This is a genomic window from Micromonospora sp. DT48 (assembly GCF_049844495.1).
In the GTDB taxonomy this organism is placed as follows: Bacteria; Actinomycetota; Actinomycetes; order Mycobacteriales; family Micromonosporaceae; genus Micromonospora.
Genome location: NZ_JBNCLE010000002.1, coordinates 1 through 115,343, shown reverse-complemented (window position 1 = coordinate 115,343; position 115,343 = coordinate 1). Strand labels below are relative to the sequence as shown.

Below are 115,343 nucleotides of genomic sequence, written 5' to 3'. Positions count from 1 at the left end.
TACGCCGTGCTCGACCCGAGGATCCGCTATGAGTGACCGAACCACGGTGGCGGACGCTGGTCTTCCGACCGTTCCTGTTGGCCGGGTGGAGCGAAACGAGGTGTGGACATGAGTGATCTGACGAGCGCGGGCACCGCCGTCGGCGGTGCACCGGTGGGCGGTGACGGCCCCGCGGCTGACGCACCGGGCGGTACCTCGGAGCGCAGCGCCAGCCTGTGGGCGGACGCCCGACGGCAACTGCTCCGCGACCCGGTCTTCGTGATCGCGTCCCTCTACGTCCTCATGGTCGGCTCGATGGCGGCCTTCCCGAAGCTGTGGACCAGCCAGGATCCGCGGGCGTGCAGCACCGACCGGTCCCGGATCTCCCCGAGTTGGGAGCACCCCTTCGGGTACGACATCCTGGGTTGTGACTACTACTCGCACGCCATCTACGGGGCTCGCCCCTCGATGGTGATCGCGGTGATGGCGACCGGTGGCATCGTGCTCTTCGGTGGCCTGCTCGGTCTGCTCGCCGGCTACTACGGCGGCTGGGTCGACGCGGTCATCTCCCGGGTGATGGACATCTTCTTCTCGCTGCCGTTCCTGCTCGGTGCGATCGTGTTCCTCACCGTGATCAAGCGGCAGAACATCTGGACCATCACCGCGGTGCTGTTTCTGCTGGCGTGGCCGACCATCGCCCGGATCATCCGGGGTAGCGTCATCTCGTCCAAGGATCTGGACTACGTGCACGCCGCCAAGGCGGTCGGGGCGCGTAACTCGCGGCTGATGTTCCGGCACATCCTGCCGAACGCGATCGCACCGATGCTGGTCTACGCCACCATCGTGCTCGGCTCGTTCGTCGCCGCGGAGGCCACGCTGACCTTCCTCGGTGTCGGGCTCCAGCCACCGGCACAGTCGTGGGGAATCATGATCTCGGTCCACCAGGTCTACTTCCTGGAGGATCCGTGGCTGCTGCTCTTCCCCTGTGGCCTGCTGGTCGGCACGGTGCTCTCCTTCATCCTCATGGGTGACGCCCTGCGTGACGCCCTCGACCCGAAGTTCCGGTGAGTCCGATGAGCGAGTCTCGGCGAGCGAATCATCAGCAAAGGGCGACGGTGCCTCATGAGGGCACGGAGCGAGCGGAGCGCCACCATGAGCACTGATGTGAACGTCAAGATGGACGCGTTGGCGGGCGCCGACCCGGACGCGTTGCCCTTGCAGGTCAAGGACCTGCACGTGGAGTTCCGCACCCGTAACGGCGTCGCGCACGCCGTCAACGGGGTGAGCTTCGACCTGCGGGCGGGCGAGACCCGGGCGATCCTCGGTGAGTCGGGTTGCGGCAAGAGCGTGACCGCTCAGGCGATCATGGGCATCCTGGACACCCCGCCCGGGTACATCACCGGTGGGGAGGTCCTCTACCGGGGTGTGGACCTGCTCAAGCTGCCGGAGTCGGAGCGCCGCAAGGTGCGCGCGAACCGGATCGCGATGATCTTCCAGGACGCGCTCTCCGCGCTGAACCCGGTCTTCACCGTCGGGTTCCAGCTCGCCGAGCTGTTCCGTAAGCATCGGGGCATGTCCCGCAAGGACTCCAAGGCCCGCGCCGTGGAGCTGCTGGACCTGGTCAAGATCCCGGCGGCCAAGCAGCGGGTCAACGACTATCCGCACCAGTTCTCGGGTGGTATGCGGCAGCGCGTCATGATCGCCATGGCGCTGGCGCTCGACCCCGAGGTCCTGATCGCCGACGAGCCGACCACCGCGTTGGACGTGACCGTGCAGGCGCAGATCATGACGTTGCTCGCCGAGTTGCAGCGGGAACGGAACATGGGTCTGGTGCTGATCACCCACGACATGGGTGTGGTGGCCGACGTCGCGGACCGGATCTCCGTCATGTACGCGGGCCGGGTCATCGAGGAGGCCGGCGTGGAGGACATCTACGCCAGCCCGGCGCACCCGTACACCAAGGGTCTGCTGGAGTCGATCCCGCGGCTGGACCTCAAGGGTCACGAGCTCAGCGCCATCAAGGGCCTGCCGCCGATGTTGACCAACATCCCGCCGGGCTGCGCCTTCAACCCCCGGTGCCGGTACGCGCAGGAGGTCTGCCGGAAGGACCCGGCGCCACCGCTGTACCAGGTGTCGTCGAGTCGGACGGCCGCCTGCCACTTCTGGAAGGAGGTCAAGGGCGATGAGTGACGTCGTGCTGGAGACCCGCGACCTGGTGAAGCACTTCCCGCTGACTCGGGGCATCGTGTTCAAGAAGCAGTACGGTGCGGTTCGGGCGGTCGACGGGGTCAACCTGCAACTGAGGCGGGGCGAGACGCTCGGCATCGTGGGCGAGTCCGGCTGCGGCAAGTCGACGCTGGCGCGGATGCTGGTGGGGCTGGAGAAGCCGACCTCCGGTGACCTGTTCGTGCAGGGCAAGAACATGTCCAACGTCGGTGCCGAGGAGCGACGTCGGGGCCGGCGCAACATCCAGCTGGTGATGCAGGACCCGTACACCTCGCTGAACCCCCGAATGACCGTCGGTGACATCATCGGCGAGCCGTTCGAGGTGCACCCGGACGTGGTGCCGAAGGGTAAGCGGCGGGCCAAGGTGCAGGAACTGCTGGACCTGGTCGGCCTCAACCCCGACCACATCAACCGGTACCCGCACCAGTTCTCCGGCGGCCAGCGGCAGCGCATCGGCATCGCCCGCGCGCTGGCGCTCAACCCGGAGATCATCCTGTGTGACGAGCCGGTCTCCGCGCTGGACGTCTCCATCCAGGCCCAGGTGATCAACCTGCTGGAGAAGCTCCAGGCGGAACTCGGGCTGTCGTACATCTTCATCGCCCACGACCTGTCGGTGGTCCGGCACATCGCCGACCGGGTCGCGGTGATGTACCTCGGCAAGATCATCGAGATCGGCACCGAGGACGAGATCTACGACAAGCCGACCCACCCGTACACGCAGGCACTGCTGTCGGCGGTACCGGTGCCGGACCCGAAGCTGCGTGGGCACCGCGACCAGATCGTGCTCACCGGTGACGTGCCGTCGCCGGCCAACCCGCCCTCGGGCTGCCGCTTCCGTACCCGGTGCTGGAAGGCCCAGGACATCTGCGCCGAGCAGGAGCCGCAGCTGGTGACCCGCGACAAGTCGGGCCACCCGAGCGCCTGCCACTTCGCCGAGGTACGCGACGTCGTGCACGCGACGGAGTAGCCCCACAGACGCCGTCGGCTCCCGTCCATCCGTACCGGGAGCGGCGGTGAAGGTAGTGCCTCCTCAGTGATTCGGGGCGTCGGCCGTCACCAGCAGCCGGCGCCCCGGTCCACACCCACCAAGGATTGCCGTCGACGATCCGGGCGCGCCGCCGATCGGGGGCCGACGGTCAGAGGGGCCCGCGACCGGCGCGGAGCAGCAGCAGGGCGAGCTGGGTGCCGTCCGCGCCGAGCGCCTCCCGGAACCGCTCCAGGATCTCCTGCTCACGGGAGAGGACGAGCCGGGTACCGCCGGAGGCCATCCGGGTCGCACCGACCTCCCGGGAGAGCGCGGCCCGTTCCTGCCACAGCTCGATCAGGGCCTTGTCGATCTCGTCGATGCGTACCCGGATCTCGGCGATCCGGTTGGCGGCGCCCGGCTCGGCGGTGCCGGTGGCCGGGGTGCCTGCCGCTGGCCTGGTGGGGGCGGTGCCGTTCGAGATCGTGCCGGACCCGTTCGCGCCGCCGTTCTGCTCCATCACGTCTGTCATCTTCGGGTACCTCTCGCGATGTGGTGCCCGGTGCCCGGATCCCGGGACGCGAAAAGCCCCGGGCTCCGAGAGCCCGGGGCTTTTCGTAGGTCTGATCGATCAGGCGCGACCTACGGCTGCCGGACTCCCGGTGCCGTAGTAAAAGTAGAAGCGCTGGTCGAACACGCTGTCGAGTATGCCGCTGCACCGGCTGGCGCGCAAGGAAAGCCGCGAGCGGGTCGGGCCTCGGCCCGTCGGTGGTGCCGTCGGCGGGTGATGTCCGGCCGGCGGCATAGACTCGTCGTGCGATGCATCCTCTCTTCGACATCCCCGCGTCCCCGCCCGAGCCAGCGCCTGCCCGGACGCTGCCGCCCCATCGGCCCACGCCGGGCCGCCTCGATCCGGCACAGCTGGTTGAGGGACTCAACGGCCCCCAACGGGACGCGGTCACCCACGCGGGTTCGCCGCTGCTGATCGTGGCCGGTGCCGGGTCCGGCAAGACCCGGGTGCTGACCCACCGGATCGCGTACCTGCTCGCCGCGCGGGACGTGCATCCCGGCGAGATCATCGCGATCACCTTCACCAACAAGGCCGCCGGCGAGATGAAGGACCGGGTCACCGCCCTGGTCGGCCCACGGGCCCGGCTGATGTGGGTCTCCACGTTCCACTCCGCCTGTGTCCGCATCCTGCGCGCCGAGCACGAGCACGCCGGGTTGAAGTCCACGTTCTCGATCTACGACGCGGACGACTCGCGACGGCTGATGCAACTCGTCACCCGAGAGCTGGACCTCGACCCGAAGCGGTACCCGGCGCGCGGCCTCGCCGCCCAGGTCTCGAACCTGAAGAACGAGCTGGTCGACCCGGAGACGTTCGCCGCGCGGGCCAGCGGGCCCAACGAGCGCGCCCTCGCCGAGGCGTACGCCCTCTATCAGCGTCGGCTGCGCGAGGCGCACGCGCTCGACTTCGACGACCTGATCATGACGACGGTGCACCTGTTCCAGTCGCATCCGCACGTCGCGGAGAGCTACCGCCGCCGCTTCCGGCACGTGCTGGTCGACGAGTACCAGGACACCAACCACGCGCAGTATGTCCTGATCAAGGAGTTGGTCTCCGGCACCGAAGGCGTCGAACCGGCGGAGCTGTGCGTGGTCGGTGACGCGGACCAGTCGATCTACGCCTTCCGGGGTGCGACGATCCGCAACATCCTGGAGTTCGAGCGCGACTTCACCGACGCCCGCACCATCCTGCTGGAGCAGAACTACCGCTCCACCCAGACCATCCTGAACGCCGCCAACGCGGTGATCGACCGGAACACCTCCCGTAAGCCGAAGCGGTTGTGGAGCGACGCCGGCCCGGGGGAGCCGATCGTCGCGTACGTCGCCGACACCGAGCACGCCGAGGCGGACTGGGTGGCCCGGGAGATCGACCGGTTGGTCGACGACGGGGAGACCCGTCCGGGCGACGTGGCGGTCTTCTACCGCACCAACGCGCAGTCCCGGGTCTTCGAGGAGGTGTTCATCCGCCTCGGCCTGCCGTACAAGGTCGTCGGCGGGGTGCGCTTCTACGAGCGTAAGGAGGTCCGGGACGCGCTGGCCTACCTGCGTGCGGTGGTCAACGACGATGACACGGTCAGCCTGCGCCGGATCCTCAACACCCCTCGTCGGGGCATCGGCGAACGCGCCGAGGCGTGCGTGGAGGCGCTGGCGAGCCGGGACCGGATCTCCTTCGGTGCCGCGTTGCGCCGGGCCGGTGACGCGCCCGGCATCTCGACCCGGGCCGCCAACGGGATCGCCGAGTTCGTGGCGTTGCTCGACTCCGTACGCGAGCTCGCCGTCGACGGCACCCCGGAGGAGGTGCTGGAGGCGGTGCTGACCCGTTCGGGTTATCTGACCGAGTTGGAGGAGAGCCTCGATCCGCAGGACGCGGGTCGGGTCGACAACCTCCAGGAACTGGTCAGCGTCGCCCGCGAGTACACCGAACGGATCGAGGCGACCGGTGCCGAGGGGGAGCGGGCCACCCTGGCCGGTTTCCTGGAGCAGGTCGCCCTCGTCGCCGACGCCGATCAGGTGCCGGCGCAGCCCGGGGCGGAGGGCGACGACGAGCCGTACCAGGGCGTGGTGACCCTGATGACGCTGCACACCGCCAAGGGCCTGGAGTTCCCGGTGGTGTTCCTGACCGGCCTGGAGGACGGCGTCTTCCCACACCTGCGCTCGTTGGGCGACACCCGGGAGTTGGAGGAGGAGCGCCGGCTGGCGTACGTCGGCATCACCCGGGCCCGCCAACGGCTCTACCTCTCCCGGGCGGTGACCCGCTCGGCGTGGGGCCAACCCTCCTACAACCCGCCGTCTCGGTTCGTCGAGGAACTGCCGCCCGAACTGGTCCGCTGGGAGCGCACCGAGGGCTCGTACACCTCGTGGGGCGGCGGTGGCGGCGGCGTGGGCGGTCGCGCGGAGCGGATGCCCGGCGGTCGCGGTGGTTTCGCCGGTGGCACCCCACGGGCGGTGCAGTTGGCCCGCAAGCTCGGGGTGGACGGCAGCCGGCTGGCCACCGCGAGCGAACTGCCGCAGGGTCCGAAGGTCGCGGTCGGCGACCGGGTGAACCACCAGCGGTACGGCCTCGGCCGGGTGGTGGCCGTGGAGGGACACGGCCCCGGTTCGCGAGCGCAGATCGACTTCGGCGACCAGACGCTGTGGTTGGTGCTGCGGCACGCTCCGATCGAGAAGATCTGAGCGTCCGGGCGGCGAGCCCGGTCAGCAGGCCACGTCGATGCCCCTGGCGCGCAGGAACGGCGCCGGGTCGATCTGGTTCCACATCTGGCCCTGGTGCACCTCGAAATGCAGGTGTGGGCCCGTGGAGTCGCCTGTGGAGCCCTCCAGGCCGATCGTCTGCCCGGTGCTGACCGTCTCGCCGACGCTCACCCTGGCGGTGCTCAGGTGGGCGTAGTGGGTGAGGTAGCCGTTGCCGTGGTCGACGACGACGGAGATGCCGTACCCGTCGCCGACGTCGCCGGCCTTCGTCACGGTGCCCCGGAAGGCCGCCCGCACCGGGGTGCCGGCGGGCATGGCGAAGTCGATGCCGGCGTGCAGGGTGCCCCAGCGGGGCCCGTAGCAGGAGGTGATCGTGGCTCCCGCCATCGGGATCACCCAGGACGTCGTCGGCTTCGTGCTCTTCTTCGGCTTCGCCGTGGCGGTGGCCGTCCGGCTGGCCTTCGGCTTGGGCTTGGGCTTGGAGCTGGGGCTGGGCTTCACGGTGGGGCTGACGCTGGGAGTCGGGCTCGCCGACGGGCTGTCCAGGGTGACCGGCTCCCGGGCCGAACGGTCGGCCCGCTCGGCGGCCTCGGCCCGCTCCCGGGCGTCGAGGGCCACCGGATGGGTGGTCGCGGGGTCGTCGCGGTCGGTCATGACGACACCGGCGACGCCGAATCCGACCACGGCGACCGCACCGACGGCCAGCAGCCGCGAACGCCGGCTCGGCGTGCGCCGGTGGCGCGCCGGGGCGGCGGGGATCTCACGGGTCGGGGTGGGTTTGTCGTCCTGCACGGGTACGGACCTCACAGCTTTCGAGTGGTACGTGACCTCGAAATCCTGGTGCCGGTCCGAGCGGCTCCGAGTACCGGGGGTGGGTGCGGCAGGTGAGACGGCCGGTGTCGCTGTCCACCTCTGGGCTTCGCTGTCCTCGACTGCCCGATGTCGGCCCGACCGCTCGGTGTGTCTCAGGTCACATTCCGACCTGTGGGTTGGGACACGTTTGCGTCTGGTCCGTCATACGAAACCGCCCGGATCGACAGATCCGGGCGGTCAACGGGCGTTACGGCCGGTCAGGACGCGGCTACCTCGCTGTAGATTGCCTCGACTTGTAGCTTGATGTCCACTCCGCGCTCCTGGAGCCACGGCACCGGGTCGAGGGGCTCGCCCTTGACATGGATCTCCAGGTGCAGGTGGGAGCCGTAGGAGTGGCCCGTGTTGCCGACCAGGCCGAGCTGGTCGCCGGCCTTGACCTGCTGGCCCTCGCGGACGCTCAGCGAGGAGGAATGGCCGTAGATCGCCTCACTGCCGTCGGCGTGCTGGACGATGACCGCGTAGCCGTAGCCGCCGAACCAGCCGGCCTTGGTGACCGTGCCTTCGTGGATGGCGACGTACGGGGTTCCCTCCGGCGCGACGAGGTCGACACCGGTGTGCAGTTTGCCCCACCGCATGCCGTAGGGGGAGTTGAAGTCGTAGCCCTGAAGGGGCAGTAGCCAGACGCCGGAGTCCTCGGCGCTCTCCGGGCCGTTGCGGCTGTCCCGGGAGGCTCGGTCGGCGGCATCGGCCCGGTCGGCCGCGCCCTGGTTGCTGATCGACGCCTGCTTCAGCTCGTCGAGGACCGTCGGGCTGACGCTCTTGGCGTCCGGCATCGCGCTGGCGCCCAGCGCCACCACACCGGCACCGACGAAGGCGGTGGTGACGACCGCGGCGTAGCGGCTGCGTGGAGGGGTGGGTACGCGGCGGCGACCGCGATATCGATCGGGCTCAGACGACAGGCGCTGGCGCACGCATACCCTCCGTTGTCGGGGTTCCGATGCGGATCAGTCGCCGTGCCGATCTGGTGACCGTGCGTCGACTGATCGCGTCGTCACCCGTCCGTAGACCTGATGACAACCGTGGACACGGTAGCCAACCGTCAGCCCTGTCACAAGCCGGAGCGCCGAATTGGTTGCGCCTTTCTGTCCGTTTCCGTCCTAGATTGTCAGGGGTCGGGGGTGCTGTGGGGTGCCCTTGTTATCCTCCGTTCGTCGCACACCGTGACCGTTCGGCGGAGTCGTCCCGCTTGACGCCTACCGCGTCGGTCGTGTCTCTGCGTGAGGTGACAGTGGTGCCCGGGTTAGTACGGGTGCCACGCCAGTTTGGTGGACGCCGACGGCGTCCACGGCCCGCCCGTCCGGCCCCGGTTCCCCGGTCCCGGTCAGGCGGGTTACCGTTCGTTCAGGGGATATGGCCGCTGAGCCGGTGAAAGGGATACCCAGATGAGCTCTCGTGTTCGGGTCGTCGTCGCCAAGCCGGGCCTGGACGGCCACGACCGTGGTGCCAAGGTGGTGGCGCGCGCACTCCGCGACGCCGGCATGGAGGTCATCTACACCGGCCTGCACCAGACTCCGGAACAGATCGTGGAGACCGCGATCCAGGAGGACGCCGACGCCGTCGGCCTCTCGGTGCTCTCCGGGGCGCACATGACGCTGTTCCGGCGGGTCCTGGAACTGCTCGACGAGCGCGACGCCCGTGACATCGTGGTCTTCGGCGGGGGCATCATTCCGGAGGCCGACCTGCCGGAGTTGGAGCGGCTCGGCGTGGCCAGGATCTTCACCCCGGGTGCGACCACCGCGTCCATCGTGGAATGGGTGCGGGAGAACGTCGCGCAGCCGGTGGCCTGAGAAGCCGCGCAACCGAAGACAGGGGAGGGGCCGGACGCACCCCTCACACGTCCGGCCCCTCTATGCACGATGCCCCGCCGCCACCCCTCGACCGACAGGGCATCGGCCGCTTTCGTCCTCGCGCTTTCCAGCGCTCCGACACCTGACTCAACGACGCCCTTCCTGCTGGGTTACGCAGGGCCGTCGAGAACCGTGGCACCCCCGGCAAGATCGCTCGAATGGGTGACGGCATCCGGCTCCACCGCCCCGATCGGGGCGCGGCCGGTGACCCGAGGTCGGCCCGGGCTGTGCATTACCGCACACCGCGCACCCGCTCGGTTGCCGGAAGTGCCAGCATCGCTAGGCTGCGCCCAATGAACCCTTTCCGACCTCCCCTTGCGGGCCGGACCGCCAGGTCGGCTGCGGCGCGTGGTTTCGGTGGTGGGGGTTCGACCGCCTGCGTCAACTTCTACTGATGTCGGGCATCGCACTGTTTTCTTTCCATACGCTGGTGGCGGCGCGACGGCGCGCCGCAGAGACGGGACGGGACGCGCAATCGTGGACCTGTACGAGTACCAGGGGCGGGACCTGTTCGAGCGGCACGGACTTCCCGTGCTCGCCGGCGGCGTCGCCACGACCCCGGAGGAGGCCCGCGCGATCGCCGAACGCCTCGGCGGCCGGGTGGTCGTCAAGGCACAGGTGAAGGTCGGCGGACGAGGCAAGGCGGGCGGCGTCAAGCTGGCCGAGGGCGCGGAGGAGACGGTGGCCCGCGCCACCGACATCCTCGGCATGGACATCAAGGGTCACACCGTCCACAAGGTCATGATCACGGTGACTGCGGACGTGGCCGAGGAGTACTACTTCTCGTACCTGCTCGATCGGGCGAACCGTACGTTCCTCTGCATCGCCAGCGTCGCCGGCGGCATGGACATCGAGCAGGTCGCCGCCGAGACCCCGGAGAAGGTCGTCAAGGCGCCGATCGACGCCGTCACGGGCGTGGACGAGGCGAAGGCGCGGGAGATCGTCGAGGCGGCCGGTTTCCCGGCCGAGGTCGCCGACCAGGTCGTCGAGGTCGCGGTCGGCCTGTGGCGGGCGTTCGTCGCCGAGGACGCCACCCTGGTCGAGGTGAACCCGTTGGCCAAGACCGCCGACGGCAAGCTGCTGCTGCTGGACGCCAAGGTCTCGCTCGACGAGAACGCCGGCTTCCGGCACCCCGACCACGAGGCGCTGGTCGACCAGGCGGCGGTGGATCCGCTGGAGCAGGCCGCCAAGGAGAAGGACCTCAACTACGTCAAGCTCGACGGCGAGGTCGGCATCATCGGCAACGGCGCGGGCCTGGTCATGTCGACCCTCGACGTGGTCGCCTACGCCGGTGAGCGGCACGGCAACGTCAAGCCGGCCAACTTCCTCGACATCGGCGGCGGCGCCAGCGCCGCGGTCATGGCCAACGGTCTGGAGATCGTGCTCTCCGACCCGTCGGTCAAGAGCGTCTTCGTCAACGTCTTCGGCGGCATCACCGCCTGCGACGCCGTGGCCAACGGCATCGTGCAGGCGTTGGACCTGCTGGAGCAGCGGGGCGAGCGGGTCACCAAGCCGCTCGTCGTCCGCCTCGACGGCAACAACGCCGAGGCCGGTCGGGCGATTCTCGACGGCGCGAACAACCCGCTGATCGAGCGGGTCGACACCATGGACGGCGCGGCCGAGCGGGCCGCCGAGCTGGCGGCTGCGGGGGTCTGACACATGGCTATCTGGCTGACCAAGGACTCGAAGGTCATCGTGCAGGGGATGACCGGTTCCGAGGGTTCCAAGCACACCCGTCGGATGCTCGCCGCCGGTACGAACGTGGTGGGCGGCGTCAACCCGCGCAAGGCGGGCACCACCGTCGACTTCGACGGCACCGAGCTGCCCGTCTTCGCCAGCGTCGCGGACGCGATGAAGGACACCGGCGCGGACGTCACGGTCATCTTCGTGCCGCCGCAGTTCACCAAGGGTGCGGTCATCGAGGCGGTCGACGCCGAGATCCCGCTGGCCGTGGTGATCACCGAGGGGGTGCCGGTGCACGACACCGCCGCCTTCTGGGCGTACAACGTGGCCAAGGGCGAGCGGACCCGGATCATCGGCCCGAACTGCCCCGGCATCGCCTCACCGGGCGCCTCGAACGCCGGCATCATCCCGGCGGACATCACCGGCACCGGCCGCATCGGGCTGGTCAGCAAGAGCGGCACGCTGACCTACCAGATGATGTACGAGCTGCGTGACATCGGCTTCTCGACCTGTGTCGGCATCGGCGGCGACCCGATCATCGGCACCACGCACATCGACGCGCTGGCCGCCTTCGAGGCGGACCCGGACACCGACGCCATCGTGATGATCGGTGAGATCGGTGGCGACGCCGAGGAGCGGGCGGCCGAGTTCATCAAGGCCAACGTCACCAAGCCGGTGGTCGGCTACATCGCCGGTTTCACCGCTCCGCCCGGCAAGACCATGGGGCACGCCGGTGCGATCATCTCCGGCTCGGCGGGCACCGCCGACGCGAAGAAGGAAGCGCTGGAGGCGGTCGGCGTGAAGGTCGGCAAGACGCCGACCGAGACGGCCAAGCTGATGCGCGAGATCATGTCCGCGAGCTGAGAGCGTGTCGGAGAAGGCCATGCCCTACTGCGCCGCCTGGGACTCGGCTCGCTACGGGCGAGCCTCCTCAAACCCGCTCTGAGCGGACCACGCGTCGAGGGGCCGACCTGCGGGTCGGCCCCTCAGCTGTTCCAGGACGGGTAGTTCCCGGTCGCCCGGAGGATCAGGTTGATGACGATGTTCAGCACACCCAGACCGATGGCCACGTAGCCCAGCACGGGCGACTGGCGGTACCGACGCGCGTCGCGGATCGACAACCAGCCGAAGACGATGCCGAGGATGCCGCAGCAGAGCAGACCGGTCACGATGCCGAGCACGCCCCAGAGGGTCGTTCGGTCCCGGCCGGCGGGCGGTGGCGGGGGTGGTGGATACGGAGCGTTCACAACTCCCCTTCCGGTCACTAGCTGCCGCGACGATGGTCACGGCCCCTGTTGCCGAGGCTAGAGGAGCCGGTGCCCGCCCACGTCCGATCAGGCGAACTGGTTCGGCCCACCGGCGCAGCGCCGGCTGCCGGGCGGGTGTCGGGCAGCCGACGTCGGCCTGACATGCCAGAGTAGAGCCGATGTCCTTTGTCACCCCTGACCAGCCGCGCCGGGCAGCCGACGTCCGCGGAGCCGGTGCCAGGCCACCCGGCCGGGCCGGCCCGCCACGCCGGGTGCCCGCCGCGCGTACGGCGCCCCCGGGGCGCTCGCACGCGCCGCTAGCGGTGGCCGCGCTGGTCGCGGCCGGCGGGGCGGCCGTCACGGCCTGGCTGCCCGTGGCGCTGGCGCTGTGGCTGTTCCAGCTCAGCGAGGGCACCGGCACCCTGCTCGACGCCATCCGGGCGGGAGCCGCCGGTTGGCTTCTCGGTCACTGGGTGCCTCTGAACACGGACACCGGCCCGCTCGGCCTGGCACCGCTCGCGGTGACCGCGTTGGCGCTGTGGCGGCTCACCCGGGCCGGCGTACACGTCAGCCGGGCGATCGGCGCCCGCGGCGGGCGATCACCGGGAAGGACGATCGCTGCCGCGTCGGCCGTCGGTGTCGCGTACGGGCTGCTGGGGGCGCTCGCCGCGCTGCTGGTCGGAGCCGGCGGGCCGAGCGTGTCGCCGGTCCGCGCCGGGCTGACGCTGATGGCCGTCGGCACGCTCGCGGCCGGGGTGGGCGCTGCCCGCACGACAGGGGTGGCGGAGGTCTTCGCCGACCAGGCGCCGATACCGCTGCGCGAGGGGGTGCGGGCCGGTGCCGTCGCCGCCCTGGTGCTGCTCGCCGCAGGGGCCGCGGCGGCCGGGTTGGCGGTGGCGACCGGTGGTGGCGACGCGGCCGACCTGATCGGCGCCTACCGCACCGGTGTCGCCGGGCAGGCCGGTATCACCCTGGTCAGCCTCGCGTACGCGCCGAACGTCAGTGTGTGGTCGGCCAGCTACCTGCTCGGCCCCGGCTTCGCGGTCGGCACCGACACGGCGGTACGCACCAGCGAGGTGTCGGTCGGCGCGCTGCCGGCCCTGCCGTTGTTCGCCGGTCTGCCCGACGGGCCGGTCGACGGGCTCGGTGCGGTCGCGGTCCTCGCCCTGCCCGTCCTCGTCGGGATGGCCATCGGCTGCCTGCTCGCGCGCCGGTTGCTGCGACTGGCCATGGCCGAGCGGGCCCGACTGTCGTGGCGGCGGCTGCTCGTCTCGGCGGCGCTCGCCGGACCGGTGGCCGGCCTCCTGTTGGGCGCGGCGGCGACGGCGTCCGGCGGGCCGCTCGGCGGCGGCCGGCTGGCCGAGGTCGGTCCGGTCGGTTGGCAGGTGGCGCTCGCGGCGCTGCTGGTCACCGGTGGCGGGGCGTTGCTCGGCGCCGCCGCCACCCAGTGGCTCGCCCGACTCGCGGCCTGATCGGCATCCGGTCGGCCAACCGGCCCCACGCGGCCCGCAGCTGCGGCAGGCCGCCCTCGCCTGCGGCCGGGTGAGAACCGGCGTCGACTCGACGTCACCGCGCAGGCCCGCTCGGGCAGCTCGACGAAGGGTGGCACCTGACGCGCCAGGGGCGTCCCGGATACTCCGGGACGCCCCTGGGAGCGGGCGGGCGCTGGTCAGGGAGTTAGCGAACCACTGACGTTCAGCGCCACCAACACGAGCTGAACCACGCCCAGCAGTAGACCCACCGCGCCGCAGATCAGACCGGCGAGCGCCTGGCCGGAGTTGCCGGCCAGCCCCTGGTCGGCCTTCTGCTTACCGAGCCAGCCGGTGATGAGGGCGGTCAGGCCCAGCGGGATGCCGAGGTAGCAGCAGGCCAGCGGAATCGAGGCGATACCGAGGATCATCGCCACCAGGCCGAGGGTGTTCTGCTGCCCCTGCGGGCCGGCGAAGCCCGCGTTCGGGTACATCGGCGTGCCGCCGTACGGCTGGGGGGCGTTCGGGTCGGTGTAGGGCTGTCCGTACGCCGGCTGTCCGTAGGCCGGCTGTCCGTACGCCGGGGGCTGGCCGGCCGGTGGCGCGTACGGGTCGTAGGGCGCGGGTGAGGCCGGCGGCTGGGCCTCCGGCTGTCCCGAGGGCTGCTGACCGTACGGGTCGGCGGGGGGCTGCTGCTGACCGTAGGGGTCGGCGGGCGGCTGCTGGCCGTACGGGTTGGCCGGCGCGGCGTACGGGTTGGCCGGCGGCGGAGCGTACGGGTTGGCCGGCGGCGGTGCGGTGGGGTCCCCGTTGGGCTGCTGGCCGTACGGGTCCTGAGCGGGCTGACCGGGCTGCATCCGCTGCTCAGTATCCGTTGACGGGTTGGGGCTGCATGACGACTGCTCCTCACGGTTGTTCGCTGACGGGCGGCGGGCCGGGCATGCGCCGGTCCTAAGCGACCGGCAGCGTACCCGGTCCGGACCAGCCCGGCTGCCGTGCGATCCCGTGTCGCCCAGCGGATGGGCCCCGGTCGGCGGCCGGATAAGGTGTGCCGGTGACCCAGGCCGCCCGTATCGTCGTCCTTGTCTCCGGCTCCGGAAGCAACCTCCAGGCACTGCTGGACGCGACCGCCGACCCGGCGTACGGGGCACAGGTGGTGGCGGTCGGGGCGGACCGCGACGGGATCGCGGGCCTGGACCGTGCCGTGGCCGCCGGGATACCGACCTTCGTCGAGCGGGTCAGGGACTACCCGGACCGCGAGGAGTGGGACGCCGCGCTCACCGCCCGGGTCGCCGAGCACCGACCCGATCTGGTGATCTCGGCCGGTTTCCTGAAGTTGGTCGGTCCGCGTTTCCTCGCCGCCTTCGGCGACCGCTACCTCAACACGCACAACACCCTGCTGCCGGCCTTCCCCGGCATCCACGGTCCGCGTGACGCCCTCGCCTACGGGGTCAAGGTGACCGGGGCGACCCTCTTCTTCGTCGACGCCGGGATGGACACCGGCCCGATCGTCGCGCAGGTGGCGGTGCCGGTGCGCGAGGACGACGACGTCGACACGCTGACCGAACGCATCAAGGAAGCGGAACGGCGCCAGCTCGTCGAGCAGGTGGGCCGGCTGGTCCGCGAAGGTTGGACGATCACCGGAAGAAAGGTCAGGGTCGGAGTGAACCCCATCGAGGACGGGCGCCGCCCGATCCGGCGGGCACTGGTAAGCGTCTACGACAAGACCGGCCTGGCCGATCTGGCCAAGGCGCTGCACGCCGCCGGTGTGGAGATCGTCTCCACCGGCAGCACCGCGTCGACGATCGCCTCGGCCGGGGTGCCGGTGACCCCGGTGGAGCAGGTGACCGGTTTCCCGGAGATCCTCGACGGGCGGGTGAAGACCCTGCACCCGGCCATCCACGGCGGGCTCCTCGCCGACCTGCGCAAGGACACGCACACCGCACAGCTCGACGAGCACGGCATCGGCGGAATCGACCTGCTGGTGTCCAACCTGTACCCCTTCCAGGACACGGTCGCCTCCGGTGCCGGTCAGGACGAGTGCGTCGAGCAGATCGACATCGGTGGTCCGGCGATGGTCCGGGCGGCTGCCAAGAACCACGCCTCGGTGGCCGTGGTGACCGACCCCGACGCGTACCCGATGCTGCTGGCCGCCCTCGACGGCGGTGGCTTCACGCTGGCGCAGCGTCGGACGCTGGCCGCCCGCGCCTTCGCCGCCATCGCCGAGTACGACGTGGCGGTCGCCGAGTGGTTCGCCGAGACGGTCGCCCCGTCCGCCGACGGCTGGCCGCACTTCGCCGGGTCGGCGTTGCGGCGGCAGTCGGTGCTGCGCTATGGCGAGAACCCGCACCAGGCCGCCGCGCTCTACACCGACCCGGCCGGGCCGGTCGGGCTGGCCCAGGCCGAGCAGCTGCACGGCAAGGAGATGTCCTACAACAACTACGTCGACGCGGACGCCGCCTGGCGGGCCGCGAACGACTTCGCCGACCAGCCTGCGGTGGCCATCATCAAGCACGCCAACCCGTGCGGCATCGCGGTCGGCGCGGACGTGGCGCAGGCGCACCGCAAGGCGCACGCCTGCGACCCGGTCTCCGCTTTCGGCGGGGTCATCGCCGTCAACCGGCCGGTCTCGGTCGAGCTGGCCGGGCAGATCGCCGAGATCTTCACCGAGGTCGTGGTGGCGCCCGGCTACGAGCCGGGCGCGGCCGAGGCGCTCCAGGCCAAGAAGAACATCCGGCTGCTGCGCGCGCCGGAGTTCCGACCGCGTCCGGCCGAGTGGCGACAGGTCACCGGCGGCGTCCTGGTGCAGCAACGCGACGCGATCGACGCCGAGGGCGACGACCCGGCCACCTGGCGGCTGGCCACCGGCGAGGCGGCCGACGAGGCCACCCTGGCCGACCTGGCCTTCGCCTGGCGGGCGGTACGCGCGGTGAAGAGCAACGCCATCCTGCTGGCCCGTGACGGTGCGACGGTCGGCGTCGGCATGGGTCAGGTCAACCGGGTGGACTCGGCCCGTCTCGCGGTCAGCCGGGCCGGTGCCGACCGGGCACGTGGCGCGGTGGCCGCCTCGGACGCGTTCTTCCCGTTCGCCGACGGGCCGCAGATCCTCATCGACGCCGGCATCCGGGCGATCGTGCAGCCCGGTGGCTCGATCCGCGACGAAGAGGTGATCGACGCCTGCAAGCGGGCGGACGTCACGATGTACTTCACCGGCACCCGCCACTTCTTCCACTAGGCACGGCCGGCGGCGACGCCCGTCGTCGCCGCCGGCCACCCGGTCAGGCGGGCGGTTGGAGGGTCGCCACGGTCCGCTGTCGCGCCAGCAGGCCGGAGATGCCGTCGGCGGTCATCGGTCGGCCCAGGTAGTAGCCCTGCCCCCGGGTGTAGCCGAGTTCGCGGAGTACGGCGACCTGCTCGGCGCTCTCGACCCCCTCGGCGACGGTCTCCAAGCCGAGCGCGTGGGCGAGCTGGATCACCGCCCGGGCCACCGCCTGTCGGGCGTCGACCGCCGACGGCTGGCCGTCGTCGATCTCGATCCCGTCGACGAAGGACTTGTCGAGCTTCACGATCGCGGCGGGGAAGGCCCGCAGCAGGCTCAGTGACGACTCGCCGGTGCCGAAATCGTCCAGCGAGAGGCGGATCCCCATCCGGTCGAGTTCGAAGAGGGTCCGGGAGACCTGCTGACCGCGCAGTACCGCCGACTCGGTCACCTCCAGCACCAGCTGTTCGCAGGGCAGCCCGCTGTCGGCGAGCGCAGCCGCCACGTCGGAGACGAAGTCGGGGTCGTGCAGTTGCCGCGCGGAGACGTTCAGCCCCGCCTCCTGAAGCGCGTCCGGCCCGAACTCCAGTGACCACGCCACCGCCTGGCGGCACGTCTCGCGCAGCACGAAGCGGCCCAGCGGCACGATCAGGCCGGTTCGCTCGGCGGCCGGGATGAACTCGGCCGGGCTGACCACGCCACGGCTCGGGTGGTGCCAGCGGACCAGCGCCTCGACCCCGACCAACCGGTAGTCGTCGAGCCGCAGGATCGGTTGGTAGACGACCCGCAGCTCGTTGTGGTCCAGGGCCCGGCGCAGCTCGCCGCCGAGCTGCATGTGCCGCAGCACCGGCTCGCCCATGCCGTCCACGTAGCGGACGAAGCTCGCCTTTCCCCGCTGCTTCGCCGTGTACATGGCGATGTCGGCGTCCCGCAGCACCGAGTCGACGGTGGCTCCCGGCGTGGCGTCGGCGATGCCGATGCTGGCCTGCACCAGCAGGCGGTGCTGGCTGATCGGCTGGTCGAGCGCGGTGAGCAGCCGACCGGCCAGCTCCTCGGGGTCGGCGTCCGCGCCGGTGAGCAGGACGGCGAACTCGTCACCGGCGACCCGTACCGGCAGACCGTCGTCGCCGACCTCGGCGCGCAGCAGCTCGGCGACGGAGACGAGCAGCCGGTCGCCGACGCCGTGCCCGAGCAGGTCGTTGACGGTCTTGAAATCGTCCAGGTCGACCAGGAGCACCGACGCGGGTGTGGTCGCGGCGAGCGCGGCGGCGAGCCGGTCCCGGAAGAGCACCCGGTTCGCCAGCCCGGTGAGGCCGTCGTGGCTGACCTCGTACTGGAGGCGCTCCTCCTGGACGCGGGTGTTGTGCAGCAGCCGGGCGTTCTCCCGGTACGCGATGAACTGTCGGGCGCTGACCAGCGCGGTCACCACCACGGCGGTGACCAGGACCACCCGGACCGGCCAGGTCAGCGGGGCGCCGAAGGCGAGCGCGAGCAGTGGCACGTCGACCGCCACCACGGCCAGGTACGGCAGGAGCATCCCGTTGCGGGACTGATCGCGCCGGACGCCGAGTTCGGCCCGCCACTGCGCCGCGACGCCGAGGGTGAAGAACACCGGGGTCAGCGGCATCACGATCGCCTGGGCGGGGATGCCCGCGACGTACCCGTACCGGACCGCGAGCACGGCGACGATCCCGGCGGTGACGCCACCGCTCGCCGCGACGAATCGCAGGGCGACGCGGTCCACCGGGCCACCGGTGACGAAGGACACCTTGGTGGCGGCGCCGACCGCGACCAGGAACGCGAGCCCGACCAGCGCCATCGCCTGCGTGCTCCACGGCTCGTCGGCGGACAGCATCGGGGCCAGCCCGATGTAGCAGAGCAAGGCCGTGCAACCGAGGAACGCGATCATGCGATCGAGCAGGATGCGCCACCGCTCGACACCGCCGGCCTCGACGACGGGCACCCGGCCGACCGCCCAGATGGCGATGACGAATCCGATCGCGACGGAGGCCGCCGCCGGTAACGGCATGCTTCGGGTGCGGGCCTCGGCGGCGTGCGTCAGCATGTCCAGCGCCAGCCAGGCGTACCCGATCGTGATGAAGACCGCCGCCACGAGGAGCGCGCGCCAGAAGCGGCGGCTGACCGGGTCGAGTTCGGCGCAGCGGAGCAGGTGTACGACGGACCCGGCGGCGAGGACCCCGCCGCCGGGAACGAAGACGTACGCGAGCGCCTCGGTGCCGGCGCCGACGGTGAAGTTCGCGACGCACCAGACGGTGCCGAGGGCGACGACCACGACGGTGGCCTGCACGAACCGCCCCATGATCCGGCTGTTCCTCGCGGCGACCCCGGTGGTGGGGTCCGTCGTTCGCCGAAGCGCCAGCTGCGTCACGGCACTGACCATAGTGACTGCGGAGGGTCACGACATCGGTCATCGGTTGCGTCTTCCACAAAGGATCGACACAGCGGTGTCCACTACGGAGCGAGGTCGCCCTCACGGCCCCGGGCGTAGCTCGGCGAAGTGGCAGGCAGACGGGTGGGGGTCGGCGGCGCGCAGCACCGTCTGCGGGTCCTGGACGGCGCAGATCTCCTGAGCCTTCCAACAGCGGGTCCGGAAGTGGCAGCCGCTGGGCGGGTCGGCCGGGCTGGGCACGTCACCGCGCAGCCGGATGATGCTGCGGTGCTCCCGGGCATCCGGGTCCGGCACCGGCGCCGCGGAGAGCAGCGCCTGGGTGTACGGGTGGGTGGCCCGCTCGTAGATCTCCTCCTCGGTGCCGATCTCCACGATCCGGCCCAGGTACATCACCGCGATCCGGTCGGAGATGTGCCGCACCACCGACAGGTCGTGCGCGATGAAGATGTAGGACAGGCCCAGTTCGTCCTGCAGCTCCTCCAGCAGGTTGATCACCTGCGCCTGGATGGAGACGTCCAGCGCGGAGACCGGCTCGTCGCAGACGATCACCTCGGGCCGCAGCGCCAACGCCCGGGCGATGCCGATGCGCTGCCGCTGGCCGCCGGAGAACTGGTGCGGATAGCGGTTGATGTGCTCCGGGTTCAACCCGACCACGTCGAGCAGTTCCTGCACGCGGCGCTGGCGGCTGCCCTTCGGGGCCGCCTCCGGATGGATGTCGAACGGTTCGCCGATGATGTCGCCGACGGTCATCCGTGGGTTCAGCGAGGTGTACGGGTCCTGCATGACCATCTGCATGTTGCGCCGGATGCGGCGCAGCTCGCCGCCGGAGGCGGCGAACAGGTCCCGGCCGGCCAGCCTGGCGCGGCCGGCGGTGGGCTGCTCCAGCCGCATCAGCAGCCGGGCCAGGGTGGACTTGCCGCAACCCGACTCGCCGACGATGCCCAGCGTCTCGCCCCGGCGGAGCTGGAAGCTCACCCCGTCGACGGCCTTGACCGCACCGACCTTCTTCTTGAACAGCACACCCTGCGTGATCGGAAAGTGCTTGACCACGTGGTTGACGTCGAGGAGGGTCTCGCCGCGCACCGTGGTGGGGCTAGCCGGCGCGGTCATCACGTACCTCCTGGGCGAAATGGCACGCGCTGGTCCGGCCGTCGCCGAGGACCAGGTCGTGCGGCACGACATCCACGCAGACCTGCTGCACGTACGGGCACCGGGGGTGGAAGGGGCAGCCGCTGGGGATGCGCATCAGGTTGGGTGGGAGCCCTCGGATGGTGGACAGCTTCCCGCCCCGCTGGTCCAGGCGCGGAATCGATTCCAGCAACCCCTTGGTGTACGGGTGGGCCGGCGCCCGGTACAGCGACCGGACGTCGGCGTGCTCGACGATCCGGCCCGCGTACATGACCGCGATCCGGTCCGCGACGTCGGCGACCACGCCGAGGTCGTGGGTGATCAGGATCATCGCCATGTCCAGGTCCCGCCGCAGGTCGGCGAGGAGGTCCATGATCTGTGCCTGCACGGTGACGTCCAGCGCGGTGGTGGGCTCGTCGGCGATGAGCACCTTCGGCTCCATCGCCAGGGCCATCGCGATCATCACCCGCTGCCGCATACCGCCGGAGAACTGGTGCGGGTAGTCGCCGAGCCGTTTGGCCGCCGCCGGGATCTGCACCAGGTCCATCAGCTCCACCGAGCGACGACGGGCGTCCGCGCGGGACATGCCGAGGCGCTGGCGCAGCGTCTCACCGATCTGCCAGCCGACCGGGAAGACCGGATTCAACGCGGAGAGGGCGTCCTGGAAGATCATCGCGATCTCCCTGCCCCGGATCTGCCGGCGTTGCGCCTCCGGTAGACGCAACAGGTCCTGGCCCTGGTAGCGGATCTCGCCGGAGCTGACGTGCGCCGGCGGGGTGTCCAGGATGCCCACGATGGCCTGGGCGGTGACCGACTTGCCGGACCCGGACTCGCCCAGCACGGCCAGCGTCTCACCCGGGTCCAGGTGATAGCTGACCCCGTTGATCACCTTGGCCACACCCTCGCCGGTGCGGAACTCGACGTGCAGGTCGCGTACCTCCAGCAGGTGTCCGCCGGGTGGGGTGGGCGAGGCCGGCGTCGGCCGGACGGCGTTCTGACTCACGGTGCCTGCCTTTCGCTCGCGGCGGCGGGGCTCGCTGCGCTCACTCCTCGCGCTCGCACGACCGCCTCACCTGAGCTTCGGGTCGAAGGCGTCGCGGATCGCGTCGCCGAGCATGATGAAGGCCAGTACGGTCAGGGCCAGGAAGGTCGACGGGACCACCAGTGGGGTCGCCGACTCCCGCATGTGCACCCGACCGTTGTTGATTTCGATGCCCCAGGAGATGGTCGGCTCCCGCAGCCCGATGCCGAGGAACGACAGCGTCGCCTCGGCGGCGATGAACGAGCCGAGCGCGATGGTCAGCACCACGATGGCCGGGGCGAGCGCGTTCGGCAGGATGTGCCGCCACATGATGCGGCCGTTACCGGCCCCGAGCATCCGCGCCGCGGCCACGTAGTCCTGCTCCCGGGCGGTGATCACCGAGGAGCGGACCACCCGGGCGGCGGTGGTCCAGCCGAGCACCGCCAGCACGAAGATGACCGCGGCGACGCGGACCGTGGAGCTGTCGCTGCCGACCCGCTTGAGCAGGACGATCGCGGCCAGCAGCAGGGGGATGCCGAGGACGATGTCGATCACCCGGGAGAGCACCGCGTCGACCCAGCCGCCGAAGAATCCGGCGAGCATTCCCACGAGCAGCGCGATCAGGCCGGTGAACAGGGCCGAGAGCGCGCCGACCAGCAGCGACGCGCGAGCGCCGTAGACCGCTCGGGCGTACGTGTCGCAGCCCTGGAAGTCGTAGCCGAAGATGGCACCGCCGGAGGGCGCGGCGTGTTGTCGGGACAGTACGCAGTCGCTGGGGTCGTTGCTGGTGAACAGGCCCGGCACGGCGGCCATCGCGGTGACCAGGAGCACCAGGACCAGGCTGATCCAGAAGATCGGCTTGCGGCGCAGGTCGCGCCAGGCGTCGCCGGCCAGACTGCGCGGCTTGCCGGGCCGACCCACCTGGTTCGGCGCACCCGGTTCCCCGGCGGGGCCGCGCCGGGCGGCCTGGTTCTCCGACGCCGCCACCGTCTCGAAGTCACTCATGACCGCACCTCGCTGCGCTCACTCATAGCGGATCCTCGGGTCCAGCACGGCGTACAGGATGTCCACCACCAGGTTGGAGACCAGGTAGACCACGACGAGCACGCTGACGATGCCCACCACCAGTGGGCCGTCCTCGGTGCGGATGCCCCGGAAGAGGTTGAAGCCGACGCCGGGGATGTTGAACACCCCTTCGGTGATGATCGCGCCGCTCATCAGGTTGCCTACCTCGACCCCGAGGAACGTGATCACCGGGATGAGCGAGTTGCGCAGCACGTGCACGCTGACCACTCGCCGATTCGGCAGGCCCTTCGACCGCGCGGTGCGTACGTAGTCGGCGCGTAGGTTCTCGGCCACCGAGGTACGGGTCAGCCGCAGTGCGGTGGCCAGCGAGAGCGACCCGAGCACGATGCCCGGTAGCAGCAGTGCGAAGAAGTCCGGGTCGGCACCGGCGGTGGGTGGGAAGAGTTGCCACTTGACGCCCAGGAAGTACTGCGCGAGCGGGGCGAGCACGATGGTGGGGATACCGAGCACCAGCAGGGTGAGCAGCAGGGTGGCGTTGTCGAAGATGCTGGCCCGCCGGATGCCGGCGAGCACGCCCGCGGTGACGCCGAAGACGACCGCGACCGCGATGGCGATCAGGGCCAGCTTGATGGTGACGGGCCAGGCGGCGGCGAGGATGTCGCCGATCGACCGCCCGGTGAGCGACTCGCCCAGGTCGCCGCGGAGCAGGTTCGAGATGTAGTCGAAGTACCGGTAGAAGAAGCCACCGACCCCGGTGGCGTCGAGGTGGTACTTCTCCGTGAGGTAGGCCCGCTGTGCGGCGGTGACCGGGCGTTCACCGGCGAGGGCCTGGATCGGGTCACCCTGCCCGGCGAACATCAGTGCGTAGACGATCAGCGTGGTCCCGAAGAACGCCAGGACCATCTGGAGCAGACGCCGCACGATGAAGCGGAACATACCGGCAGTCTCTCTGAAGAGGTGCGAACCGCGTGGCGGGTCGGGTCACCTTGACCCGACCCGCTCGCGTGAGTTGTTACTTGATGGCTTCGATCTTGATCAGGTCGATCCGGTCGAAGAGGTCCATCTCGACGTTCTTGACCTTGGTCGAGTGACCGAAGTTGTTCTGGCCGAACCGCAGCGGCACGACCGGCAGGTCCTCGGCCAGCAGGTCCTCGGCCTCCTGGTACTTCTTGATCGCGGCTTCCTCGTCGGGGGCGCTGGCGCCCTCGGCGAGCAGGCGGTCGAAGTCCGGGTTGCTGTAGCCGTAGTAGTTCGACGAGCCGTTGGTGCTGTACAGCGGGCCCAGGTAGTTCTCCATGGACGGGTAGTCCATGACCCAGCCCATCCGGAACAGACCCACCGGCTGCTTGGCCTTGACCTTCGTCAGCAGGTCGGCGAACTTGGGCTCGGCGGTGCCGACGCAGTCCACGCCCAGGTTGGCCTTGAGCTGGTTGCAGGTGGCGTCGATCCAGTCCTTGTGGCCACCGTCGCCGTTGTAGGACAGGGTGATCTTCGACGGGCCGCCTGCGGCCTGGTAGAGCGTCTTGGCCTTGGCCGGGTCGAACTCGCCCGAGGCGCCGACGGTGTTCTCCCGGTAGCCGGCGACGGCAGGGGAGACGAACGAGCGGGCCGGCTGCTGCGAGTCCTTGAAGATCGACCGAGTGATCTCCTCGCGGTCGATCGCCATCGAGATGGCCTTACGCACGTCCGGGTTGCTGAACTCCTCCTGGAAGGTGGGGAACGCCAGGAAGTGCAGCGACGACGCCGGGCTCTGCTGGAACCGGTCGCCCAGGTCGGTGCCGGCGGTGGAGAGGTTCTCCGTCGGAATGGTCTTGATCACGTCGAGGTTGTCCGACAGCACGTCCGCGTACGCGGCGGTCAGCTGCTGGTAGATCCGGAACTCGACGCCGGCCACCTTCGGCTGCTCGCCGGGGAAGGCGTCGTACCGCTCGACCTCGACCTTGGCGTCGTGCTGCCAGGTGCCCTTCATCTTGAACGGGCCCTGGCCGATCGGCGCCTGCTCGTAGCCCTCGGCCAGCTCGCCGGGTGCGGAGAAGGCGGCCTTGGGCAGCGGGTAGAAGGCGGTGTAGCCGAGCATCGCCTTGAACTCGCTGTACGGCTGCGACAGCGTGACGGTGAAGGTCAGGTCGTCGACCTTCTTCAGCCCGCTGAGCGTCTCGGCCTTCGGGCTGTCGCCCTGGAGGTCGTCGTAGCCGGCGATCTTCTCGAAGAAGTAGCTGGAGTTCTGGCCGTTCGGCGCGTACGCGCCGTAGTTCCACGCGTCGATGTAGTTCTCGGCGGTGACCGCCTCGCCGTTGTGGAAGGTGTAGCCGTCCTTGAGCTTGATCGTCCAGGTGGTGTTGTCCTCGGACGTGATCGACTCGGCCGCCACCTCGTACGGCTTGTGGGCCTCGTCGTAGTCCACCAGCGGGCTGAACAGGGCGGAGAGCACCTGGGAGCCGCTTGTCTCGTTGGTGTTGGTCGGCACCAGGTGCTGCGGCTCGGCGATCTCGATCCGCACGGCCGCGTTGGGGTCGCTCTCGCCGGATCCACCGTCGCCGCCCGAGCCGCAGGCCACCAGGCCCAGGGTCACCGCGAGCGGGAGGGCGGTCCAGGCAGCGAGCCTACGAACACGCATCTAGCCTCCTCATCTCCATTACGCTGCGCAGTCGGGCCCGGCATTGGGTGACGCTGCGCAACGACCGGCAACGGTAGGTCGTGTGCCGCGACTCGGCAACGTAGCGGTTGCGAAGGGGTAACAGAACGCCACCCCCGCCTTGTCGGGCTGGTGTGCGCGTGCTACGAGAAGCGGCTGTTATGCCGCTCTGACGTGCGGAGATGCTATCGGCTTTGAATGCCGGCGATGCAATCCGGTCGCCTGGTCACCCGGCTGTCATGATCGCCGTAATGCGATCGTTCGTGCCTGGCTGTCCGGTCTCGCTGTGTGGCACTCCACAACTCGTCACGCTGGGTGACAAAGAACACCTCACGCAAAGTAATCTCACTGACTGGATGGGCGAGGTCGGCGAGGTCGGGGGAGCCGACGGCGACGGGCGTGAGACGATCTGCTCGTGACGGCGACGCTTCTGGATGGCAAGGCGACCGCGGCCGAGATCAAGGACGAGCTGCGGGCGCGGGTCAAGGCGCTGGCGGAACGGGGCACCGTGCCGGGGCTCGGCACGGTGCTGGTCGGGTCCGATCCCGGCTCCCAGGCGTACGTCAACGGCAAGCACCGGGACTGCGCCGAGGTCGGCATCGCCTCGATCCGCCGGGAGTTGCCGGCCGACGCCAGCCAGGAGCAGGTCGACCGGGTCCTCGCCGAGCTGAACGCGGACCCGGCCTGCCACGGCTACATCGTCCAACTGCCGTTGCCGGCGCACCTGGACACCCAGCGGGTGCTGGAACTGATCGACCCGGACAAGGACGCCGACGGCCTGCACCCGGTCAACCTGGGTCGGCTGGTGCTCGGCTACGACGGGCCCCTGCCGTGCACCCCGCGCGGCATCGTGGAGCTGCTCCGCCGGCACGACGTGCCGCTGCGGGGCGCCAACGTGGTGGTGGTGGGCCGGGGCAACACGGTAGGCCGACCGCTGGGGCTCCTGCTGACGCGGCGCAGCGAGAACGCCACCGTCACCCTCTGCCACACCGGCACCCTCGACCTGGCCGCGCACACCCGGGACGCGGACATCGTCATCGTGGCGGCCGGAGTGCCCGGCCTGCTCACCACGGACATGGTCGAGCCCGGTGCCGTCGTGGTCGACGTGGGCATCACCCGGGTGATCGGCCCGGACGGCAAGGGCCGCTACACCGGCGACGTGGATCCGCAGGTCGCCGAGGTGGCCGGCAAGCTGGTGCCGATGCCGGGCGGGGTCGGGCCGATGACCCGCGCCATGCTGCTCACCAACGTGGTGGAGCGGGCCGAACGCGGCTGAGCGCGCCACGGGCCGGTCACGCGCGTACCGCCGAACCCGGTCAAGAGCATCCTCCGTCCCGGGTACGAAAACCCCGGAGTGCTCATAACCGTCCGCCCCTGGACCGCTCGGTGCCAGGATGGCTGATACGGTCCGGAAAACCGACTGGTATCAGGGAGTGGGACGACCATGGGTAAGAAGGTCACTGTCGTCGGGGCCGGCTTCTACGGCTCCACCACCGCGCAGCGCCTGGCCGAGTACGACGTCTTCGACACCGTCGTGATCACCGACATCATCGAGGGCAAGCCCGCAGGCATCGCCCTCGACCTCAACCAGTCGCGTGCTGTGGAGGGCTTCGAGACCAAGGTCGTCGGCGTCACGACCGGTCCGAACGGTGAGGGCTACGAGAGCATCGAGGGCTCGGACGTGGTGGTCATCACCGCCGGTCTGCCGCGCAAGCCCGGGATGAGCCGGATGGACCTGCTGGAGACCAACGCCAAGATCGTGCGTCAGGTCGCCGAGAACGTGGCCAAGTACGCCCCGAACGCCGTCGTCATCGTGGTCTCCAACCCGCTCGACGAGATGACCGCGCTGGCCCAGATCGCGACCCAGTTCCCGCGTAACCGGGTGCTCGGCCAGGCCGGCATGCTGGACACCGCCCGGTTCACCAACTTCGTGGCGGAGGCGCTGGACGTACCGGTGAAGTCGGTACGCACCCTGACCCTCGGCTCGCACGGCGACACCATGGTTCCGGTGCCGTCCAAGAGCACGGTCGACGGCAAGCCGCTGCGCGAGGTCATGCCGGCCGAGCAGATCGAGGACCTGGTCGTGCGTACCCGCAACGGTGGCGCCGAGGTGGTGGCGCTGCTGAAGACGGGGTCGGCGTACTACGCCCCGTCGGCGGCGGCGGCCCGGATGGCGAAGGCCGTCGCGGAGGACTCCGGCGAGGTCATGCCGGTCTGCGCCTGGGTCGACGGCGAGTACGGCATCTCCGGGGTCTACCTCGGCGTGGAGGCCGAGATCGGCGCCCAGGGCGTCAAGCGCGTGGTGGAGACCGACCTCGACGCCGACGAGCTGGCCGCGCTCAAGGAGGCCGCCGAGGCCGTCCGCGCCAAGCAGGCCGACGTCGCCAACATGTGATTCCACTCCCTGCCGAGCGCCCCACGACTCGCGGTCGTGGGGCGCTCGGCGTTGCGCCCGGCCGGGGCACGGTCCGCGCCGCTGACCGCCTCCCGCTGGTGTGCGTCGGCCCCGGTGGGGTATTGCTTCGCCGGCCCACCCGTGGCGGTGCCTCCGGCCTGCCGGTACGGGCCGACCGGTGGGCGCGGCGTTCCTTGTCCGAGCCGATCCAGTACGCTCGTACTGCTTGAGCATGTCCCCTGAGAGGAGCGCCGGCCGATGGCGAAGATCAAGGTAAACAACCCGGTCGTGGAGCTCGACGGCGACGAGATGACCCGGATCATCTGGAAGCAGATCCGGGAGCAGCTGATCCTGCCCTACCTCGACGTCGACCTGCACTACTACGACCTCTCGATCCAGCACCGCGACGCGACCGACGACCAGGTCACCATCGACGCCGCCAATGCCATCAAGGAGCACGGCGTCGGCGTCAAGTGCGCCACCATCACCCCGGACGAGGCGCGGGTGGAGGAGTTCGGCCTGAAGAAGATGTGGCGGTCGCCGAACGGCACCATCCGCAACATCCTCGGCGGCGTCGTCTTCCGCGAGCCGATCATCATGTCCAACGTGCCGCGACTCGTCCCCGGCTGGACCAAGCCGATCATCATCGGCCGGCACGCTCACGGCGACCAGTACAAGGCCACCGACTTCGTGGTCCCCGGCCCGGGCACGGTGACCATCACCTACACGCCCGCCGACGGCTCGCAGCCGGTCGAGATGGAGGTCGCCAACTTCCCCGGCGGCGGCATCGCGATGGGCATGTACAACTTCGACGAGTCGATCCGGGACTTCGCCCGGGCCTCGTTCCGCTACGGCCTGGACCGTAACTACCCGGTCTACATGTCGACCAAGAACACCATCCTCAAGGCGTACGACGGCCGGTTCAAGGACATCTTCGCCGAGGTGTTCGAGAACGAGTTCAAGGCCGAGTTCGACGCCGCCGGCCTCACCTACGAGCACCGGCTCATCGACGACATGGTCGCCGCCGCGCTCAAGTGGGAGGGTGGCTACGTCTGGGCCTGCAAGAACTACGACGGTGACGTGCAGTCCGACACCGTGGCGCAGGGCTTCGGCTCGCTCGGCCTGATGACCTCGGTCCTGCTCTCGCCCGACGGGCGCACCGTCGAGGCCGAGGCCGCACACGGCACGGTCACCCGGCACTACCGGCAGTGGCAGAAGGGCGAGAAGACCTCGACCAACCCGATCGCCTCGATCTACGCCTGGACCCGTGGCCTGGCCCACCGGGGCAAGCTGGACGGCACCCCGGCGGTCACCGAGTTCGCCAACACCCTGGAGCAGGTCATCGTCGACACCGTCGAGAGCGGCCAGATGACCAAGGACCTCGCGCTGCTCATCTCGCGGGACGCTCCGTGGCAGACCACCGACGAGTTCATGAACACCCTCGACGAGAACCTGGCGCGTCGCCTCGCCGCCTGAGTCGGACCGGCACGGGCGGGCACCTCACGGCCACCCGCCCAGCCGTCGCCCGCGTGTGATGCGCCGTGGTCTCCGAGCCCGCCGGCCGAGTGCCGGCGGGCTCGGTGTCTCCGGTACGCGAACCAGCGGCGTGTCGTGCCGGGACGCGCCAGGTGGCGTCACTTCGCCCGGCGCGCCTCGTTGACCTGGGTGGACGAGATGCCAGTCCCGTCCTGGAAGGTTGACCGTCGCCACCGCGCGGCGCGCGTGCCCAGCAGCCAGCCTTCCCGGCTGTCGAGTACAGCCAGCCGTCCCTTCCCCGCGGGGGGCCCTGTCCCGGGCCCCCCGCGCCCTGCTGTCCGGGGTCGGCTTGCGCGGCTCCGCGTCACGCCGTGCGCAACAGCTCGGCGGCCCGCTCCGGCGCGATGTCGTTGATGAAGACCCCCATCGCCGACTCCGAGCCGGCCAGGTATTTCAGCTTGTCCGCCGCCCGCCGGACGCTGAACAGTTGCAGGTGCAGGAACCCCAGCTCGCGATCGACGCGTACCGGTGCCTGGTGCCAGGCGGCGATGTAGGGCATGGGCGAGTCGAACAACCTGTCGAAGCGGCGCAGCAGGTCCAGGTAGAGCGGTCCGAAGGCGTCGCGTTCCGGGTCGGTCAACGCCGGGATGTCGGGTACCACCCGATGCGGCGCGACGTGCACCTCGAACGGCCACCGGGCCGCCGCCGGGACGTACGCCGTCCAGTGTTGGTTGGTCGCCACCACCCGCTCGCCGCTGGCCCGCTCGGCGGCGAGCACGTCGGCGTAGAGGTTGCCGCCGGTGCGCTCGGCGTGCCGACGGGCCGCGCCCAGCAGCGACCGGGTGCGCGGCGTGACGAACGGGTACGCGTAGATCTGCCCGTGCGGGTGGTGCAGCGTCACCCCGATCTCCACGCCCCGGTTCTCGAAGCAGAACACCTGCTCGACACCGGGCAGCCCGCTGAGCACCGTGGTCCGGTCGGCCAGCGCGTCCAACACGGTACGTACCCGGCTCGGTGGCAGCGCGGCGAAGGAGGCGTCGTGATCGTCGGTGAAGCAGACCACCTCGCAGCGTCCCTGCCCCGGTCGGGCCGGGGTGAACGGGGTGATCGCCGCCGGCTCCGCGACCACCCGCTCGCTCAGCGCCGGGAACCGGTTCTCGAAGACCGCGACCGCGTATTCCGGGGCCGGGATCTCGCTGAACCGGTCCTCCGTCGAGGGACAGAGCGGGCACTGGTCGGCCGGCGGTAGGAAGGTCCTGGTCTGCCGATGCACCGCCAACGCCACCCACTCGTCGGTGAGCGGGTCGTAGCGCAGTTGGGAGGCGGGCGGGGGAGACGGCAACCGGCGTCGGTCCGGCTGGTCCCGGACGGCGTCGTCGCGCTCGTCGAAGTAGATCAGTTCGCGGCCGTCGGCCAGGGTGATCGCCGTACGCTTCATCGTCATGTCCCGTCTCGGGTCACCGGTACGACGATCAGCTCGCCGACCCGGTCGGTGAGCAGTTGTCGCGCCTGCGGTGTCAACCGGTCGTCGGTGATCAGCACGTCGGCCGTGCTCAGGTCGGTGATGGCCGAGATCCCGACCGTGCCCCACTTGGTGTGGTCGGCCAACACCACCAGCCGGTCCGCCGCCGTGACCAGCGCCCGGTTCGTCTCGGCCTCGGTCAGGTTCGGCGTGGTGAAACCGGTCCGTTCGGTGATCCCGTGCACGCCGAGGAAGAGCAGGTCCAGGTGCAGGGTGCGGACGGCGCCGACGGCCACCGGCCCGACCAGGGCGGCGGAGCGGGTGCGTACCCCGCCGGTCAGCACCACCGTCTGGTCGGCGCGGCCCCGCTCGTGCAGGATGTCGGCCACCGGCAGCGAGTTGGTCACCACGGTCAGGGCCGGCACGTCGACCAACTGCCGGGCCAACTCGGCGGTGGTGGTGCCGGCGGAGAGCGCGATCGCCGCCCCGGGCCGGACCAGCCGGGCGGCGTGCGCCGCGATCGCTGCCTTCTCGGCCTGCTGGCGCACCGACTTCGCCCGGAAACCCGGCTCGTCGGTGGCACCGGCGACGGTCGCGCCGCCGTGCACCTTGGCGAGCAGGCCACGCTCGTGCAGCAGATCGAGGTCGCGGCGGATGGTCATCTCGGAGACGCCGAACTCGGCGGCCAGGTCGCCGACGCGTACCCCGCCGGTCACGCGGACCCGGTCGAGGATCGCCGCGTGGCGCTGCTGCGCGAGCACCCGACCCCTCCCGCCTCACATGAGCGCACACCTTCTAACAGAAACAAACACTAGTGCTCAGGGTCGAACATCGCGAGCAGCGGGTGCCCGGATATCAGAGCGTGGGCAGGCGGGGCTCCACCCAACCGGTCTCGGTCAGCTGGTGCAGCACCCGCTGCACCGCTTCGTCGACGGTGAGATCCGTGGTGTCCAGCACCAGATCGGCGTCGGTCGGCTCCTCGTACGGGTCGTCGATGCCGGTCATCCCGGTGAGCAGCCCGGCCCGGGCGCGGGCGTACAGGCCCTTACGGTCGCGCTGCTCGCAGACCTCCAGCGGGGTGGCGACGTGCACCAACACGAACCCCACGCCCGCCGCGACCGCCATCTCCCGGGCAGCCGCCCGCGCGTGGGCGTACGGGGCGATCGGGCAGCAGATGGCGATCCCGCGGTGCCGGGCGATCTCGGCGGCGACCCAGCCGATCCGGCGCACGTTGGTGTCCCGGTCGGCCTTGCTGAAGCCCAACCCGGCGGTCAACTCGCGGCGCACCACGTCCCCGTCGAGCAGGGTGACCGTCCGATCGCCCGCCTCGCGCAGCGTGTCGGCGAGCCCCCGGGCGACGGTCGACTTGCCGGAACCGGAGAGCCCGGTCAGGAACACCACCAGGCCACGGTGCCGACGGGGCGGCCGGGCCCGGCTCAGTTCCTTCGCCACCGCCGGAGGGGTGTGCCACTCGGGCAGGGGGAAGCCTCGGTCCAGCAGATCGTCGATCTCCGCCTGGGTCAGCGCCAGCCGCCGGTTACGGGGCGGGATGTCGTCGCGCCAGCGCCACTGACCGTCCCGGTTGTCGTAGGCCAAGTCGCGGGGCACCAGCACCCGCAGCCCGGCCCCGGAGAGCATCTCGCCGGTGGAGAGCAGATGGGTGACGCCGTACGCGGCGGAGACCCGGGCCAACAGCAGGGCGTCGCTGATCTCGTCACGCCGCCGGGAGAACGGCACGGCGACCACCGTCGCCGGTGGCATCCGGTCCCGGGCGGCGAACACGCTGCGTACCAGCGCCTCCGGTGCGAGCCCACCGGTGCCGTCCTCGCTCACCGGGATCATGACCAGCAGGTGGGCGCTCAGGGTGCGTACCGCGTGCGCGATCTGGGCCAGTTGCGGCCGGTGCAGCGGGCGGTCGGCGACCACCCCGAGCACCCGGCCGGACGGCAGCAACGCCCGGATCTCCTCGGGCGTACGCCGCAACCGCCGGAACGGACCGTGCCCGCCGTCGCCCAGCCGCCGTACCGTCCCACCGACCCCGGCCACCGCGTCGCGGATCGGCCATGCGTCGGCCACCTCCAGGGCCGCCATCGGCGCGCCCTCACCGTCGGTGAGGACGAGCGTCCGACGCTCCGGGTCGGCGAGGTCGAGCTGCTGCACCAGCGTCGCGGGCACCTGGAGGGACACGGCGACCGGCCACGCAGTGCCGTCCACGAGCCGGCCCCGGCGGCTGACCGAGACCAGGTCGGCCCGGGTCATGAAGCCGGCCAACGGCGCGTACGCGCCGATCAGCAGCAGTTCGAGATCCGCGAGCTCACCGGGACGCGGCGTGTACGTCGGCGCGTTCCGCAGCACCTCGTCGGGCAGCACCCACCCGTTGCTCATCAGACCCCCAACTCCGGCGACCGGCACACAGTTTCGCAGCCGGTCGCCGATCGGTCGAGAGCGCCACCGGGACCGCCGGTGCCGCCGGTGCGGCCCACCGACCCCCGGGTGCCGCCCACCGACCCGCGAGTCGACCACCCGGCCTGGCCGAGTCGCTGCCGCACGGCGACCTTCAGCCGTTGCCACGGCCCGGTCCTCGGGGCCGGGGCAGCCGGCCTGGGCCGTGGTGGCCGCTTGTCGACGACCACGGGGCGAGCGCCGTCGGCGGCACACGACAGGGCCAGCGGCAGATTCGCGTCGACCTCGAACCCGGAACCGGTGAGCCGCGCCTTGAGGATCCAGTCGCCCTCGGTACGGCCACCGTCGAGGGTGCGGAAGTCGACCGTCGCCCGGCCCTGCCACATCAGCCGCAACCCGCCCCAGCGATGTGGTACTCGGTCCACCTCGAAACTCACCGGCTGGTAGAACTCGTCGCCGTCGGCGACCCGCCGGGCGACCACGTCGAGCCGGGCCCGGCGCAGCTCGTCGGTGGTCGCCAGCAACTCGTCCGAGCAGTCGACCAGCTCGGCGGGAATCTCCTCGACCGGTAGGGCCAGCAGCTCCCGACCGTCCGGGGTGCGGTCGTACGAGACGGGCCGGTCACCGACGCGGAGTCGGCCGCCGACCGTGACGGTCAACGTGTGGCCGGTCAGCTCGTACGCCTTGAGCCGGACCTTCGCCTGGATGCCCGCCTCCCACTCGGCGATGCGGAACAGATCCTCGATGCGTCCCCGTTCGGCCAGACCGGCGACGGTTCGTTCGAGCGTCGGCAGCCCGGCGGCCACCCCCGGCGCGAACCGCTCCCGGATGGTCCGCCCCACCTCCGCCGCCATCCGGTCGACCCAGTCGCGGGGCGCGTTGCGCAGCCGATCGCCGCGCAACCGGCGGACCATCTCGATCCGCAACCAGCGCTGGTGCAGCCGGTCCCGGAACGGTCCCGGCTCGGTGTGCGCGTCGACGATGTCGAGGACCTCCCGCAGGCTGCGGAAGTAACCCTCCGGTTCGATCCGAGCTGCGGTGAGGTTGCCGCCGCCCGGCCGCCGCGAGTGGTGATAGCAGGTGTAGTCGGACAGCACACAGGTGCGCTGGGACAGCAGGTAGGCCCGGGTGACCAGGTGATGATCCTCCAGCCGTTTGCGACCCTCCTCCGGGAACCGCAGGTCGTGCTCGATCAGGAAGGCCCGGCGGAACATCTTGTGGCAGGTGAGGCTCTCCATCAACGGCGCGTCGGCCAGCGTGGCGTCGGGCCGGTTGACCCGGAACAGGTCTCGGGGCACCGAACGACCGTGTCCGGCCATCCGGCCGATGGCGATGTCCGCGCCGTTGTCCACCGCGTACCCGTACAGCCGGGCCAGCGCCTCGTCGGCGAGCCAGTCGTCGTCGTCGACGAACTGGACGTACTCGCCGACCGCCCGCGCCATGCCCAGATTGCGCGGGCGCGACGGCCAACCGGAATGCTCGACGTGCAGCACGTGGAAGTGCGGATGGGTGGCGGCCAAGGCGTCGAGCCGGGCCGGGGTGGCGTCGGTGGAACCGTCGTCGACGAAGATCACCTCGAACTCGGTCGCCGGCATCGACTGACGCAGCAGCGACGCGACGAGCCGGTCCAGACCGTCGCCGGGGTTGTACGTCGGCACCACCACGCTCACCCTGAGGGCCCCAGCGGTCATGGCTCTCCCGTCACCCGGCGTACCGCCGCACCGGGCGGACGGTGAGATCCATTGTGTAACACGGGATCCGGCCCTGCGGGGACAGACTGTCCGCCGCGCCCGGTCGACCGGCCGCCGACCACCCTAGGGGGCGCGGGTGCGTCGGGATCAGGGGAAACGGGGGTTGGTTCCGGAGCGCGGTGGATCGCCCGGCGGCCCTACGCTGACCACGTGACACTGATCGCAACCGAGTCGTTGACGAAGGTCTACGGCGGCGAGGTCACCGCACTGTCCGATCTGACGGTCGCGGTGGAACCAGGGATCGTCGGTCTGGTCGGCGCCAACGGCGCCGGCAAGTCGACCCTGATCAAGCTGCTGCTCGGCCTGCTCACACCCACCCGCGGCCGGATACAGGTGCTGGGACTGGACCCGACCGCCGACCCGGCGGCCGTACGGGCCCGGGTCGGCTACATGCCGGAGCACGACTGCCTGCCGCCCGACCTCTCCGCCGCCGAACTGGTCACCCACCTGGGTCGGATCAGCGGCCTACCCCGCACCGTCGCCCGGGAACGTGCCTCCGAGGCGCTGCGCCACGTGGGCCTGCACGAGGAGCGCCACCGGCCGGTGGGCGGCTACTCCACCGGCATGAAACAGCGGGTCAAGCTCGCCCAGGCGTTGGTGCACGACCCCGACCTGTTGCTGCTCGACGAACCCACCAACGGGCTCGACCCGGCCGGTCGGGACGCCATGCTCGCGCTGGTGCAGCGGATCGGCACCGAGTTCGGCATCTCCGTACTGGTCTGCTCGCACCTGCTCGGCGAGGTCGAGCGGATCTGCGACACCCTGGTCGCGATTGAGGGCGGGCGGCTGCTGCGGGCCGACCACATCGCCGCCATGACCTCCGCGACCGACGTGCTCGCGGTCGAGGTCAGCGAGGGCACCGAGGAACTGGCCGCCCGGCTGGCCGCGCTCAACCTGCCGGTGGGCCGGGAGGGCAGGCTGCTGCTGGTGCCGCTGGCCGACCAACGCACCTACGACCTGATCCTCGGTGCGGTGGCCGAGCTGGACCTGCCGCTGCACCGGCTGGACCAGCGTCGGCACCGGGTGGCCGAACTCTTCGCCCGGAGGGAGAACAGCCATGTCTGAGCCGACCGGCGTCATCCACGACATCGGCTACCAGCGCTACACCGGCCCCCGCCTCGGCCGCCGGCACGTCTTCGGCGCGATGTACATCCACGGCGTACGGACCGCCTTCGGGCTGGGGCGCAGCGCCAAAGCCAAGATCTTCCCCTGGCTGGTGGTCGGCATCGTGCTGATGGTGGCCGCCGCAGTGACCGCGATCCGTAGCCAGATCGGTGAAGTGGTCATGACGTACGCCCAGTTCGCCGACGCGATGAGCTGGCTGGTCATCTTCTTCGTCGCGGTGGCCGCGCCCGAGCTGGTCTCCCGGGACCTGCGCTCCGGTGTCCTGCCGCTGTACTTCTCCCGGCCCGTGCCGCAGGCCGACTACCCGCTGGCCAAGCTGCTCGCGCTCATCACCGCACTGTTCCTGCTGCTCGGCGCGCCGCAGCTGCTGATGTTCCTCGGCGGGGCGTTCACCGCCGACGGCATGGGCGCGGTCTGGGACGAACTGCTCGACCTGCTGCCGGGGTTGCTCTACGCCGGGCTGTGGGCAGTGGTCTTCGCCTCGGTCGGCCTGCTGGTCGCCTCGATGACCGGCAAGCGCGCCTTCGCCGCCGGTGGGATCGTCGCCGTGTTCCTGATGACCACGCCGATCGTCGGCATCCTGTCGGTGCTGCCCTCGCAGGCGGCGAACCAGCTGTCCGGCATCGCCTCGCCGCCCACCCTGGTGCAAGGGGTCGGCATCTGGGCGATGCGCGACCTGTTGATCACCGACCTCGCCGAGGGTGCCGGCCCCGACCTCGGACCCTACGGCCCGGTGTACGCGCTGGCCGCCGTCGCGCTGGTGGCGGGCTGCGTCGCCCTGCTGCTGGCCCGCTACAAGAAGGTGGCCGCACGATGACCACGACGAACACCACCGCACCGACGGCCACCACCAGCACCCTCGACCTCGCCGGGGTCTCCCGCTGGTACGGCAACGTGGTCGCGGTCAACAACGTGAGCATGAGCCTCGGGCCCGGGGTGACCGGGTTGCTCGGCCCGAACGGCGCGGGCAAGACCACCCTGCTGCACATGATGGCCGGGTTCCTCGCCCCGTCCCGGGGTCGGGTGACGCTGGACGGTCGGCCGACCTGGCGCAACCCGGAGGTCTACCGGCGGCTCGGTCTGGTCAGCGAGCGGGAGGCGGTGCACAGCTTCCTCACCGCCTACGAGTTCGTGCTGGCCACCGCGAAGCTGCACCGGCTGCCCGACCCGCAGGCCGCGGCCCGCCGCGCCATCGACCTGGTCGAGATGGCCGACGCCCAGGACCGCCGCATCGGCACGTACTCCAAGGGCATGCGGCAGCGCACCCGGGTGGCGGCGGCGCTGGTGCACGACCCGCAGGTGCTGCTGCTCGACGAGCCGTTCAACGGCATGGACCCGCGTCAGCGGTTGCACATGATGGAGCTGCTGCACGCCCTCGGCGACGAGGGCCGCACGATCCTGTTCAGCTCGCACATCCTGGAGGAGGTCGAGCAGGTCTCCGGCACCGTCCAGGTGATGGTCGCCGGTCGGCTCGCCGCCTCCGGTGACTTCCGGACCATCCGGCGGCTGATGACCAACCGGCCGCACGTCTTCGCCATCCGCTCCACCGACGACCGGGCGCTGGCCGTCGCGCTGATGGCCGAGGCATCCGTCACCGGCGTCGAGTTGGGTCGCGACGGCCTGACCGTGCGGGCCGGTGACTACGGTGCCTTCACCCGGGTGCTGCCGAAGATCGCCCTGGCCCGCGGCGTACGGGTTCGGCACCTGATACCCGAGGACGAATCCCTGGAGAGCGTCTTCTCCTACCTGGTGGAGGCCTGATGTCCACTGTCACCTGGATCACCGCGCGCGGCCTGTTCGGGCGTCGCCGGTTCCTACTGCTGCTCCCGCTGCCACTACTGCTGGTGGGCCTGGCCGTCCTCGCCCGAGGGCTGGCAGTGGCACCCGCCGACTGGGGGCCGCCGGTGCTGGTCGGCCTCGGGCTGGCCGTGGTGCTCCCAGTGGTCGCCCTGATCGTCGGCACCGGGGTGCTCGGTGCCGAGATCGACGACGGCACGGTGGTGCACGTGCTCACCACGCCACTGCCGCGCTGGCAGATCGTGCTGCCGAAGCTGGCCGTCGCGGCCGGTGTCACGGCGGTCACCGTCGCCGTCCCGCTGTTCGCCGCCGGTTTGCTGGCCGACTCGGCACGCCTCGGCCTGTCGCTGGCGGTCGCTGCGTCGGCCGGTGCGCTGGCCTACTCGGCGCTGTTCGTGGCGGCCAGCCTGCTCACCCGACGGCCGGTGCTGCTCGGTCTGGTCTACGTGCTGATCTGGGAGGGACTGCTCAGCAACGTGATCGGCGGCACCCGGGTGCTCTCGATCCAGCACTACGTGATCGCCCTGGCGGACCGGCTCGCCCCGACCGACCTGCTCGGCACCAGCGTCACCGCACCGGTGGCGGCGGTGATGACCGCGTTGATCATTGTCGGCGCCACCCTGCTCGCCATCGACCGCCTCCGCTCCTTCTCGGTAGCCGGCGAAACCAGCTGAGATGCAAGGAAGGGCACCTTATTAACGCCTCCGGTAGAGGAAGGGCCCCTTGTTAACAAGCCGGCGGCTTAGCCTGCTCGGCCCGGGGTTAATAAGGTGCCCTTCCTCTACACCAGACGTTAATAAGGTGCCCTTCCTTGCGCTCCGTCAGAAGGCGCAGGCGATGACCAGTTCGGCGGTGCGATCGGGGAGCAGGTCGAGCTTGCCGATGCGCCCGGCCGCGCGCAGGTCGTCGAGGACCAGGGTGAGCTGGTCGAGCAGGTCGGCCGGGCCGAGCGCCTCGGCCAGCGGCACCTCCGCCCGCATCGACAGCTTCCGCTCCGACTTGGCCCGCCGGACCTGTCCCAACGCGTCGGCGGCGAGCCGCAGCAGGTGCGGATCACCGTCGCCCTGGACGGCGCGACCCACCTCGTACGTGGTCGGCCACGGTGCGCGGTGCACCGAACCGTACCGCCACCACGACCAGACCTCCTCGGTCACGAACGGCAACACCGGCGCGAACAGCCGCAACTGCACCGACAGCGCACACGCCAACGCGGCCCGCGCCGAGTCGGCCGCCGCCCCGCTGCCGTAGGCGCGTTCCTTCACCAACTCGATGTAGTCGTCGCAGAACCGCCAGAAGAACGACTCGGTGGCCTGGAGCGCCGCCGTGTGGTCGTACTCCTCGAACGCCGCCGTCGCGGCCGTCACCACCTCGGAGAGTTCGGCGAGCATGGCCCGGTCCAGTGGTTCGGTCGCCGGGGCGCGCAGCGCGTCGGCGGCACCCAGCCCGAGCGCGAACTTCGACGCGTTGAGCAGCTTGGTGGCCAGCCGTCGGCCGATCCGGATCTGCGCCGGGTCGAAGGCCAGGTCGGTGCCGGGCTTGCCGCTGGCCGCCCAGTACCGCACCGCGTCCGAGCCGTGCTGTTCCAGCAGCGCCATCGGGGTGACCACGTTGCCCACGGACTTCGACATCTTCTTGCGGTCCGGGTCGAGGATCCAACCGGACAGCTCCGCCGTCCGCCAGGGCAACTCGCCGTGCTCCAGGTGTGCCCGGACCACGGTGGCGAACAGCCAGGTACGGATGATGTCGTGGCCCTGCGGACGCAGGTCCATCGGAAACACCTGCGCGAACAACTCCGGGTCACGTTCCCAGCCACCGGCGATCTGCGGGGTCAGCGACGAGGTGGCCCAGGTGTCCAGCACGTCCGGGTCGCCGACGAAGCCGCCCGGCACCCCACGACGCGACTCGTCGTACCCGGGCGGGGCGTCCTCGGCCGGGTCGATCGGCAGCGCGGACTCCTCCGGTACGAGAGGCTGGCTCCAGTCCGGCTCACCGGCGTCGTCGAGCCGGTACCACACCGGCACCGGCACCCCGAAGTAGCGTTGCCGGCTGACCAACCAGTCGCCGGTCAGGCCGCCCGCCCAGTGCTCGTAGCGGTGCCGCATGTGCTCCGGCACCCAGCGCAGTTCCCGGCCCCGGGCCAGCAGTTCCGCCCGTAACTGCGGGTCACGGCCGCCGTTGCGCAGATACCACTGCCGGGTCGAGACGATCTCCAGGGGACGGTCGCCCCGCTCGTAGAACTTGACCGCGTGCGTGATCGGGCGTGGCTCGCCGACCAGGTCACCCGCCTCGGTCAGCTGCGCCACCACCGTCCGCCGGGCGCCGTTGACGGTCTGCCCGGCCAGCGCCGCGTACGGCTGTGCGGGCACCCCCGCCGGTGGCTCCGGCAGCAGCCGGCCGTCCCGGCCGATCACCACCCGCGTCGCCAGGGACAACTCCCGCCACCAGGTCACGTCGGTCAGGTCACCGAAGGTGCAGACCATCGCGATGCCGGTGCCCTTGGCCGGCTCCGCCAGCGGGTGCGCGCGCACCGGCACCTCCACCCCGAACACGGGGGTACGCACACAGCCGCCGACCAGGTCCGCGTACCGCTCGTCGTCGGGGTGACAGACCAGCGCGACGCAGGCCGGCAGCAACTCCGGTCGGGTGGTGTCGATCAGCACCTCCCGCCCGTCGGGCGCGTGGAAACGCAACCGGTGGTACGCCCCGGGGCGTTCCCGGTCCTCCAACTCGGCCTGCGCCACGGCGGTGGCGAACCCGACGTCCCACAGCGTCGGCGCCTCGGCCTGGTACGCCTCGCCTCGGGCCAGGTTGCGCAGGAACGCCCGCTGCGAGGTGGCCCGGGCCGTCGGTCCGATGGTGGTGTACATCAACGACCAGTCCACCGACAGGCCGAGCCGCCGCCACAACGCCTCGAAGACCTGCTCGTCGGCAGCGGTCAACCGCTCGCACAGCTCGATGAAGTTGCGTCGGGAGATCGGTTTCGGGTTCTTCCGGGCGGCGTCGTCCACCGGATCGGCTGCCGGCGCCCAGTCCGGGTCGTACGGCAGGGAAGGATCACAGCGCACCCCGTAGACGTTCTGCACCCGGCGTTCGGTGGGCAGGCCGTTATCGTCCCAACCGATCGGGTAGAAGACCGCCCGGCCACGCATCCGCTGGAACCGGGCGATCAGATCGGTGTGGGTGTACGAGAAGACGTGCCCCATGTGCAGCTCACCCGATACGGTCGGCGGCGGGGTGTCGATCGCGTACACGTCCGACCTGCGACCACCGGGGGAGGTCGTGCCGCCTACCCGCGTCGTCGGCCGATCGCGGTCGAAGGCGTACGTGCCGTCCTCCTGCCAGCGGCGCGACCAGGTCTCCTCCAGCCCGTCCAGGATCGGGCGTTCGGGGACACCGGTGCGGGCCGTCCTCGCCGTATCGGTCATCCGCCGATCGTAGGCACCGGCACCCTGGCGGGCACGCCGAATATCCGGTCAGGAACACGCACTTCAGAGCAGCGAGTCGCGCCATTGGCGGTGCAGGTCGGCGTAGCGACCACCGCTCGCGATCAGTTCGGCGGGCGGGCCGTCCTCGACGATCCGACCCCGGTCGAGGACCAGCACCCGGTCGGCGGACGCCACCGTGGAGAGCCGGTGCGCGATCACCAGGGCGGTCCGGTCCCGCAGGATGCTGCCGAGGGCGTGCTGCACCAGCCGTTCGGTCGGCACGTCCAGCGACGAGGTGGCCTCGTCGAGGATCAGCACCGCCGGATCGGCCAGGAACGCCCGCGCGAAGGCGACCAACTGACGCTGTCCGGCGGAGAGGCGACCACCGCGCCGGTGCACCTGTGTGGCGTACCCGTCGGGCAGCGCCGAGATGAAGTCGTGCGCGCCGATCGCCCGGGCGGCGGCCTGCACGGCGGCGTCGTCGGCGTCCGGGCGGCCGAACCGGATGTTGTCCGCCACGGTGCCGCCGTACAGGTGGGTCTCCTGGGTCACCAGCACCATCGCCCGGCGCAGGTCCGCGTCGGCGACCTCGCGCAGGTCCACCCCGTCGAGCGTGATCGTGCCGGTGTCCGGGTCGTGGAACCGGGCCAGCAGCTTGGCGACGGTGGACTTACCGGCACCGGTCGGCCCGATCAGGGCCACCGTCTGCCCGGCGGGAATGGTGAGGTCCAGCCCGGTGAGGATCGGCGAGTCGGCGCGGTACCCGAACGACACCGCGTGGAAGTGGACCGCACCGCGGTCCGGGCCGTCGGGCAGCCGCACGGGCCGGGTCGGCTCGGGGACCGACGGCCGCTCGTCGAGCACCCCGGCGAGTTTCTCCAGCGCCGCCGTGGCCGACTGGAGCGAGTTGTAGAACTGGCTGAGTTCCTGCATCGGCTCGAAGAACCGGCGCAGGTAGAGCAGGAAGGCGGCCAGCACGCCGACGCCCGTCTCGCCGCCCAGCACCCGGGCACCGCCGTAGCAGAGCACCACCGCCACAGTGACGTTGCCGATCAGCTTGATGCCCGGCGCGTACGTCGCGATCAGGCGGTAGGCGTCCCGGCTGGCACGCCGGTAGTCGTCGTTGAGCGAGTCGAAGATGTGCTGGTTGCGTGCCTGGCGACGGTACGCCTGAACCGCCCTGATGCCCCGCATCGACTCGACGAAGTGGACGATGACCAGCGCCACCGCCTCCCGGGTGCGCCGATACGCGGCGGCCGAGGCGCGGGCGAACCAGCGGGACAACCAGAACAGCAGCGGGAAGGCGAGCAGCGTCACCGAGGCCAGCGGCAGGTCCAACCAGAGCAGGATGCCGGCCACCGAGACGATCGTCAGGGCGGCCATCACCAGACTCTCGACGCCCCCGTCGACCAGCTCGGCGATCGAGTCGATGTCACTGGTCAGCCGCGAGATCATCCGACCCGACGTGTAGCGCTCGTGGAACGCCACCGGCAGGTGCAGGAAGTGCGCGTACACCCGTCGGCGCAGGTCGAGCAGGACGGCCTGGCCGATCCGGGCGGAGAGGGTGAGGAAGCCACGCCGGGCCGCGTACTCGACGCCCGCCGCAGCGGCGAAGGCCACGGCCACGCCGATCAGCGGGCCGGGCTCGCCGGCCCGGAGCGGCTCGATGGCCCGGTCGATGCCGAGCATCACCAGGTACGGCCCGGACATGGCCGCGGCGTTCTGGGTCAACAGCAGCGCGACCGCACCGCCCAGCCGGGCCCGGTGCGGGCGTAGCACGTCCGCCAGCAGTGCCCGGCTGCGGACGCGGAGCCGAGCCACCGCCGCCGGGTCGCTGTCCTCGGCGAGACTGCGGTCGGCGTGCGGATCCGGTGCCACCCCCCGCCAGTGGGCCGGGTTCGCCTCGGACGGCGGATCCGGCACCGCCGAGGCGGCGGTCACGAGCGCACCAGGGAGGAGCCGCCCGACGTCGGACCGGTCCCGGAGCGTGCGATCGGCGGTTCGGCCGGTTCGGCCGGTTCGGCGGAGAGCAGGCCACGGTACGCGGGCACGGTGGCGAGCAGCTCGGTGTGGGTACCGACAGCGGTGATCCGGCCGTGCTCCAGTAACGCCACCCGGTCGGCCAGCGCGATGGTGGAGGGACGGTGCACCACCAGCAGCGCGGTGGTGTTCCGCAGCACCCGCTTGAGCGCCTCCTCCACCAGCGCCTCGGTGTGCACGTCGAGCGCGGAGAGCGGGTCGTCGAGGACGAGCACGGCGGGGCGGATCAACACCGCTCGGGCGAGGGCGAGCCGTTGCCGCTGGCCGCCGGAGAGCGACAGGCCCTGCTCACCGAGTCGGGTACGCAGTCCCCACGGCAGGTCGTACGCGAATTCGGCCTGGGCCAGTGCCAGGGCGGCGCGGACCTCGTCCTCGCTGGCGTCGGATCGGCCCAGGGTGAGGTTCTCCCACACCGACATGGAGAACAGTGTCGGCTCCTCGAAGGCGAAACCGACCAGGCCGCGAAGTGAGGCCAACCGCAGGTCGCGCAGGTCGTGCCCGTCGAGGGTGATGCGCCCGGTGCTGACCTCGTGCAGCCGGGGCACCAGGGACAACAGGGTGCTCTTGCCGCTGCCGGTGGCACCGACCACGGCCAGGGTCTCGCCCGGCTCGACGGTGAGGTCGAGCCCGCGCAGCACCGGGAGGGCGTTGCCCGGATAGCGGAAACCCACCCCCTCGAAGCGGAGTCGACCGCGTACCGCCGAGCGGGCCAGCGCGATGGCGACCGGCCGGTCCACGATGGCCGGGCGGCTGTCCAGCACGTCCTGGATCCGGTCGGCGGCGGTGGCCGCCTCCTGCCCGTTGGCGATGATCCAGCCCAGTGACTGCACCGGCCAGATGAGCATCAACTGAAGGCTGACGAAGGCGATGAGCTGGCCGATGGTGAGCCGGCCGTCGGCGACCGCGGCGGCACCGGCCACCAGGACCACGCCCAGGGTCAGGTTCGGCACCAGACCGAGCAGCGCGGAGGTGCGGGCGAGCAGCCGTCCCTTGCCGATCCCGATGTCGTGCAACGCTTCGGTGTCGGCCGCGAACCGGGCGGCCAGTTGCGGTCCCCGCCCGTACGCTTTCATCGTGCGCAGGCCCTGCGCGGTCTCCTCGACCAGGGTGGCCACGTCACCCTGCTGGTCCTGCATGCGGCGGGACGCGACGTGATAGTGCCGGCCGAAGCGGCGGGCGATCAGGAAGAGCGGCACCGCGCTGGCCGCCACCAGCAGGCCGAGCGCGGGATGCAGCCGGATCAGCAGCACCACCACGGCCAGGTAGGTGACCAGGTTCAGGATGAGGAAGAACAGGCCGAAGGAGAGGAACCGGCGCAGCACCGACAGGTCGCTGGTGATCCGGGAGAGCAGCTGCCCGGACGGCCACCGGTCGTGGAACCCGGCCGACAGTCGTTGCAGGTGGGCGTAGACGTCGGTGCGGATGGCCGCCTCCATCGCCACCGAGGACGACGACTGCATCCAACGCCGAATGAAGATGAGCACCGCTTCGGCCAGCCCGAGCAGCAACGCCAGCCCGGCCAGCAGGAAGAGCCCGGTCAGGTCACGCCGGGCCACCGGCCCGTCGACGACCCGTTGCGCCACCAGGGGGACAGCGAGGCCGGCGGCGGTGGAGGTCAGCCCGGCGAGCATCAACCAACCGAACTCGGCCAGGTGCGGGCGTAGGTAGCGGCGCAGGCGCCAGAGGTTGCGCAGGGGATGTCGACGGATCTCGCCCCGGTCGGCCGGGCCGCCGCCGCTCCCCGCAGCCACTATCCGACGGTAGCCGCATTTGGCTGCGCCGCCGCTGTCAGCTTGCCGTCAGCTCCCGCTGGGCGTCCGTACTCCTCCGGTCGCTCCTGACGCCGCGTGGCCGTCAAGCTCGACCCCTGTCTCCCCCTCACCCCCTTTGCTCTGCTTCAACCCACGCAACGGTCACCCTCTGTGCCGGGTGGCGGCTTTGTGATTGGCGCGCCGCCGGCGCGATGGCGCTGGTCACCGGCTGGTGCGTGGAGTGAAGCAGAGCAAAGCGTGCGGTTGGGGCATGGTCACCCGGCAGGCGTCCGGCGGCGGTCGTCGCACACCGTGACGGTTACCCAGTGTGACATTTCTAGCCGAGGTGTTCGTGGTCGAGGAGCCAGCGTTTCACCGGCAGCCCCCAGCGGTAGCCGCCGAGCGTGCCGTCGGTGCGCAGCACCCGGTGGCAGGGGACGAAGAGCGCCGCGGCATTGCGGGCGCAGGCCGCCGCGGCGGCGCGTACCGCCATGGGTCGGCCGGCCAGCGCGGCGTACCCGGTGTAGGTGACCGGCGCACCCGGTTTGACGTCGCGCAGCACCCGCCAGGCGTGTGCCATGAACGCTCCGCCGGTGTGCTGTTCGACCGGGACGTCGTCGATCGCGACCAGATCACCGGCGAGGTACGCGGCGACCGCCGCGGTGACCGGGCCGAGATCCGGCCGCTGTCGCGGCTCGCCGCGCAGGCTCGGGTGCACCAGGGGCAGCAGGGTCGCCGGGTCCGTGGTGAAACCCGACGCCCGTACCGCGCCGTCCGGACCGACCAGGACGGCGAACGGTCCGACAGGCGTGTCGACGACCGCGCTGTCGATCGAGCTGATCGTGCTGTTCATGCTGACCTCCAAAGGCGGATCACGGCGTACGACCGCCAGGGGCGCCAGCGGGCCGCGTACTCGTCAAGGGTTCTGGGATCGTCCGTAAGTCCCGAGGCGGCGGCTCCCCGGCGGACCGCGAGGTCGGTGGGGAGGAACGTGTCGGGGTCGCCGAGCGTGCGCATTGCCACATAGCCGGCCGTCCAGGCGCCGATGCCCGGGATCTCGGTCAGCCGCCGCACCGTCTCCGCCCGGTCCCCGCCCGGCTCCAGGTCGATCTCGCCCGCCGCGACCGCCCGCGCCACCGCCCGGATCGTCTCGCGTCGACCCGCCGGCATCCGGAACCCCGAATCCGGCACCTCAAGCACCTCCTCGGCGGTGGGGAATCCGGACAGTGTGCCGTTGCCCGGCTCACCGTGGGCCTCGCGGAGCAGGTGCCTGAGCGTGGTGCGGGCGGAGGCCAGCGACACCTGCTGGGTGGCGATGGCGCGGACGGCGATCTCGAAGCCGTCCACCGCGCGGGGTACGCGTACCCCCGGCTCCGCCGCCACGGAGGCGGCCAGCGCGGGGTCGTCGGCGAGCGTGTCGTCGACGGCGACCGGGTCCGCGTCCAGGTCGAACAGGCGTCGGCACCGGGCCACGGCGGGAGCCAGGTCGCGTAGGTCGGTCAGGCGCAGCGTCGCCGCCACGTGACCGACCGCCGGGGTGAGCGTGGCCTCGCCGGGGCCGTGCGGCAACCGCAGACCCCGGCGGTACGCCCCGTCGACCACCTCGTCGACCCCGGGCAGCGTCCGGCGGGCGAAGAAGTCGAGCAACGCGGCGGCATGCAGCGGCGGACGGTACGCCAGCCGCAGGGTGACCGTGCCCGCACCACCGACCGCAGCGTCCTTACCGGCCCGTAGTTGCGACGGCGCGGCCCCGTACACCGCGCGTACGGTGTCGTTGAACTGCCGGACGCTGCCGAACCCGGCGGCGAACGCGATCTCGGCCAGGCCCAGCCCGGTCGTCTCGATCAGGGTGCGGGCGGTCTGCGCCCGCTGCGCCCGGGCCAGTGACAGCGGTCCCGCGCCGAGTTCCGCCCGCAGCATCCGGTGCAGGTGCCGCTCGGTGTAGCCGAGTCGGGCGGCCAGCCCGGGCACCCCGTCGCGGTCGACCACGCCGTCGGCGATCAGCCGCATCGCCCGGCCCACCACGTCGGCCCGTACGTCCCACTGCGGTGAGCCGGGGGAGGCGTCCGGGCGACAGCGGCGGCAGGCGCGCAACCCGGCCCGCTGGGCCGCCGCCGACGACGGGAAGAAACGGACGTTGCGCCGCTTCGGCGTCACCGCCGGACAGGACGGCCGGCAGTAGATCCCGGTCGAGGTCACGCCGGTGTAGAACCAGCCGTCGAATCGCTGGTCACGGCTGTCGACGGCCCGGTAACACCGCTCGAAGTCCAACTCCACGCCACCGATGATGCGCCTGCGCACACCCGTCCGGCTCGCGGAAATCGGACCACACCGTGGTGCCGAGCGGCACGCGGAATTGTCGGTTGTCGTGGGTAGCGTGCGGCCACCAACTCCAGAAGGGTGCGGCAATGGTTAGCGTGGCGGGTCGGGCGACGTCGAGGCACGAGCACCCACCGCTCGACCCGACAGTGGTCCAACGCTTCTACGACCGGATGCGTGCCGTCGCCCCCGCCGCGGTCGGCGCCATCGAGCGGGACCGCGCCGACGACCCGGGGCGTGCCTTCAGCGACACCGCCTGCGGTCGGCTGGTCGGGTCGCTCGACCAGGACGGGGTTCGCGCGCTCGGGATGTGGGTGCACCACTGGTGCATGCGCTTCTACGACGACGACACCCGGGCGGCGCTGCGGCTGCTCCGGGAGATCGCCGCCCGCCCGCGGCTCGGCTGGACCGCCGACGAGGTGCACTGGATGCTCGGCGAGTCGCAGCAGGCGGGCCCCGCCGCCGACGCCCGGTTCACGCTGCCGCTGGCCGCTGCGGCCGAACTCGCCCCGGACGCGCTGCGGGTCGATCTGCTGGTGCCGCAGCAACGGCGGCCCCGGCACGACCGGTGACACCCGCCTACCTGTCGGTGGCCCGGCGGTAACCGCGTAAGCTGGCTCGTCGTGAGTCTCACCATCGGCATCGTCGGCCTGCCCAACGTCGGCAAGAGCACCCTGTTCAACGCGCTGACCAAGAACGACGTGCTCGCCGCGAACTACCCGTTCGCCACCATCGAGCCCAACGTCGGCGTGGTCGGGCTGCCCGACGAACGGCTGGACAAGCTCGCCGAGATCTTCGGTTCGCAGAAGGTGATCCCCGCCCCGGTGTCGTTCGTCGACATCGCTGGTCTGGTGCGTGGCGCCTCCAAGGGGCAGGGGCGGGGCAACGCCTTCCTGGCCAACATCCGGGACGCCTCGGCGATCTGCCAGGTGGTGCGAGCCTTCTCCGACCCGAACGTGGTGCACGTCGACGGCAAGGTCTCCCCGGCCGACGACATCGAGACGATCAACACCGAGTTGATCCTGGCCGACCTCCAGACGCTGGAGAAGGCGCTGCCCCGGTTGGAGAAGGAGGCCAAGCTCCGCAAGGACCGGGCCGCCGCGGTGGACGCCGCCCGCAAGGCCGTCGAGGTCCTCGACGGGGGCACCACCCTCTACGTCGGTGCGGCGGCAGCCGGCGTCGAGTTGGCGCACCTGCGTGAGCTGCACCTGCTCACCACCAAGCCGTTCCTCTACGTCTTCAACGTCGACGAGGCGGAGCTGAACAACGCCGAGTTCCTTGCCGAACTGCGCGCACTGGTGGCACCGGCCGAGGCGGTCTTCATGGACGCCAAGATCGAATCCGAGCTGGTGGACCTGCCCGAGGAGGAGGCCCGGGAGCTGCTGGAGTCGATCGGGCAGTCCGAGCCGGGGCTGGACCAGTTGGTCCGGGTCGGCTTCCGGACGCTCGGCCTCCAGACGTACCTCACTGCCGGGCCCAAGGAAGCACGGGCCTGGACCGTGCCGGTCGGCGCGACCGCACCGGAGGCCGCCGGGGTGATCCACTCCGACTTCCAGCGCGGCTTCATCAAGGCCGAGGTCGTCTCCTACCTCGACCTGGTCGAGGCCGGCTCGATGGCGGCGGCCAAGGCGGCGGGCAAGGTCCGCATCGAGGGCAAGGAGTACGTGATGCAGGACGGCGACGTCGTCGAGTTCCGTTTCAACGTCTGAGTCCCGCGCACCAGGTCGAACAGGGTGTGGACGGTCGGCTCAGCTGCTGATGTAGTGCAGGATCACGTTGTGCACATGGTGGCTCTTCTGGTCGCCCCGGAACTCCACCTCATAGGTCTGCGCGCCGACGTGGATGGCGATCGCGCCGGTGGAGAAGAAGGACCCGCCCCATGACTTGTTGCTGACCACGCTCACGCTGGTGATCTTCGAGTACGGGATGCTGGTGATCGCGTACTTCTTGCCGATGAACGAGCGGTCCTGGATGATCACCCGCCGGTCGGTCAGCCCGATGAACCCGGTGCCGGTGCCGACGGCGTCGTACACGGCGATGATCTGTTCCCCGTCGAGCAGGCCGCTCTGGATCTGCTGGAACTGCTCCTTGCGGTCATACGTCGCGTTCGTCATGTACGCCACGGTAGGTGGTCGATGCCACCAATCAAGATCGGCCTAGCCTGCCTGTTTGCTCGCGACGAGGCGCTCGACCCCGTCGATGATCATGCGCAGGCCGAAGCTGTACGCCCGGTCGGGGTCGATCGCGGCGTCGTACTCGGCACCGGCCGCGTTGCCGATCCGGGCGGCGTGGGGGTACCGCTCCGGGCTGATCAGGGCGGCGAGCAGCGGACCGGCGGTGTCCCACCACTCACGATCGTCGCGCCCGGTGGCCTGGGCGGTCTCCGCGACCCCGAGGGAGAGCCGAGCTGACGACCTGACGTGATCGAGGACCAGGGTGAGCACCTGGTCGATCTCGACGTCGCTGAGCCCGATGCCGACGAGGGGCCGCAGTTCGATGTCGTACTTCGACGTGGTGCCGGGGCCCAGGGGCGGGCGGGTGACGTCGATGCCCAGCAGCCAGCGGTGCGCCGCGAAGAGTTCCCAGTTCCGTTCGGCGACGGCTTCCAGGGCGGGCCGCCATCCCGAGTCGAGCGGCAGGTCGTCCGGCGACTGGTAGAGCGTGCCGTTGACGTGGTCGACCATCAGGTCGATCAGTTCGCCCTTGCCCGGGACGTGGGCGTAGAGGGACATCGCTCCCGCGCCGAGGCGATCAGCGATCTTGCGCATCGAGAGCTTGTCGATCCCGATCTCCGACGCCACCGCGATGGCGGCCGCCACGATCGCGTCGAGGGTGAGGCCGGAACGTCCGGTCTTCGGGTTGGTCCGCCACAGCAGCGCGATGCTCAGCAACGGGTCGCCCGTTCCGGTGTGCTCGGCCATCCTCGGTCGCCTCCTGCCGTACGGGAATGAACCGCCACCCACCTTACGTTACGGTACGTCGTATCGTACGGTGTACCGAATGCCGTAGGGGAAGGGCGGGAGACGATGACCCGAGCGATCGAGGCCGAGCAGGTCGGAAAGCGGTACGCCGTCAAGGGCGGCGAGGTGGGCCTGCACGACCTCAGCGTGCAGGCCGAACAGGGGCAGGTGCTCGCCCTGCTCGGGCCGAACGGTGCGGGCAAGACGACTGCCGTGCGCGGACTGGCGACACTGCTGCGCTTCGATCGCGGTACCGCTCGCGTCGCCGGCTACGACGTCGGTCGCGAGGCCGAACGGGTCCGCGAGCGGATCGGCCTGGTCGGTCAGTACGCGGCGGTGGACGAGCGGCTCACCGCCGTACAGAATCTGCGGTTCCTCGGTCGCCTGCGAGGGCTGGGCCGGGCGGCGTCGGCCGCGCGGGCCGAGGCGCTGATCGAGCAGTTCGGTCTCGTCGCGGCGGCGAACCGAGCGGTCAGTGGCTACTCGGGAGGAATGCGCAGGCGGCTGGACCTGGCGGCCAGCCTCATCGTCACCCCGCAGGTCCTCTTCGTCGACGAACCCACCACCGGTCTCGACCCGGCCGCCCGCCGCGACCTCTGGAACGCGCTGCGCGAACTCGTCCGACAGGGCACGACGATCCTCCTGACCACGCAGTATCTCGAAGAGGCGGACGAGCTGGCGGACAAGATCGTGCTGTTGGCCCGTGGCAAGGTCGTCGCCGAGGGCTCCGCCGACGACCTCAAGGCGATGGTCGGCCCACCGATAGTCCAGATCCGCTTCGCCACCGACGCCGACGCCGACGCCGCGCTCCCCGCGCTGGTCCGCGTCGACGCCGGGGCGCGGCTGGACAGCTCCGGATCGACGGTGACCCTGCCCGCCACCGCGCCCGAGGTGCTGGGCCGATCCGTCGACGCGCTGACCGGGGCGGGGCTCGCCGCCATCGAGGTGACCCTGCGTAAACCGACCCTGGACGAGGTGTTCCTGACCCTGACAGGCGACGAGCCCGCCACCGAGGAGGCCGCGTGACCACCACGATCACGACCGCCCCGGCCATCGCGGCTCCCCGGCTGCTCGTCGCCTCGTGGATCATCGCCCGGCGCAGCATCAGCTCCTGGCGTCAACAGCTCGGGACGATGGCAACCGGGTGGCTCTTCCCGATCTTCGTCACGCTGCTCTTCCTCGGGCTGTTCGGCGGCGCACTCGACGTGCCGGGCGACTCGACCTACGTCGACTTCCTGATCCCGGGGATGTTCGCCGTCACGATGCTCTTCGGGCTGGAGTCCACCACGCTGTCGGCGGCTGCCGACGCCACCGGTGGCCTCAACGACCGGCTGCGTTCGTACCCCATCAACGGGGCCGCGATCGTCCTGGGCCGCGCCGCCGCCGACCTGATCAGCTCACTGATCAGCCTCACGCTCATGGTCGCCTTCGCCCTCGCGGTGGGGTGGCGACCCGACGTCGGCGTGCCGGGAGCGATCCTCGCGCTGGTGCTGCTGCTCGCACTGCGATTCGCCCTCCTGTGGATCGGGATCTTCGTCGGCTACGGGGCGAGATCGGTGGAGTCCGTCGCGTACATCCAGATCGTCACCTGGCCCATCGCCTTCCTCTCCAGCGTCTTCGTCAACCCGGCGACGATGCCCGACTGGTTGGGCACGCTGGCCGAGCTCAACCCGGTCTCCGCGACGGCCACCGCCGTTCGTGAGCTGTTGGGCGCCACCTCATGGCCGACCCAGAGCTTCGCCGGAGACCAGGCGGTGGCGATGGCGGCCTTGTGGCCGCTGCTGCTCACCGCGGTTTACCTGCCGCTGGCCGCCCGTCGATTCCGGAAGGGGGGCAAGTGAACGACCTCGACCAGCTGCTCGCCGGGTCGGACTCCCACGTCACGGTGGCGGACCGGTGGGCGACCATCGCCAGCGGCGGAACGGAGCGGCGGGTGCCCCTCGCCCAGCTCCTCGAACCACTCGTGACGGCCCGCCGGGATGGGCGTATCGCCACCCGGTCGCTCCTCGACCTCAGCGACGCCGCGCTACAGGCGGTGCGGGCCGTCGCCGCTCGCCGGATCGCGCGAAACGCGGCGAGCGGCAGGTGGCACCGGGTCGACGCCGACGGTGGCGAGACCGTCGACCTGTTCGTCGACGCCTTCGTGACCGGGGGAGGGGCCGACCAGGCCGGTGGCGACGGGCCGGTGCTCACGTTGTCGGTCGACGTCAGCGACGACGGGCGGGCGCAGCTTCACCCCAGCGGATGGTCGAGCGATCGTCGGAGCAGCGACACGCTGCGCCGCGCAGCGGGAATCTGGGATCCGGTCGCCCGGCTCGCCGCCGGCACGTCCCGTACCGAGCTGACCGGTGCCGAGGTGGCCGCGTTGCTCGATCCGGTGCGGCGCGGCGCGCTGTCCGAGGCGAACATCCAGGTCGAGTGGGCAGGTGTCGCCAGCGCCAGCGTGGCCGTCAGCCTCGACGAGGACGACAGCCTGCACTGGCAGCTGCGCATCCCGTCCGGCCGGCTGACCCGTGAGGAGATCGCCGAACTGGCCGCCGCCCAGCGTCCCCTCGTGCGGGTCCGCGGCGACTGGGTCGTCAACGACCCCCGCGAGCTGGCCAGGTTCCAGCGACAGAAGCCGCGCAGGCTGACCCCGAGTGAGCGGGCCGCGACGATCCTGTCCGGCAGCCTGATCCGGGGCGACGAGGTCGCGCCGCTCACCGAATCGGCCGCCACCCGTCGGCACCTCGCCGCGCTGACCGCCACACCGGCCGCCGTCGTCCCACCGGCGGCCCTGAACGCCACGCTGCGCAACTACCAGCTCGACGGTCTGGCCTGGTTGCTGCGCAACGCCGAACTCGGGCTCGGCAGCTGCCTCGCCGACGACATGGGCCTCGGAAAGACCGTCTCGGCCATCGCGTTCCATCTCGCGCTGCGGGAACGTGGCAACACCGCGCCGACGCTGGTCGTCTGTCCCGCGTCGGTCCTGCGTAGCTGGGAACTCGAAGCTCGACGGTTCGCCCCCACCCAGCGCGTGATCCGATACCACGGAGCGGCGCGGGCCCTCGATCAGGACGCGGATCTGGTGGTCACCACCTACGCCACCGTACGCAACGACCACGAGCTGTTCAGGGCCACCCGATGGGGGCTCGTCATCGCCGACGAGGCACAGATGGTGAAGAACGACTCCTCGAAGACGGCGCACGCGCTGCGGGTCATTCCCACCGCGCACCGGCTCGCGCTCAGCGGCACCCCGATCCAGAACAGCCTCGACGACCTGTGGGCCCTGCTCGACTGGACGACCCCCGGCCTGTTGAGCAGCAAGACGGCATTCCGGCGCCACTATTCCGGGCCGATCAGGAACGGTGCCCAGGCTCCTCGCCTCCGGCTGGCCAGGCTCACCGGCCTGGTGGTGCTCCGGCGGCGTAAGGACGACCCCGACATCGCTCCCGAGCTGCCCGCGAAGACCGTCTCCCACCAGGCGGTCGCACTGACGAGCGAGCAGATCGGCCTCTACCAGGCGGTGGTGGACGACAGTCTGACGCGCATCGCCGACCTCGACGAGAACGCCCGGCGAGGGCGAATACTCGCCCTGCTCACCGCGCTCAAGCAGATCTGCAACCATCCCGCCCAGTACCTCAAGGAGACCGGCCCGCACCTCGCCGGTAGATCTGGCAAGCTCGACGCGCTCACCGACATCATCGACATCACCAGCGCGGAGGGCTCACCGGCGCTCGTCTTCACCCAGTTCGTGACGATGGGTCGGCTGATCGTCGATCACCTGCGCGACCGGGGCGTCGGAGTCGACTTCCTGCACGGAGGACTCGACATCGCGCAACGGCAGCACCTGATCGACGCCTTCCAGCGCGGTGAGCTGGCCAACCTGGTGCTCTCCACCCACGCCGCCGGCACCGGGCTCACGCTCACCCGCGCAGAGCACGTCATCCACTACGACCAGTGGTGGAATCCGGCGGTCGAGGACCAGGCGACCGACCGCGCGCACCGCATCGGCCAGACCCATCCGGTGCAGGTCCATCGCCTCGTCTGCGAAGGGACACTTGAGGAGCGCATCGATGCGATCCTGCACGCCAAACGGGCCCTGTCGGAGTCGATCCTCGACGACGACGCGGGGCTGCGGATAGCCGACCTCGACGACGCCGCCCTCGCCTCGCTCGTCACGTTCAACGGAGTCTCGTCATGACCCACCCGACCTGGCCCGGTCTGCTCCGCGATGCCTTCAACGCCACCGCCCTGGACGACGACGTGGTCAAGGGCGCGCGCCGTCACAAACGCAGGGGGATGATCCGCTCGGTGGGCTCGGTACCCGGCGCACTCTCCGGGGTGGTGCAGGACGGCGCGGAGTTCTGGCACGTCAACTGGCGGATCGCCCCGATCGACGAGGCCGGTTGGGCGGAGATCGAGCGCGACATCCACGCCGATCCGGTGGTCATGGTGGCACTGTTGGAGAGCGGGGCCCCAGCCCGTACGCGGGACGTCGAGGAGATCCTGTCCCGGCTCGTGCCCGACCCGGCGGACCTGGAGGCGACGTGCGACTGCGCCGACTGGCTGGTGCCGTGCGCACACGCGCTGGCCGTCGGGCTGGCCTTCGCCGAGGCGACCCGCGACGACGTCTGGGCACTGCTGCTGCTTCGTGGGAGGGGCCGCGACTGGCTCGTGGTCTCCGAGGCGGCGGCTCGGGCGCGACGACTCCTGGACCGCCTCGGCGGACGACCGCCGTCGGAGGAGGTGTTCGGACCGGTGCCGAGCGGGGCTCGGGTCAGCTCTGGGTGACCGCCCGGTAGGCGTCCTCGATGCGGGCGGCCAGCAGGACCTCGCCCTCGGAGAGAGGTTCCTGGCCGTGCCCCACCCGGATCTGGGTACGGTCGGCGCGCCGGCTGATCTCCGGGCGCAGATGTAGCGCGTCGGCGACCACCTTCACCCGCTCGGTGAGTGCCGCGTGCTGCGTGTCGTCGATGACGAGAGTGCGCCGGATCTGCTCCCCCTCACGTGTCCAACCGGACAGTAGGGTGAGGGCGTCGCTGAGGTAGTCGTGCTTCGCCCGACCGCCAAACAGCGCACGCATCACCGCACCTCCCAGGCTTCGTTGCCGGCTTGTGGCCAAATCGTCGCCGCCCCGTGTCTTGTCGGTGCCTCTAGTCTTACGTCACACGGAGGGTGTGTCCACGCCCACACTTCCGGGTATTCCTGGCCTGACGGACGACCAAGCTACCCAAACCGCTGATTGATCTGGCACCCTGGACGCCCGTGCGGACCGAACGGGCGAACGACGGCGGGCACGCCGTACGACGTGATCTGAAGGTGATCGTCGGCGCGGCCATCATCGACGACGGACGGGTGCTGGCCTGCGCCAGGGCCGCCCCGCCGGAGGTGGCTGGCAGGTGGGAGTTCCCCGGCGGCAAGGTGGAGCCGGGGGAGAGCGAGACGGCCGCGTTGGCCCGCGAGTGCGTCGAGGAGTTGGCCGTACGCGTGGAGATCGGAGAGCGGGTCGGCCGCGACGTCCGGATGGCGCACGGCCGCTCGGTGCTCAAGGTGTACGCGGCCCGCCTGCTGCACGGTGACCAACCGCAGGCGCTCGAACACTCCGCCCTGCGCTGGCTCTCCGCCGCCGAACTGGACACGGTCACCTGGCTCCCCGCCGACGCTCCCATAGTCGCCGCCCTCCGCCCCCTCCTCCAATCCCCGCGATGATCAAGAAGTTTTGGTCGCGGAGAACGCTCTCCGGTGACCAGAACTTCTTGATCGACGAGTTGGGGGTGGGAACGGGACGGGGGCCGTGGCGAATGCCACGGCCCCCGGGTGTTGCTCGGGTGCTCAGTGGTCGCGCTCGTCCTGCTCGGGGTGCGCGAAGTTGAGGTGCTCCGGCGGCAGGGGGAAGGTGACGTCGTCACCGAAGGGCGACGGCGCCGCAGCACGGTCGAAGGTGAGCTCCGTCAGGGGGAGCTTCCCGCTGGCGTCGACCGCCGGGGCGGTGGGATGGGGCACCTCGCGGTGCCAGTTCACGCCCTGCTGGGCCTGCGTCTCGGCCTGGGCGTCGTGCGACCCACCCGCGTGGGAGTGCACACCGCCGCTCGCGGCGCTGGAGCGCACCGCGCCCGGGGAGTGTCCGCTGGTCACGCTGGTCTGAGGCACCTGACCCCTCCGGAAGATCTTGCTACCGAGCCATACAAGTGGATCGTACCTGCGGTCGACGACCCGCTCCTTCATGGGGATGATCCCATTGTCGGTGATCTTGATGTGCTCGGGGCAGACCTCGGTGCAGCACTTGGTGATGTTGCAGAAGCCGAGACCCTGTTCGGTCTGCGCGTAGTCCTTCCGGTCGGTCCGGGCGTCCAGCGGGTGCATGTCCAGTTCGGCGGCCCGGATGAAGTACCGGGGGCCGGAGAACGCCTGCTTGTTCTCGTCGTGGTCCCGGATGACGTGGCAGACGTTCTGACACAGGAAGCACTCGATGCACTTGCGGAACTCCTGCGAGCGTTCCACGTCGACCTGCTGCATCCGGTACTCACCGGGCGCCAGATCGCTCGGGGGAGCGAACGCGGGCGTCTCCCGGGCCTTCTCGTAGTTGAACGACACGTCGGTGACCAGGTCCCGGATGACCGGGAACGTCCGCAACGGGGTCACCGTGATCGTCTCGTCCTCCTCGAACGTCGACATCCGGGTCATGCAGCCGAGCTTCGGCATCCCGTTGATCTCCATCGAGCAGGAGCCGCACTTGCCGGCCTTGCAGTTCCACCGACAGGCCAAATCGGGTGCGTCGGTCGCCTGCAACCGGTGGATCACGTCGAGGACAACCTCGCCCTCGTTGACCTCGACCGTGTAGTCCTGAAGGTCGCCACCGTCGGCGTCACCCCGCCAGATCCGGAACTGGCGCTTCGTGCCCATCAGTCGTTCTCCTTCTCGGCGGCAGCGGCATCGGCGGCGACGAGGGCGTCGAACTCCGTCAGCTCCTCGTCGGTGAGGTACTTGGCCAGCTCGGCACGGTCGAACAGGCCGATCAGCTCGGGCCGCATCTTCGGCAGCGGCTTGCGCTCCAACCGGACGGTGTCGCCGACCAACGAGCAGACCAGGTTGACCCGTCGCCACTGCGGATCCATCGTGGGGAAGTCCTCGCGGGTGTGGCCGCCGCGCGACTCGCGCCGCTCCAACGCCGCCTTCGCGGTGCACTCGGAAACGACCAGCATGTTGCGCAGGTCCAGCGCCAGGTGCCAGCCCGGGTTGTACCGCCGGCCGCCGGAGGCGCTGACCTTCGCCACCCGCTCGCGCAACTCCGCCAGGCGGACCAGCGCGTCCTCCAGCTCGGCCTCCCGCCGGATGATCCCCACCAGGTCTCCCATCACCGCCTGGAGATCCTGCTGGAGGGTGTACGGGTTCTCGCCGGTGTCCCGCTGCAACGGCGCCAGGGCCGTCTCCACCGCGGTCTCCACCGCTGCCACCGCCACCCGGGGTCGGCCGGCGAGCTGGTCGACGTACGTGGCCGCGTGGCCACCCGCCCGCTTGCCGAAGACCAGCAGGTCGGACAGGGAGTTGCCGCCCAGCCGGTTGGAGCCGTGCATGCCGCCGGAGACCTCACCGGCGGCGAACAGCCCACGCACCGAGCCGTACGCGGCGCCGCTGTCCGGGTCCACCTCCACCCCGCCCATCACGTAGTGGCAGGTCGGGCCGACCTCCATCGGCTCCTTGGTGATGTCGACGTCGGCCAGCCCCTTGAACTGGTGGTGCATCGACGGCAGACGACGTCGGATCTCCTCGGCCGGCAGCCGGGAGGCGATGTCCAGGTAGACGCCGCCGGCCGGCGTACCCCGACCGGCCTTGACCTCGCTGTTGATCGCCCGCGCCACCTCGTCACGGGGCAGCAGCTCCGGCGGACGCCGGTTGTTGTCCGGGTCGGTGTACCAGCGGTCCGCCTCCTCGGGCGTCTCCGCGTACTGCTTGCGGAAGACGTCGGGGACGTAGTCGAACATGAACCGCTTGCCCTCGGTGTTCTTCAGGATCCCGCCGTCACCGCGTACCGACTCGGTGACCAGGATGCCCTTGACCGACGGCGGCCAGACCATGCCGGTGGGGTGGAACTGGAGGAACTCCATGTTGATCAGGGTGGCCCCGGCACGCAGCGCCAACGCGTGACCGTCCCCGGTGTACTCCCAGGAGTTCGAGGTGACCTTGTAGGACCGACCGACACCGCCGGTGGCGAGCACCACGGCGGGCGCCTCGAAGAGGACGAACTCGCCGGACTCCCGGTAGTAGCCGAACGCGCCGGCGATCCGGTCACCGTCGAGCAGCAGCTCGGTGATGGTGGTCTCGGAGAAGACCTTGATCCGCGCGTCGTACGAGCCGTGCTCGCGCTTGTCCTCCTGCTGCAACGAGACGATCTTCTGCTGGAGGGTACGGATCAGCTCCAGCCCCGTCCGGTCACCGACGTGGGCCAGCCGGGGGTACTCGTGGCCGCCGAAGTTGCGCTGCGAGATCTTGCCGTCCTTGGTGCGGTCGAACAGCGCACCGTACGTCTCCAGCTCCCAGATCCGCTGCGGTGCCTCCTTGGCGTGCAGTTCCGCCATCCGGAAGTTGTTCAGGAACTTGCCGCCGCGCATGGTGTCCCGGAAGTGCACCTGCCAGTTGTCCCGGCTGTTCACGTTCCCCATGGCCGCGGCGGCTCCGCCCTCGGCCATCACGGTGTGCGCCTTGCCGAACAGCGACTTGGAGATGATGGCGGTCTTCTTGCCGGCCAGCCGCGCCTCGATCGCCGCGCGCAGGCCGGCGCCGCCGGCCCCGATCACGACGACGTCGTAGTGGTGTCGTTCGATGCGAGTGGTAGTGGTCGTCATGTCAGGGGCCCTCAGTTGATGAACCGCAGGTCGGAGATCCACCCGGCGGAGACGGACATGACGTAGAAGTCGGTCAGCGCCAGCGTGCCGAGCGTGATCCAGGCGAGCTGCATGTGCCGGACGTTGAGCCAGGAGACGTAGCCCCAGGCGCGGTAGCGGACGGGATGCTTGGAGAAGTGCTTGAGCCGCCCGCCGATGATGTGCCGGCAGGAGTGGCAGGAGATCGTGTACGCCCAGAGCATGACCACGTTGCCGAGCAGGATCAGGTTGCCCAGCCCGAAGCCGAAGCCCTCGGGGCTGCGGAAGGCGGCAATCGCGTCCCAGGTGTTGATCAGCGAGATGATCGCGGCGAAGTAGAAGAAGTACCGGTGCGAGTTCTGCACGATCAGCGGGAAGCGGGTCTCACCGCCGTAGGAGGCGTGCGCGTCGGGCACCGCGCAGGCCGGCGGCGACAGCCAGAACGACCGGTAGTACGCCTTGCGGTAGTAGTAGCAGGTGAGCCGGAACAGCAGCAGGAACGGCAGGGTGAACGCGGCGTCCGGGATGATCCACCAGCCGGGCAGGTACTGCCCGAAGTGGGAGGCCTCCGGCAGGCACCGGTCGGTCACGCACGGGGAGTAGAACGGGGTCAGATAGTGGTAGTCCTCGACCCAGTACCACTTGTGCATGAAGACCCGGACCGTCGCGTACGCTACCCACGCGCTGAGCCCGATGACGGTGATCAGCGGGGCAAACCACCAGCGGTCCGTCCGCAACGTCTTCGCCGCTATGGCGGCGCGTGCGCGCACACCCTGCGGTTTCGTTGCCGATGATGTCATTCGCGTCGTCTCCCTGACGGGGCCCTGTCACGGGCGGCGGAACACTTCCGGGCGGCAGGCGGACCGGGCGAACCCGTGCCCGCATACCGCGTCATGCGCACACCAACGACCGCACCGGGCGTACCGGAGCAGCTAAGTGACACACGTTACGCCGATCTCGGCGGGCCGTCCGCGCAAGGCAGTGTCCCGTGTGTCCCGCACTTTGGAAAGCCTCTCAACAAGATCAATCTGTGAGCGTGCGGAAAAGATCGTCCAGCGGGCCCGAACGGTCAGCCGGAGGCCCCACCGGTGAAGTTCCACGAGGCCAGCCGCAACGACGGCGCCTCCCACCAGCCGCCGTCCGCGCGATCCGGCAGGCGTACCGCGTGTCGACCCACCTCCAGCACCGCGCCGGGAGCGAGCGCGCGGGGGTACGACTCGGTGAAGCGCAGGTCGCGGACCGCACGGGTGACCTGACCGTCCTCGACCAGCCACAACCCGTTGCGGGTCAGGCCGGTGACGACCAGACTCAACGGATCCAGGACCCGGGTGTACCAGAGGTCGCTGACCAGCAGGCCGCGCTCCATCCGGGAGACCAGGGCGGCGGTGTCCGGGTCGCCGATCGCGCCGTCGCTTCCCGGGCCACCGGTCGGTGCGGTCACCTCCGCCGCCAGTCCGGCGGATCGCAGACGGAGGTTGCGGGGGATCGGGCCGATGGTGGCGCTGCCGGCCCAGGCGTGACCCGTGGAGGCGGCATCCAGCTCCGCGGCGGTACGCCGATCGTGGGTGACGGCGCTGGTGGTGCCCGCGTCCACCAGGGTCAGTGCCCGCCGTGGGGTGCCCTCCAGATCGAACGCCAGCCCTGAGGCCGCGAGCGGATCGTCGACCAGCGTCACCGCGCGGTCGAACTGGGCCACTCCGGGGGCGGCGAACGACTGCCGGTCGGCGTAGCGACGCCCGTTGAAGCCGTACCAGGCCAGGTTCTCCAACAGGTCCGCGACGGCCGCCGGCTCCAACACCACCGGATAACGCCCGGGGGGCAGCTCGACCGGGCGGGCGGCCGCCCGGGCCTTCGCGGCGGCCCGGCTCCCCAGGGCGGCACCGTCGAGGTCGGCGAGCCGGTCGACGTGCTGCCGGGCGGTGCTGTCCGCGCCACCGGCCCGAGCGATCCCGTCCATCGCCGCGTCGGCCGCCTGGCCCCGCGTGTAGTGGCCCGCCGAGTTGGCGAACGCCGCCACCCGGTGACCCGTACGGCAGTAGCCGGCGGTCTCCAACCCGCCGGCCGCGTCGACGAACGCCCGGACCAGGGCGGCCCGCTCAGCGGGCTCGGCGTGGGCCGTGGCCGGATCCCATCCCGGCGATGGCGACACCGATGCCGGCGGGGCGAGCCCCGGCCAGGCCGGATCCGGCGCGATGAACCGGGCCGCCGTCAGGACCCGTTCGACCAGGGTGCGCAACCCGTCGGCGGTGACCGTGTTCCCGCTGCCCGAGGCGGTACGCCCGGCCAGGTGGACCCGCAGCCGGACGTCCACGGAGGACGAGGCCACGTTCTGGTGGATCGCCGAGTTCGCGAATCGGGTCAACGCCGACTCGGACCGGGTCACCGTGACCTCCGCCTGCGCGCTCGCCCCGGCCAACCGGGTGACCAGATCCACCACCCGGCCGGCGATGTCCGACTCGTCCTCGACGGCTCGTGCCGGTACGCCACTCACGCCGCACCCCCGTGATCGGCCGGGTCGTACGGCGTCACCACCCCATACCGACGACTCGTCCACTGCTGCTCGATCACGCGCGTACCCCCACCCGGACGTTGCGGAAGCGGGCCGGTGCCGCCGGGTGCCCGGTGTGCCCGATCTGGCCCGGCTGGCCCTTGCCACAGTTCGGTGTGCCCCACGGCACGATCTCCGAGGAGAGCATGTCCATCGAACGCCAGAACAGCGGGCCGATGCCGGTGTACGTCGGATTGCGCAGCATCCGCCCTCGTCGGCCGTTGCGGATCTCCCAACCGATCTCGCAGCCGAACTGGAAGTTCAACCGCTTGTCGTCGATCGACCACGACCGGTTGACGTCCATCAGTACTCCCTGGTCGGTGGCGGCGACGATCTCCTCCAGGGTGTGCGGGCCCGGCTCCAGCCCGACGTTCGTCATCCGCACCATCGGCAGTCGCGCCCACCCGTCGGCGCGTACGCTGCCGCCGTGGTCGAGCCCCGCCACGGCGGCCGAGTCCCGACCCGCCAGCACGCCCACCCACCGGCCGTCCCGCACCGCGTCGCGCTTGGCCGCCGGTGAACCCTCGTCGTCGTAGCCGAAGCTGCCCAGCGCCCCGGGGATGGTCGGGTCGATGGTGATGTTCATCAGCTCGGAGCCGTACCGCAGCGAGCCGAGCTGCCCGAGATCCAGCCATGAGGTGCCGGCGAAGGCGGCCTCCCAGCCGAGGATGCGGTCCAGCTCGATGGCGTGCCCGACCGACTCGTGGATCTGTAGGGCCAACTGCTCGCCGCCGAGGATCAGGTCGGTCTCGCCGCTGGGGCACAGCGGCGCGGTCAGCAGTGCCCGTGACTCCTCGGCGATCCGTGCCGCGTGCGCGGTCAGGTCGAGCGAGTCGACCAACTCCCAGCCGGTGGTGCCGTACTGGCCGCGGTAGCTGGGCCAGGACCGACGTTGGGTCTCGCCGTCTCCGACCGAGGTGGCCGAGATGCCCGCGCCGCATTCCCGGATGTGCTGGTCGATGCGATGCCCCTCGCTGGAGACGAACCACTTCGAGGTGTCCCAGATCTGGTAGAGCCCCTCGGTGATGTCGGCGCCGTGCTCGGTCATGGTGCGGGTGGCCGCCACCAGCAGGTCACCCTTCGCGGCGAGGGAGACGCCGAGCGGATCCAGCTGACAGGGCGAGGACCAGCTCGCCGTGGTCGGGGTGGTGGCGACCAGGTCGACCGGCGGGCCGGGGACCAGGCCACTGGCCGCCGCGATCCGCCCGGCCCGGTGGCCGGCGTCGCGGGCCGCCCGCTCGGACAGCTCCGGTGTGGCGTGGAAGCCCCAACTCGACCCGACGAGCGCGCGTACGCCCAGGCCGACGCTCTCGTCCTGGGACAGCGACTCGATGTCGCCGTTGCGGGCGGTCATCGACTCGTAGCGTCGGTGCATCACCCGGACGTCGGCGTAGCGGGCCCCCGCGTCCAGCGCCGCCTGCACCGCTGCCTCGGCCACGTCGAACTCGCTCATGGCCCGACCCTAGGCCAGCCGACCGACAACCGTCAGGGGAGCTGCACCCATCGTCGCGCCCTCCGGGTGCCCGGACGGCATCGTCGTGCGGCGCTCACACCCCCAGGTGGGTACGGACGAAGTCGAGTTCCAGGCGGAGGAGGCGTTCGGCGGTGCCACCGGCGGCCATGTGGGTGGCGCCGGTCAACGGCAGCACCGAGTGCGGCCGACCGGCGGCCAGCAACGCCGCCGACAGTCGCAGCGTGTGCGCCGCCACCACGTTGTCGTCGACCATGCCGTGCACCAGCAGCAGCGGTCGGGCGTGTGCCGGGTCGGTGACCGGTTCGGCGGCCAGCTCCACCAGTGAATGGTGTGCGTAGACGTCCTCGCCGTCGGCGGGCAGGCCCAGGTACCGCTCGGTGTACGCGGTGTCGTACAGGGCCCAGTCGGTGACCGGCGCTCCGGCGATGCCGCACCGGAACAGCTCCGGATGCCGCAACACCGCCAGGCCCGCCAACCAACCGCCGAACGACCAGCCGCGCACCGCGACCCGGCCCAGGTCCAGGTCAGGGTGCTTGTCGGCGAGCGCGGTGAGCGCCTCCACCTGGTCGAGCAGGACCACGTCGGCGACCCGCCGGTGGATGGCCTTCTCGTACGACGGGGCGATGCCCGGCGTACCCCGGTTGTCGGTCACCACCACCGCGAAACCGGCGTCGGCCCACCACTGCCGCTCCAGCCAGGCCGAGCGCGCGGCCACCACCTCCTGGTGCCCCGGGCCGCCGTAGACGTCCAGCAGGACCGGCAACCGGCGGCCCGTGACGTGGTTGTCCGGGTAGAGCACCGCCGAGGGGAGCCGACGATCGGTCACCCGCTCCAGCAGCGGCAGTGGTGAGTAGCTGGGTGTGGCGGCCAGCGACCGCAGCGTGGTGACCTCCTGATCGTCCTGGAACACCGTCCACCGGACGCCCGGATGGTCCAGCGTGGCGCTGCCGACGACCAGCACTCCGCCACCGACCGCCCCGACGTGCCAGCCGGCGTCGGTGGTCAACCGGCGGGCGTCCACTCCGCCGCCGATGCTGGTGCGGACCCGGAACAGATGCTGTTCGCTCGGCTCGCCGTCGCTCGCCTCGACCAGCAGGTCCGCCGGACCGTTGGCGCAGGCCAGCCGACCGATCACCCGGCGCACGTAGAGCGAGGGCGGGGTCAGCAGCGTGCCGTCGGCGAACAGGCAGCGCGCGTCGTACCCGTCGTGGGCCAGCTCGCCGCCGACCAGCACCCGCCCGTCGGGCAGGTGCGCGGGCGTGCCCGGGATCGGCTCGACCCAGCGCGGGTCGGCCAGCTCGGCGTGCACCTGGGTCTCCCCGGTACGCGGGTCGACGGCGAGCACCAGACCGTGCTGCTGGGCACGGCGCAACACGGTGATCAGCGGCGCGCCCTCGCCCCAGTGCACCGCGGTCAGGTACGGGTACGTCTCCCGGTCCCAGTGCACGTCGACCCAGCCGCCGTCGAGGTCGAGCAGGTGCAGACTGACCTCGGCGTTGGGGCCACCGGCCACCGGGTACGCCACGCTGGTCGGCGCGCTGCCCGGCTGTGCGGGGTCGTGCAGGTGCCAGCGGGGCAGCCGCGACTCGTCCACCCGGGCGGCGAGCACCGACCGGCCGTCCGGTGCCCACCAGTAGCCGCGGTGCCGCCCGAACTCCTCCGCCGCGATGTGCTCGGCCAGACCCCAGCACACCCCGGAGTCCTCACCGGCCAGCATGGTGTCGGTGCCGTCGGTGTCGATCACCCGCAGCTCGCCCCGGCGCACCCCCTCGGCGGCGTCGGTCACGTAGGCCAGCCGTTGTCCGCTCGGATCCGGTCGGGGGTCGAGCACCGGCCCGACGGCCGGCACCTCGATCACGTCGCCGTGCACCAGGTCAGCCCGGAAGAGTCGCCCGGCCAGCGCGAATACCGCCACCCGTCCGGCACTGTCGAGGGCGTACGAGCCGATGCCGGAGGCGGTCAACCGCAGTCGCTCCCGCCGGGCCCGTTCGCCCGGGCTCAGCGCGTCGGGGTCGACCTCGCCACCGAGCAGGGTGCCCGGGTCGGCGACCAGCCGTTCCGTTCCGGTTGCCAGGTCCAGCAGCCAGAGCGCGTCGGCTGGGTCCTCCGGGCCCGCCGAGCGCAGGAAGACCACCCGGGCACCGTCGTCGGCCACGGAGAGGGCACGCGGCGCCCCGTGGCTGAACCTGCGGGTGCGGGCGGCCAGCTCCGGAAAGTCCACAGGCCAGATGGTAGGCCGGTACCGGGCGCAATGTGAGCGACCTGCGCGGACGCGTCGGAGCCGGCGGACGAGAACCGCCGGTTAGAGTGACCGTCGTGACGACGCTGCCCGACCGCCGCCTGTTGCTGGTCCACGCGCACCCCGACGACGAGTCCATCGGCACCGGGTCGACCATGGCCTACTACGCGGCCATGGGTGCCCACGTCACCCTGGTGACCTGCACCCTCGGTGAGGAGGGCGAGATCCACGTACCGGAGTTGGCCGGGCTCGCCGCGACCGAGGCCGACCAGCTCGGCGGGTACCGGATCGCCGAGCTGGCCGCCGCCTGTGCCGAACTGGGCGTCACGGACCACCGGTTCCTCGGCGGTGCCGGTCGCTACCGGGACTCCGGGATGATGGGCCTGCCGACCAACGAGCACCCCCGGGCTTTCTGGGGGGCGGACCTGGACGAGGCCGCCGGGTACCTGCTGGAGATCATCCGAGAGGTACGCCCGCAGGTGGCCATCACGTATGACGAGAACGGCTTCTACGGTCACCCCGACCACATCCAGGCGCACCGGGTGACCATGCGGGCCGTGGAACTGGCCGCCGCCGAGGGGCTCGCACCGGCGAAGGTCTACTGGACGGCGATGCCCCGCAGCGTGCTGGAGGCGGGTATGACGCACTTCGCGGAGGCGTCGGACAACCCCTTCGCCGGCATCACCGACGCCACCGAGTTGCCGTTCTGCACCCCGGACGAGGAGATCGCGGCGCGTATCGACGCTACCGAGCAGCACGCCGCGAAGGAGGCCGCGATGCGCGCCCACGCGACCCAGATCCCGGCCACCTCCTGGCTGTACTCGATCGCCGGCAACTTCGGTGCCGAGTTCATGGGGGTGGAGTACTTCACCCTGGCCAGGGGGGAGAAGGGGCCGGGCCGGGGCCGGTACGGCTGGGAGTCGGACCTGTTCGCCGGGTTGGCGGCGGCGACGCCGGACGTGGCGGCTGGTCCGCCCGTGGTCGGTGGCCCGGTCAACCGGGCGGCCGCCTCGGTCGGTCACCGGTGACCCTGCCCGCCGCGATGTCGGTCGCCCCGCAGGAGCAGCAGCCGCCCCGGCCGAGCCGGTGGTGGCGGCGTCCGGTGGACGTCGGCCTGCGGACGGCCGGGGGATTGTTCGCCGTCGTGGCGGCGGTGCTGTCCGCGGTGCTGGAGCTGCTGCTCGCCCCGCTGCGGGTCGGTGGGTATCTGATCGGCGTCGCGGTGCTGGTGGCCGTGGCCACGAACATCGTGCTGAGCTGGTTCGCCGTGGAGACTGTCGGCCGTCGCTGGGCGGTGGTGCTGCCGGCGGTGCCCTGGGTGGTGATCATGGTGATCGCCGCCGACCGGACCAACGAGGGCGACGTCCTGCTCGTCGGGAACTGGGTCGGCCTCACCCTGGTGGTGGGCGGTGCGATGACTTTCACGGTGATGGCGTTCCGGTCGATCCTCGCACCGGCACCGGCCCTCAAGCGGTAATGACGACGTTCAGCGTCGAGTGATAGATATTCCTGCCAGGAGACCCGCCATCCGGGCGGGCCGTACGGCGGGAGGCGTGTCATGGCACAGCGGTGGCGTGCGGTTGGTGTGCTCGCGATCGCACTGTTCGCGGTCAACGTGGTCGCCCGGTTGATCATCCGGCTCGGCTTCGACGGCGACGACAGCGCCGCCGACCGGGTGTCGCTCGGAATGTTCGTCGTGATCGGCCTGATCCTGGCCGGGGTCGCCTTCGTCTGGGGTGAGCGGCGTCCGTTGGCCGAGTGGGCCAGTGACGTGGCCGCCGCGATCGGCATCGCGGTCGGGCTGACCGTGCTGATCGGGCCGCTGTCGGTCGGCCAGAACCCGTTCGCCGGTGGTGGCAGCACCTTCTTCGCGCAGATCGGGCTCTACCTGGTGGCGACCACCGTCGGCACGATGCTGGGCTACCTGCTGCTGGTCACACTCGGTCGCGACCACCGGTCCCGCAACCTGCAACGGTTCGCCGAGTCCACCGCGACCAAGCCCCGCCGCGTGGTCCGCCGCTGACCCATCGGGTCAGCTCGGCGCGACGCGGGTGAGATAGGTGTGGTGGGTGGTGAAGCCCAGCTTCCGGTAGAGCGCGACCGCGTCGGTGTTGCTCTGCTCGACCTGGAGGAACGCGTCGGTCGCGCCGATGCCGGCGGCCCAGGCGGCGAGTTCCCGGATCAGTCGGGTGGCGAGCCCCTGTCGGCGTGCGGCGGGCACCACCTCGATCAGACACAGTCCGAGCCAACGCCCCCCGCCGGTGACCGTGCCACGGCCGATCGCGGCGAGCGCGCCGTCGACGTGCACGTGGGCGAAGCGGATCTGGTCCACGGCGGTGAGCACGTGCCGGGCCGCGTCGGGCAGCCCGCCCTTGCGTCCGGCCGCCACGGTGAGCCAGTCCGCTGACGGTGCGGCGGCCAACTCGACGACGAAGTCGCCGGCGCCGCCGTCCGCATCTGCCGTCCCGGTGCCGCCGGGTGCGGTCGAGCTCGGGTCGTCCGGTGCCGCCGGGACGACGGTGGCGAGCGGGGCGGTCTGCACCAGCACCGGCGGGCGGCTGGCCCAACCCCGCCGGTCGAGTTCGGTGCCGACCGGTGCGGCCAGTGGTAGCGGCGTGTTGACCAGGGCTGGTTGGCCGTGTCCGACGTACCAGCGTTGCACCGCGTCCACCGCGTCCGGCAGCGGACGGTCCGGATCACCCACCGGCAGGGCCGAGTTGGCCCGGCCGGTCCAGCCGTCGGCAGCGCGCAGCAGCCAGTCGCCGAGACGCGCTCGGACGGGCGCGGGCCACGCCTCGTCGGCGGCGCGTTCCAACTCGATCATGGCGGCGGCGGTCGGTCGCCGCGCCGCCGGGACGCGTTTGGCCCGGTGCACCTCGTCGATCGGCACACGGAGCCGCCCCTGGCGGGTGGTCAGCGTGAGATGCGTCTCGGTCAGCTCGACCAGTTCGCCGAGGGAGTCGGAGTAGACCGGCCGACCACCGCGTACGCCGACGCGCCGCCGCACCACGATTCGGTGTCCCAAGTCTTGCTCTCGGAGCACGATCGACCTCCTCCCGGCGAGATACTAGGCTCTTACCGTCGCGGGTGATCGCGGCGTGTCTTGCGGAGGAGAAGACCGGTGACCTACATCATCGCCGAGCCGTGCGTGGATGTGCTCGACAAGGCATGCATCGAGGAGTGCCCGGTCGACTGCATTTACGAGGGCAACCGGATGCTCTACATCCACCCCGACGAGTGCGTCGACTGTGGTGCCTGTGAGCCTGTCTGCCCGGTGGAGGCGATCTTCTACGAGGACGACGTCCCGGAGCAGTGGAAGGACTACACCGGCGCCAACTACGAGTTCTTCGAGGACCTCGGCTCGCCCGGTGGCGCTTCGAAGATCGGCAAGGTGGAGAAGGACGCCACCTTCGTCGCCGCGCAGCCACCTCGCGGCGAGGGCCACTGAACCGCCCTGCCCCGGTCTCGTCGCGTCTGCCCGAGTTCACCTGGGACACCCTGGACGCCGCGGCCACGCTGGCCGCGGCGCATCCGGACGGCCTGATCAACCTTTCGATGGGTACGCCCGTCGACCCGGTGCCGCAGGTGATCCGGCAGGCCCTGGCGGACGCCTCGGACGCGCCCGGCTATCCGTTGACCGCCGGGAGCGTGGCGCTGCGGGAGGCGATCACAGGTTGGGTGTCGCGGGCCTGTGGTGCGCAGCCGGACGGGCTCGGGGTGCTGCCGACGATCGGGTCCAAGGAGCTGGTCGCCTGGTTGCCCACCCTGCTCGGGGTGGGCCCGGGTGACGTCGTGGTGGTCCCTTCGATCGCCTACCCGACCTACTCCGACGGCGTGCAGTTGGCCGGGGCCACCACGGTGCGCGCCGACTCGCTGACCGCCGTCGGCCCGACTCCCCGGGTCCGGCTGGTCTGGGTGAACTCGCCGGGCAACCCGACCGGGCGGGTGCTGCCCGCCGCCCACCTGCGCAAGGTGGTGGACTGGGCGCGTGAGCGCGGCGCGGTGGTGGCCAGCGACGAGTGCTACCTGCCGCTGGGTTGGGACGCCGAGCCGGTGTCGGTGCTCTCGCCCGAGGTGTGCGGCGGCTCGTACGACTCGGTGCTGGCGGTGCATTCGCTGTCCAAGCGATCCAACTTGGCCGGCTACCGGGCCGGCTTCGTGGCCGGCGATCCCGCGCTGGTGGCCGAGCTGCTCAAGATCCGCAAACACGCGGGGATGATCGTGCCGGCGCCGGTGCAGGCGGCCATGACGGCGGCCCTGCACGACGAGCGCCACGCCGACGAGCAGAAGGAGCGGTACCGCGCGCGCCGGACGGTGCTGCGGGCGGCCTTCACCGGTGCCGGGTTCACCGTGGAGCACTCCGAGGCGGGGCTCTACCTGTGGTTGACCCGTGGCGAGGACTGCTGGGACACGGTCGACTGGTTGGCCCGGCGGGGCATCCTGGTCGCCGCCGGGGTCTTCTACGGTCCCGGCGCCCGACAGTACGTCCGGGCGGCGTTGACCGAGTCCGACGAGCGGATCGCGGCGGTCGCCGACCGCCTGTCCTGAGCACGCCGGACGGCCGCCGGGAGGGCGATGTCGAGCGGCCTCCGGCAGACACCCCGAGCGGCTGCCGGTATCACGTCATCGAGGCCCGCCCCACGATCGTGCGGGGCGGGCCTCGGCGAGGCGTCGGCTCAGTCCTCGTTGATCCGCTGGAACACCTGTAGCAGGTTGTCCCGGCTGTGCCGCTCCAGCAGCACGCTGCCGTACAGCTCCTGTAGGGCCACCGTCCGGCCGTCGTGCAGCGTCAGCTCGGCCTTCAGCGGAATCTCCCGGGTGACCGCCACCGAGCGCATCTCCTCGTACGGCAGGAACTGGTGCCAGGTGGCCAGCGTCGCCACCGGCGTGGATTCGAGCAGGCCCTTGAGTCGTTCCGCACCGTCGCCCGCCTTGCCCGGGCCCCCGACGAGGATCAGACCCCGGTCGAGCACCAGCAGGTCGTGCTGCACACCGTCGACCTTCACGTTGCCGATGGCGCCGATGACACCGGCGTTGTCGGCGGTGGCCCGGCGCTGCACCACGGTCGCGGCGGCCGGGTCGACACCCAGCTCGGCGAGCCGGGCCTGTGCCTCGTCGACGGTCTCCGCCGAGACCGCCAGCTTGGCGATCTCGGCGAGGTCCAACGGCTCCCCGCCGGTGCCGACCAACTGGGCCGGGCCGCCCCAGGACAGCTGCCAGTACGCCCGCTGGGCGCGGATGGCCGCGTTGACCAGCAGCGTCTCCATCGGCCCGGCGAAGTGTGCCGCCGCCTCCCGAGGGGTGGTGTCGCTGAAGAACTGCTGGGCGAACTCGCCGAGGCGGTCCGAGCGCACCAGGTCGAGTACGGTCGCCAGGCCCGGTTCGGGGGCGCCGGTGAACCGGCCCAGCGCCCGGTAGACGCTGTCCGCCTGGCGCTGCACACCGACGGCGATCGCGGCGTGGGTGAACTCCGGCCAGGACAGCACCTGACGGTTGCCGAGTTCGAGCACGAGGCTCTGCAACCGGCGGCCGGCGTCCAGGACGTCGGCGAGCAGCACGTGTGCGGGACGGTCGTCGGAGCGGACCGTACCGGCCGGCAGCTGGGCCATGGCCGCGATCCGGACGCCGATCGGCGGATGGGTGTCCCAGCGGGACTGCTTGCGGTCCGGTACGTCCTGCCCCAGCTTGTCGATCTCGTCCCGGCGGGCCCGGAGAAGTTGCCCGAAGCCGCCGAAGAGGTCGTCCGGGGCGAGGCCGGCCTGCCAACCCGCCTCCACGTACCGGTCGGTGAAGAAGTTCCAGGCCGCGTCGAGCGCCGGCAGGTGCCGTAGCGCGGAGGTGGCCGCCTGGTGACCGGCGAGCTGGACGGAGGCGCGATCGGCCTCCAGTTCCTGCCGCCGCGAGGCGGCGTTGTCGACCATCAGGTACAGCTTGGCGTACCCCTTGAAGACCAGCCCGATGGGGTTGCGCGGCTTGATCCGCTCGATGGTGCCCTCGATCGCCAGCCGTCCCCGGTAGGCGACGCCGCCGAGCCGGGTGTGCTTGCCGGAGTAGTGACCCAACTCGTGGGCCAGCACCGAGCGGAGCTGGTCGACCCGCATCGACTGGAGCAGCGGCAGACCCACGTAGAGGGTGCGTCGCCCGCCGACCAACCCGAGCAGCCGACTCTGCTCGCCGACCGCCGCGTTCACCTCCGGCACCAACCGGATCTCGTCGGGTGCCCGGGTACCGACCGCGTCGGCCAACTCCCGGACGGTGGCCCACAACTGCGGTGCCTCCCGCTCGCCGAGCACCAGGCCCGGTGCCGGTTCGTTCTTCGTCCGGATCGCGCGCCAGAGCCCGACCGCCACCGCGCCCAGCGCGATGACCAGCGGCAGCAGCAGTTTCCCGGTGACCAGGCCGTTCGTGTGGCTGAACAGCCACACGCCGAGGGCGGCGACGGCCGCCAGCTGAAGCAGCGCGACCACGTAGAACCCGATCAACATGACCACCGAGGCGAGTGCCCGGTACGTCGCGGCCATGGCCGTTCCTCCCCGTTCGTACGCCCGCGCGGCTGCGGGCGGCGCAGGGGACCGTACGACGTGGATGTTGGCCGGGCAACCCCCTTCCGGGTTGGGTCGACCGGATTCACGATCTTGCTTATCGTCGACGAGGTTGACCTGGTCGGCGCGTTCGGCCGCTGCCACGACAGCGGGTACGCCGTGCGCGGCTGACGGTAGTGGGCGCGTACCGGTCCGGCTGGCGGGCCGGCGGGTGGGCGGCGCTATCCTCGGCGCGGACGCAGGGCGTGTCCGCGCGGGAGAGGTGGCAGTTCGACGCGGATCCGGGCAGGCACGCCGCCGCGGGGCCGGCCGGCTCCGTGACGACACGGAACGCCGAGGTACGCGGATGGTGCTCAGCTCTGACGCACGGCTGCGGGCGGCGGTGGTCGGTACCGGCCTGATCGGTGGCTCGGTGCTGCTCCGACTGCACGCCGCCGGAATCGACGTGACCGGTTGGGATCCGGACGAGCCGACCCGTCGGCAGGCCCGGCTCGCCGGCCTGCCGACGGCGGAGCGGCTGACCGAGGCCGTGTCCGGCCGGGACGTGGTCTTCCTCGGCGGTCCGCTGCCCACGCTGCCCGCGACCCTGGCCGAGGTGGCCGCCGCCACCGGCGAGGGCTGTCTGCTCACCGACGTCGGTAGCACCAAGGCGGAGTTGGCGGCGTTCGCCGTGGAGCGAGGGCTGACCGACCGGTTCGTGCCCGGACATCCGATGGCCGGCACCGACCAGGCGGGACTCGCGGCGGCGTCGCCGGACCTGTTCACCGGTGCCGCCTGGGTGCTCTGCCCCGCACCTGGTGGACTGGCCGCGTTCCGTCGCCTCGCCACCCTGGTCACCGAAGTCTTCGCCGCCCGGGTGGTGCCGCTGGCGGCGGATCGGCACGACGCCGTGGTGGCGCTCGCCTCGCACGTGCCGCACCTGCTCGCCGGGGCGCTGGCCGGTGCGGCACACCGCTCGCCGTCGCGGGACGCGGTCCTGGCGTTGGCGGCCGGGAGCTTCCGGGACGGCACCCGAGTCGCGGGCACCCCGCCGCACCGCACCGGGAACATGCTGCGCGGTAACCGCGACCAGGTGCTGGCGGCGCTGGCCCAGGTCACCGCGTTCCTCGACGAGTTGGCCGGGGCGCTGCGCGTCGACGACGCCGATGCCCTCCTCGCCCGGTACGCCGAGGCCGGCGCCGCCCGGTCCGAGCTGGCCGGCCGCCCGTACGTCGAGCAGGTCAGGTCGTTCCGGGCGGGCGAGGAGCCGGCCGAGGTGGCCTGGTTGCACGGCGTCGGCGCGGCGGGTGGGCATCTCGGTGAGTGTCGGACGGTGGCCGACGGCGTCTCCTACCTCGCGCACCTTCCACAGGTCTGAACCCGCCGCGCCCCGGTCATCGGCGGGCGCGGCGACGGGTCCGCCAGTAGGGTGAGGGCATGGTGGACGGACCGCTGGTGACCGTGCGCGGCGAGGCGTACCGCGAGGTCGCGCCGGAACTCGCCCGGTTCACCGTGGCCGCGCTGGCCCGGGACCGGGAGCGGGAGCCGACGTTGACCCGGTTGGCCGAGCGGGCCGCGGCGATCCGGGTCCTGCTCGACTCGTACGGTCCGACGATCGACCGCCGGGAGACCGGCGAGCTGCGGGTGCGCCCCGAGACCCGGCGCTCCGGGGAGCGGGTGGTGGCCTGGCACGGCTCGGTGGTGACCACGGTGACGGTCAGCGACTTCACCGCCCTCGGTGAGGTGATGCTGCGGTTGGCCGACCAGGATCAGGTCGAGGTGGCGGGCCCGTGGTGGTCGCTGCACCCGGACAGCCCGGTCTACCGGCAGGCGCGACATGCCGCGATCAAGGACGCGTTGCAGCGGGCCCGCGAGTACGCCGAGGCGCTCGGCGCCGAGGTCACCGACCTGGTCGAGTTGTCCGACGAGGGCGGCACCGCACAGCCGATGATGGCCCGGATGGCCTTCGAGTCCGGCGGGGTCGCCGCCGGTGGCCCACCCGAGCTGGAACTCGACCCGCAGCCGCAGAGCGTGCACGCGGCCGTCCGGGCCCGGTTCACGATCAGCCGACCGGTCCTGTCCTGATGACTCCCGCGCAGCTGATGCCGGTCGAGGATCTGCTGGCCCGTGCCCGGGCGCTGGCCGATGCCGGCCCGAGACAACTGCTCGGCATCACCGGCGCGCCCGGGGCGGGTAAGTCCACGCTGGCCGCCCAGGTGGTCGAGGCGGTAGGCCCGGCCGCCCGGCTGGTGCCGATGGACGGCTTCCACCTGGCCCAGGACGAGCTGCATCGGCTCGGTCGCGCCCTGCGGAAGGGGTCGATCGACACCTTCGACGCCAACGGCTACGTCTCGATGCTGCGTCGGCTGCGGCGCAAGGAACCGACGTCGGTCTGGGCCCCGCAGTTCCGTCGGGACCTGGAGGAGCCGATCGCCGGTGCGATCGAGGTGCCGCCGGAGGTGCGGCTGGTGGTGACCGAGGGCAACTATCTGTTGATCCCGAACTGGCCGTGGGACGAGGTACGCGCCCTGCTGCACGAAGCGTGGTTCCTGGATCTCGACGACGATCTGCGGCGTCGTCGGTTGGTCGCCCGGCACATGGCGTACGGGCGTTCGGAGCAGGACGCCCGCGCCTGGGCGATGGGCAGCGACGAGGTCAACGCGGCGCTGGTGGCCGGCACCGCCGAGCATGCCGACCTGGTGGTGCGCCTAGCTGACCCCCCGCCGGGGTGACGGGACCGTACGCCGCAGCAGCCAGGCCACCCGGGATCTCTCCCGATGGAACTCGGCGGCCTCCGGGTAACCGCTGTGGCTGCGGATCGGCGGATCGGCGACCTCGCCGTCGCTCGGGTGCAGCGCCTCCGGGTCGGTGACCGCGATGTCCCGCTCCCCGGCGGCCACCGGCCAGCCGAGCGGGTCGGTGTCCCGCCAGAAGTTCGTCCACCGGGTGCTGTTGCCGGGGCGGGTCAGCGCCTCGGCCAGCACCGGTAGCCGGTCCGGGCCGAAGTAGGCGGGGAAGACCCGACCGTAGAGGCGGGTCAGTTGGCAGCCGTAGGAGAAGAACCAGATCCGGTGCCGCCAGCGGGCCGGCATCTGGAGGATGACCGCGGTGCAGATCACCGTGCCCTGGCTGTGTCCGGAGAGGATGATGCCGTCGACCCGGCGGGGATCGTGTTCGGGCAGCGCGAGCAGCCCGGTCGTGCGGGTGAGCAGTTCGGGCACCGCCCGCTCGGCGTAGCTCGGTGGTGCCAGGGGGTGGGCGGCACGGGGCCAGAAGGTTCCCACGTCCCAGATCACCCCGACCGAGCGGCGGATGGTGTTCTTGCGGTAGACGAGCAGGCCGATGGCGGCGACCGCCACCGGTAGCCAGCCGAGGAGCGCGTCGCCGACGGCACCCACCCCTCTGATCAGGGGGGCGGCTCCGTTGCTGCTGTTCTGCGGGAGAGGACACGCGAGCACGGCGGCGCACGCCAGGACGGCGAGGACGGTCATCGCGGCGGCGTACCAGCCGATCAGACGCAGCGCGTGCTCACCCACCAGCCGGTGCAGCGCCTGGTGGGCGCTGACGTCCCGGGCGCGACGCAGGTCGTGGGCGGAGAGGCGGCTGTCTCGCGCGGTCAGTTCGGCGTACTCCGCGCGGCGCAGCCGGCGGAAGAGCACCATCGCGCGGAGGGCGACCACGGCGAGTAGCAGCAGCGCGGCGGCGAAGGTCAGTCCGGCCCAGGTCACCGGGATCGGCGGAAACACCCGGTGGCGGTTGCCGGGGCTGCCACCCCCGTTGAGCTGGTTGGTGACCCAGTAGAGCACGCCGGTGCCGTACGCGAGGGAGAGCAGCCAGCCGAACCCGGCGATGACGGCGGGTGCCCGACCGTGCCAGGCCAGGTCGGTGTGCGGTTCGAGTGGCTGGTTGACCCCGTCGGGGCGGGTCCGGGGCAGCAGCAGGCCGATCGCGGCGAGGCCGAGCAGCGGCAGGGTGAGTTGCGACAGCGTTATCGAGACCGGTGGCCCGGCCGGCAGCCATCCTCGGCACCAGAGGGCGGAGAGGGTGATCAGCAGCGCGGCGGCGGCCGGTGCGGCGGCGCCACGCCGGCCGGAGCGGGCGGTCGAGCCGATCGCGATGAGCAGGAGCAGTTGACCGGTGCCCAGCCAGGCGATGACCCGGTCGAAGCCGGGCAGTGACCGGTCCGTCAGGCAGCCCGGCCGGGTGGGGTCGTCGTCGCAGCCGACGGGGGGACGTAGCTCGGCCAGCGGGCTGCCGGCGGCACCGTCGGGCAGCAGCAGCACCGCGAAGGTCCCGGCCAGGCCGATTCCGGTGAGGACGATGACCGCGATGCTCCATCGGCCGAGCGGGGTGGCACCGTCGCGTCGGGTCAGGAAGGGGCGGCCGATCGCCACCAGGGTGATCACCAGTACGGCGGTGAACGCGGCCACGGCGGACCAAGTGATCACCGCCCGGAGACCGTGCGGCGGGTCGAGCACCGAGACGGTGCCGAGCGGCACGGCCGCCGCGATCACGATGCCGGTGCACAGGTGCAGCACGGCGGTGCGGCGTAATTGCCCCTCGCCCCACCAGAACGTCGGGTCCTGTAGCGGGTTGGTCGACGGCCCGGGTGGCGGCTCGGGTGCCGGCGGTGGCTCCTGCACGGGCTGACCGACCGGCACGTCGGCGTCGACCGGCGGCGGGGTACGCCGACCCGCCGGGTTCGTGGACGGGTCGGCCGGCATGACCGCCTCGTACTGGTAGGTCCGCCAGGTGACCAGACCGAGCACCGCGATCATGACCAGCGGCACGGTGAGCCCGACGGCCATGGCCCGGCCGCCCTGCTGCCACCAGGGGCTGGCGAGGAAGTTCCACGGCCCGGGGATCCGGTTCAGGCAGTCGTGGTCCACGCACTGCCAGCCGATGAGGTCGACGCCGACGCCGGTCATCGCGAGCACGGGGGTGGCGGTCAGGCTCAGGCAGAAGAGCCTGATCAACCAGGCCGTCATGCCGGAGCGGCTGGTCAGGCGGTCGGTGGTGGGGTCGGCCGGAATCCCCGGGCGGGCGTGCAGGGCGACGTTGGCCAGAGTGAAGGGCAACAGCAACGTCCACAGGGCCCGCTCCACGTCGCGCGCGGTCCGCGCACCGGAGGTCAACTGCCCCCAGCTGTACGCCTCGACGACGATCGGGTCGGGGCTGGCGATCGGGGAGCGGTAGAAGCCGGTGACCGGGCCACCGGCGACGAGCCGTGGGTGTGCTGGCTCGCCGCCGGGTTCCGTGGTCAGACCCAGGGTCTCGGCGGGCGGTGTGTTGGACACTCCGTGTACGCGCAGTTCGAGGATCCGACCTCCCATACGTGCCTCCTGGTGACGTGCCTGTCACCTACAGTGCCCGATGCGGAGGGTTGCGCGCTACTCGCCGAGGATGGTGTTTACGCAGCTAGAAGGGCCATTGTGGGGTCAATCGAGCTGGCGTGCCGGGCGGGCCGGATTACCGACCGCTACGACGTTGGCGGGGATGTCGCGGGTCACCACGGCGCCCGCGCCGACGACCGCGTTGGCACCGACGGTGACTCCGGCGAGGACTATCGCCCCGCCGCCGAGCCAGACGTTGTCGCCGATGGTGATCGGTCGAGCCGCCTCCCACTTCGCCCGGCGCGGCTCCGGTTCCACCGGATGCGTGGGGGTGAGCAGCTGCACGTTCGGACCGATCTGCACGTCGGCGCCGATGGTGATCGGTGCGACGTCGAGGAAGACCGCGTGGTAGTTGACGAAGCTGCGGGGTCCGATCCGGATGTTGTAGCCGTAGTCGCAGTAGAACGGTGGCCGGATCCCGGTCTCCTCGCCGAGTTCGCCGAGCAGTTCGTGTAGTGCCGCCCGGCGCGCCTCCTGGTCGTCGACGCCGCTGTTGTTGATCTGTTCCATCAGGCGCAGGGCACGGAGGTGGTCGGCGACCAGTTCCGGATCGTCGGCGAGGTACGGCTCACCGGCGAGCATGCGTTCCTTCATGGACGTCATCCGTCCGATCATGCCCGGCTCCGCCACGGCTAGGACTCAACTTCGTCGAATTTATGACTCCCATTTGCATACTCGGTATGCAAGTCTGATGGAAGTCGATGTGTCCTACATCGATATATACGCTCCAGAGGAGGATTCAGTTGCGACGAAGGAGCAAGCTGACAGCTACCGGACTCGTTCTGGGTCTGGTGCTCGGCGTACCGGCGGCGGCCACGGCCGCACCGGCCCCGCTGGCAACGGCCCCACCGGCCCACGCCCCGACCAGCCGACCGGACCTCGGTCGCGCCACTGTCACCCTGATCACCGGCGACCAGGTGACGGTCACCGCGAACGGCGCGAGCGTACGCCCGGCGGACGGGCGGGACGGCATCCGCTTCATCACCCAGCGCAAGCGGGACCACCTCTGGGTGGTGCCGCAGGACGCCCTGCCGTTGATCCGCGACGGACGGGTCGACCGCCGACTCTTCGACGTGACCGGGCTGATCGCCGCCGGCTACGACGACGCGCACCGGGACGACCTGCCGCTGCTCATGACCTACGGGTCGGCCGCCCGACGGGCCGGTGCCCCGGCCGGGGTGACCGTCACCCGTGACCTGGCCGCCATCGGTGGTGTCGCGGCCAGCGCCGACAAGCAGCACGCGGGCCGGCTCTGGGCCGAGGTCGCCGGCATGCGAGGTGCCCGGTTCGACGCGGCGGGGGGTGTCGAGCGGATCTGGCTCGACGGCCGACGGCAGCTGACGCTGGAACACAGTGTGCCGCAGATCGGAGCACCCGCCGCCCACCAGGCCGGCTTCACCGGGCAGGGGGTACGCGTAGCGGTGCTGGACACCGGCGTCGACGCCGCGCACCCCGACCTGACCGGCCGGGTCGCCGAGTCGCGGAACTTCACCGAGGAGGAGAACCCGGGCGACATCGTGGGGCACGGCACCCACGTCGCCTCGACCATCGCCGGCAGCGGTGCCGCCTCCGGCGGTCGCTACCGGGGCGTGGCACCCGACGCGACCCTGCTCTCCGGCAAGGTCTGTGAGGAGTACGGGTGTACCGAGTCGGCCATCCTGGCGGGGATGCAGTGGGCCGCCACCGAGGCCGAGGCGGACGTGATCAACCTCAGTCTGGGCGGGACGGACACCCCCGAGGTCGATCCGCTGGAGGAGGCGGTGAACGCCCTCACCGAGCAGACCGGCGCCCTCTTCGTGATCTCCGCCGGCAACTCCGGACGGAGCGGGACGGTCGGCTCACCGGCCAGCGCCGACGCCGCGCTCGCCGTCGGCGCGGTCGATCGCGACGACGAACTCGCCTACTTCTCCAGCCAGGGCCCGCGCGTCGGTGACGACGCCCTCAAGCCGGAGATCACCGGGCCGGGCGTGGACATCGTGGCCGCCCGAGGGCAGGGCACGCAGCTCGGTGACCCGGTCGGCGAGGAGTACGTCTCACTCTCCGGCACCTCGATGTCCGCACCGCACGTCGCCGGTGCGGCGGCGCTGCTCGCCCAACAGCACACCGAGGCGACGGCGGAATGGCTCAAGGCCGCCCTCATGGCCTCGGCCCGGCCGCATCCGGAGCTGAGCGCGTACCAGCAGGGGGCGGGCCGGGTCGACGTGGCGCGCGCCATCACCCAGTCGGTGGTCAGTGAACCGGCGAGCGTCTCGTTCGGCCGGACGCTGTGGCCGCACGACGACGACGAGCCGATCGAGCGCGAGGTGACCTGGCGCAACACGGCCACCACGCCGGTCACCCTGGAGCTCAGCGTCGAGGCCACCGGCCCGGACGGGGAACCCGCGCCGGCCGGCGTGTTCACGCTCGGCGCGGAGCAGATCCAGGTGCCGGCTGGCGGCACCGCGTCCACCACGGTCACGGTCGACACCAGCGGCGACGGCCCGGACGGTCACTACACCGGCCGGGTGGTCGCCCGGTCCGGCGATCTGGTGGCGCTGACCCCGCTGGCGGTGCACAAGGAGGTGGAGAGCTACACCCTTTCCGTGCGCCACCTCGATCTTGAGGGCGGGGTGCCGGACTACTACGTGAGCTTTCTGATCGGGTTGGACGACTTCAGCGACATCTTCTTCTCCGACCCGGACGGCACCGCCGAGGTGCGGGTGCCCAAGGGGCGGTACGGCCTGGCCAGCTTCCTGGTCGACGAGACCGACGAGAGCCTGGTGCTGATGGCCCAGCCGGAACTGGTGGTGGCCGCCGACGGCGAGGCCGTGGTGGACGCACGCGTGGCGAAGCCGGTACGCATGACCGTGCCGGACCGGTCGGCGACGCCGGCTCTGGTCGCCGTCGACGCGACCTTCCAGTTCGACGACGGGTCGGCCTCGTTCGGCGCGATCGCCGACGACTTCGGCGGGCTGTTCAGCGGACAGGTCGGCCCCCGGACCTCGGCGGATCACTTCTTCGCCGCGTTCCACAGCCAGTTCGCCGACCTGGAGGCGGCCAGCAGCCCGTACCTCTACGCACTCGCCGAGATGGTCCCGGGTCGGCTGCCGTCCGGATTCACCCGCGACTACCGCCGCAAGGATCTGGCCACCGTCAAGCCGACCTTCACCGACAGCCATCCGGGCACGGTCGCCGAGCGGGTGTCCTTCGCCCAGTTCGAGCCCGACGTGGGCGGCTGGGCGGTGGGCCTGCCGGTCGCGGTGCCGGGCAAGCGGATCGAGCACTACAGCACCAAGGCGGTGCGCTGGAACACCGAGCTGTGGTCCGGCACGGTCAGCGACGACTCGCCGTGGCTCGAACCGGTGGCCGTGTTGTTCTCCGAAGCGATGGCGTACCGGGGTGGACGCACCTACCAGGAGGTCTGGAACGGCGCACCGCACGGCCCGTCGTTCCCGGCGCCGCGGTGGCCGGAGGAGGGCCTGACCCGGCAGGGCGACCTGATCACCCTCTCCGTGCCGCTGCACAGCGACGCGGCGGGACACCCGGGTGGTTCGCTGGTGGACACCGGGCGTACCGCGCTGTACCGCGACGGCAAGTTGGTCGGTGAGTCCTCGGATCTCGGCTGGGCTCAGTTCGAGGTGCCGGCCGGGCCCGCCAGGTACCGGTTGGAGACCTCGGCGAAGCGCTCCTTCACCGATCTGAGCACCGAGGTCGCCACCACCTGGACGTTCCGGTCCCGGCACGTCCGGGGCGACGAGCCGGTCCGGCTGCCCGCCTCGGCGATCCGCTTCGCACCGCGACTGGACGAGCGGAACACGGCTGCGGCGGGTCGGGCCTTCGTGATCCCGGTCGCGGTGCAGCGGCAACCCGGTGCACCGGCGGCGAAGACGACCTCGTTGACCGTCGAGGTCTCCTACGACGGCGGTAAGCGCTGGCAGCACGCGAAGCTGCGCAAGGTCGGTAACGGCTGGCAGGCCACCGTGCAGCACCCGCGCGGCCCCGGCCACGTGTCGCTGCGGGCCACCGCCCGCGACGCCGACGGCAACACCGTCACCCAGCGGATCATCCAGGCGTACCGCCTGCGGTGAGCCGCACCCCGGTGGTCCCGCCCCGGGCGCGGGCGGGACCACCGGGGTCCGAGGCGTTAGGAAGGACCCCTTCCTATACGTGAGGCGTTAGGAGGGGGCCCTTCCTTGCTCGTCAGTCGTTGGCGTGCAGCGCGGCGTTCAGCTCGATGCCCCGGCCGGTGCGGGGCCGGGCCTCCAGCGCACCGGAGACCGAGTTGCGCCAGAACAGCAACCCGTCGACGCCGGACAGTTCACGGGCCTTGACGACCCGGCCGTCCGGAAGGCTGATCTTCGAGGCGGCGGTGATGTAGCAACCCGCCTCCACCACGCAGTCGTCACCGAGCGAGATGCCGACACCGGCGTTTGCGCCGACCAGGCTGCGCTCGCCGATGCGTACCTTGTCGGTGCCGCCGCCGGAGAGGGTGCCCATGATGGAGGCGCCGCCGCCGATGTCCGAACCGTCACCCACCACCACGCCCTGCACGATGCGCCCCTCGACCATCGAGGTGCCGAGCGTGCCGGCGTTGAAGTTGACGAAGCCCTCGTGCATGACGGTGGTGCCGGAGGCGAGGTGCGCGCCGAGCCGGACCCGGTCGGCGTCGGCGATCCGCACTCCGGAGGGCACCACGTAGTCGGTCATCCGGGGGAACTTGTCCACCCCGTAGACGCCGAGGTGGCGGCCGGCGGCCCGCTCGATGACGCGCAGTTCGTCCACCCGATCCGGTGGGCACGGCCCGGCGGAGGTCCAGGCCACGTTGGCCAACTTGCCGAAGATGCCGTCGAGGTTGATCTCGTTGGGGCGCACCAGGCGGTGGGAGAGCAGGTGCAGCCGCAGGTACGCGTCCGAGGCGTCCTTGATCGGGTCGTCCAACGAGCCGATCACGGTGACCACCTGGACGGTACGCAGACCCGGCAGGGCCCGGTCGCCGATCGCGCCGGGCGGCAGGTCGAGCACGTCGGCCTCGTCCTCACCGGCCACCAGCGGCAGTTCACCGAGGCCCAGCTTGCCGGTCGGGTACCAGGTGTCGAGCACCTGGTCCTCGGCGGTGACGGTGGCCAGGCCGATGCCCCACGCGGATTGTGTGGACGTCACTTACTCACCCCTCGCTCCCTGCTGGGTTGGCTGCTCGCGACCGCTGGCGAGCCGCCGCGTGCCTCGGCGACGGGCTCGCGCCGCACGGTCGCCGGTTGTGACGGTACCGTGCGGACCATGGAGAACCCGCTTACCCCCGAGGTCCTCGCCGATCCGGTGGCGTTGACCCGTGCGCTGGTGGACATCGAGTCCGTGTCCCTCAACGAGAAGGCCATCGCCGACTGCGTGGAGGAGGTGCTGCGGGTCGCTCCGCACCTGACGACCTACCGGCACGGCAACACGGTGATGGCCCGTACCGACCTGGGGCGGGCTTCCCGGGTGGTGTTGGCCGGCCACCTGGACACCGTGCCGTTGAACAACAACTTCCCGTCGACCCTGCGCGGTGACCTGATGTACGGCTGTGGCACCTCGGACATGAAGTCCGGGGTCGCCTTCGCGCTGCACCTCGCGACGAGGCTGGCCGAGCCCCGCTACGACGTGACCTACTTCTTCTACGAGGCCGAGGAGATCGAGTCGAAGTACAACGGGCTGCACCTGGTCGCGCAGGCGCACCCCGACTGGCTGGAGGCGGACTTCGCCCTGCTGCTGGAGCCGACCCACGGCGTCGTCGAGGCCGGCTGCCAGGGGACCATGCGGGCGGTCGTGGTGACCACCGGGGTTCGGGCCCACTCGGCCCGTTCCTGGCACGGTGTCAACGCGGTGCACGGTGCGGGGGAGGTGCTCCGCCGCCTGTCGGCGTACCAGGCCCGACGGGTGACCATCGACGGGTGCGAGTACCGGGAGGGTATGAACGCGACCCGCATCCACGGCGGGGTCGCCGGAAACGTGGTGCCGGACCGCTGTGAGATCGAGGTTAACTACCGGTTCGCGCCGGACCGCACCCCGGCCGAGGCCGAGGCGCACCTGCGTGAGGTTTTCGCGGACTACGAGCTGACGGTGACCGACTGCGCGGCCGGTGCGCTGCCCGGGCTGGAGGCCGCCCCCGCGCGGGAGTTCCTGGCGGCGGTGGGTGCCGCGCCGATCGGCAAGCTGGGCTGGACCGACGTGGCCCGGTTCGCGGCGATGGGGATCCCGGCGCTGAACTTCGGCCCGGGGGATCCGAACCTGGCGCACCACCCGGACGAGCACGTCGAGATCAGCAAGATCCGCGAAGGGGCGGCCACCCTGCACCGCTGGCTCACCGCCGCCTGACCGGCCGGCGTCCGCGTGGACGCCGCGACAGGTCAGACCGAGGTCAGACGGGACTCGGTGCCGGAGTCGGTCGGCGGCTCGGGTGGGGTTTCGAGCAGGCGGCTGCGGCGGCGCTCGGCCACCAGGTCGCGGATGCGTCGCTGCATCTGTCGGCGAATCCTGATCCGTTCGCTGTTGTTGATCACGCTGTCTCCTCCCCCGAAGCCCGCGCGCCGGGGCATACCCGGTATGTGAATAGTAAGACGTACGGCAAAGCGAATTGGTTGCACAAGATCACAAAGTGTTTGCCGGGTTCTCTGGCTGGACTCCACTACGGTTGCTTCCATGACCCAGAGCAACCGGCGTGAACGGGGGCGGGAGCGGCACCGGGGCGCTGTCACACTCCGTCGTCAGTCGATCACCGGCAGCACTGCGGACCAGAGTCTGCTGGACTCCCGCGCGCGGGCCGACTGGAAGACAAAGGACGCCTGGCGGGCGCTGCGCATCCTCTCCGAGTTCGTCGAGGGCTTCGACACCCTCGCCGACCTGCCGCCGGCGGTCAGTGTCTTCGGTTCGGCGCGCAGCAAGCCGGACAGTCCCGAGTGCCAGCTCGCCGAGGCGTTGGGCGCGGCACTGGCCCGGGCCGGCTACGCGGTGATCACCGGCGGCGGTCCCGGCGTGATGGAGGCGGCCAACAGAGGGGCCAGCGAGGCCGGGGGTCACTCGGTCGGCCTCGGCATCGAACTCCCCTTCGAGCAGGGCATTAACGAGTGGGTCGACCTCGCCATCGACTTCCGCTACTTCTTCGCCCGCAAGACCATGTTCGTCAAGTACGCCCAGGCGTTCGTGGTGCTACCGGGCGGCTTCGGCACCATGGACGAGCTTTTCGAGGCGCTCACCCTGGTGCAGACCGGGAAGGTGACCCGGTTCCCGGTGGTGCTGATGGGCACGGACTACTGGCAGGGTCTGCTCGACTGGTTGCGGGACACGATGGCCGCCGAAGGCAAGATCGGCCCGGTCGACCTGGAGCTGATCTGCGTCACCGACGACGTCGCCGCGGCGGTCCGGCACATCGTGGAGGCCGAGGCCGCGCTCAATGTCGAGCAGGAGGCCGTACGCGAGGAGGCGGTCGCCCGGACCGCCGCCGCCCAGCAGGCCGCGGCCGACGCTCCGACCGCGACCGACGGCTCCGCGGGAGGCTGACCGGTGGCCGCGATCTGCGTGTTCTGCGCCTCGTCGCGCACCCTCGACCAGCGTTGGCTCGACCTGGCGGCCGAGACCGGCGCGCAGCTCGCCCGGCGCGGGCACACCGTGGTCAGTGGCGGCGGCCGCGTCGGGATGATGGGCGCGCTGGTCGAAGGCGCACGGTCGGCGGGAGGCCGCACGATCGGTGTCATACCGCAGGCGCTGGTCGACCTGGAGGTCGCCGACCTCACCTCCGACGAGTTGCTGGTCACCGACTCGATGGCCAGTCGGAAGATCCTCATGATAGAGAAGTCGGACGCCTTCCTCACCCTGCCCGGCGGCCTCGGCACGCTCGACGAGCTTTTCGAGGTCTGGACCACTGCGACGCTCGCCCTGCACCACAAGCCGATGGTGTTGGTGGACACCGACGGCTTCTACGGCCCGCTGCTGGCCTGGCTGCGTGATCTCGCCGGTCAGAGGTTCCTCAAACCAGCCGGGTTCAACCTGCTCCGGTCGGTCGACACCGTCCCTGGTGCTATCGACCTGATTGAATCCCAGCTCACCTGAGCCGACGGCGGCTCACCCCGCCGGTGGTCGGCGCGAGACGCGCCCGGCTGGTCGGCACGGGGCACAGCCGGGCGGTCGGCGTGGGGCGCGGCGGGATGGTCGGCGTCTGGCGCGGTGCCGAGCAGCGCTCCCACCTCGCGGTATGTCGAGCGTTCGGGCGTCTACCGGGCCGGGTAAGGCGCGTCGAGCGGTGTCGCAGGGCCGTGATGGGATGGCGGGATGCAGGCGTACCGGTTGGTGCGTCGGCCCGCAGGGCCGACCGAGGGGAGCAGCCCGTCCGCCGGGCCGCCCTCGGCTGCTGCTCGACCGCAGGCCGCCCCGGCTCAGACCGGGCCAGGGCAGGCGAACCCGGGCCAGTCCGCGCCGGGTCAGGAAGCGCCGGGTCAGGCTGCCGCCGGTCGGGTGGATCCGCGTCAGGCGGAGGTCATCGCGCACACCGCCGGCCCGATGCTCGTCCTGGGTGGACCGGGCACCGGGAAGACGCACACCCTGGTCGAGGCGGTCACCGCCCGGGTCACCGAGGGAGTCGACCCGGAGCGGATCCTGGTGCTCACCTTCAGCCGGCGGGGTGCCGCACAACTGCGGCACCGGATCGAGGCGCGGATCGCCGCCACCGGGCAACGGGTGCTGCGCGAGCCGCTGGTGCGCACCTTCCCCGCGTACGCCTTCGGTCTACTGCGGCGGGCCGCCGCAGAACGCGGCGAGCCCTCACCCCGGCTGCTCACCGGCCCGGAGCAGGATCTCGTCATCCGTGAGTTGCTGGCGGCCGTCGACGCGGAGTCCGACGCGGAACCCGACGACGATCCGGTCGGTTGGCCGGTCGACCTGCGGCCGGCGCTGCGTACCCGGGCATTCGCCGCCCAGTTGCGTGACCTGCTGATGCGGGCCGCCGAGCGCGGGGTGGGCCCGGTCGAGCTGGCCAGGATCGGTGAACGACTCGGTCGCGCCGACTGGCCCGCCGCCGCCCGCTTCCTACGGCAGTACGTCGCCGTGCTGGCCCTGCGCGACGTGGCCAACCGTGGCTCGGTCGCGTACGACCCGGCGGAGCTGGTCCGGGCGGCCACCGGGATGCTGCGCGACGACCCGGAACTGCTGGCCGCCGAGCGACGCCGGTTGGCGTGCGTCTACGTCGATGAGCTGGCCGACACCGATCCCGCGCAGCTGGAGCTGCTGGAGACGGTGGCCGGCGGCGGGCTTGCGCTGGTCGCCTTCGCCGATCCGGACTCCTCCACGTACGCCTTCCGGGGAGCCGACCCGACGGGCGTGGCGACCTTCCCGCACCGGTTCCGCACCGCCTCCGGCGCTCCGGCCGCCCAGGTGCTGCTGACCACCAGCTATCGCGCGGGCGAGCGGCTGTTGGCCGCGACCGCCCGACTGGCCCGACGGCTGCGCGGACCGGCCGCGCATCGACGGCTGCGACCACTGCCGGACACGCCACCGGGCACCGTGGAGGTACGCACGTTCTCCTCGACCACCAGCGAGGCGGCGTGGCTGGCGCACGCCCTGCGGGAGGCGCATCTGCTCGACGGCGTGCCGTGGGCGCGGATGGCGGTGCTGGTCCGCTCCACCGCCCGGCAGCTGCCCGGATTGCGCCGGGCGCTGCACGCGGCCGGCGTGCCGACGGTGGTGCACGGCGAGGACCTCCCCCTGCACCTGCAACCGGCGGTCGCGCCACTGCTGCTCCTGCTGCGGTGCGCGCTGGAGCCGGAGCGGCTCGACGAGGAGGCCGCCGTCGCATTGCTGCACTCCCCGCTCGGTGGTGCCGACCCGTTGGCGGAGCGGCGGCTGCGGCAGGGCCTGCGTGCCCTCGCCCTGGCCCGGGGCGACCGCCGACCCTCGGGCGAGCTGATCGTCGAGGCGCTGCGCGACCCGGCCGAGCTGGCGGGAGTCGAGCGACGCTGGGCCGAGCCGGCGCAGACGGTGGCCGGGCTGCTGGCCGTCGCCCGGGAGGCGGCCGCCCGACCGGCCGCCACCGCCGAGGAGGTCCTCTGGGCCGTCTGGCGGGCCAGCGGGCTGGCCGAGCTGTGGTCGGCGGCGCTGACCCGGGGTCCGGGCGTGGCCGGCGAGGGTGATCTCGCCCGGCGGCGTCGGGCCGAGGCGGCCGACCGCGACCTGGACGCGGTGCTGGTCCTCTTCGACGCGGCAGCCCGCTTCACCGACCGGCTGCCGGGTGCGCGTACCGAGGTCTTCCTCGACCACGTCCTCGGTCAGGAGTTGCCGGCCGACACGCTCGCGCCGACCGCCGACCGGGGCGACGCCGTGCGGCTGCTTACCGCGCACGCGGCCAAGGGACACGAGTGGGATCTGGTCGCGGTGGCCGGGGTCCAGGAGGGTGTCTGGCCGGACCTGCGCCTGCGCGGCAGCCTGCTCGGTTCGGAGCGCCTGGTCGACGTGCTGGCCGGTCGAGGGGACGGCGCGGCCGAGGCGGCCACCGTGGTCGGGCAGACCTCCGCGTTGCTCGACGAGGAGCGGCGGCTGTTCCACGTGGCGGTGACCCGGGCCCGGCGACGGTTGCTGGTCAGCGCGGTCGCCTCCGCCTCCGTGGGCGGTGACGACCACGAGGAGCAACCCAGCCGTTTCCTCTACGAGCTGGGCGCCACCGACGATCCGGGGCAGCTGCCGCCGGGTCAGCCGGGCACCGCTCCGACGGAGCCGGGCGATGACGGCCCGGGTGCGTCCGCCGGGCGGCTGCCGTTGAGTCGGCCGCCCCGGGCGCTCACGCTGCCCGCGCTGGTGGCGGAGCTGCGTACCGCGTTGGTCGACCCGGCCGCACCGGTTACCCGGCGGCGCGCGGCCGCCGCCGAGCTGGCTCGGCTGGCCGCCGCCGGGGTGTCCGGCGCGCACCCGGACGACTGGTGGGGCCTGCGTCCCCTCTCCGACGACCGGCCCCTGGTCGACGACGGTGAGCCGGTCCGGGTGACGCCGTCGGGGATGGAGAGCGCGCTGCGGTGCAGCCTGCGGTGGTTGCTGGAGCGGCACGGTGGCAGCGCACCGACCAGCACCGCGCAGGGCGTCGGCAACCTGGTGCACGCGGCGGCGATGCTCGCCGAGGACGCCCGCGTCGACCGGGAGACGCTGCTGGACTACGTCGCCGCCCGCTTCGACGCGATCGAGTTGGCCGCGCGGTGGATGGTCGGCCCGGAGCAGGCCCGGGCCGAGGCGATGGTCGACAAGCTGCTGCGGTGGCTGGCCGCCAACCCGCGTCGGTTGCTCGCCATCGAACACGAGTTCGCGGTACGCCTCGACGACCCGCACCGGCCGGTCGAACTGACCGGCCGGGTGGACCGGTTGGAGGTCGACGCGGACGGCCGGTTGGTGGTGGTCGACCTGAAGACCGGCAAGTCCACCGCGGTCACCGAGGGGGAGGTGGCCGAGCATCCGCAACTGGGCGCGTACCAGGCGGCGGTGGAGGCGGGCGCGTTCGCCGAGTTCGGCGACGAGCCCGGCGGCGCGGCGTTGGTGCAGCTCGGCACCAGCGCGAAGGACGCCCGCGAGCAGGCCCAACCGCCGGTGACCGACGGTCCGGAGGCCGGCTGGGCGACCGCGCTGGTGCGTCGTACCGCCGACACCATGGCCGCGGCGACCTTCGCGGCGGTCGCCAACTCGAAGTGCCGGGTCTGCCCGGTGCGCAGCAGCTGCCCGGTCTCCGGCCAGGGACGGCAGGTGGTCGAACCGTGAGCCAACCGACCCTGTTCGAGCCGGTCCCACCGGCGCCTCGCACCGCCGACGCCGGGCCCCGGTACACGCCTACGGAACTGGCCAAGCTGCTGCGGCTGCCGGCACCCACCCGGGAACAGGCGGCGATCATCGCCGCGCCGGTGGAGCCGCTGCTGGTGGTCGCCGGTGCGGGCTCGGGCAAGACCGAGACGATGGCCGCCCGGGTCGTGTGGCTGGTGGCCAACTCGTACGTCCGACCGGAGCAGGTGCTCGGCCTCACCTTCACCCGCAAGGCCGCCGGTGAACTGGCCCACCGGGTACGCGTCCGGCTCGACCAGCTGATCCGGCGGTTGGGTCGACGCGAGCGGAATCCGCTCGACGACCCCCTCGCCGGTGAGCCGACGGTGGCCACCTATCACTCGTACGCCGGGCGGATCGTCACCGAGCACGGCCTGCGTGCCGGGTACGAGCCGTCGACCCGGCTGCTGACCGAGGCGTCCCGCTGGCAGTTGGTCGACATGATCGTGCGCAACTACGACGGGGACATGTCCGAGGTGGACCGGATGCCGAGCACCGTCACCGACGCGGTGTTGGCGCTCGCCGGCGAGCTGGACGAGCACCTGGTCGACCCGGACGAGCTGGCGGCCTGGACCGGCCGGTTCTTCGCCGACGTGCAGTCGCGTCCGGGGCGGATCTACGCGGGTGTGCGCAAGGCCCTCGCCCTCCAGCAGACCCGGCTGAAGCTGCTACCGCTGGTGCGTGCGTACGCCCGCCGCAAGGACGACTTCGAGGCGATGGACTTCGCCGACCAACTCGCCCGGGCGGCCCGGGTCGCCCGGGACCATCCCGCCGTCGGTGAGATCGAGCGCGACCGCTACCGGGTGGTGCTGCTCGACGAGTACCAGGACACCAGCCACGCCCAGGTGGTGTTGCTCCGCGCGTTGTTCGGCGGCGGCCACCCGGTGACCGCGGTGGGTGATCCCTGCCAGTCCATCTACGGCTGGCGGGGAGCCAGCGCCGGCACCCTGGACCGGTTCCCGACCGAGTTCGCCCGAGCCGACGGCAGCCCGGCGCGGGTGCTCGGGCTGACCACCAGCTGGCGCAACCGGCCCGAGATCCTCGCGGTGGCGAACGCGCTGGCCACGCCGCTGCGCGCGGCCGGTGCCCGGGTGCCGGAGCTGCACGCCGCGCTCGGCGTCGACGATCCGATCCCGCATCGCAGCCCACGCGGGGCAGCCGCCGGCACGGTGCACTGTGCCCTGCTGCCGACCTACGCCGACGAGGCCGACTGGATCGCCGACAGCGTGTTGGCCGCCTGGCGGGGCGCGGCCGGTGCGCCGGGCGCGCTGCCCGAGCAGATTCCGGTCACCCGTCGCCCGACCACGGCGGTGCTGGTCCGACTGCGGAGCCAGATCCCGCCGATCGCCGCCGCGCTGCGCGAGCGCGGCCTGCCGGTCGAGGTGGTCGGGCTCGGCGGCCTGCTGGACACCCCGGAGGTACGCGACGTGGTCTGCACCCTGCGGGTGCTGGCCGATCCGACCGACGGGGCCGCACTGCTGCGGCTGTTGACCGGCGCGCGGTGGCGGATCGGGCCCCGGGATCTGGTGGCCCTGCACCGTCGGGCCAGGGCCATCGCGGCGGCTCGCCGACGACTCGCCGACGACGGCGACCCGGAGATCACCCCTGATCGTCTCGACGAGGCGACCCTGGTGGAGGCGCTCGCCGACCTGGGGCCCGCGCAGGCCTACTCGGCCGAGGGGTACGCGCGGCTGCGCGCGTACGCCCGGGAGCTGGGTCTGCTGCGCTACCGCCTGGACCAGCCCCTGCCGGAGCTGATCGCGGACGTCGAGCGGACCACCGGGCTGGACGTGGAGGTGGCGGTACGGGCAGGCCGCGACGGCGCCGGTGACGCCGGTCTGGCCCGGGGGCACCTGGACGCGTTGGGTGACGTGGCCGCCCGGTTCAGCGGGGAGTCACCGGCCGCCACGCTCGCCGGTTTCCTGGCCTATCTCGCCGCCGCCGAGGAGGAGGAGCGCGGACTCGCCCCGGGCGAGGTGGAGGTGGTCGAGGGTGCGGTGCAGATCCTCACCGCGCACGCGGCCAAGGGGCTGGAATGGGACGTGGTGGCGGTGGCCGGGCTGAGCCGTGGCGTGTGGCCCGGGCCGGTCCGCAACTCCGACCACTGGCTGGGTGGTCTGGGCGTGCTGCCGTTCCCGCTGCGGGGAGACGCCGACGGGCTGCCGGAGCTGGCCCTGGCCGAGGCGGACGACCAGCGGGGGGTGGCCCGGGCGTTGGAGGACTTCACCGACGCCTGGCGGGCCCATGACGAGCGGGAGGAACGACGGCTGGCGTACGTGGCGGTGACCCGGCCGCGCCGCCTGCTGCTCTGCTCCGGTCACTGGTGGGGTGACGGCACCAAGCGTCCGCGCGGCCCGTCGGCGCTGCTCCGCGAGGTGTACGACGCCTGCCTGGACGCGGGCGCCGGTCACCTGGTGGACGAGTGGACTCCGGAACCGGCACCGGACGCGGTGAATCCGACCACCGAGGTGGTGCTGCGGGCGGAGTGGCCGGCGGATCCGCTCGGCCCCCGCCGTCCGGCGTTGGCCGAGGCGGCTGCGCTGGTCCGCCGTTTCCTGACCGACGGCGACGAGCAGGCCCCGGCCGAGGCGGCCGGTTCGGATCCGGAGGTGGCCCGCTGGCGGCGGGAGACGGACCTGCTGCTGGCGGAGCGGGCGGAGTTGAGCCGGCTCTCCGGCCCGGTCGAGGTGCCGCTGCCCGACCATCTGTCGGTGACGCAACTCGTCGCGTTGCGTCGGGATCCGGCCGGGCTGGCTCGGGCCCTGCGCCGCCCGATGCCGACCGAGCCCAACCCGTACGCCCGCCGGGGCACCGCGTTCCACGCCTGGCTGGAGCAGCGGTTCGGGGCGGACCGGCTGCTCGACACCGACGAGTTGCCCGGGGCGGCGGACGCGGACGCGGCACCGGACGAGGCGCTGGCCGAACTTCAGCGCCGCTTCCTGGCCAGCGAGTGGGCGGACCGTACCCCGATCGAGGTGGAGGTGCCGTTCGCGACGGTGATCGGCGGCGTGGTCGTACGCGGCCGGATGGACGCGGTGTTCCGCCGGCCCGGCGACCGCTTCGACGTGGTCGACTGGAAGACCGGCGCCCGGCCGGAGGGGGCCGCCGCCGAGGTGGCGGCGGTGCAGTTGGCGGTCTACCGGCTGGCCTGGGCGGAGCTGGCCGGCGTGCCGGTGGAGCGGGTCGGCGCGGCGTTCCACTACGTACGGGACGGGGTGACCGTCCGTCCGGCCGACCTGCTCGACGCCGACGGGCTGACCACGTTGATCAGCTCGGTTCCCGAGTCGGAGTGAGGCACTGGCGCGATGCCGGTTTCGTGGTAGGGTTCCTCTCGTTGCAGTTTCGGTTACCAGCTCTGTTTGCGCCTGGCGGAATGTGGCCCCAGGCGCTCTTTGTTATGTCCGGACATCTCCGGGCGGGGCGACCAGCAGCGACAGGCGTTTCGGGCAGGTTCGTCCGAAACATTCCTCCTCAACTCCGCAACAAGTGTGGGGTTGACGTTCCGTCAAGGAGACGAAACAAGCATGGCTATTGGCACCGTCAAGTGGTTCAACGCTGACAAGGGCTTCGGCTTCATCACCCCGGACGGCGGCGGCGCGGACGTCTTCGCCCACTTCTCGGCAATCCAGACCTCCGGCTACCGCAGCCTCGACGAGAACCAGCGGGTCGAGTTCGAGGTCGTGCAGGGCCAGAAGGGCCCGCAGGCGGAGAACATCCGTCCGGTCTGACCTCCGGTCACCCGGTTATCGGCCGGGTCGCCCCGTGCAATCGCGCACTGGTGGCGGCCCGGCCGTCGGTCTTTCCCAGCGGACGCTGGCCGGCTGCGTGGCCGCCGTCACCGGCCGGTCCGCTCCCGCGTTCTAGCTCCGACCAGGACCGCAATCCTGAGTCGGCAATCAGCATTCCGAGCGTCGGGTGGGCGACAGTCATCCTGGACCCAGTTCGAAATCCTGACTGCCGGGGGGAACGAGCCGGGGGCTCGGGTTCGGCAGGGGGAGAGGGCGACGATGGTGGGTACGGCAGCGCGTGAGCTGCTCCTGGTGATCGCGGTGGCGGCAGTCGGACTGCTGCTGGCCACGGTCGTGGCCTTCACTCCCTGGCCGGTCGAACCGGGCGGCCCCGCTCCGTCCGGGCTGGTGGACCTCCAACGACCGGCACCGACCGAGCACTCCGGCAGCGCGTCGGGCTGACCGGACGAGTTCGTCGGCCGGCCGTCGTACCGGACCGGTCGCCGTGTGCTTCGTCGCGTAGGCACCGGTGGGCACGCTGAGACGTTAGGGTCGGATCCGTGCCGACCCGTAGAGCGAGAATTCCAGCGACGAGGTATCCGGTCGAACGGCTCACCCTCGACAACGGCCTCCGGGTCGTGCTGACCCCCGATCGCAGCGCCCCGGTCATCGGGGTGGCGGTCGTCTACGACGTCGGCATCCGGTCCGAACCGCAGGGGCGTACCGGCTTCGCGCACCTCTTCGAGCACCTGATGTTCCAGGGCTCGGAGAACCTGGAGAAGCTCGCCCACTTCCGGCACGTGCAGGGCGCCGGTGGCACCTTCAACGGTTCCACCCACCTGGACTACACCGACTACTTCGAGACCCTGCCGAGCAACGCCCTGGAGCGGGCGCTGTTTCTGGAGGCCGACCGGATGCGCGGCCCCCGCCTGACCGAGGAGAACCTGCGCAACCAGGTCGACGTGGTCAAGGAGGAGATCCGGGTCAACGTGCTCAACCGGCCGTACGGCGGTTTTCCCTGGTTGACCCTGCCACCGGTGCTGTTCGACACCTTCCCCAACGCGCACGACGGATACGGCTCCTTCGACGATCTGGAGTCGGCCACCGTCGCCGACGCCGCCGACTTCTTCCGGCGCTACTACGCCAGCGGCAACGCGGTGCTGGCGGTCAGTGGGGACATCGACACCGCCGAGGCCGTGACGCTGATCGAGCGGCATTTCGGTGACGTGCCGGCCCGCCCGGCACCTGACCGGCCGGACTTCGACGAGCCGGACCTGACCGCCGAGCGCCGTTCCGCGTACACCGACCAGTTGGCTCCGCTGCCGGCGGTGGCGTCGGCGTGGCGGGTGCCCGACCCGATCGACGACTTCGCCGCCTACCTGCCGTACGTGGTGCTGGCCGAGGTACTCACCGACGGTGACGCCTCGCGACTGGTGGGGCGGCTGGTGCACCGGGACCGGGTGGTGACCAGCATCGGTGGCTACCTGGGCGTCATGGGTGACCCGTTCGACGTACGCGACCCGACCGCGCTGGTCGTCCAGGCGCATCTGCCGCCCGGCGGCGATGCCGACAAGGTGCTGCGGGTCCTCGACGAGGAGTTGGACCGGCTCGCCCAGGGCGGGCTCGAAGACGGCGAACTGACTCGCACCCAGGCGCGGATGGCGACCCACCTGCTCCGCGAGACCGACGCGGTGCTCGGCCGGGCGCTGCGGATGGCGGTGTTGGAGCAGCAGCGCGGCGAGCCGGGCTTGCTCGGCGAGCTGCCCAGCCTGCTCGGCGCGGTCACCGAGGAGCAGGTCCGGGCCGCCGCGGCCACCCTGCGCCCGGAACGCCGCGCCTCCGTCGAAGTCATCCCCGGCGGTGGCCGGTGAGCGCGAGGAGTGAGCCGGTTTTGCGAGCCCCGCAGTCGCGAACGAAGGACGGCTCGGTGAGCGCGAGGAGTGAGCCGGTCTTGCGAGCCCCGCAGTCGCGAACGAAGGGTGGGTTCCGTTGACCGCGACCGCGCAGCGTCGACCGCTGCCGCCGCTGGGTCCGACCCGGCGGCTCAAGCTGCCCCGGCAGGCCGAGCGCACGCTCGCCAACGGGCTTACCGTCATCGTGGTCCGCCGGCCTGCGGTCCCGCTGGTGGAGCTGCGGCTCTGGATGCCCTTCGGGCGGGTCAACCTGGCCCGGAGTCATCTGCTCACGCAGACGTTGCTCTCCGGTACGGAGACGATGAGCAGTGTGCAGATCGCCGCCGAGTTGCAGAAGATCGGCGGTGGGCTCTCCGCAGGGCTCGACCCGGACCGGCTGATGCTCTCCGGCACCGGTCTGGCCACCGGGCTGGACCGGATGCTGGAGATCCTCGCGGAGGTCCTCACCGGTGCCACCTACCCGACCGATTGGGTGGGCGTCGAGCGGGATCGGCTCGTCGACGGGATAGAGGTCGCGCGGAGCCAACCGGCGCACCAGGCCCGGACGGCGTTGCTCCGGCGGATCTTCGGCAAACACCCGTACGCCACGCAGACACCGGAGCCGGAGCAGGTCCGGGCCGTACGCCCGGCGGCGTTGCGGTCGCTGCACGCCCAGCGGGTGCATCCGGCGGGCGCGGTGCTCGTGCTGGTCGGCGACCTGCGTCCGGAGCGGGCGCTGGACGCGGCCGAGAAGGCTCTCGGCGACTGGAGCGGCGCCGGGCACGAGGCCCGGGTGCCGCCCATCCCGCCGCTGGCACCGGGGCCGTTGTTGCTGGTCGACCGGCCGGGTTCGGTGCAGTCGTCGATGCGGGTGGCGTTGCCGGCGGTGCCGCGTACGCATCCTGACCACGCGGCGTTGCAGCTGGCCAACCTGATCTTCGGCGGCTACTTCTCCTCCCGCTGGGTGGAGAACATCCGGGAGGACAAGGGCTACACGTACGGGCCGCACTCGCTGATCGAGCATTCGGTCTCCGGCTCGGTGCTGGTGGCCGCCGCCGAGGTGGCCACCGAGGTGACGGCACCGGCCCTGGTGGAAACGATCTACGAGCTGGGCCGGATCGCCACCGTGCCGCCCGATGCGGACGAGTTGGAGCAGGCCAGGCAGTACGCCCTCGGCACGCTCCAACTCGGCATCTCCACCCAGGCCGGGCTGGCGTCGTTGGTCAGCGCGTACGCCGGCAACGGGCTGCGGCTGGACTACCTGGCCGAGCACGCGGCCCGGCTGACCAAGGTGAGCGTCGACGACATCACCGAGGTGGCGGCCCGTTATCTCGCCCCGGCACGAGCGGTCACGGTGGTGCTCGGTGACGCCGAGCGGGTTGCCGCATCGCTGGCCACGCTGGCCCCGATCGAAACCGCTCCTGTCCCGTGTTGAGGCGGCACCGTCGTCCGGTGGGCACCCGCGCGGCCTGGCGTCGCGGGGGAGCACCGTGGTGAGCGGGGGCGTGGAGAACACCCCGCCGCTGGCCCGCTCCACGCTGGACCGTGCGGCGCACCGGCGTACCGACCCGCAGTGGTTGGCGCAGGCTTGGGCCGGGGCGCGGGTGCTGGTCCTGGACGTCGAGACGGGTGGGCGGGCGCTGGTGCGTACCGACACCGCCGCGCCGGAGTTGGTGCTGGTGACCGCCGACGCCCTGCCACCGGCACTCGCCTCGGGCGCGATGTTCCTCGGCGTCGAGCCGGACGGGGTGCCGGTCTTCTGCGTGCACAGCGCGTTACCGGTGACTGCGCAGACCCGACCGGCTCACCTGCGGGAGGTCGGGCATCTGCTCAGCGACCGGGACGCCGGGCTGTTCACCACCGCGTTGGCGTTGACCAACTGGCATCTGCGGCACCTCTACCACCCGGTCACCGGGGAGCCGACCCGGGCGGACGAGGCCGGCTGGACCCGGGTGGACAGTACCGGCGAGCGGGTGTGGCCGCGTACCGATCCGGCGATGATCGTGCTTGTGCACGACGGGGTCGACGGCGGCGAGGGCCGGTGCCTGCTCGGCAACAACGCCACCTGGCCCAGCAAGAAGGGCGTCCGGCGGTTCTCCTGTCTCGCCGGCTACCTGGAGCCGGGGGAGTCGGCCGAGGCCGCGGTGCTGCGCGAGGTCCGCGAGGAGGTCGGCGTCGAGGTTTCCGACATCACGTACGCGGGCAGCCAGGCCTGGCCGTTTCCCGGTTCGCTGATGCTCGGTTTCCTGGCCACCGCCGATTCGGCGCAACCGCTGCGGACCGACCCGGTCGAGATCGCCGAGGCGCGCTGGTTCTCTCGGCAGGAGATCGAGGCGGCGCTGGCCGGTCGACCGGTCGAGGTGGGCGACGCCCGGCTGCTGCTGCCTCCGCCCTCGTCGATCGCGCTGTTTCTGGTGCAGCGCTGGCTGGAACGCAGTTCCTGACGGAACGGTTCGGCCCCGGTCCGTGACCGTCGTTGCCGCGGCGGTCACGGACCGGGGACACCGGCCGTCGTGGTCGGCTGGGTGAGGAACTCGGCGGGGGAGCCGGTCGACCACGACGGACGTGGGGTGGATCAGGTGCCGGGCCGTCCGGGGGCGGCCCGCCGGTGGCGGGTCTCGTCCAGCGGCAGCACCTTGACCCGTTGCTTGCCGGAGCGTACGGCGCCCACGGTGGCGATGGCGCGGGCCAGCAGCAGTGCGGCGTCGCGGTCGTCGGCGTGGACGACCTGGCGACGTGGCTCGGGCCGGGCGGTCTCGTCTCGCAACCGTCGACCTCCGGCCCAGGCGGCGGTGATGTCGGTGTCGGCGGCGGCGCGTATCTCGGTGCGAACGATCAGGAACCGCATGGGGGTCTCCGGATGTGTCGCGACGGGGTGGAACCGTGGAAGTTCCACGTCACGGACGTCATCGTACGCCCGCCCCGCGTCCCAGCAAGTGAAACGCGCCCATTGGCGTACAGGCTCGACCGATCATCCGATCCCTGCTCAGGGGTTGTCGGACGACGACAGGGCCGCCGGCTCGACAGCCGACGGCCCGTTTGGACGCCCGGGTGTCAGGGCGTGCCGAACTCCCCGTTCCTGGCACCGGAGATGAAGGTCTGCCAGCCGGCCCGACCGAACAGCAGCACCGGGCCACCACGGTCCTTGCTGTCGCGCAGCGCCACTGCGGCGGGACCGTCGGACAGCGGTGCGACCTCCACGCAGTTGGAGGTCTGGCTGCGGGTACTGGTGCGCCAGGGTGCGTCCGCGAGCTGGGCGAGGACGGCTGTCGTGTTGCGGAACTCGTTCATCGTTGCGCTCCTGTGGTGAACCGATGGAACGAGTGGCACCGCACGTCCCGACGGTGACCGGTGGTGGTCACCGTTCCGTCAGGCGCCCGGAGGCTCTGCGGCGTTGAGCCGGCGCCGTTGCCGGACCACCCGCCACAGTGGGCGGGGTCGCCGCGGCGGACAGCTGTCCCGACGACTCCATCAGCCAGGAGAGGGTGTCCGATGCGGAGAGTGCCGCCGTGCAGAGCCACTCGAACACCACTTTATAGCGATTTATGGTGATTGCATCGGTCGACATGACGTCGGTGAAGCCACCTTCGATCGCGAGCGTTTCCGGATCGTGGGGATCGGCGAAGCGATAGAGCGAGAACGCGGTCGGCGGGAGGTACCACTGGCCGATCGGGGCGTCCCGGGGAAGCACGTGCAGCGTGACGTTCGGCAGTAGGGCCAGCTCGCAGAGCTGCGCCAACTGTTCCCGGAGCACCTCGGGGGGCCCGGCCCGGCGACCGAGCGCGGACTCCTCCAGCACCGCCGTGTAGCGGGGCGGATCGGTTTCCCGGGTGAGTGCCGACTGGCGCGCCAACCGGGCCTTGATCTCGGTTTCGATCTCGTTGTCGGCCTCCGGGACGCCAGCGGCCTGGTCGACCTGCCAGGCGGAGGAGATCCGCATCCGGGCGTACCCGGTGGTCTGCAACAGCCCCGGCACCAGCACCGGGTTGTACTCGGAGATCTCCGCGCAACCCGCCTCCAACTCGGCGAAGCCGCGCTGTTGTTGGGTCATCGCCGGATATCGCTTCAGCCACCCACGCATGTCACCGGCCTCCTGGGTGATGCTGAGCAACTCCGCCCGGACAGCGTCGTCGACGCGGTACAGGTCGAGCAGATCCCGGACGTCACCCGGGTCGGGTCGGCTGCGACCGTTCTCCAGGCGGGACAGTTTGGACGCGGAAGCCCAGCCGACGCGTTCGATGACCTGGTCGCCGGTGAGCCCGGCGGCCTCGCGCAGTCGGCGCAGCTCAACGCCGAGTCGGCGGCGGCGCAGGATCGGGCTGGGTGTGGCAGGAGGCACAGTGTCCTCTTTTCCGTCGACCGCCGCGGACGCGACGGTAACTGTATGAAATTCGCCCCCCACGGCCAGTATGGACGTCGCGACCGGCGTCGGAGGTACCGGCGGAGGGCGTGTCCCCAGAAGTACGCAGACCCGACAGCCACTCCGGTCGGCGCGATCCGCGTCGCCGGCTCCGCCGATTCCACCCACCCCGTGTCGCGCCCCCGGAGGATCAATGCGCACCGTCCTGAGTCGCCCGGACTTCCGCCTGCTCTTCGGTGGACTGCTGGCCAGCATGACCGCGGAGTCGATCCTGTTGCTGGCGCTCGCCGTCTGGGTGAAGGACCTGACCGGATCGGATGGGCTCGCCGGTGCCACGATCTTCGCGATCCTCGCGCCACGGATGCTCGCGCCGCTGGTCGGATGGTTCGTCGACAGGTATCCCGGCCGTCCCCTCTTCGTGATCACCAACCTCGCGACGGCGTTGCTGCTCACCCCGCTGTTCGCGGTCCGCGACGCGGGCGACATGTGGATCCTGTACGCGGTGGCCGCGTCGTACGGGTTGTCGAACCTGACCATCGGTACGGTGCTCAGCCGCCTGGTGCGGGAACTGGTGCCGCCGGACCTGCTCGGTGAGGCGAACGGGGCGTTGCAGACGGCTCGGCAGGGACTGCGGTTGATCGGCCCGCTCGCCGGTGCCGGTCTCTATCTGGCGCTCGGCGGATGGCTGCTGGTCGTGGTGGGGATTGTCGGATTCCTGCTCGCCGCCGTGGTGGTCGGTACGCCTCGGACGCTCCCCGGGCCCAGCGAGCTGCCGGCCGGGCCACGCGAGTCGCCGGCCGCGACGGCCACCGCCCGACTCCGCTGGCCGGAGGAACTGATCGCCGGACTCCGCCACCTGGCGGGCGAGCCGGCGCTGCGGCGGGCGTTGCTCGGGTACGGCCTCGGTTCGCTGGTGATGGGCTTCACCGAGACGCTGATCTTCGCGTACGTGGACCGAGGGCTCGGGCGGGATCCGGCCTTCGTGAGCGTGCTCTTCACCACGCAGGGCATCGGCGGTCTGGTGGGTGGGCTGTTCTCGGCGGCCGTGCTGCGTCGGGTCGGTGAGCTGGGCACCCTGGCCCTCGGGGTGGCGCTCTTCGGACCTGCCGCGCTGCTGCTGGCGTACCCGAATCTGTGGCTCGGCCTCGTCGCGGTGCTGATGGCGGGCCTGTCACTGCCGTTGTCGATGGTCGGGCTGCACACCCTGATCCAGCGGCGGACCCCGGCGGAACTGCTCGGCCGGGTCGCCGCCGCCGCCGAGGCGGTGGTCAGGTTCCCGCAGGCGGTCTCGATCGGCATGGGCGCGCTGATCGTCGCCCTGCTCGACTACCGGCTGGTGTTCGTGGCGGTCGGTCTGGTCACCCTGCTCGCCGGCAACCACCTCTGGCGCGGCCGTCACCTGAGCCCGCCGTCCGGACCGGCGACACGCCCCCGGATCCCCACCCAGCGCTCCGGCCCCGGCGTGGCCGACCACGACGTCGTCGCCTCGGGTGGACGGCTACCCGAGGCGACGACATCATGATCGTGTGGGTCAGACGGCGAGACTCGCCAGGTGCTGCTTGACCTGGTTGATCGACGGGTTGGTCAGCGCGCTGCCGTCGGCGAAGCGCAGCGTGGGCACCGTCTGGTTACCGCCGTTGACCTGCATCACGAACGTGGCAGCCGCCGGATCCTGCTCGATGTCGACCACCTCGTAGGCGATCCCCTCCCGGTCGAGCTGCGACTTCAACCGGTGGCAGTAGCCGCACCAGGGGGTGGAATACATCGTCAGCATGGTCAGATCCTCCAACGTCACGCCCGGTGGCTTGCCGATCAAGCACGGGCTATCCGCTGCAACATCAGGGGAAGCTGCGACAATTCCCCGCTGTGGTGGTTAACTCCGCAGCCGATCGCGTGCTGGCCGGGCTCGATCCGGAGCAACGCGCGGCGGTGACCGCCCCGGCCGGCCCGGTCTGTGTGCTCGCCGGAGCGGGCACCGGGAAGACCCGGGCGGTCACCTCCCGGATCGCGTACCGGGCGCTGACCGGTGAGATATCGGCCCGGCATGTGCTGGCGGTCACCTTCACCGCCCGCGCCGCCGCCGAACTGCGCCAACGGCTCGCCGCGGCCGGTGTGGCCGGCGTACAGGCACGCACCTTCCATGCGGCGGCGCTGCGTCAGGTGCGGTACTTCGCGCCCCGGCTGCTCGACGGCCGGGCCATGCCCGAGTTGCTGGACAGCAAGGTCAGGTTGGTCACCCTCGCGGCCGCGCGAGCCGGTCTGCGGGCCGACCGGACGGCCGCCCGCGACCTCGCCGGTGAGATCGAGTGGGCCAAGTCCTCCCTGGTAGAGCCGAGCGAGTACGTGGTGACCGCGGCCAAGGGGCTGCGGGAGACCACACACGAGCCGGCGAAGGTGGCGCAGGTGTTCGCCGCGTACGAGAAGCTCAAGCGCACCGGAGGTGTAATCGACTTCGAGGACGTGCTGCGGGCCGCGGTGTGGGGGATCGAGGAACATCCGGACGTCGCCGAACAGGTCCGCAACCAGTACCGACACCTCGTCGTGGACGAGTACCAGGACGTCAACCCGTTGCAGCAGCGGCTGCTCGACGCCTGGCTCGGCGGACGTGACGACCTGACCGTGGTCGGCGACGCCTCCCAGACCATCTACTCGTTCACCGGCGCCACCTCGGCATACCTGGTCGACTTCCCCCGGCGCTACCGGTCGGCCACCGTGGTCCGGCTGGTCCGGGACTACCGTTCGACACCCCAGGTGGTGGGGCTCGCCAACGCGGTCATCTCGCAGGCGCGGGGCACCGAGGCGCGGCTGCGCCTGGAGTTGGTCGGGCAGCGTCCGGCCGGTCCGGAACCGGAGCGGCGGATTTTCACCGACGAGCCGGCCGAGGCCGCCGCCGTGGCCGCCCGCTGCCGCGCGTTGATCGACGCCGGCACCCCGGCCCGCGAGATCGCCGTGCTGTTCCGCACCAACGCCCAGTCCGAGGCGTACGAGAAGGCGCTCGCCGAGGTGGGCGTGCCGTACCTGGTCCAGGGGGCGGAGCGGTTCTTCGAGCGCGCCGAGGTCCGGCAGGCGATGGTCGCGTTGCGGGCGGCGACCCGGTCCCTACCCGGTGAGATGCCACTGCCGGCGGCGGTGGTCGAGGCACTGGCCGGCGTCGGCTGGGCACCGGACGCGCCGCCGCCCGGCGGCGCCGCCCGCGAGCGGTGGGAGGCGCTGGCCGCGCTGGTGCAGCTCGCCGAGGAGTACGCGGCCACCCCGGAGCTCCTGCCGCTCGGGGTGGCCGCCACGGTGGAGCGCCCGGCCACCCTGACCGACTTCACCGAGGAGTTGGCCCGGCGGGCGGCCCAGCAGCACGTACCGACCGTGGAGGGGGTGACCCTGGCCTCCCTGCACTCCGCCAAGGGGCTGGAGTGGGACGCCGTCTTCCTGGTCGGCCTGGCCGAGGGCACCCTGCCCACCACGTACGCGCGCACCACCGAGCAGGTCGAGGAGGAACGCCGCCTGCTCTACGTCGGCATCACCCGGGCGCGGCAGTGGCTCTGGCTGTCGTACGCGTCGGCCCGTTCGCCGGGTGGCCGAGCGCGCCGGCCGTGTCGTTTCCTGCCGCAGCTGGCACCCACCTCGGCGACGGAGCGGGCCGGCGGGGGGCGGCCGGCACGGACCGCGCAGCGGCGTGCCGCCACCCGGATCGTCTCCTGCCGGATCTGCGGCACGACCCTGCTCTCCGGGCCGGACCGGAAGCTGGGCCGGTGTGCCACCTGCCCCTCCGACATCGACGACGAGCTGCACGAGCGGCTGCGCGAATGGCGGTCCCGGATGGCCGGGGCGCAGAAGGTGCCCGCGTACGTGGTCTTCACCGACGCGACGCTCGTGGCCCTGGCCGAACGGAGGCCGGGCCGGGCCGAGGAACTGGTCGCCATCGCCGGCATCGGGCCGCGCAAGCTCGGCCTGTACGGGGAGGCGGTGCTGGCGTTGGTGGGGGGCGCGGCGGTCGACGAAATCTGCCCACAGAAAAGTTCTGAATCTGACCGTTAATTCGTTTGCCCTCGCCCCGCAAGCAGGCATAGCCTCATGGCACACCTCGCAAGGTGGCCCTGTTCGGGCTGCTCACGGGGTTTGTGTCCGGGTCGACCACGAGTGAACGTCAAGGAGGTGGCACCGATGGAGAGCTACATCTACCAGCGTCCGACGGCGCTGCCCGTTGCCGTCGCTTCGCTGTCGGCTGCCCCGACGGCCGTCGCTGCGCTGGCGGAAGTCCGGGCCACCACCGTCGCCCCGCGACCGTGGGCTCCGCAGGTGCACCGGGCCGAGATTCAGGCCGAGCTGACTCTCGCACCGACTGCGAACGGGCTCCAGGGGAGCAGTGTCTTCACGGGCAAGGGCGTCGATGGCGTCAACAAGCGGATGGACGTCCGCGGTGTTCCACCTCGAGGTAGACCGGTCTGATCACAGACCACCGGCTCACCTCGAGGCCGCGGAACCCGCATACCGGGATCCGCGGCCTCAGTTTTTGCACCGCCGAAGTTCGTCAACAGCGATCCACGGGGGATCGCAGTGAGAGAGAGGTGACCGGGCGATGAGTCTGGCGTTGGCCCCGCTCGACGTGAGCGTCGAGGTGGAGGCGAACCTGCCCTGCCGGAAGTTCGACCCCGACCTGTGGTTCTCCGACTCGCCCACCGAGCTGGAACTGGCCAAGTCGCTCTGCGGGGACTGCCCGCTGCGCGTCGAGTGCCTGGCCGGCGCGGTCGAGCGAGCCGAGCCGTGGGGCGTCTGGGGCGGCGAGATCTTCGAGCGTGGCGCGGTCGTTCCGCGCAAGCGGCCCCGTGGCCGCCCGCGCAAGGAGGACCTTGCCCGAGACGCCGAGTTGCGGGTCGAGGCGGAGGCACGACTGGCGGCCAATGGCCTCGCCACGTCGCGCAACGCGGTCCGGCTGGCTGCCTGACATGTTCCCGATTCGGATCAACCCCGCCGGTGTCGTACCGGCCGAGAGAAAGCTGACCACGATGCTGTCCCTTTCGAACGGAGCCGACATGTACCTACTTCAAGAAGCGTTGTCCAGGGCTCGAATGCTCCGGCCTCAGGCCGGTCGCAGCACCACGAGCACTGAGGCAACCCGATCCGCCCGTACCGTCGCCATGGCCGGCCGCGCCCGGTCAGCTCGCGAACTGGGCGTTCTGTAGGACCACACCGCAGACGGCGGGCGGGGACCGATCGGTCCCCGCCCGCCGCATTTCGTACGGGGTCAGCTGACGGCGGCGAATCCCGGCAGCCAGCGTTCCAGGATGCCTCGATAGGGGGCCTTGGCCTCCAGTTGGCACAGCACCCCGATCGACCCGAGCGTCACCCGGTGGATGAGCAGGTAGGACGGCGGCAGGTTGAGTTGCCGGCTGAGCTGGTACGCCGGGGAGCGCGGGTTGGCCAGCCGGGTGGCTTCGGCGCGCAGCCAGGCCCGGGTGAACCGGAACTCGTCGGCGGCGATCGGCTCCAACATCGGACGCAGGAATTCCAGCAGCGCCTGCGCGTCGATCGGCTCGTCGGTGCTGACGAAACCCTCGGCCCGCAGCCCGGCCACCACCTCGTCGGCGTCGCCGCGCAGGGCCAGCCCGGCGATGCGACCGATCGGTTCCGGTGTGCCCTCCGGCATCCGGGCCACCGCTCCGAAGTCGATGACACCGAGTCGGCCGTCGGGTAGCAGCCGGAAGTTACCCGGATGCGGGTCGGCGTGCAGCAGCCCGGCCCGGGCGGGCGCGGACAGGTGGAGGGTGGCCATCAGCCGGCCCGCCTCGTCGCGCTGCTCCTCGCTGCCGGACCGGATGATGTCGGCCAGCGGGGTGCCCGCGATCCATTCGGTGACCAACACCCGGGGTGAGGCGTGGAAGACCTCCGGAATGTAGATCTCCGGGTCGTCGACGTACCCGGTGGCGAAGGCCCGCTGGGACTCCGCCTCCAACTCGTAGTCCAACTCCTCGGTGATCCGTTCCCGCAGCTCGGCCAGAAGTGGCTTGATGTCCAACCCGGGCTGGATGGCCCGGAACATGCCGCCCAGCCGGGAGAGCTGTTTGAGGTCGGCGAGCAGGGCATCGCCGGCACCCGGATACTGGATCTTCACGGCGGCGTCGCGTCCGGTGCCGTCCGGCAGCCGCCACACGGCCCGGTGCACCTGCCCGATGCTGGCCGCCGCAGCCGGGGAGTCGTCGAAGCTGACGAACCGGTCTCGCCAGGCCGGCCCCAACTGCTCGGCCAGCACCTTGTGCACGCTGGCGGCGGGCAGCGGCGGCGCTGCCTCCTGGAGTTTCGTCAGCGCCTGTCGGTAGGGCGCGGCGATCTCCTCCGGCAGGGCGGCCTCGAACACCGACAGCGCCTGACCGAACTTCATCGCCCCGCCCTTGAGCTGGCCCAGGACGCTGAACAACTGCTCGGCGGTGCGTTGCTGGATCTCGGCGGAGATCACGTCGGAGGCGAGCCCGGTGACGCGCTTTCCCATGCCGAGGACGGTCCGGCCGGCGAAGCCGAGCGGCAGAGCGGCGAGCTTGGCGGTCCGGGACACGGCCCGGCGCGGGATGTCGGTCACTTGGTCATTGTTACCGACTCGGCCAGCCCATTGCTGCCGTGCAGCCGCACCCGCCGCCGGTGCGGTCGTCAACCGCCACATCGGCAGCGCGGATGTGGCGGCCAGTAGCGTCGCCGCAGGCTGCCGGCAGCCACCACCTCGACAGACCCGCCGAGGGTCTCGGGAGTGCCTCCGTCGAGCTGGCTCAGCGCCTCGCCGACGGCGTACCCGGTCGCGGTCAGCAGGAGACTCGCGGCGCAGGCCGCAGCGGGTTGGGCACCGGCGAGTTGCGCGGCGAGCGCCGGCCAGCCCGGATCCCGGTCGGCCCGGTGCAGGTCGAGGCAGTGCAGGCAGGGGCCGACCGGCGGGCGGACCAGGGGCCCGATCGTCGGGACACCCTCCCGGACGTCCACCAACAGGTGCGGTTGTCTCCGTTGCGCGTGGCTGGCGGCCAGCAGCGCGGCCGGCCGGTCGGTGCCGAGCTGCACGACCAGGTCGGGTCGTGGTCGGCGGAGTGGACCGGTGCCGGTGCCCGGAGCGGCCCGCTGGATCGCCGCTCGGGCCGCGCCGTCGAGTGGCCGCCCGACCTCGGTCGCGGGAATGCCGGTGCCGACGAGGTCGATGGGGCGAACCGATCCGGGCAGGTCGGGATGAACGTGACCGACACCCGCCTGGGCGAGCGCGACCGCGATGGCGGGGCCGAGCGGGCCGCTGCCGGTGATGGTCACCCGGGCGGCCAGGCGGCGTCGGAGCACCTGGGCGGGGGTGCCCGGCAACCGGGCGGTGGTCAGCGCCAACGCGTCGGCCTCGGCCCGCAGCCGGGTCCGTCGTGCTCCGGTGAGATCCCGGGGTAGGAGGGTGTGCGCGGGCACCACCAGGCCGGCGGCGCGGAGGGCGTCGAGCAGGGCGCGGGCGAGTTCCGGGCGCACGGCCGTCCCGGCCAGCACCTGCCGCTCGCTGTGGGCGCCGTCGAGCAGGTCGAGCAGCCGGGCCGCTCGGGGGTCGGCCACTTCGACCAGGACCGCACGCTCTCGGCCGAGGCCGAGCTGGAGGGTGTGCCGGTCACGCCAGAGGCGGGCCAGCCCGGGTAGCAACCGGGGGCGGGGAGACGGCGGGCGCTGGATGGATCGCGTCATGGGCACGAATAGTGACCGCGTCCATGCTTTCCGTGGATCGTTGTCCACAGGTGGCCAGCCTTAGACCCAGGGCTGTCCACAGGATTCGGCGAGTTATCCACAACCCGCGAGTAGCGGAGTCGGCGGTCCGACAGTAATCACGCGCGTCGACGGGGGTGGCGTTGTCGCCACCCCCGTCCGGTACGCGTAGGTCAGACCTTCGCCTTGCCCAGGATGCGGTTCACTGTTGTGCCACATACCGGACACTTGCCCTTGGCCATGTTCATGCCGGTCTTCGAGACCTCGACGCGGCCCTCGAAGTCCCGCTTCTCCTTGCACTTGACGCAGTAACCGTTGTAGGTCTGGGCCTGGTCGGCCACGGTGTGCCCTCCTCGTGTCGTCCACCGGTCGATAAACGGCCCGGTGGGTCTCCCGGTGGCGGTCGCTCAGAGCGCCCGGCGCCGGGTCCTGTCCAGTGACCACCTACGTGGCCACTGGTTGGCGGACCCTACCCAGGTGTGGGTGGTTCCATGTCAGCTGCGCTTTGCCACTGTGAGCAAGGCGACGTCGAGAGTGTGCACGCCCAATTGGGTCAGATCAGTCAGTTTGGCGGGGACACGCCGACCGGTATCCCGCAATTGCGCTGGTGGTGCCGCTGCGACCGGGTTGAGGACCCCGAATCGGGGCCCATCGTGATGATCACTTACCGTGGTGGGTGGTCCCGGTGTGACGCCTCGCCGGCCACCACGAAGGGTGACCGTGACGGACCGTACCGCTTCTGGGCAGAAATTTTTCGGGACTCCTGGCGACCAATCCCCATTTTCCGGGCGCGTGTCGGGGAGTTGACCCTTGCGGAGCCCTGGTCACAACGCATTAGCTTGCCAACGTGACAGCAAACCGAGGCTGCGCGGTCCACTGATGGCTGGGCCGCGGAAGCCGGTCGTCGAGGTACGGCGCAGCCAGCGTCGGCGACGCACGGTGTCCGCCTACCGCGACGGGGAGCGGGTCGTCGTCCTCATCCCGGACCAGTTCTCCCGGGCCGAGGAGAGCGAGTGGGTCGACCGGATGCTCGCCAGGCTGGCCGCCCGCGAGGGACGCCTGGTCCGCTCCGACGCCGAACTGCTGGCCCGTGCCGGCCGGCTGATCAAGCTCTATCTCGCCGAGTACGGCAACCAGGCCCTGCCGGCCAGCGTCCGCTGGGTGAGCAACCAGAACGGCCGGTGGGGCTCCTGCACCCCGGCGGACCGTTCGATCCGGCTGTCGCACCGGATCCAGGAGATGCCGGACTGGGTGATCGACTACGTGCTGCTGCACGAACTGGTCCACCTCATCGTGGCCAGTCACAACGCGCAGTTCTGGGCGCTGGTCGGCAGGTACCCGAAGACCGAACGGGCACGCGGTTACCTGGAGGGCGTGGCGGCCGTGGCCGGCACCCCCTGAGCGCACCGACGCGACGGCGGTAGGGTCGGTGGATGGCCCGACGTGTGGTGGTGGCGCTGCTCGCACCGGTCGCCTGGGCACCGCCCGGCGTCGACCCGACAGACTGGCGCACCGCGCTCGCCGAGGACGTGGTGGACCTGCTCGCCATGCTCAACGAGGTGGATACGGCGGTGGCGGTCACCCGGGCGGACCGCTGGCTGGCCGATGCGGTGATCTGGCCCCAGACGGCCGTGTACGAGGTGCCCGAGCCGACCCCGAACGCCGTGTTCGCCGCCCTGACCACGACCGACCGCTACGAACAGGTGGCGGTCGTCGCGGGCGACGCGCCCGACCTGCCCGGACTCACCGTGGGCAAGCTGCTGCGTCCGCTGTCCAGCCGGCCGGTGGCGGTCGCCCCGGCCGAGGGTGGTCTGCCCGGACTGCTCGGGGTGGCGGCCCGGCTGCCCGTACCGTCCTGGCTGCCGCCGCTGGACATGGACGCCACCGTGCCCGCGGCCATCCGGGCAGCGGCTCCTCGCCCCGGCGACCTGGCGGTGACGCCCTCCTGGCACCGGCTGCGCGGCCCGGCTGACCTGGCCCGGCTCGATCCGGCGCTGGACGGGTGGGAGCACACCCGGTCGCTGCTGTCCGGCGCCGATCGCAGCGGCTGACGCCGTCACGCCGGCAGCGTGACGGCGACCAGCCGGTGGTCAGGGACGGTCCTCGCCGTCCTCGGTGTCGTCGCGGCGGTCCCGCTCGCCCGGGGCCTTCTCCTCGGGGCCGCCCGGCGCGGAGAAGTCGAAGCTCTCCAACTCGGCCATCAGATCCGTGTCCGCCATGGCGAAGGCCACCGGGTCGGCGAAATCGTCGTCGGAGGGAAGCAGGTCGGGGTGGCCCCACAGCGCGTCCCGCCCGGCGATTCCCCGGTGCTCGGTGAGCGCCGCCCAGAGCGCCGCGGCCTCGCGCAGCCGACGGGGCCGCAACTCCAGCCCGACCAGGGCCGCGAAGGTCTGCTCGGCCGGTCCGCCGGCCGCCCGGCGGCGACGGAACGCCTCGCCCAGCGCCACGACGTTCGGCAGCCGCCCGGCCGCCGCGCCGTCGACCACGTGGCAGACCCAACCCTCCACCAGGGCGAGGGCGGTTTCCAGGCGGGCCAGCGACGCCTTCTGCGTCGGGCTGTCCTCCGGAGTGAAGATGCCCTCCAGAGCGATCGCCTGCATCGACTCCGGGTCGGTCGGGTCGACCCGGCCCATCGCCTCCTCGATCGCCTCCCGGTTCACCCGGATGCCTGCGGCGTACGTCTCGACGGCGTTGAGGACGTGCCCGCGCAGCCACGGAACGTGCTCGAAGAGTCGCTGGTGCGCCGCCTCGCGGAGGGCCACGTAGAGGCGGACCTCGTCCTCGGGCAGCTCCAGGCCCTCGCCGTACGCCTTGATGTTGGCCGGGATGAGTGCGGCCGTGCCGGCCGGTCCGAGCGGCAGGCCGATGTCGCCGGCCGAGAGCACCTCCGCGGCGAGTGACCCGAGTGCCTGGCCGAGTTGGCCACCGAAGAGCGCGCCACCGAGGGTGGCCACCATCGACTGCATCGGGCCGAGCTGGGCTCGGGCCTCCGGTGGGACCAGGTCGCCCATCGCGCCGACCATCCGGCTGGCCACCGGATCACACAGTTTGCGCCAGACGTCCAGCGTCTTGAAGATCCACTCGTTGCGGTTCCAGGACACCGTGGCGCGGATGCCCGAGGGCAGCGCGGAGGCCGGCTCCAGCCAGAGGTCGGCGATGCGCAGGGCCTCCTCGACCGCGTGACGCTCGTGGGGCGAGACCGCCGGGTCGCCCGCACCGGCGAGCTGACTGGCCGCCACCTGACGGGCCAGGTCCCAGTTGACCGGCCCGCTGCCCGACGCGGAGAGCAGGTGCTGCAACTGCGACATGAACTGCTGCATCTGCGCGGGGTCGTTGGGGTCGGGCGGCTGCCCACCCGGTAGCGCGAAACCGAACGGAATATCAGGCACGACGTCTACGGTACGCGCGTGACGCCCGAGGTCGCCGCCACCGTGGTTGCGCTGAGGGCGAAGTCGTGCGTCGTGCCGACCGGGAGCCGTGGCCGGGATCGGTACGCTCTGCCGCATGAGACGTCGCGGCATGACCGTTCTGCTCGGTGCTCTGCTCACCGCACTGCTCAGCATCGGGGTGCTCGGCGCGCCCGTCCCGTACGTGGTGCTCGGTCCCGGCCCGACCGTCGACACCCTGGGCCGGGAGGACGGCAAGGAGGTCATCCAGGTCACCGGCCGGGAGACCTCGACCTCCGAGGGTCAACTGCGGTTGACGACGGTGGGCGTGCAGCCCGGCGTCAAGCTCCGCTCCGCCATCCAGGGCTGGCTCTCCGACGAGCAGGCGGTGGTGCCGCGTGAGCTGGTCTACCCGCCGGGGGAGAGCCAGGAGGAGGTGGAGCAGCGCAACGCCGAGGACTTCCAGGTCTCGCAGACCAGCGCGGAGACCGCGGCACTGCGCAAACTCGGGTACGAGGTGCAGGTGGTGGTCAGGACGGTGGCCGACGACGGGCCGGCGGCCTCGGTGCTGCGCCCCGGTGACGTGGTGACGTCGGTCGACGGTGAACCGGTCCCGCTCGCCTCCCGGCTGACCGAACTCATCCGGTCCAAGCCGGCGGGCACGGCGCTGCGGATCGGGTACACCCGCGACGGCACCGCGCGGACCGACACCATCACCAGCCAGGAGCAGGACGGCCGCCCCCGGATCGGGATCGAGATCGAGCAGCAGCAGCCGCATCCGTTCACCCTCTCCATCGACCTGAAGGACATCGGTGGCCCCAGCGCGGGTCTCATGTTCGCCCTGGGCATCATCGACAAACTGACCCCGGACGATCTGACCGGCGGCCGGATCATCGCCGGCACCGGCACCATCGACGACGCCGGTCAGGTCGGCCCGATCGGCGGGATCCCACAGAAGCTGGTCGGCGCGAAGCAGGCCGGTGCCACCGTGTTCCTGGTGCCGGCGGCCAACTGCGCCGAGGCGGTCCGTAACCGGCAGCCGGACCTACCGTTGGTGAAGGTGGGATCGCTCGACGAGGCGCTGGACGCGCTGGAGAAGCTCCGTTCCGGGGGCGAGCCCGCGTACTGCTGAGCCGCGCGGCATGACCTTGCGCTCACGCTTTCAGGAACACCCCGTACTCTGGGTGCCTGGTCGGAGCCGATCATAACGAGCGTGCGGAGCCAACAGTGGTCATGCGTAGCAGCAGCCCCCTGCCGAGGATGAGCCGACGCGGACGCGTCACGATCGGGGTCCTGATCGGGGTGTTCGTACTGTTCACCCTGTTGGGCTGGGGAGTGCAGGCCTGGACGGACTGGCTCTGGTTCTCCGAGGTCGACTACACCGAGGTCTTCCGGGGTGTGCTGGTCACCCGGTTGCTGCTCTTCCTGGCGGCGGGCCTGGCCATGGCGGCGATCGTCGGCGGGAACCTCTGGCTCGCGCAACGGCTGCGCCCCCGGATGCGACCGCACTCGCCGGAACAGGCCACCCTGGAGCGGTACCGGATGCTGCTCGGCCCCCGGCTGGGTCTGTGGATCGCGGTGGCCGCCGCCGTCGTCGGTCTGTTCGCGGGCCTGTCCGCGCAGAGCCGTTGGAACCAGTGGCTGCTCTTCCTGCACGGTGGTGACTTCGGCGTCGACGATCCGGAGTTCGGCGTCGACGTCGGCTTCTACGTCTTCCAGCTGCCGTTCTGGCGGTTCCTGCTGGGGCTCGCGTTCACCGCGGTGGTCCTGGCGTTGATCGGTGCGCTGGCCGTGCACTACCTCTTCGGCGGGGTACGCCTGCAAGGCGTCGGTGACCGGATGAGCAACGCGGCCCGCGCCCATCTGAGTTCGCTGGTGGCGGTCTTCGTCCTGTTGAAGGCCGTCGCGTACGTGCTGGACCGGCGGGCGATGCTGCTGGAGTACAACGACGGCGTGGGGGTGTACGGCGCCGGCTACGCCGACATCAACGCACTGCTGCCGGCCAAGGAGATCCTCGCGTACATCTCCGTGGTGGTGGCGATCGCGATCATCGTGTTCTCCAACGCCTGGATGCGCAACCTGGTCTGGCCGGGCATCTCGCTGGCCCTGCTCGGTGTCTCCGCGGTGGCGATCGGCGGCATCTACCCGTGGGCGGTGCAGACCTTCGAGGTCAAGCCCAGCGCCCGGGACAAGGAAGCGCCCTACATCCAGCGCAGCATCGAGGCCACCCGCGCGTCGTTCGGGTTGGACATCGCCGAGAGTTCGGCGTACCCGGCCAACAACCTGAACCCGCCGGAGAGCCTGGCCACCGACACCTCGGTGGTGCCGAACATCCGGTTGCTCGACCCGCAGTTGGTCAGCGAGACCTACACCCAGCTTCAGCAGGTCCGTGGCTTCTACGACTTCGGGCCGAAGCTCGACATCGACAGGTACACGCTCGACGGCGCGACCCAGGACTACGTGGTCGGCGTACGTGAAATCAACTACGGCGAGCTGACCGCGCAGCAGAGCAACTGGATCAACCGGCACACCGTCTACACCCACGGCTACGGCGTGGTGGCCGCGCCCGCCAACCGGGTCGTCTGCGGTGGCCAGCCGTTCTTCGTCTCCGGTTCGCTCGGCGAGCGTTCGCAGGAGTCGTGCGCCTCGCCCACCGACCTGATCCCGGCGAGCCAGCCCCGGATCTACTACGGCGAGCGGATGTCGGACGGCGACTACGCGATCGTCGGCAAGCCGAACGAGAACGCCAACCCGGCCGAGTTCGACCGCCCGGCCGGCGAGGGCGGCGAGGGGTCGGAGTCGTACTACACCTACACCGGTTCCGGTGGCGTCGAGATCGGCTCGTTCACCCGCCGCCTGCTCTACGCGATCAAGGAGCAGGAGGCCAACTTCCTGCTCTCCGAGGCGGTCAACGAGAACTCCAAGCTGCTCTACGTACGTAACCCCCGGGACCGGGTGGAGAAGGTCGCGCCGTTCCTCACCCTGGACGGTGACCCGTACCCCGCCCTGGTCGACGGGCGGGTGCAGTGGATCGTCGACGGTTACACCACCGCCGCGACCTACCCGTACGCGGAGCGGGTCAACCTCCAGCAGGAGACCACCGACGAGCTGACCGGCCGGGGCACCATCCAGCTGGCCCGGGAGAACGTCAACTACATCCGCAACTCGGTGAAGGCGACCGTCGACGCGTACGACGGCACTGTCGTCCTGTACGAGTTCGACGAGAACGACCCGGTGCTCAAGGCGTGGAACAAGGCGTTCGGCGGTGACCTGATCAAGCCGCGAGCCGAGATCCCCCAGGCGCTGGTCGACCACTTCCGGTACCCGGCCGACCTGTTCAAGGTGCAGCGCAACCTGCTGACCCGGTTCCATGTCACCAACCCCGGCGACTTCTACTCCGGCCAGGACTTCTGGCAGGTGCCGAACGTGCCGGACGCGCCGGACAGCGGGCAGAAGCAGCCGCCGTACTACCTCTACACGCAGTTCCCGGGGCAGGACGCGCCGCGTTTCCAGCTGACCAGCGCGGTCACCCCGAACGGTCGGCAGAACCTGGCCGCCCTGATCTCCGGGTCGTACCAGGACGGCAAGCCGACGTTGCAGGTGTTGGAGTTGCCGGACCAGACGGCGGTCTCCGGGCCGGTGCAGGTGCACCAGCGGATGACCAACACCAACGCCAACATCCGGCAGCAGTTGAACCTGCTCTCCTCGAACCAGGCCCAGGTGCAGTACGGCAACCTGCTCTCGCTGCCCTTCGGCAACGGGATGCTGTACGTCGAGCCGGTCTACGTCAAGAGCAACCAGCAGGACGCGTACCCGCTGCTGCAGAAGGTGCTGATGTCGTACGGCGACGGCGGTTCCTACGTCGTGCTGGCCGACAGCGTGGCCGACGGCATCAAGCAGCTCGTCGAGCAGGGCAAGCAGGCGGCGGCCGGTAATCCGCCGCCGCCCCCGACGCAGGGCGAGGAGCCGCCGGAGCAGGGCGGGGAACCGTCGGCCTCACCGTCGGCCACCCCGACCCCGGGTGACGCACCGCCGGCGACCGGTGAGCTCGGTGCCGCCGCCGACCGGGTCCGGGCCGCGATCACCGAGGTACGTGCGGCGCAGGCGTCCGGCGACTTCGAGCGGTACGGTCGCGCGTTGGCCGCGCTGGACGAGGCGCTCACCGCCTTCCAGCAGGCACAGACAGCGGCCAACCCCGGTGCCACCCCGAGCGGCGGGGCAACCGAGTCCCCCGGCGGCTGACGGCCGGTGACGTGAAACGGTGGGTCCTCGGTTCGTCACGAACCGGGGACCCACCGTTCATTTGTGTCGTGTCACCCTCAGGTCAGCACCAGGAAGCCTTGGTGGGGTACAGCACCACGTAGCGGGCGTAGTAGGGGAAATCCCAGTTCTCCCAGTCGCAGAAGGCCCACGTGGAACTGGTGCCGTAGTAGACGATGCCGGACCATCCGCCGGCCTTGAACCGAACTGCCTGTTGGTAGATGTCGTGGGTCCCGGAGCAGGTGATGCCCTGGGACCAACCGTTGGCGAAATCGATCTGGAACATCGCGGACGTGGACTGGCAGCCGAGCGTCCCGATGGACCCGGCGGCTGCGCTGCTCTCCACCAGCTTCGCCCGCTGCGCGATCAGTGGCGGAATCCGGTCGGGGCCGGCTGCGGGTCCGGCGGTTGCCGGGCTGCCGGAAAATGTGATCGCCAATGCGGTCAGGAGAGCCGCGATGAACCTCAGCGGTGATCGGTAATTGTTGAACGCTGCCTTCAACGTGTTTTCCTTCCCCGTTTTCGACGGCGTTGCTGCGTGTTCGCCGGGGTGCCCGATAGGAAGGGAGCGAGCGGCCGTACACGTCCCTCGCTGGGCATGACCTGCTGAAATGAGGCACCGTCGTAACTTGATAGGGTCTGCTCGACCGATGTGTTCGATGAGTGCGGACCGGGCATCATGCAGCGCAGAAAGCTAGCCAGAAAGCTTCCCCCGCTTGTGGGCGAAACAATTTCGCCCACCTCTGGCTTTCGATTCAACGTAGTTATCTGATCGATGTGTGTCAAGGTCGATGGTGGCCGTCCGGTTGTGATTCGCGCATCGGTGGTCGTGGCCGTGGTGTCCGCCCGGGTCGGTTTCGACGTCGCGGCCGGAAGGCGGGCCGGCGCGGCGGGAGCCGTGTCGCGGGCCGTTTTGCGGTCACCGGGGGTGGTGCGCTACGGTGGATCTACCGACGCGGGGTGGAGCAGCTCGGTAGCTCGCTGGGCTCATAACCCAGAGGTCGCAGGTTCAAATCCTGTCCCCGCTACTGTGACGAAAGAGACCCAGGCGATCGCCTGGGTCTCTTTCGTATCCCGGACGTTCCGTTCCCGCCGCCCCGACCAGTGCCGCCCGGTGAACGACAGGGTGCCGAAGGTGGGGCGGCGGGCATCGGGGTGGGCGGGCGAGGACGTACGCGATGGGGTAGAGTGATCGTACCGACGCGGGGTGGAGCAGCTCGGTAGCTCGCTGGGCTCATAACCCAGAGGTCGCAGGTTCAAATCCTGTCCCCGC

The 115,343-nt window shown here is 71.2% G+C and carries 95 protein-coding genes, 1 tRNA gene and 1 pseudogene (1 of these 97 running past the window's edge); 53 read left to right on the top strand and 44 right to left on the bottom strand.

What is annotated here, in order from left to right; genetic code table 11:
- The 4 genes from ACLQ2S_RS00660 to ACLQ2S_RS00645 all read left to right on the top strand — a co-directional run.
- A protein-coding gene (locus ACLQ2S_RS00660; protein WP_155214612.1) for an ABC transporter permease crosses the window boundary here: on the top strand, positions 1-36 show its final stretch. It extends 975 nt beyond the left edge of the window; 36 of the gene's 1,011 nt are visible here — the last part of the coding sequence; the start codon falls outside the window, past its left edge; its stop codon occupies positions 34-36.
- A 72-nt stretch (positions 37-108) separates the two neighbouring features.
- Positions 109-1,047 (top strand): ABC transporter permease, encoded by a 939-nt coding sequence (locus tag ACLQ2S_RS00655; protein WP_155214613.1) that lies wholly within the window; start codon positions 109-111, stop codon positions 1,045-1,047.
- Positions 1,048-1,131: 84 nt separating this feature from the next.
- A complete protein-coding gene (locus tag ACLQ2S_RS00650) occupies positions 1,132-2,169 on the top strand; it encodes an ABC transporter ATP-binding protein (protein WP_155214614.1) in 1,038 nt (345 codons plus the stop codon).
- Positions 2,162-3,172 (top strand): ABC transporter ATP-binding protein, encoded by a 1,011-nt coding sequence (locus tag ACLQ2S_RS00645; RefSeq protein ID WP_155214615.1) that lies wholly within the window; start codon positions 2,162-2,164, stop codon positions 3,170-3,172. The genes ACLQ2S_RS00650 and ACLQ2S_RS00645 overlap by 8 nt, the downstream gene beginning before the upstream one ends.
- 169 nt (positions 3,173-3,341) lie before the next feature.
- On the opposite strand, the gene ACLQ2S_RS00640 is transcribed toward ACLQ2S_RS00645, so the two are convergent.
- Complete coding sequence (locus tag ACLQ2S_RS00640; protein WP_230462223.1) at positions 3,342-3,701, bottom strand: chorismate mutase; 360 nt, start codon at positions 3,699-3,701, stop codon at positions 3,342-3,344.
- A gap of 287 nt (positions 3,702-3,988) precedes the next feature.
- Between ACLQ2S_RS00640 and pcrA the strand changes: the two genes are divergently transcribed.
- On the top strand, positions 3,989-6,409 hold the full coding sequence (gene pcrA / locus ACLQ2S_RS00635; protein WP_425700911.1) for a DNA helicase PcrA: 2,421 nt from the start codon (positions 3,989-3,991) through the stop codon (positions 6,407-6,409).
- Between the two features lie 21 nt (positions 6,410-6,430).
- Here the strand turns inward: pcrA and ACLQ2S_RS00630 are convergent, their stop codons facing one another.
- Both ACLQ2S_RS00630 and ACLQ2S_RS00625 read right to left on the bottom strand, forming a co-directional pair.
- Positions 6,431-7,219, bottom strand: a complete 789-nt coding sequence (locus tag ACLQ2S_RS00630) for a M23 family metallopeptidase (RefSeq protein WP_425700910.1) — start codon at positions 7,217-7,219, stop codon at positions 6,431-6,433.
- Between the two features lie 278 nt (positions 7,220-7,497).
- Positions 7,498-8,211, bottom strand: coding sequence for a M23 family metallopeptidase (locus ACLQ2S_RS00625; RefSeq protein ID WP_309222517.1), 714 nt, complete (start codon positions 8,209-8,211; stop codon positions 7,498-7,500).
- Positions 8,212-8,682: 471 nt separating this feature from the next.
- Between ACLQ2S_RS00625 and ACLQ2S_RS00620 the strand changes: the two genes are divergently transcribed.
- The 3 genes from ACLQ2S_RS00620 to sucD all read left to right on the top strand — a co-directional run bounded on the left by ACLQ2S_RS00620 (position 8,683) and on the right by sucD (position 11,694).
- A complete protein-coding gene (locus tag ACLQ2S_RS00620) occupies positions 8,683-9,087 on the top strand; it encodes a cobalamin B12-binding domain-containing protein (protein WP_155214617.1) in 405 nt (134 codons plus the stop codon).
- A 537-nt stretch (positions 9,088-9,624) separates the two neighbouring features.
- Positions 9,625-10,803: an ADP-forming succinate--CoA ligase subunit beta gene (gene sucC, locus ACLQ2S_RS00615; RefSeq protein ID WP_309222518.1), complete on the top strand. Its 1,179-nt coding sequence runs from the start codon at positions 9,625-9,627 to the stop codon at positions 10,801-10,803.
- A gap of 3 nt (positions 10,804-10,806) precedes the next feature.
- Positions 10,807-11,694, top strand: coding sequence for a succinate--CoA ligase subunit alpha (gene sucD / locus ACLQ2S_RS00610; protein WP_155214618.1), 888 nt, complete (start codon positions 10,807-10,809; stop codon positions 11,692-11,694).
- 122 nt (positions 11,695-11,816) lie between these two features.
- On the opposite strand, the gene ACLQ2S_RS00605 is transcribed toward sucD, so the two are convergent.
- The gene (locus ACLQ2S_RS00605; RefSeq protein ID WP_309222519.1) at positions 11,817-12,077 is read right to left on the bottom strand and encodes a DUF4190 domain-containing protein; all 261 of its coding nucleotides are present in this window, start codon (positions 12,075-12,077) and stop codon (positions 11,817-11,819) included.
- A 179-nt stretch (positions 12,078-12,256) separates the two neighbouring features.
- Between ACLQ2S_RS00605 and ACLQ2S_RS00600 the strand changes: the two genes are divergently transcribed.
- Positions 12,257-13,549: a DUF6350 family protein gene (locus ACLQ2S_RS00600; RefSeq protein WP_425700909.1), complete on the top strand. Its 1,293-nt coding sequence runs from the start codon at positions 12,257-12,259 to the stop codon at positions 13,547-13,549.
- A gap of 197 nt (positions 13,550-13,746) precedes the next feature.
- Here ACLQ2S_RS00600 and ACLQ2S_RS00595 read toward each other — a convergent pair whose 3' ends face one another.
- Complete coding sequence (locus tag ACLQ2S_RS00595; protein WP_425700908.1) at positions 13,747-14,403, bottom strand: DUF4190 domain-containing protein; 657 nt, start codon at positions 14,401-14,403, stop codon at positions 13,747-13,749.
- Between the two features lie 191 nt (positions 14,404-14,594).
- Between ACLQ2S_RS00595 and purN the strand changes: the two are divergent.
- Both purN and purH read left to right on the top strand, forming a co-directional pair.
- A pseudogene (gene purN / locus ACLQ2S_RS00590) lies at positions 14,595-15,206 on the top strand (phosphoribosylglycinamide formyltransferase); the annotation flags it as partial.
- A 3-nt stretch (positions 15,207-15,209) separates the two neighbouring features.
- Entirely contained in the window at positions 15,210-16,781 is a 1,572-nt protein-coding gene (gene purH, locus ACLQ2S_RS00585; protein ID WP_309222591.1) for a bifunctional phosphoribosylaminoimidazolecarboxamide formyltransferase/IMP cyclohydrolase, read from the top strand.
- A gap of 43 nt (positions 16,782-16,824) precedes the next feature.
- Here the strand turns inward: purH and ACLQ2S_RS00580 are convergent, their stop codons facing one another.
- The 6 genes from ACLQ2S_RS00580 to ACLQ2S_RS00555 all read right to left on the bottom strand — a co-directional run bounded on the left by ACLQ2S_RS00580 (position 16,825) and on the right by ACLQ2S_RS00555 (position 25,007).
- Positions 16,825-19,194 (bottom strand): putative bifunctional diguanylate cyclase/phosphodiesterase, encoded by a 2,370-nt coding sequence (locus tag ACLQ2S_RS00580; protein WP_425700907.1) that lies wholly within the window; start codon positions 19,192-19,194, stop codon positions 16,825-16,827.
- A 102-nt stretch (positions 19,195-19,296) separates the two neighbouring features.
- Positions 19,297-20,325, bottom strand: a complete 1,029-nt coding sequence (locus tag ACLQ2S_RS00575) for an ABC transporter ATP-binding protein (RefSeq protein ID WP_155214623.1) — start codon at positions 20,323-20,325, stop codon at positions 19,297-19,299.
- A complete protein-coding gene (locus ACLQ2S_RS00570) occupies positions 20,309-21,346 on the bottom strand; it encodes an ABC transporter ATP-binding protein (protein WP_309222521.1) in 1,038 nt (345 codons plus the stop codon). The genes ACLQ2S_RS00575 and ACLQ2S_RS00570 overlap by 17 nt, the downstream gene beginning before the upstream one ends.
- A gap of 66 nt (positions 21,347-21,412) precedes the next feature.
- Positions 21,413-22,369 (bottom strand): ABC transporter permease, encoded by a 957-nt coding sequence (locus ACLQ2S_RS00565; protein ID WP_155214624.1) that lies wholly within the window; start codon positions 22,367-22,369, stop codon positions 21,413-21,415.
- Positions 22,370-22,387: 18 nt separating this feature from the next.
- Positions 22,388-23,326, bottom strand: a complete 939-nt coding sequence (locus ACLQ2S_RS00560; protein ID WP_155214625.1) for an ABC transporter permease — start codon at positions 23,324-23,326, stop codon at positions 22,388-22,390.
- A gap of 76 nt (positions 23,327-23,402) precedes the next feature.
- On the bottom strand, positions 23,403-25,007 hold the full coding sequence (locus ACLQ2S_RS00555) for a peptide ABC transporter substrate-binding protein (RefSeq protein ID WP_425700906.1): 1,605 nt from the start codon (positions 25,005-25,007) through the stop codon (positions 23,403-23,405).
- 433 nt (positions 25,008-25,440) lie between these two features.
- Between ACLQ2S_RS00555 and ACLQ2S_RS00550 the strand changes: the two genes are divergently transcribed.
- From ACLQ2S_RS00550 to ACLQ2S_RS00540, 3 genes are all read left to right on the top strand, one after another.
- The gene (locus tag ACLQ2S_RS00550) at positions 25,441-26,301 is read left to right on the top strand and encodes a bifunctional methylenetetrahydrofolate dehydrogenase/methenyltetrahydrofolate cyclohydrolase (protein ID WP_425700905.1); all 861 of its coding nucleotides are present in this window, start codon (positions 25,441-25,443) and stop codon (positions 26,299-26,301) included.
- A 168-nt stretch (positions 26,302-26,469) separates the two neighbouring features.
- Positions 26,470-27,420: a malate dehydrogenase gene (locus ACLQ2S_RS00545; RefSeq protein WP_155214628.1), complete on the top strand. Its 951-nt coding sequence runs from the start codon at positions 26,470-26,472 to the stop codon at positions 27,418-27,420.
- 258 nt (positions 27,421-27,678) lie between these two features.
- The gene (locus tag ACLQ2S_RS00540; protein WP_155214629.1) at positions 27,679-28,896 is read left to right on the top strand and encodes an NADP-dependent isocitrate dehydrogenase; all 1,218 of its coding nucleotides are present in this window, start codon (positions 27,679-27,681) and stop codon (positions 28,894-28,896) included.
- 364 nt (positions 28,897-29,260) lie between these two features.
- Here the strand turns inward: ACLQ2S_RS00540 and galT are convergent, their stop codons facing one another.
- The 4 genes from galT to ACLQ2S_RS00520 form a co-directional block, all read right to left on the bottom strand.
- The gene (gene galT / locus ACLQ2S_RS00535) at positions 29,261-30,334 is read right to left on the bottom strand and encodes a galactose-1-phosphate uridylyltransferase (RefSeq protein WP_155214630.1); all 1,074 of its coding nucleotides are present in this window, start codon (positions 30,332-30,334) and stop codon (positions 29,261-29,263) included.
- Positions 30,335-30,336: 2 nt separating this feature from the next.
- Complete coding sequence (locus ACLQ2S_RS00530; RefSeq protein WP_425700904.1) at positions 30,337-31,119, bottom strand: DeoR/GlpR family DNA-binding transcription regulator; 783 nt, start codon at positions 31,117-31,119, stop codon at positions 30,337-30,339.
- A gap of 94 nt (positions 31,120-31,213) precedes the next feature.
- A complete protein-coding gene (gene cysC / locus ACLQ2S_RS00525; RefSeq protein WP_425700903.1) occupies positions 31,214-32,743 on the bottom strand; it encodes an adenylyl-sulfate kinase in 1,530 nt (509 codons plus the stop codon).
- Positions 32,743-34,452, bottom strand: a complete 1,710-nt coding sequence (locus ACLQ2S_RS00520; protein ID WP_425700902.1) for a glycosyltransferase family 2 protein — start codon at positions 34,450-34,452, stop codon at positions 32,743-32,745. Before ACLQ2S_RS00520 ends, cysC begins: the two co-directional genes overlap by 1 nt.
- Before the next feature lie 210 nt (positions 34,453-34,662).
- Here ACLQ2S_RS00520 and ACLQ2S_RS00515 point away from each other — a divergent pair, with 210 nt between their 5' ends.
- The 4 genes from ACLQ2S_RS00515 to ACLQ2S_RS00500 are packed head-to-tail and all read left to right on the top strand — an operon-like array spanning position 34,663 to position 38,108.
- Positions 34,663-35,577 carry an ABC transporter ATP-binding protein gene (locus ACLQ2S_RS00515; RefSeq protein ID WP_309222524.1) on the top strand — a complete coding sequence of 305 codons (915 nt, stop codon included), beginning with the start codon at positions 34,663-34,665 and terminating at the stop codon, positions 35,575-35,577.
- Positions 35,570-36,454 carry an ABC transporter permease gene (locus ACLQ2S_RS00510; RefSeq protein ID WP_155214633.1) on the top strand — a complete coding sequence of 295 codons (885 nt, stop codon included), beginning with the start codon at positions 35,570-35,572 and terminating at the stop codon, positions 36,452-36,454. Before ACLQ2S_RS00515 ends, ACLQ2S_RS00510 begins: the two co-directional genes overlap by 8 nt.
- The gene (locus ACLQ2S_RS00505; protein ID WP_425700901.1) at positions 36,451-37,398 is read left to right on the top strand and encodes an ABC transporter ATP-binding protein; all 948 of its coding nucleotides are present in this window, start codon (positions 36,451-36,453) and stop codon (positions 37,396-37,398) included. The genes ACLQ2S_RS00510 and ACLQ2S_RS00505 overlap by 4 nt, the downstream gene beginning before the upstream one ends.
- On the top strand, positions 37,398-38,108 hold the full coding sequence (locus ACLQ2S_RS00500) for an ABC transporter permease subunit (RefSeq protein ID WP_425700900.1): 711 nt from the start codon (positions 37,398-37,400) through the stop codon (positions 38,106-38,108). The genes ACLQ2S_RS00505 and ACLQ2S_RS00500 overlap by 1 nt, the downstream gene beginning before the upstream one ends.
- Positions 38,109-38,255: 147 nt before the next feature.
- Here the strand turns inward: ACLQ2S_RS00500 and valS are convergent, their stop codons facing one another.
- The 5 genes from valS to ACLQ2S_RS00475 all read right to left on the bottom strand — a co-directional run bounded on the left by valS (position 38,256) and on the right by ACLQ2S_RS00475 (position 46,927).
- The gene (valS, locus tag ACLQ2S_RS00495; protein WP_425700899.1) at positions 38,256-40,859 is read right to left on the bottom strand and encodes a valine--tRNA ligase; all 2,604 of its coding nucleotides are present in this window, start codon (positions 40,857-40,859) and stop codon (positions 38,256-38,258) included.
- Between the two features lie 63 nt (positions 40,860-40,922).
- Positions 40,923-42,800, bottom strand: a complete 1,878-nt coding sequence (locus tag ACLQ2S_RS00490; RefSeq protein WP_425700898.1) for an ABC transporter ATP-binding protein — start codon at positions 42,798-42,800, stop codon at positions 40,923-40,925.
- Complete coding sequence (locus tag ACLQ2S_RS00485; protein WP_425700897.1) at positions 42,797-44,650, bottom strand: ABC transporter ATP-binding protein; 1,854 nt, start codon at positions 44,648-44,650, stop codon at positions 42,797-42,799. Before ACLQ2S_RS00485 ends, ACLQ2S_RS00490 begins: the two co-directional genes overlap by 4 nt.
- 337 nt (positions 44,651-44,987) lie before the next feature.
- Positions 44,988-45,491: a methylated-DNA--[protein]-cysteine S-methyltransferase gene (locus ACLQ2S_RS00480; RefSeq protein ID WP_309222592.1), complete on the bottom strand. Its 504-nt coding sequence runs from the start codon at positions 45,489-45,491 to the stop codon at positions 44,988-44,990.
- 8 nt (positions 45,492-45,499) lie between these two features.
- Positions 45,500-46,927: a DNA-3-methyladenine glycosylase 2 family protein gene (locus ACLQ2S_RS00475; RefSeq protein WP_309222526.1), complete on the bottom strand. Its 1,428-nt coding sequence runs from the start codon at positions 46,925-46,927 to the stop codon at positions 45,500-45,502.
- 131 nt (positions 46,928-47,058) lie between these two features.
- On the opposite strand from ACLQ2S_RS00475, the gene ACLQ2S_RS00470 reads away from it, so the two are divergent.
- Positions 47,059-47,541, top strand: coding sequence for a hypothetical protein (locus tag ACLQ2S_RS00470; protein WP_155214638.1), 483 nt, complete (start codon positions 47,059-47,061; stop codon positions 47,539-47,541).
- A 51-nt stretch (positions 47,542-47,592) separates the two neighbouring features.
- Positions 47,593-48,678: a redox-regulated ATPase YchF gene (gene ychF / locus ACLQ2S_RS00465; protein ID WP_309222527.1), complete on the top strand. Its 1,086-nt coding sequence runs from the start codon at positions 47,593-47,595 to the stop codon at positions 48,676-48,678.
- Positions 48,679-48,717: 39 nt separating this feature from the next.
- Here ychF and ACLQ2S_RS00460 read toward each other — a convergent pair whose 3' ends face one another.
- Both ACLQ2S_RS00460 and ACLQ2S_RS00455 read right to left on the bottom strand, forming a co-directional pair.
- On the bottom strand, positions 48,718-49,083 hold the full coding sequence (locus ACLQ2S_RS00460; protein WP_155214639.1) for a PH domain-containing protein: 366 nt from the start codon (positions 49,081-49,083) through the stop codon (positions 48,718-48,720).
- A 42-nt stretch (positions 49,084-49,125) separates the two neighbouring features.
- On the bottom strand, positions 49,126-49,890 hold the full coding sequence (locus tag ACLQ2S_RS00455; protein WP_425700896.1) for a TetR/AcrR family transcriptional regulator: 765 nt from the start codon (positions 49,888-49,890) through the stop codon (positions 49,126-49,128).
- A gap of 105 nt (positions 49,891-49,995) precedes the next feature.
- On the opposite strand from ACLQ2S_RS00455, the gene ACLQ2S_RS00450 reads away from it, so the two are divergent.
- Genes ACLQ2S_RS00450 through ACLQ2S_RS00435 form a run of 4 tightly spaced genes read left to right on the top strand, consistent with a single transcriptional unit; the run spans position 49,996 to position 54,702 of the window.
- Positions 49,996-50,955 carry an ATP-binding cassette domain-containing protein gene (locus tag ACLQ2S_RS00450; protein WP_425700895.1) on the top strand — a complete coding sequence of 320 codons (960 nt, stop codon included), beginning with the start codon at positions 49,996-49,998 and terminating at the stop codon, positions 50,953-50,955.
- Complete coding sequence (locus ACLQ2S_RS00445) at positions 50,952-51,770, top strand: ABC transporter permease (protein ID WP_425700894.1); 819 nt, start codon at positions 50,952-50,954, stop codon at positions 51,768-51,770. Before ACLQ2S_RS00450 ends, ACLQ2S_RS00445 begins: the two co-directional genes overlap by 4 nt.
- Positions 51,767-54,112 (top strand): DEAD/DEAH box helicase, encoded by a 2,346-nt coding sequence (locus ACLQ2S_RS00440; protein WP_425700893.1) that lies wholly within the window; start codon positions 51,767-51,769, stop codon positions 54,110-54,112. Before ACLQ2S_RS00445 ends, ACLQ2S_RS00440 begins: the two co-directional genes overlap by 4 nt.
- A complete protein-coding gene (locus ACLQ2S_RS00435; protein ID WP_155214643.1) occupies positions 54,109-54,702 on the top strand; it encodes a hypothetical protein in 594 nt (197 codons plus the stop codon). The genes ACLQ2S_RS00440 and ACLQ2S_RS00435 overlap by 4 nt, the downstream gene beginning before the upstream one ends.
- Here ACLQ2S_RS00435 and ACLQ2S_RS00430 read toward each other — a convergent pair.
- Positions 54,689-54,994: a 4a-hydroxytetrahydrobiopterin dehydratase gene (locus ACLQ2S_RS00430; protein WP_155214644.1), complete on the bottom strand. Its 306-nt coding sequence runs from the start codon at positions 54,992-54,994 to the stop codon at positions 54,689-54,691. The genes ACLQ2S_RS00435 and ACLQ2S_RS00430 overlap by 14 nt on opposite strands.
- A 182-nt stretch (positions 54,995-55,176) precedes the next feature.
- Here ACLQ2S_RS00430 and ACLQ2S_RS00425 point away from each other — a divergent pair, with 182 nt between their 5' ends.
- The gene (locus tag ACLQ2S_RS00425) at positions 55,177-55,620 is read left to right on the top strand and encodes a (deoxy)nucleoside triphosphate pyrophosphohydrolase (RefSeq protein WP_309222529.1); all 444 of its coding nucleotides are present in this window, start codon (positions 55,177-55,179) and stop codon (positions 55,618-55,620) included.
- 123 nt (positions 55,621-55,743) lie between these two features.
- Here ACLQ2S_RS00425 and ACLQ2S_RS00420 read toward each other — a convergent pair whose 3' ends face one another.
- The 6 genes from ACLQ2S_RS00420 to ACLQ2S_RS00395 form a co-directional block, all read right to left on the bottom strand.
- Entirely contained in the window at positions 55,744-56,814 is a 1,071-nt protein-coding gene (locus ACLQ2S_RS00420) for a succinate dehydrogenase/fumarate reductase iron-sulfur subunit (protein ID WP_155214646.1), read from the bottom strand.
- Complete coding sequence (locus tag ACLQ2S_RS00415; RefSeq protein WP_155214647.1) at positions 56,814-58,754, bottom strand: fumarate reductase/succinate dehydrogenase flavoprotein subunit; 1,941 nt, start codon at positions 58,752-58,754, stop codon at positions 56,814-56,816. The genes ACLQ2S_RS00420 and ACLQ2S_RS00415 overlap by 1 nt, the downstream gene beginning before the upstream one ends.
- A gap of 11 nt (positions 58,755-58,765) precedes the next feature.
- Positions 58,766-59,572 (bottom strand): hypothetical protein, encoded by an 807-nt coding sequence (locus tag ACLQ2S_RS00410; RefSeq protein WP_155214648.1) that lies wholly within the window; start codon positions 59,570-59,572, stop codon positions 58,766-58,768.
- 269 nt (positions 59,573-59,841) lie between these two features.
- On the bottom strand, positions 59,842-61,263 hold the full coding sequence (locus ACLQ2S_RS00405; RefSeq protein ID WP_425700892.1) for a TldD/PmbA family protein: 1,422 nt from the start codon (positions 61,261-61,263) through the stop codon (positions 59,842-59,844).
- Between the two features lie 73 nt (positions 61,264-61,336).
- Positions 61,337-62,773, bottom strand: coding sequence for a TldD/PmbA family protein (locus tag ACLQ2S_RS00400; RefSeq protein ID WP_425700891.1), 1,437 nt, complete (start codon positions 62,771-62,773; stop codon positions 61,337-61,339).
- 94 nt (positions 62,774-62,867) lie between these two features.
- On the bottom strand, positions 62,868-65,015 hold the full coding sequence (locus ACLQ2S_RS00395; RefSeq protein ID WP_425700890.1) for a prolyl oligopeptidase family serine peptidase: 2,148 nt from the start codon (positions 65,013-65,015) through the stop codon (positions 62,868-62,870).
- Positions 65,016-65,101: 86 nt separating this feature from the next.
- Between ACLQ2S_RS00395 and mshB the strand changes: the two genes are divergently transcribed.
- The 3 genes from mshB to ACLQ2S_RS00380 all read left to right on the top strand — a co-directional run bounded on the left by mshB (position 65,102) and on the right by ACLQ2S_RS00380 (position 67,056).
- Entirely contained in the window at positions 65,102-66,061 is a 960-nt protein-coding gene (gene mshB, locus ACLQ2S_RS00390) for an N-acetyl-1-D-myo-inositol-2-amino-2-deoxy-alpha-D-glucopyranoside deacetylase (RefSeq protein ID WP_309222532.1), read from the top strand.
- A gap of 14 nt (positions 66,062-66,075) precedes the next feature.
- A complete protein-coding gene (locus ACLQ2S_RS00385) occupies positions 66,076-66,510 on the top strand; it encodes a hypothetical protein (protein WP_425700913.1) in 435 nt (144 codons plus the stop codon).
- 81 nt (positions 66,511-66,591) lie between these two features.
- Positions 66,592-67,056, top strand: a complete 465-nt coding sequence (locus tag ACLQ2S_RS00380; RefSeq protein ID WP_155214650.1) for a hypothetical protein — start codon at positions 66,592-66,594, stop codon at positions 67,054-67,056.
- Positions 67,057-67,065: 9 nt separating this feature from the next.
- Here the strand turns inward: ACLQ2S_RS00380 and ACLQ2S_RS00375 are convergent, their stop codons facing one another.
- The gene (locus ACLQ2S_RS00375) at positions 67,066-68,076 is read right to left on the bottom strand and encodes a GNAT family N-acetyltransferase (RefSeq protein WP_309222533.1); all 1,011 of its coding nucleotides are present in this window, start codon (positions 68,074-68,076) and stop codon (positions 67,066-67,068) included.
- Between the two features lie 78 nt (positions 68,077-68,154).
- On the opposite strand from ACLQ2S_RS00375, the gene fdxA reads away from it, so the two are divergent.
- Entirely contained in the window at positions 68,155-68,481 is a 327-nt protein-coding gene (gene fdxA, locus ACLQ2S_RS00370) for a ferredoxin (protein WP_007464872.1), read from the top strand.
- Positions 68,478-69,581 (top strand): succinyldiaminopimelate transaminase, encoded by a 1,104-nt coding sequence (gene dapC / locus ACLQ2S_RS00365; protein ID WP_155214911.1) that lies wholly within the window; start codon positions 68,478-68,480, stop codon positions 69,579-69,581. The genes fdxA and dapC overlap by 4 nt, the downstream gene beginning before the upstream one ends.
- A 128-nt stretch (positions 69,582-69,709) precedes the next feature.
- On the opposite strand, the gene ACLQ2S_RS00360 is transcribed toward dapC, so the two are convergent.
- Positions 69,710-71,554 carry a M48 family metallopeptidase gene (locus ACLQ2S_RS00360; RefSeq protein WP_425700889.1) on the bottom strand — a complete coding sequence of 615 codons (1,845 nt, stop codon included), beginning with the start codon at positions 71,552-71,554 and terminating at the stop codon, positions 69,710-69,712.
- A 367-nt stretch (positions 71,555-71,921) separates the two neighbouring features.
- Between ACLQ2S_RS00360 and ACLQ2S_RS00355 the strand changes: the two genes are divergently transcribed.
- Genes ACLQ2S_RS00355 through ACLQ2S_RS00345 form a run of 3 tightly spaced genes read left to right on the top strand, consistent with a single transcriptional unit; the run spans position 71,922 to position 74,286 of the window.
- Positions 71,922-72,932: a prephenate dehydrogenase gene (locus tag ACLQ2S_RS00355; RefSeq protein WP_425700888.1), complete on the top strand. Its 1,011-nt coding sequence runs from the start codon at positions 71,922-71,924 to the stop codon at positions 72,930-72,932.
- A 59-nt stretch (positions 72,933-72,991) separates the two neighbouring features.
- Positions 72,992-73,639: an SIMPL domain-containing protein gene (locus tag ACLQ2S_RS00350; RefSeq protein ID WP_425700887.1), complete on the top strand. Its 648-nt coding sequence runs from the start codon at positions 72,992-72,994 to the stop codon at positions 73,637-73,639.
- Complete coding sequence (locus ACLQ2S_RS00345) at positions 73,639-74,286, top strand: nucleoside/nucleotide kinase family protein (protein WP_155214655.1); 648 nt, start codon at positions 73,639-73,641, stop codon at positions 74,284-74,286. Before ACLQ2S_RS00350 ends, ACLQ2S_RS00345 begins: the two co-directional genes overlap by 1 nt.
- On the opposite strand, the gene ACLQ2S_RS00340 is transcribed toward ACLQ2S_RS00345, so the two are convergent.
- The gene (locus ACLQ2S_RS00340; RefSeq protein ID WP_425700886.1) at positions 74,263-76,887 is read right to left on the bottom strand and encodes a hypothetical protein; all 2,625 of its coding nucleotides are present in this window, start codon (positions 76,885-76,887) and stop codon (positions 74,263-74,265) included. The genes ACLQ2S_RS00345 and ACLQ2S_RS00340 overlap by 24 nt on opposite strands.
- A gap of 105 nt (positions 76,888-76,992) precedes the next feature.
- On the bottom strand, positions 76,993-77,550 hold the full coding sequence (locus ACLQ2S_RS00335; RefSeq protein ID WP_425700885.1) for a sugar O-acetyltransferase: 558 nt from the start codon (positions 77,548-77,550) through the stop codon (positions 76,993-76,995).
- A gap of 140 nt (positions 77,551-77,690) precedes the next feature.
- Here ACLQ2S_RS00335 and ACLQ2S_RS00330 point away from each other — a divergent pair, with 140 nt between their 5' ends.
- On the top strand, positions 77,691-81,014 hold the full coding sequence (locus ACLQ2S_RS00330; protein WP_425700884.1) for a S8 family serine peptidase: 3,324 nt from the start codon (positions 77,691-77,693) through the stop codon (positions 81,012-81,014).
- Positions 81,015-81,126: 112 nt separating this feature from the next.
- Here ACLQ2S_RS00330 and dapD read toward each other — a convergent pair whose 3' ends face one another.
- Positions 81,127-82,086, bottom strand: coding sequence for a 2,3,4,5-tetrahydropyridine-2,6-dicarboxylate N-succinyltransferase (gene dapD / locus ACLQ2S_RS00325; RefSeq protein ID WP_309222534.1), 960 nt, complete (start codon positions 82,084-82,086; stop codon positions 81,127-81,129).
- Positions 82,087-82,203: 117 nt separating this feature from the next.
- Here dapD and dapE point away from each other — a divergent pair, with 117 nt between their 5' ends.
- Positions 82,204-83,277, top strand: coding sequence for a succinyl-diaminopimelate desuccinylase (dapE, locus tag ACLQ2S_RS00320; protein ID WP_155214659.1), 1,074 nt, complete (start codon positions 82,204-82,206; stop codon positions 83,275-83,277).
- A gap of 32 nt (positions 83,278-83,309) precedes the next feature.
- Here dapE and ACLQ2S_RS00315 read toward each other — a convergent pair whose 3' ends face one another.
- Positions 83,310-83,462, bottom strand: coding sequence for a hypothetical protein (locus ACLQ2S_RS00315; protein ID WP_230462272.1), 153 nt, complete (start codon positions 83,460-83,462; stop codon positions 83,310-83,312).
- 139 nt (positions 83,463-83,601) lie between these two features.
- On the opposite strand from ACLQ2S_RS00315, the gene ACLQ2S_RS00310 reads away from it, so the two are divergent.
- The 9 genes from ACLQ2S_RS00310 (at position 83,602) to nudC (ending at position 96,807) form a co-directional block, all read left to right on the top strand.
- Positions 83,602-84,459 (top strand): TIGR00730 family Rossman fold protein, encoded by an 858-nt coding sequence (locus ACLQ2S_RS00310; protein WP_155214661.1) that lies wholly within the window; start codon positions 83,602-83,604, stop codon positions 84,457-84,459.
- A 3-nt stretch (positions 84,460-84,462) separates the two neighbouring features.
- Complete coding sequence (locus ACLQ2S_RS00305; protein ID WP_309222535.1) at positions 84,463-85,008, top strand: TIGR00730 family Rossman fold protein; 546 nt, start codon at positions 84,463-84,465, stop codon at positions 85,006-85,008.
- Positions 85,009-85,455: 447 nt separating this feature from the next.
- The gene (locus tag ACLQ2S_RS00300; protein WP_375335281.1) at positions 85,456-88,686 is read left to right on the top strand and encodes an ATP-dependent helicase; all 3,231 of its coding nucleotides are present in this window, start codon (positions 85,456-85,458) and stop codon (positions 88,684-88,686) included.
- A complete protein-coding gene (locus tag ACLQ2S_RS00295) occupies positions 88,683-92,036 on the top strand; it encodes an ATP-dependent helicase (RefSeq protein WP_425700883.1) in 3,354 nt (1,117 codons plus the stop codon). Before ACLQ2S_RS00300 ends, ACLQ2S_RS00295 begins: the two co-directional genes overlap by 4 nt.
- Positions 92,037-92,267: 231 nt before the next feature.
- Positions 92,268-92,471 carry a cold-shock protein gene (locus ACLQ2S_RS00290; RefSeq protein WP_155214663.1) on the top strand — a complete coding sequence of 68 codons (204 nt, stop codon included), beginning with the start codon at positions 92,268-92,270 and terminating at the stop codon, positions 92,469-92,471.
- 279 nt (positions 92,472-92,750) lie between these two features.
- A complete protein-coding gene (locus ACLQ2S_RS00285; RefSeq protein WP_155214664.1) occupies positions 92,751-92,933 on the top strand; it encodes a hypothetical protein in 183 nt (60 codons plus the stop codon).
- A gap of 98 nt (positions 92,934-93,031) precedes the next feature.
- On the top strand, positions 93,032-94,342 hold the full coding sequence (locus ACLQ2S_RS00280) for a M16 family metallopeptidase (protein WP_425700882.1): 1,311 nt from the start codon (positions 93,032-93,034) through the stop codon (positions 94,340-94,342).
- Positions 94,343-94,460: 118 nt separating this feature from the next.
- Entirely contained in the window at positions 94,461-95,798 is a 1,338-nt protein-coding gene (locus ACLQ2S_RS00275) for a M16 family metallopeptidase (protein WP_425700881.1), read from the top strand.
- A 55-nt stretch (positions 95,799-95,853) separates the two neighbouring features.
- Positions 95,854-96,807: an NAD(+) diphosphatase gene (nudC, locus tag ACLQ2S_RS00270; protein WP_309222539.1), complete on the top strand. Its 954-nt coding sequence runs from the start codon at positions 95,854-95,856 to the stop codon at positions 96,805-96,807.
- 131 nt (positions 96,808-96,938) lie between these two features.
- Here the strand turns inward: nudC and ACLQ2S_RS00265 are convergent, their stop codons facing one another.
- From ACLQ2S_RS00265 to ACLQ2S_RS00255, 3 genes are all read right to left on the bottom strand, one after another.
- Positions 96,939-97,211 carry a hypothetical protein gene (locus tag ACLQ2S_RS00265; protein WP_155214665.1) on the bottom strand — a complete coding sequence of 91 codons (273 nt, stop codon included), beginning with the start codon at positions 97,209-97,211 and terminating at the stop codon, positions 96,939-96,941.
- 206 nt (positions 97,212-97,417) lie between these two features.
- Positions 97,418-97,654 carry a DUF397 domain-containing protein gene (locus tag ACLQ2S_RS00260; RefSeq protein ID WP_155214666.1) on the bottom strand — a complete coding sequence of 79 codons (237 nt, stop codon included), beginning with the start codon at positions 97,652-97,654 and terminating at the stop codon, positions 97,418-97,420.
- A 67-nt stretch (positions 97,655-97,721) separates the two neighbouring features.
- Positions 97,722-98,702: a helix-turn-helix domain-containing protein gene (locus tag ACLQ2S_RS00255; protein WP_425700880.1), complete on the bottom strand. Its 981-nt coding sequence runs from the start codon at positions 98,700-98,702 to the stop codon at positions 97,722-97,724.
- 214 nt (positions 98,703-98,916) lie between these two features.
- Here ACLQ2S_RS00255 and ACLQ2S_RS00250 point away from each other — a divergent pair, with 214 nt between their 5' ends.
- On the top strand, positions 98,917-100,245 hold the full coding sequence (locus tag ACLQ2S_RS00250; protein WP_425700879.1) for an MFS transporter: 1,329 nt from the start codon (positions 98,917-98,919) through the stop codon (positions 100,243-100,245).
- Between the two features lie 9 nt (positions 100,246-100,254).
- Here the strand turns inward: ACLQ2S_RS00250 and ACLQ2S_RS00245 are convergent, their stop codons facing one another.
- Positions 100,255-100,497, bottom strand: coding sequence for a mycoredoxin (locus tag ACLQ2S_RS00245; RefSeq protein ID WP_155214669.1), 243 nt, complete (start codon positions 100,495-100,497; stop codon positions 100,255-100,257).
- 92 nt (positions 100,498-100,589) lie between these two features.
- Between ACLQ2S_RS00245 and ACLQ2S_RS00240 the strand changes: the two genes are divergently transcribed.
- From ACLQ2S_RS00240 to ACLQ2S_RS00230, 3 genes are all read left to right on the top strand, one after another.
- On the top strand, positions 100,590-102,755 hold the full coding sequence (locus tag ACLQ2S_RS00240; RefSeq protein WP_425700878.1) for an ATP-dependent DNA helicase UvrD2: 2,166 nt from the start codon (positions 100,590-100,592) through the stop codon (positions 102,753-102,755).
- A 126-nt stretch (positions 102,756-102,881) separates the two neighbouring features.
- Positions 102,882-103,166, top strand: a complete 285-nt coding sequence (locus tag ACLQ2S_RS00235; protein ID WP_155214670.1) for a hypothetical protein — start codon at positions 102,882-102,884, stop codon at positions 103,164-103,166.
- 130 nt (positions 103,167-103,296) lie between these two features.
- Positions 103,297-103,662: a WhiB family transcriptional regulator gene (locus tag ACLQ2S_RS00230; protein WP_155214671.1), complete on the top strand. Its 366-nt coding sequence runs from the start codon at positions 103,297-103,299 to the stop codon at positions 103,660-103,662.
- Between the two features lie 300 nt (positions 103,663-103,962).
- Here the strand turns inward: ACLQ2S_RS00230 and ACLQ2S_RS00225 are convergent, their stop codons facing one another.
- The 3 genes from ACLQ2S_RS00225 to ACLQ2S_RS00215 all read right to left on the bottom strand — a co-directional run bounded on the left by ACLQ2S_RS00225 (position 103,963) and on the right by ACLQ2S_RS00215 (position 106,765).
- Positions 103,963-105,291, bottom strand: a complete 1,329-nt coding sequence (locus ACLQ2S_RS00225) for an ABC1 kinase family protein (RefSeq protein WP_309222542.1) — start codon at positions 105,289-105,291, stop codon at positions 103,963-103,965.
- Between the two features lie 68 nt (positions 105,292-105,359).
- Positions 105,360-106,406 carry a hypothetical protein gene (locus tag ACLQ2S_RS00220; RefSeq protein ID WP_425700877.1) on the bottom strand — a complete coding sequence of 349 codons (1,047 nt, stop codon included), beginning with the start codon at positions 106,404-106,406 and terminating at the stop codon, positions 105,360-105,362.
- Positions 106,407-106,597: 191 nt separating this feature from the next.
- Entirely contained in the window at positions 106,598-106,765 is a 168-nt protein-coding gene (locus tag ACLQ2S_RS00215) for a DUF5679 domain-containing protein (RefSeq protein WP_012014940.1), read from the bottom strand.
- A 538-nt stretch (positions 106,766-107,303) separates the two neighbouring features.
- On the opposite strand from ACLQ2S_RS00215, the gene ACLQ2S_RS00210 reads away from it, so the two are divergent.
- Together ACLQ2S_RS00210 and ACLQ2S_RS00205 are read left to right on the top strand one after the other, a co-directional pair.
- Complete coding sequence (locus tag ACLQ2S_RS00210; RefSeq protein ID WP_155214673.1) at positions 107,304-107,825, top strand: M48 metallopeptidase family protein; 522 nt, start codon at positions 107,304-107,306, stop codon at positions 107,823-107,825.
- Between the two features lie 32 nt (positions 107,826-107,857).
- Positions 107,858-108,475: a hypothetical protein gene (locus ACLQ2S_RS00205; protein ID WP_425700876.1), complete on the top strand. Its 618-nt coding sequence runs from the start codon at positions 107,858-107,860 to the stop codon at positions 108,473-108,475.
- A 39-nt stretch (positions 108,476-108,514) separates the two neighbouring features.
- On the opposite strand, the gene ACLQ2S_RS00200 is transcribed toward ACLQ2S_RS00205, so the two are convergent.
- Entirely contained in the window at positions 108,515-109,813 is a 1,299-nt protein-coding gene (locus ACLQ2S_RS00200; RefSeq protein WP_309222543.1) for a zinc-dependent metalloprotease, read from the bottom strand.
- A 115-nt stretch (positions 109,814-109,928) separates the two neighbouring features.
- On the opposite strand from ACLQ2S_RS00200, the gene ACLQ2S_RS00195 reads away from it, so the two are divergent.
- The gene (locus ACLQ2S_RS00195; RefSeq protein ID WP_196222420.1) at positions 109,929-110,942 is read left to right on the top strand and encodes a YlbL family protein; all 1,014 of its coding nucleotides are present in this window, start codon (positions 109,929-109,931) and stop codon (positions 110,940-110,942) included.
- Positions 110,943-111,043: 101 nt separating this feature from the next.
- Complete coding sequence (locus tag ACLQ2S_RS00190; RefSeq protein WP_425700875.1) at positions 111,044-114,052, top strand: UPF0182 family protein; 3,009 nt, start codon at positions 111,044-111,046, stop codon at positions 114,050-114,052.
- Positions 114,053-114,134: 82 nt separating this feature from the next.
- Here the strand turns inward: ACLQ2S_RS00190 and ACLQ2S_RS00185 are convergent, their stop codons facing one another.
- Positions 114,135-114,572: a hypothetical protein gene (locus ACLQ2S_RS00185; RefSeq protein WP_155214676.1), complete on the bottom strand. Its 438-nt coding sequence runs from the start codon at positions 114,570-114,572 to the stop codon at positions 114,135-114,137.
- A 452-nt stretch (positions 114,573-115,024) separates the two neighbouring features.
- Here ACLQ2S_RS00185 and ACLQ2S_RS00180 point away from each other — a divergent pair.
- Positions 115,025-115,098, top strand: a tRNA-Met gene (locus ACLQ2S_RS00180).
- Positions 115,099-115,343: the final 245 nt, after the last annotated feature.

Bases quoted from the DNA above. Each gene is read 5' to 3' on its own strand.
- ACLQ2S_RS00210 (WP_155214673.1), top strand. From the start codon at position 107,304: ATGGCTGGGCCGCGGAAGCCGGTCGTCGAGGTACGGCGCAGCCAGCGT.
- ACLQ2S_RS00265 (WP_155214665.1), bottom strand. From the start codon at position 97,211: ATGCGGTTCCTGATCGTTCGCACCGAGATACGCGCCGCCGCCGACACC.
- ACLQ2S_RS00190 (WP_425700875.1), top strand. From the start codon at position 111,044: ATGCGTAGCAGCAGCCCCCTGCCGAGGATGAGCCGACGCGGACGCGTC.
- ACLQ2S_RS00460 (WP_155214639.1), bottom strand. From the start codon at position 49,083: ATGACGAACGCGACGTATGACCGCAAGGAGCAGTTCCAGCAGATCCAG.
- ACLQ2S_RS00260 (WP_155214666.1), bottom strand. From the start codon at position 97,654: ATGAACGAGTTCCGCAACACGACAGCCGTCCTCGCCCAGCTCGCGGAC.
- ACLQ2S_RS00510 (WP_155214633.1), top strand. From the start codon at position 35,570: ATGTCTGAGCCGACCGGCGTCATCCACGACATCGGCTACCAGCGCTAC.
- ACLQ2S_RS00300 (WP_375335281.1), top strand. From the start codon at position 85,456: ATGCTCGTCCTGGGTGGACCGGGCACCGGGAAGACGCACACCCTGGTC.
- ACLQ2S_RS00455 (WP_425700896.1), bottom strand. From the start codon at position 49,890: ATGGCCGAGCACACCGGAACGGGCGACCCGTTGCTGAGCATCGCGCTG.
- valS (WP_425700899.1), bottom strand. From the start codon at position 40,859: ATGACCGATACGGCGAGGACGGCCCGCACCGGTGTCCCCGAACGCCCG.
- galT (WP_155214630.1), bottom strand. From the start codon at position 30,334: ATGAAGCGTACGGCGATCACCCTGGCCGACGGCCGCGAACTGATCTAC.
- ACLQ2S_RS00415 (WP_155214647.1), bottom strand. From the start codon at position 58,754: ATGACGACCACTACCACTCGCATCGAACGACACCACTACGACGTCGTC.
- sucD (WP_155214618.1), top strand. From the start codon at position 10,807: ATGGCTATCTGGCTGACCAAGGACTCGAAGGTCATCGTGCAGGGGATG.
- ACLQ2S_RS00555 (WP_425700906.1), bottom strand. From the start codon at position 25,007: ATGCGTGTTCGTAGGCTCGCTGCCTGGACCGCCCTCCCGCTCGCGGTG.
- ACLQ2S_RS00500 (WP_425700900.1), top strand. From the start codon at position 37,398: ATGTCCACTGTCACCTGGATCACCGCGCGCGGCCTGTTCGGGCGTCGC.
- cysC (WP_425700903.1), bottom strand. From the start codon at position 32,743: ATGAGCAACGGGTGGGTGCTGCCCGACGAGGTGCTGCGGAACGCGCCG.
- ACLQ2S_RS00435 (WP_155214643.1), top strand. From the start codon at position 54,109: ATGACCCACCCGACCTGGCCCGGTCTGCTCCGCGATGCCTTCAACGCC.
- ACLQ2S_RS00545 (WP_155214628.1), top strand. From the start codon at position 26,470: ATGGGTAAGAAGGTCACTGTCGTCGGGGCCGGCTTCTACGGCTCCACC.
- ACLQ2S_RS00355 (WP_425700888.1), top strand. From the start codon at position 71,922: ATGGTGCTCAGCTCTGACGCACGGCTGCGGGCGGCGGTGGTCGGTACC.
- ACLQ2S_RS00360 (WP_425700889.1), bottom strand. From the start codon at position 71,554: ATGGCCGCGACGTACCGGGCACTCGCCTCGGTGGTCATGTTGATCGGG.
- ACLQ2S_RS00450 (WP_425700895.1), top strand. From the start codon at position 49,996: ATGACCCGAGCGATCGAGGCCGAGCAGGTCGGAAAGCGGTACGCCGTC.
- ACLQ2S_RS00600 (WP_425700909.1), top strand. From the start codon at position 12,257: ATGTCCTTTGTCACCCCTGACCAGCCGCGCCGGGCAGCCGACGTCCGC.
- pcrA (WP_425700911.1), top strand. From the start codon at position 3,989: ATGCATCCTCTCTTCGACATCCCCGCGTCCCCGCCCGAGCCAGCGCCT.
- ACLQ2S_RS00220 (WP_425700877.1), bottom strand. From the start codon at position 106,406: ATGACGCGATCCATCCAGCGCCCGCCGTCTCCCCGCCCCCGGTTGCTA.
- ACLQ2S_RS00505 (WP_425700901.1), top strand. From the start codon at position 36,451: ATGACCACGACGAACACCACCGCACCGACGGCCACCACCAGCACCCTC.
- ACLQ2S_RS00290 (WP_155214663.1), top strand. From the start codon at position 92,268: ATGGCTATTGGCACCGTCAAGTGGTTCAACGCTGACAAGGGCTTCGGC.
- ACLQ2S_RS00380 (WP_155214650.1), top strand. From the start codon at position 66,592: ATGGCACAGCGGTGGCGTGCGGTTGGTGTGCTCGCGATCGCACTGTTC.
- ACLQ2S_RS00595 (WP_425700908.1), bottom strand. From the start codon at position 14,403: ATGCAGCCCGGTCAGCCCGCTCAGGACCCGTACGGCCAGCAGCCCAAC.
- ACLQ2S_RS00345 (WP_155214655.1), top strand. From the start codon at position 73,639: ATGACTCCCGCGCAGCTGATGCCGGTCGAGGATCTGCTGGCCCGTGCC.
- ACLQ2S_RS00350 (WP_425700887.1), top strand. From the start codon at position 72,992: ATGGTGGACGGACCGCTGGTGACCGTGCGCGGCGAGGCGTACCGCGAG.
- ACLQ2S_RS00235 (WP_155214670.1), top strand. From the start codon at position 102,882: ATGGAGAGCTACATCTACCAGCGTCCGACGGCGCTGCCCGTTGCCGTC.
- ACLQ2S_RS00430 (WP_155214644.1), bottom strand. From the start codon at position 54,994: ATGCGTGCGCTGTTTGGCGGTCGGGCGAAGCACGACTACCTCAGCGAC.
- ACLQ2S_RS00340 (WP_425700886.1), bottom strand. From the start codon at position 76,887: ATGGGAGGTCGGATCCTCGAACTGCGCGTACACGGAGTGTCCAACACA.
- ACLQ2S_RS00640 (WP_230462223.1), bottom strand. From the start codon at position 3,701: ATGACAGACGTGATGGAGCAGAACGGCGGCGCGAACGGGTCCGGCACG.
- ACLQ2S_RS00520 (WP_425700902.1), bottom strand. From the start codon at position 34,452: ATGACCGCTGGGGCCCTCAGGGTGAGCGTGGTGGTGCCGACGTACAAC.
- ACLQ2S_RS00620 (WP_155214617.1), top strand. From the start codon at position 8,683: ATGAGCTCTCGTGTTCGGGTCGTCGTCGCCAAGCCGGGCCTGGACGGC.
- ACLQ2S_RS00560 (WP_155214625.1), bottom strand. From the start codon at position 23,326: ATGTTCCGCTTCATCGTGCGGCGTCTGCTCCAGATGGTCCTGGCGTTC.
- ACLQ2S_RS00470 (WP_155214638.1), top strand. From the start codon at position 47,059: ATGGTTAGCGTGGCGGGTCGGGCGACGTCGAGGCACGAGCACCCACCG.
- ACLQ2S_RS00205 (WP_425700876.1), top strand. From the start codon at position 107,858: ATGGCCCGACGTGTGGTGGTGGCGCTGCTCGCACCGGTCGCCTGGGCA.
- ACLQ2S_RS00310 (WP_155214661.1), top strand. From the start codon at position 83,602: ATGACCCAGAGCAACCGGCGTGAACGGGGGCGGGAGCGGCACCGGGGC.
- dapE (WP_155214659.1), top strand. From the start codon at position 82,204: ATGGAGAACCCGCTTACCCCCGAGGTCCTCGCCGATCCGGTGGCGTTG.
- ACLQ2S_RS00655 (WP_155214613.1), top strand. From the start codon at position 109: ATGAGTGATCTGACGAGCGCGGGCACCGCCGTCGGCGGTGCACCGGTG.
- ACLQ2S_RS00420 (WP_155214646.1), bottom strand. From the start codon at position 56,814: ATGGGCACGAAGCGCCAGTTCCGGATCTGGCGGGGTGACGCCGACGGT.
- ACLQ2S_RS00230 (WP_155214671.1), top strand. From the start codon at position 103,297: ATGAGTCTGGCGTTGGCCCCGCTCGACGTGAGCGTCGAGGTGGAGGCG.
- ACLQ2S_RS00335 (WP_425700885.1), bottom strand. From the start codon at position 77,550: ATGACGTCCATGAAGGAACGCATGCTCGCCGGTGAGCCGTACCTCGCC.
- ACLQ2S_RS00385 (WP_425700913.1), top strand. From the start codon at position 66,076: ATGTCGGTCGCCCCGCAGGAGCAGCAGCCGCCCCGGCCGAGCCGGTGG.
- ACLQ2S_RS00575 (WP_155214623.1), bottom strand. From the start codon at position 20,325: ATGACCGCGCCGGCTAGCCCCACCACGGTGCGCGGCGAGACCCTCCTC.
- ACLQ2S_RS00410 (WP_155214648.1), bottom strand. From the start codon at position 59,572: ATGACATCATCGGCAACGAAACCGCAGGGTGTGCGCGCACGCGCCGCC.
- ACLQ2S_RS00645 (WP_155214615.1), top strand. From the start codon at position 2,162: ATGAGTGACGTCGTGCTGGAGACCCGCGACCTGGTGAAGCACTTCCCG.
- ACLQ2S_RS00650 (WP_155214614.1), top strand. From the start codon at position 1,132: ATGAGCACTGATGTGAACGTCAAGATGGACGCGTTGGCGGGCGCCGAC.
- ACLQ2S_RS00250 (WP_425700879.1), top strand. From the start codon at position 98,917: ATGCGCACCGTCCTGAGTCGCCCGGACTTCCGCCTGCTCTTCGGTGGA.
- ACLQ2S_RS00245 (WP_155214669.1), bottom strand. From the start codon at position 100,497: ATGCTGACGATGTATTCCACCCCCTGGTGCGGCTACTGCCACCGGTTG.
- ACLQ2S_RS00400 (WP_425700891.1), bottom strand. From the start codon at position 62,773: ATGAGCGAGTTCGACGTGGCCGAGGCAGCGGTGCAGGCGGCGCTGGAC.
- ACLQ2S_RS00285 (WP_155214664.1), top strand. From the start codon at position 92,751: ATGGTGGGTACGGCAGCGCGTGAGCTGCTCCTGGTGATCGCGGTGGCG.
- ACLQ2S_RS00195 (WP_196222420.1), top strand. From the start codon at position 109,929: ATGAGACGTCGCGGCATGACCGTTCTGCTCGGTGCTCTGCTCACCGCA.
- ACLQ2S_RS00540 (WP_155214629.1), top strand. From the start codon at position 27,679: ATGGCGAAGATCAAGGTAAACAACCCGGTCGTGGAGCTCGACGGCGAC.
- ACLQ2S_RS00565 (WP_155214624.1), bottom strand. From the start codon at position 22,369: ATGAGTGACTTCGAGACGGTGGCGGCGTCGGAGAACCAGGCCGCCCGG.